The organism is Labrys neptuniae, assembly GCF_040797145.1.
Taxonomy (GTDB): Bacteria; Pseudomonadota; Alphaproteobacteria; order Rhizobiales; family Labraceae; genus Labrys; species Labrys neptuniae.
Genome location: NZ_JBFNQD010000019.1, coordinates 1 through 87,042 on the forward strand (window position 1 = coordinate 1; position 87,042 = coordinate 87,042).

57 protein-coding genes and 3 pseudogenes are annotated in these 87,042 nt (G+C 57.9%); 25 read left to right on the plus strand and 35 right to left on the minus strand.

The annotated features are described in order from the left end of the window. From ABXS05_RS30390 to ABXS05_RS30400, 3 genes and pseudogenes are all read right to left on the minus strand, one after another. Positions 1–387, minus strand: a pseudogene (locus ABXS05_RS30390) (electron transfer flavoprotein subunit alpha/FixB family protein); the annotation flags it as partial. A 19-nt stretch (positions 388–406) separates the two neighbouring features. Beyond that, positions 407–1,156 (minus strand): electron transfer flavoprotein subunit beta/FixA family protein, encoded by a 750-nt coding sequence (locus ABXS05_RS30395; protein WP_367626476.1) that lies wholly within the window; start codon positions 1,154–1,156, stop codon positions 407–409. A 33-nt stretch (positions 1,157–1,189) separates the two neighbouring features. After that, entirely contained in the window at positions 1,190–3,631 is a 2,442-nt protein-coding gene (locus ABXS05_RS30400; RefSeq protein ID WP_367626477.1) for a GcvT family protein, read from the minus strand. Between the two features lie 94 nt (positions 3,632–3,725). Here ABXS05_RS30400 and ABXS05_RS30405 point away from each other — a divergent pair, with 94 nt between their 5' ends. Beyond that, entirely contained in the window at positions 3,726–4,712 is a 987-nt protein-coding gene (locus ABXS05_RS30405) for a LysR substrate-binding domain-containing protein (RefSeq protein WP_367626478.1), read from the plus strand. A gap of 45 nt (positions 4,713–4,757) precedes the next feature. Here the strand turns inward: ABXS05_RS30405 and ABXS05_RS30410 are convergent, their stop codons facing one another. From ABXS05_RS30410 to ABXS05_RS34895, 7 genes are all read right to left on the minus strand, one after another. Then, a complete protein-coding gene (locus ABXS05_RS30410) occupies positions 4,758–5,492 on the minus strand; it encodes an aspartate/glutamate racemase family protein (RefSeq protein WP_367626479.1) in 735 nt (244 codons plus the stop codon). A 63-nt stretch (positions 5,493–5,555) separates the two neighbouring features. Beyond that, positions 5,556–6,362, minus strand: a complete 807-nt coding sequence (locus ABXS05_RS30415) for an ABC transporter substrate-binding protein (protein WP_311935603.1) — start codon at positions 6,360–6,362, stop codon at positions 5,556–5,558. Between the two features lie 56 nt (positions 6,363–6,418). Further along, positions 6,419–7,048 carry an amino acid ABC transporter permease gene (locus tag ABXS05_RS30420; protein ID WP_311935600.1) on the minus strand — a complete coding sequence of 210 codons (630 nt, stop codon included), beginning with the start codon at positions 7,046–7,048 and terminating at the stop codon, positions 6,419–6,421. Positions 7,049–7,080: 32 nt separating this feature from the next. After that, positions 7,081–7,719, minus strand: a complete 639-nt coding sequence (locus tag ABXS05_RS30425) for an amino acid ABC transporter permease (RefSeq protein ID WP_367626480.1) — start codon at positions 7,717–7,719, stop codon at positions 7,081–7,083. Between the two features lie 2 nt (positions 7,720–7,721). Then, the gene (locus tag ABXS05_RS30430) at positions 7,722–8,486 is read right to left on the minus strand and encodes an amino acid ABC transporter ATP-binding protein (RefSeq protein WP_367626481.1); all 765 of its coding nucleotides are present in this window, start codon (positions 8,484–8,486) and stop codon (positions 7,722–7,724) included. Positions 8,487–9,095: 609 nt separating this feature from the next. Beyond that, positions 9,096–9,272, minus strand: coding sequence for a transposase (locus ABXS05_RS34890; RefSeq protein WP_437178711.1), 177 nt, complete (start codon positions 9,270–9,272; stop codon positions 9,096–9,098). Between the two features lie 46 nt (positions 9,273–9,318). After that, entirely contained in the window at positions 9,319–9,540 is a 222-nt protein-coding gene (locus ABXS05_RS34895) for a transposase (protein ID WP_437178712.1), read from the minus strand. A gap of 259 nt (positions 9,541–9,799) precedes the next feature. Between ABXS05_RS34895 and ABXS05_RS30440 the strand changes: the two genes are divergently transcribed. Further along, a complete protein-coding gene (locus ABXS05_RS30440) occupies positions 9,800–11,923 on the plus strand; it encodes a sensor histidine kinase (RefSeq protein WP_367626482.1) in 2,124 nt (707 codons plus the stop codon). Positions 11,924–12,112: 189 nt separating this feature from the next. Here the strand turns inward: ABXS05_RS30440 and ABXS05_RS30445 are convergent, their stop codons facing one another. Beyond that, complete coding sequence (locus ABXS05_RS30445; RefSeq protein ID WP_367626483.1) at positions 12,113–12,355, minus strand: type II toxin-antitoxin system HicB family antitoxin; 243 nt, start codon at positions 12,353–12,355, stop codon at positions 12,113–12,115. 331 nt (positions 12,356–12,686) lie between these two features. Further along, on the minus strand, positions 12,687–16,016 hold the full coding sequence (locus ABXS05_RS30450; RefSeq protein ID WP_367626484.1) for an autotransporter outer membrane beta-barrel domain-containing protein: 3,330 nt from the start codon (positions 16,014–16,016) through the stop codon (positions 12,687–12,689). An 817-nt stretch (positions 16,017–16,833) separates the two neighbouring features. Between ABXS05_RS30450 and ABXS05_RS30455 the strand changes: the two genes are divergently transcribed. Continuing rightward, positions 16,834–17,448, plus strand: coding sequence for a L,D-transpeptidase (locus tag ABXS05_RS30455; RefSeq protein ID WP_367626485.1), 615 nt, complete (start codon positions 16,834–16,836; stop codon positions 17,446–17,448). 131 nt (positions 17,449–17,579) lie between these two features. On the opposite strand, the gene ABXS05_RS30460 is transcribed toward ABXS05_RS30455, so the two are convergent. The 5 genes from ABXS05_RS30460 to ABXS05_RS30480 form a co-directional block, all read right to left on the minus strand. Beyond that, on the minus strand, positions 17,580–18,635 hold the full coding sequence (locus ABXS05_RS30460; RefSeq protein ID WP_367626486.1) for a DUF6065 family protein: 1,056 nt from the start codon (positions 18,633–18,635) through the stop codon (positions 17,580–17,582). Between the two features lie 9 nt (positions 18,636–18,644). Further along, on the minus strand, positions 18,645–19,415 hold the full coding sequence (locus ABXS05_RS30465) for a DUF6065 family protein (protein ID WP_367626487.1): 771 nt from the start codon (positions 19,413–19,415) through the stop codon (positions 18,645–18,647). Between the two features lie 532 nt (positions 19,416–19,947). Further along, complete coding sequence (locus tag ABXS05_RS30470) at positions 19,948–21,378, minus strand: collagen-like protein (protein WP_367626488.1); 1,431 nt, start codon at positions 21,376–21,378, stop codon at positions 19,948–19,950. A gap of 541 nt (positions 21,379–21,919) precedes the next feature. Continuing rightward, entirely contained in the window at positions 21,920–25,522 is a 3,603-nt protein-coding gene (locus ABXS05_RS30475) for an autotransporter outer membrane beta-barrel domain-containing protein (RefSeq protein WP_367626489.1), read from the minus strand. Positions 25,523–25,700: 178 nt separating this feature from the next. Further along, the gene (locus ABXS05_RS30480; protein ID WP_367626520.1) at positions 25,701–26,417 is read right to left on the minus strand and encodes a response regulator transcription factor; all 717 of its coding nucleotides are present in this window, start codon (positions 26,415–26,417) and stop codon (positions 25,701–25,703) included. 13 nt (positions 26,418–26,430) lie between these two features. Between ABXS05_RS30480 and ABXS05_RS30485 the strand changes: the two genes are divergently transcribed. The 3 genes from ABXS05_RS30485 (at position 26,431) to ABXS05_RS30495 (ending at position 31,735) form a co-directional block, all read left to right on the plus strand. Then, on the plus strand, positions 26,431–28,524 hold the full coding sequence (locus tag ABXS05_RS30485) for a sensor histidine kinase (RefSeq protein WP_367626490.1): 2,094 nt from the start codon (positions 26,431–26,433) through the stop codon (positions 28,522–28,524). An 867-nt stretch (positions 28,525–29,391) separates the two neighbouring features. After that, on the plus strand, positions 29,392–30,108 hold the full coding sequence (locus ABXS05_RS30490; RefSeq protein ID WP_311935571.1) for a response regulator transcription factor: 717 nt from the start codon (positions 29,392–29,394) through the stop codon (positions 30,106–30,108). A gap of 919 nt (positions 30,109–31,027) precedes the next feature. Beyond that, positions 31,028–31,735 (plus strand): response regulator transcription factor, encoded by a 708-nt coding sequence (locus ABXS05_RS30495; protein ID WP_367626491.1) that lies wholly within the window; start codon positions 31,028–31,030, stop codon positions 31,733–31,735. Between the two features lie 229 nt (positions 31,736–31,964). Here the strand turns inward: ABXS05_RS30495 and ABXS05_RS30500 are convergent, their stop codons facing one another. From ABXS05_RS30500 to ABXS05_RS30510, 3 genes are all read right to left on the minus strand, one after another. After that, positions 31,965–32,537: a L,D-transpeptidase gene (locus tag ABXS05_RS30500; RefSeq protein WP_311935567.1), complete on the minus strand. Its 573-nt coding sequence runs from the start codon at positions 32,535–32,537 to the stop codon at positions 31,965–31,967. Between the two features lie 236 nt (positions 32,538–32,773). Further along, positions 32,774–33,439 carry a LuxR C-terminal-related transcriptional regulator gene (locus ABXS05_RS30505; RefSeq protein WP_367626492.1) on the minus strand — a complete coding sequence of 222 codons (666 nt, stop codon included), beginning with the start codon at positions 33,437–33,439 and terminating at the stop codon, positions 32,774–32,776. A gap of 80 nt (positions 33,440–33,519) precedes the next feature. Continuing rightward, the gene (locus ABXS05_RS30510; protein ID WP_311935563.1) at positions 33,520–34,236 is read right to left on the minus strand and encodes a response regulator transcription factor; all 717 of its coding nucleotides are present in this window, start codon (positions 34,234–34,236) and stop codon (positions 33,520–33,522) included. Positions 34,237–34,850: 614 nt separating this feature from the next. Between ABXS05_RS30510 and ABXS05_RS30515 the strand changes: the two genes are divergently transcribed. Next, positions 34,851–35,975 carry a helix-turn-helix transcriptional regulator gene (locus ABXS05_RS30515; RefSeq protein WP_367626493.1) on the plus strand — a complete coding sequence of 375 codons (1,125 nt, stop codon included), beginning with the start codon at positions 34,851–34,853 and terminating at the stop codon, positions 35,973–35,975. Between the two features lie 232 nt (positions 35,976–36,207). Here ABXS05_RS30515 and ABXS05_RS30520 read toward each other — a convergent pair whose 3' ends face one another. Further along, on the minus strand, positions 36,208–36,423 hold the full coding sequence (locus tag ABXS05_RS30520; protein ID WP_376717727.1) for an integrase core domain-containing protein: 216 nt from the start codon (positions 36,421–36,423) through the stop codon (positions 36,208–36,210). Here ABXS05_RS30520 and ABXS05_RS30525 point away from each other — a divergent pair. The 3 genes from ABXS05_RS30525 to ABXS05_RS30535 all read left to right on the plus strand — a co-directional run bounded on the left by ABXS05_RS30525 (position 36,422) and on the right by ABXS05_RS30535 (position 38,837). Continuing rightward, positions 36,422–36,637, plus strand: coding sequence for a hypothetical protein (locus ABXS05_RS30525; protein WP_311940313.1), 216 nt, complete (start codon positions 36,422–36,424; stop codon positions 36,635–36,637). The genes ABXS05_RS30520 and ABXS05_RS30525 overlap by 2 nt on opposite strands. A gap of 594 nt (positions 36,638–37,231) precedes the next feature. Next, the gene (locus tag ABXS05_RS30530; protein WP_367626494.1) at positions 37,232–38,389 is read left to right on the plus strand and encodes a DNA cytosine methyltransferase; all 1,158 of its coding nucleotides are present in this window, start codon (positions 37,232–37,234) and stop codon (positions 38,387–38,389) included. Then, positions 38,367–38,837: a very short patch repair endonuclease gene (locus ABXS05_RS30535; RefSeq protein WP_367626495.1), complete on the plus strand. Its 471-nt coding sequence runs from the start codon at positions 38,367–38,369 to the stop codon at positions 38,835–38,837. Before ABXS05_RS30530 ends, ABXS05_RS30535 begins: the two co-directional genes overlap by 23 nt. Positions 38,838–38,979: 142 nt before the next feature. Here ABXS05_RS30535 and ABXS05_RS30540 read toward each other — a convergent pair whose 3' ends face one another. The 4 genes from ABXS05_RS30540 to ABXS05_RS30555 form a co-directional block, all read right to left on the minus strand. Then, the gene (locus ABXS05_RS30540) at positions 38,980–45,087 is read right to left on the minus strand and encodes a DEAD/DEAH box helicase (RefSeq protein WP_367626496.1); all 6,108 of its coding nucleotides are present in this window, start codon (positions 45,085–45,087) and stop codon (positions 38,980–38,982) included. After that, positions 45,084–48,335 carry an STY4851/ECs_5259 family protein gene (locus ABXS05_RS30545; protein WP_367626497.1) on the minus strand — a complete coding sequence of 1,084 codons (3,252 nt, stop codon included), beginning with the start codon at positions 48,333–48,335 and terminating at the stop codon, positions 45,084–45,086. The genes ABXS05_RS30540 and ABXS05_RS30545 overlap by 4 nt, the downstream gene beginning before the upstream one ends. 422 nt (positions 48,336–48,757) lie before the next feature. Beyond that, positions 48,758–49,048 carry a conjugal transfer protein TraD gene (locus ABXS05_RS30550; RefSeq protein WP_367626498.1) on the minus strand — a complete coding sequence of 97 codons (291 nt, stop codon included), beginning with the start codon at positions 49,046–49,048 and terminating at the stop codon, positions 48,758–48,760. A gap of 1 nt (position 49,049) precedes the next feature. After that, a complete protein-coding gene (locus tag ABXS05_RS30555; RefSeq protein WP_367626499.1) occupies positions 49,050–49,376 on the minus strand; it encodes a conjugal transfer protein TraD in 327 nt (108 codons plus the stop codon). A 178-nt stretch (positions 49,377–49,554) separates the two neighbouring features. Between ABXS05_RS30555 and traA the strand changes: the two genes are divergently transcribed. The 4 genes from traA (at position 49,555) to ABXS05_RS30575 (ending at position 53,947) form a co-directional block, all read left to right on the plus strand. Further along, positions 49,555–52,602: a Ti-type conjugative transfer relaxase TraA gene (gene traA / locus ABXS05_RS30560; RefSeq protein ID WP_367626500.1), complete on the plus strand. Its 3,048-nt coding sequence runs from the start codon at positions 49,555–49,557 to the stop codon at positions 52,600–52,602. Positions 52,603–52,731: 129 nt separating this feature from the next. Then, positions 52,732–52,947: a helix-turn-helix transcriptional regulator gene (locus tag ABXS05_RS30565; protein ID WP_367626501.1), complete on the plus strand. Its 216-nt coding sequence runs from the start codon at positions 52,732–52,734 to the stop codon at positions 52,945–52,947. Positions 52,948–53,062: 115 nt separating this feature from the next. Next, positions 53,063–53,359, plus strand: coding sequence for a hypothetical protein (locus ABXS05_RS30570; protein ID WP_367626502.1), 297 nt, complete (start codon positions 53,063–53,065; stop codon positions 53,357–53,359). A 183-nt stretch (positions 53,360–53,542) separates the two neighbouring features. Next, positions 53,543–53,947 (plus strand): hypothetical protein, encoded by a 405-nt coding sequence (locus ABXS05_RS30575; protein ID WP_149249033.1) that lies wholly within the window; start codon positions 53,543–53,545, stop codon positions 53,945–53,947. Positions 53,948–54,574: 627 nt separating this feature from the next. Here the strand turns inward: ABXS05_RS30575 and ABXS05_RS30580 are convergent. Next, on the minus strand, positions 54,575–55,339 hold the full coding sequence (locus ABXS05_RS30580) for an outer membrane protein (protein WP_367626503.1): 765 nt from the start codon (positions 55,337–55,339) through the stop codon (positions 54,575–54,577). A gap of 371 nt (positions 55,340–55,710) precedes the next feature. Here ABXS05_RS30580 and ABXS05_RS30585 point away from each other — a divergent pair. Together ABXS05_RS30585 and ABXS05_RS30590 are read left to right on the plus strand one after the other, a co-directional pair. After that, a pseudogene (locus ABXS05_RS30585) lies at positions 55,711–55,815 on the plus strand (IS481 family transposase); the annotation flags it as partial. Further along, the gene (locus tag ABXS05_RS30590) at positions 55,816–56,130 is read left to right on the plus strand and encodes a transposase (protein WP_367626521.1); all 315 of its coding nucleotides are present in this window, start codon (positions 55,816–55,818) and stop codon (positions 56,128–56,130) included. A 31-nt stretch (positions 56,131–56,161) separates the two neighbouring features. Here the strand turns inward: ABXS05_RS30590 and ABXS05_RS30595 are convergent, their stop codons facing one another. Further along, positions 56,162–56,494: a hypothetical protein gene (locus ABXS05_RS30595; protein ID WP_367626504.1), complete on the minus strand. Its 333-nt coding sequence runs from the start codon at positions 56,492–56,494 to the stop codon at positions 56,162–56,164. 327 nt (positions 56,495–56,821) lie between these two features. Beyond that, the gene (locus ABXS05_RS30600; protein ID WP_367626505.1) at positions 56,822–57,535 is read right to left on the minus strand and encodes a hypothetical protein; all 714 of its coding nucleotides are present in this window, start codon (positions 57,533–57,535) and stop codon (positions 56,822–56,824) included. 180 nt (positions 57,536–57,715) lie between these two features. Between ABXS05_RS30600 and ABXS05_RS30605 the strand changes: the two genes are divergently transcribed. From ABXS05_RS30605 to ABXS05_RS30645, 9 genes are all read left to right on the plus strand, one after another. Beyond that, positions 57,716–57,964, plus strand: coding sequence for a helix-turn-helix domain-containing protein (locus ABXS05_RS30605; protein ID WP_367626522.1), 249 nt, complete (start codon positions 57,716–57,718; stop codon positions 57,962–57,964). A 1,613-nt stretch (positions 57,965–59,577) separates the two neighbouring features. Beyond that, entirely contained in the window at positions 59,578–60,573 is a 996-nt protein-coding gene (locus tag ABXS05_RS30610; protein WP_367626506.1) for a sulfotransferase domain-containing protein, read from the plus strand. 40 nt (positions 60,574–60,613) lie between these two features. Beyond that, complete coding sequence (locus ABXS05_RS30615; protein ID WP_367626507.1) at positions 60,614–61,306, plus strand: hypothetical protein; 693 nt, start codon at positions 60,614–60,616, stop codon at positions 61,304–61,306. A gap of 83 nt (positions 61,307–61,389) precedes the next feature. Continuing rightward, the gene (locus ABXS05_RS30620) at positions 61,390–71,343 is read left to right on the plus strand and encodes a beta strand repeat-containing protein (RefSeq protein WP_367626508.1); all 9,954 of its coding nucleotides are present in this window, start codon (positions 61,390–61,392) and stop codon (positions 71,341–71,343) included. Positions 71,344–71,452: 109 nt separating this feature from the next. Beyond that, positions 71,453–71,857, plus strand: a complete 405-nt coding sequence (locus ABXS05_RS30625) for a hypothetical protein (RefSeq protein WP_367626509.1) — start codon at positions 71,453–71,455, stop codon at positions 71,855–71,857. 45 nt (positions 71,858–71,902) lie between these two features. After that, a complete protein-coding gene (locus tag ABXS05_RS30630) occupies positions 71,903–74,071 on the plus strand; it encodes a type I secretion system permease/ATPase (protein ID WP_367626510.1) in 2,169 nt (722 codons plus the stop codon). Then, a complete protein-coding gene (locus ABXS05_RS30635) occupies positions 74,068–75,534 on the plus strand; it encodes an HlyD family type I secretion periplasmic adaptor subunit (protein ID WP_367626511.1) in 1,467 nt (488 codons plus the stop codon). The genes ABXS05_RS30630 and ABXS05_RS30635 overlap by 4 nt, the downstream gene beginning before the upstream one ends. A 71-nt stretch (positions 75,535–75,605) precedes the next feature. Then, positions 75,606–75,893: a hypothetical protein gene (locus tag ABXS05_RS30640; RefSeq protein ID WP_367626512.1), complete on the plus strand. Its 288-nt coding sequence runs from the start codon at positions 75,606–75,608 to the stop codon at positions 75,891–75,893. Between the two features lie 94 nt (positions 75,894–75,987). Beyond that, positions 75,988–77,340: a M48 family metallopeptidase gene (locus tag ABXS05_RS30645; RefSeq protein ID WP_367626513.1), complete on the plus strand. Its 1,353-nt coding sequence runs from the start codon at positions 75,988–75,990 to the stop codon at positions 77,338–77,340. A gap of 101 nt (positions 77,341–77,441) precedes the next feature. On the opposite strand, the gene ABXS05_RS30650 is transcribed toward ABXS05_RS30645, so the two are convergent. The 7 genes and pseudogenes from ABXS05_RS30650 to ABXS05_RS30680 all read right to left on the minus strand — a co-directional run. After that, positions 77,442–78,287, minus strand: coding sequence for a hypothetical protein (locus ABXS05_RS30650; protein WP_367626514.1), 846 nt, complete (start codon positions 78,285–78,287; stop codon positions 77,442–77,444). 10 nt (positions 78,288–78,297) lie between these two features. Beyond that, entirely contained in the window at positions 78,298–80,562 is a 2,265-nt protein-coding gene (locus tag ABXS05_RS30655; protein ID WP_367626515.1) for an AAA family ATPase, read from the minus strand. 129 nt (positions 80,563–80,691) lie between these two features. Next, positions 80,692–82,455, minus strand: coding sequence for a coiled-coil domain-containing protein (locus ABXS05_RS30660; RefSeq protein WP_367626516.1), 1,764 nt, complete (start codon positions 82,453–82,455; stop codon positions 80,692–80,694). A 123-nt stretch (positions 82,456–82,578) separates the two neighbouring features. Next, a complete protein-coding gene (locus ABXS05_RS30665) occupies positions 82,579–82,896 on the minus strand; it encodes a hypothetical protein (protein WP_367626517.1) in 318 nt (105 codons plus the stop codon). Between the two features lie 1,107 nt (positions 82,897–84,003). Then, positions 84,004–85,167, minus strand: coding sequence for a YcaO-like family protein (locus tag ABXS05_RS30670; protein WP_367626518.1), 1,164 nt, complete (start codon positions 85,165–85,167; stop codon positions 84,004–84,006). Positions 85,168–85,267: 100 nt separating this feature from the next. Next, positions 85,268–85,726, minus strand: a complete 459-nt coding sequence (locus tag ABXS05_RS30675; RefSeq protein ID WP_367626519.1) for a hypothetical protein — start codon at positions 85,724–85,726, stop codon at positions 85,268–85,270. 69 nt (positions 85,727–85,795) lie between these two features. After that, a pseudogene (locus ABXS05_RS30680) lies at positions 85,796–87,042 on the minus strand (BTAD domain-containing putative transcriptional regulator); the annotation flags it as partial.

The following is an 87,042-nucleotide window of genomic DNA, read 5'->3' on the forward strand; positions in this document are numbered from 1 at the left end:
GCCGGCATAGATCGGCCGCTCGAACGTATCGGACGAGACGACCTTGACGATGTCGGAGATCTGCATGACGTCGAGCAAGGCGGCAACGCGCGGCAGCACGTTCTTCCAGGCCGCCGTCGAGGGCGCCACGATGGCGTCATAGCCGCCGGCCAGGCTGACGATCAGGGCCGCCGTCGGCTCGGCCAGGCGATGCTCATAGGCGGCATCGGCCACCAGGACCTTTTCGACGCCCTGCAGCTTGGCGGCCTGTTCGGCGGCAGCCTGGGCGTTGGCACCGGCCACCAGCACATGCACCGGGCCACCGAGTTCCTTGGCGGCGGTGAGGGCACGGTTGGTGACGTCCTTGAGGCCGGTGGCGTCGATCTCGGCGATGAGAAGAGTGGTCATGATATCAATCCTCCTGCGCTCAGATGACGCCGGCTTCGTTCTTGAGCTTGTCGACCAGCTCGGCCACCGAGGCGACCTTCTTGCCGGCCTGGCGCGCCGGCGGCTCCACCGTCTTCACCACGGTCAGGCGCGGCGCGATTTCGACGCCCAGCGCCTCCGGGCTGGTCTCGTCGATCGGCTTCTTCTTGGCCTTCATGATGTTGGGCAGCGAAGCATAGCGCGGCTCGTTGAGGCGCAGATCCGTGGTGATGATCGCCGGCAGGTTGAGCGCAACCGTCTGCAGGCCGCCATCGACCTCTCTGACAACGTCGATCTTGTCGCCGCCGACCTCGAGCTTGGAGGCAAAGGTGCCCTGCGGCCAGCCCAGCAGCGCCGCCAGCATCTGGCCGGTGGCGTTCATGTCGTCGTCGATGGCCTGCTTGCCGAGGATGACCAGGCCCGGGTTCTCGTTACCGATCACCGCCTTCAGGAGCTTGGCCACCGCCAGAGGCTCGACGGTGGCGTCGGTCTTGACCAGGATGCCGCGGTCGGCGCCCATGGCCAGACCCGAGCGCAGCGTCTCGGCCGCCTGGGCCGGACCGATCGACACCACCACCACTTCGCTCGCCTTGCCGGCTTCCTTCAGACGCAGCGCTTCCTCCACGCCGATCTCGTCGAAGGGGTTCATCGACATCTTGACATTGTTGAGATCGACACCCGAACCATCGGCCTTGACGCGGATCTTCACATTGTAATCGACCACCCGCTTCACGGGCACGAGCACTTTCATTTTTTCGTTTCCCTGAGTTTGCATTGGGCAACGTTACATGCGGCTGCGAAAGCCTTGAGGATCGTAGGGGGACTCTGAAATCACCTGCGCTCTGCGCATATCGCCGAGGATTGGTACTTCGAGCTTGGTACCTGGATCAGCCAGTTCCACCGGCAGCAGTGCAAAGGCTATGTCGTGCCCGAGGGTGTAGGAATAACCACCGGACGTGATGCGACCGACAAGCTTGCCGTCGTGATAGACGCCTTCGTAGATGAGAGAGCTTGCTCCATCGGTGTCGATGGAAATCGTAACGGAACGCTGGCGAATTCCCTGTTCTTTCTGGCGGATGAGCGCGTCCCGACCGATGAAATCCGCCTTGTCGAGCCGGATGAACCGATCCAGGTTGCTTTCCCACGCTGTCAATTCTGGGTTCATATCGCGATACATGGCGCGATAGGATTTCTCCAGCCGCAGCGATTCAAGCGCGTGCAGGCCAACCAGTCGCAAGCCATGCGGCTCGCCCGCCTTCAACAAAGCCTCAAGAAGGTGGCGTTGGTAGCAGAGCGGATGATAAAGTTCCCAGCCAAGCTCACCTTCGTAATTGACGCGCAGCAGGCGAACGTCGCTTGCAAGGCCGACCGTGCCGGACCTGACGCTGAACCAGGCAAAGGCCTCGTTGGTAAGATCGATCTCGGTGAGTTCCTGAAGCACATCGCGTGCTTTCGGCCCGACGATCGTGAAACAACCGCGCTCGTTGGTTACATTCCGCAGTTGCACGCCGCCGTCCTTGGGCAAGAGCCGGGACAGGTCATCGAAATTCCAGCGCTCGGCCCTAGGCGTCGAAACCAGGTAGAACACATCGTCGGCAAGCCGCGCGACGACGTACTCGGCCTGCACTCCGCCCGACCGCGTCAGATGATGGCTAAGATTGACTCGTCCTGTCTTGGGCAGGCGATTGGCCAGAATGCCGTCGAGCCATGTTTCGGCGGCGGGACCGGACACCTCGAACTTTGTCATCGGCGTCATCTCGACAAGGCCAACGCCATTGCGGACGGCATGAACCTCTTCGCCGACATATTGTCCCTTCTCGGTCCAGCGCCAGCTGTACTGATCTTGGGCCTCTATCCCCGCCGGCGCGAACCAGTTCGGCATTTCCCAGCCATTCAAGACGCCCCAGACGGCGCCCCGCCCGGTGAGAATGTCATAGGAGGGAGCAGTCTTCTGCGGACGGGCGGCGGGCATGTCCTGCCCAGGATAATGCTGCTCGGCATGCGTGCCCCAGCTCTCGCGGACCTTGCGGCGTGTCCACTCCTTGTTGGCATAGTCGCCGAATCTGCGCGGATCTAGTTCGGACGTATCCAGGCTGTTCCCGCCCTCGACGATCCGCTCGGAGAGGTAGTAGCCGATCGCCCCGCCCCAGAGGATACCTCCCGGCACGCCTTCAGCGAGCCAGACATTTTCCAATCCCCAGGCAGGTCCCATCAGAGGCAATTCGTCGGCCGTCATCTGGAAGGGGCCGCGCACATTGGCCTTGATGCCGACCCGCCCGAGCGCTGGAACGAGGTCCATCGCGCGCTCCCAATTCCATGCCACCGCGTCGAAATCCTCCTCGACGAGATCAGCTCCGAACCACTCCGGAACGCCATTTTCGGCGAAGAGCTTGAGATGCTCGGTCTTCTCATAGGGACCGAACATCAGGCCGTCGCCTTCCTCTCGTAGATAGCCTTCGAAGGCTTCATCGCGCAGGATCGGCATTTCCCGCAGACCCTGCCGCTTGCGATCCGCGATCTCCGGAACGGTATCGGTGATCCAGTACTGATGAAGGATCGGAATGGCCGGAATCTCCAACCCCAGCATCGCGCCGGTCTGCCGGGCATAGTTGCCGGTCGCGGAAATGATATGTTCACAGACGATCTCGCCCTTGTTCGTCAGAACTTTCCATTCGCCGCTCATAAGACGTTCGAAGCCGCGTACTTCGGTGTTGAGATGGACCTTGGCACCGCGGTCACGAGCGCCCTTGGCCATGGCCTGGGTCACGTCGGCGGGTGCAATATGCCCATCATCGGGATGATAGAGTGCACCAAGCATCTCATGATTGTTCTCCAGCAGCGGCCAGAGCGCCTTGATTTCCTGTGGAGTTACCAACTCCGCCCGGATCCCCTGGACCTCAGCTACACTCATGTAGCTCTTGTATTCGTCGAGGCGATCACGCGTATTGGCGACCCGGAGCTGACCGCATTTGTGCCAGCCGACTTGCTGCCCTGTTTCGGCTTCCAACTGCTCGTAAATTTCAATCGTCTTGGCGATCATACGCCCGATATTGATGCTGCGGGCATAGGAAGGAATAAGCCCGGCGGCATGCCAGGTCGAGCCAGCGGTCAACTGCGTGCGTTCCAGCAGCGCTACATCGGTCCAACCTCGCTTGGTCAGGCCATATAAAATGGCCGCGCCAACGCAGCCGCCACCGATAACGACCGCTCGAGCATGAGTCTGCATGAATACCGATCCCAATAAGATTTCATGTGAGACTACAAAGCCATCCGCCGTTTGTGACGTTGCAAAAAAATGCACCAAAGCATAACTTCAATTCATGCATAGACTGCGATCCCTGGTCCCCTCCGCGAATTACCTGTTCGTCTTTGAAGCTGCGGCGCGGCGAAGAAGTTTCACAGCCGCCGCCCAGGAACTGAACGTATCGCAGCCAGCGGTCAGCAAGACGATTAAACTTCTGGAAGAGGCGACCGGTCTGAAACTGTTCAGACGTGAAAATGCGCGCCTGGAACTCACCGCTGAAGGACACAGATTCTACAAGGAAACGCAGCAGGCCTTCGATCATCTGCACATGGTGCTGACGTCGCTGAGAACCAGGCATTCGAACGACACGGTCAGAGTGTCGTTTTCCGCTTCCTTCGTGCAGCTATGGCTTTTGCCGCGCCTGAAGGATTTCAAGTCCCGGCATCCGGACATTGTCCTGCGTATCGAGGAAAGCAGCCGCGACGACCAGGACCTCAACGAAGAGGACATCGATATTTCTGCGAGGCTGGGCAACGGCAAGTGGCCGGGGCTGGAGGCATGGCATTTCGTGACCGAGGAAGTCGCGCCGGTCTGCAATGCGGAGTATTTGCGGGATCATGGCGCCATCGATACGCCCGCTGATCTACTGAGCCACCCGCTTCTGCATTTCGAGGAGCGGCATCGTACGCGCTTGGGATGGCGGGAATGGCTCACACGTCAGGGCGTGCCCCTGCCGCGTCTTCGCCAGGATTTCGTTTTTACCGATGCCCTTGGATCGATCGAAGCCGCGGTCCTTGGCCAAGGCATAGCGCTCGGCTGGAAGCATCTCGTCCATGACCATGTCGAGGCGGCACGTCTGGTCTACCCGATCGATGCCGTGCATCGTTCGGGGCAGGCGATCTATCTCATCATGCCGACACAACGTCCCGCCAAACCAGCGGCCATGCTGTTTCGGGACTGGCTGCTCCAGCAGAACGCGGACGCACCCATTCGCATGATCGGCGGAACATCCGCGAATGCACAGAGCGCACCCCCCTCAGTTCCGCCCGAGGGAAAGAGATAGTGGTCCGTCGGCGCTGGATGGTGCCTATGGTCGGGGTTCCGAACCTTACATGTTGCCGGCATACGAACGACGAACAAGGCTTTGCTGGACATAGTTGATCATCGTGATGAAGTCGAAAACCGGCCGTCCGGTAGCTGCCTGTACGGCATGCGCATAAGGCGGCAGATCACTGCATTCCAAGAGGATGGAACGCACCTGGGGATGTTGCTCTACCAATTTGCTGGCGACCTCGGTCACCTCGCGTTCGATTTCGTCAGAATCCAGCGTACCCTTTTCTTCGAGAATCGCTCCCCGAAATTCCGTCTCGCCCTCCATGCCGGCGATCGCCAGGGGAATGTCACCGGGCACCGAGCAGGCTGAAAAATGCCGTTGCGTAAGCCGCGAGGCGTCGGCCGTGATGATACCGACACTGCCGCCGCAAAGCGCATGCATGAAGGGTATCTGCATGAGGCTGGACAGGAAGACGGGAATGTCGACCGCTGCCGCCACCTCCTCCTGGAAGTAAGCCATGAACCCGCAGGCACCGGTGATGGCCCGGACACCTCTGTCCCTCAATTCGACCGCCGCTTCCACGAAAGCTTCCTCCAGAGCCGGATCGCGCTGGTTCAGCAGCCGTTCGATGGAAGCGCCACGCACCTCCTGGAACCGTACGGGATAGTCATAGGTGGTTGCGTTGCCGACATTGCCGGGAATGCAGGGATAAGCGGCATCCAGTATGAGAATGCCGATCTGCTCGCCGTACCAGGACTGGGACTTGCGCCGAACCTTGTACACACTCATCGTTATTGTCTCAGTGTCATCAAAAAAGGGGGAGCAGAAAATAGTTCTGCTCCCCTGGCCCGGCTATTGAACCAGGCGCGGATCGCCGGTATCGGCTGCGGTACCGTCGAGACCGTAGGACTTCAGGATCTTGACGATGGTGCCGTCCTGATGCATCGCCGCGATATCGGCATCCAGGGCCTGGCCAAGGTCAGTCGCCTTCATGGAGTAGGGGAAGGCGGCCTGAGCGGCTTCCTTCGTGGCTTTCACGCGATCATCGGGTGCCGCGATCTCGACCTTGACGTCCTTCAAGGCACCTTTCTGCGCGGCGACGACGCCGGTGGAATAGCCGTCGACGGCAACCTGGATACGGCCCGCGAACAAATCCTGCTGCATGTTGACCGAGTTGGGATAAAGCTTCAGCGACGAGCCCAGCATGGTCTTCAGGTCGGCGACCCAGAGATAGCCCTGGACGGTGCCGACCTTCTTGCCTTGCAGATCTGCGACCTGCTTGAAGCCTTCCTTCGAATAGATCGCCATCTGGTCCGTATAGAGGGGCGCGGACAGGCTCATGACCTTTGCTCGCTCCGCGGTGCGATACCAATCGCCGGTCGTGATGTCGGCCTGGCCTGAGAGGATGTACTGGATCGCTGCGGCGGGATCGACAGCCACGGCTTTCACCGTCAGACATTCTCGCTTGGCGAAATCGGCAGCGATGTCTCCATCGATACCTTTCATCGTGCCAGTCTGATCCATGAACGAATGCGGCGCGTAGGTTGTCACGGCGACGGTCAAGGTTCCAGGTGCGATGGTGGTGAACTTGTGCTTGGGCGTGCAATCTTGCGCCGACGCCAGCTGCACGCAGGCGGCCAAGCCGGCAGCGGCTGCCAAGATAGTATAAGCCTTTGATTTATTTGAAGGCACGCTGGGCTTCCTTTCAATGCGGGTTAACGTTGGGCATAGAGGCCCGCCCGCCTCTCGACATGACTCACGAAGAGGGCGGCTGGTATCGATACGCAGGCGTAGAGGGCACCAGCGCACAGAAGAGCTGGAAAGTATCGGAATGTGGTCGAGCCGATCTCATAGGCGCTGCTGACCAGTTCCGGCAGAGCGATTGCGAAGCAGAGTGACGTACCCTGGAAGATCAGGATCGAAAATCCCAATAGGGCCGGCAGAGCGACTCGCAAACTTTGAGGCAGCAGGATGAAGCGCAGTTCGTCTATTCGGGTGAAGCAAAGCGCCTCTGAAGCTTCACGCTGCCCCTGCGGTATGGACAACAGGCTGGCCCGCATGATCTCGCTCGTATAGGCGCCGGTGTTCCAGGCCAGGGCGATGATCGCCGCAGCGAATGACTCGATCGTGAAGTTCAGACCCGGCAGGCCGAAATAGATGAACTGCAAAAGCACCAGCGCCGGTGCGCCGCGCCCCACCTCGACGAGAAACAGGGAAAGGGCTCGCAGGGCCTTGTTGCGGACCATCACGCCGAGGGCGAGCAGGAGTCCGAAGGGAATCCCGACAAGAAGGCTGAAGGCCGTGACCTGAAGGCTGACGGAAAAGCCAGCAAGCAGATCCGGCATCCACGAAATGATTTCGTCATATGTGGGAAACATCAGCGTGCCACCTTGCTTCGAAGGGCGGCATCCGCCTTGCGCGAAAGCCAGGCCACCGGCAGGCTCAACAAGATGTAGAAGAGCCCAACGATCGCGAAGATCTCCAGGCCCCTATACGTCAACTGCGAAAGCTGGTTGCCCTGATAGGCGAGTTCTGCCACCCCTATGGTGGAGGCGACAGCGGTTTCCTTCATGAGGCCGATGAGGTAGCTGGCGGTCGTCGGTATCGCCACTCGCAGGGCCTGGGGAGCCACAATGTCCTTCATTGTCGACCAGCGACCGAGGTCGAGCGCAGCGCATGCCTCCCATTGGCCGGTATGGACGGCATTCAGCGCACCGCGATAGATCTCCGCCATGTTGGCGCCGGCGATCAGGCCGAGCCCGCACAAGGCGGCTATGAAGGGACTGATCGGAAAGTAGGACATCCCGACACCAAAAAAGATGATGAACAGCCAGAGTATCGGCGGTATTGCCCGAATGATCTGGATGGCGATCAGGGTAGGCACGCGCACCAAGGCCAAGCGGTTCGTACGCGCCGCCAGGAGCGGCGCACCCAATATCGCTCCGATGATGAAGGAGCCCAGGGTCAGGGCTGCCGTCCAGGCCAAGCCCCCGAGAAAGATCGTTGTATAGGCCATGCTCATCGGTCATGCACCGCGCGCAAAAATCGCTGCGTCCGCTCATGCTGCGGATTACGCATGACTTGGGCCGACGGGCCTTTTTCGACGATCCGACCGTCTGCCATGATCATGACCGTATCGGACACGTTCTCGGCAAATCCCATTTCATGCGTCACGACAATCATCGTCATGCCGCTGTCCGCGAGTGCGCGCATGACTGCGAGCACTTCGAGCCCTAGTTCGGGATCAAGAGCGGAGGTCGGCTCATCGAACAGCATCACCTCCGGTTCGAGCGCGAGCGCACGGGCAATGGCGATGCGCTGTTGCTGGCCACCCGAACAGCGGACTGGAAACTGGGATGCCTTGTCGGCAAGTCCGACTCGGCTGAGCAGTTGCAACGACCGCTCGTCGGCTTCGGCGCGCTTGCGGCCGAGAACCCGTTCCTGAGGAAGGCTGACGTTCCGAAGGACCGACATATGGGGGAAGAGGTTGAAGGACTGGAAGACCATGCCGACGCGTCGACGCAGGCCTGACAATTCCTCACGGGAGACTGGCCGTGCGGCGTTGATGGTTGTTGGACCAATTGTGATCGTGCCGCCGTCCGGCCGCTCCAGGTAGTTGACGCACCGGAGCAATGTGCTTTTCCCCGAACCACTCGGGCCTATGATCGCAAGGACTTCGCCTGCCTTTATGTCAAGGTCGATTTTATCGAGGACCGTCAGTGTTCCATAATGTTTGCTAAGGGAATCAAGGCGAATGAGTGAATTGTTATTCTCTTTTTTCATCGCCTTATGATTCCTGAATTAGTACAATTCTTCTGCTCCTCGCTGTGAATTTAACAAATAGATACGCATTGTATCCCATCGAATTCCTCCCTTACATTCAATATCTCGACACCAAAAGGAGATGTAGTCTTTCTCAAGAGAATGCTTGTCGTAGATTATTGTTTTTATTTCCCCGTCGGTATTTTTTACTTCTATTTAAAACGGTTGTAGCATGAGGGGTAGCAGTGGAGGAGTAGGAAAAAAATGTGCCGATGCATATCCTCAAGTTATGCATATTGCTTCAGAATTCCGGGGGCTCTCCAGGCAGTTGGGCTCAGGACTTCGGTAACGGGGCGTCGCAGTCAGGCGATTTTGGGCGAGCATAGTCGTCCGCTTGCAGGCAGATGTGTCGATGCTTAGAGCGCTCGACAAAACCTCTTCCTTGCTCTGAAGGCGATGATGGCGTCGGCGATAGTGAGTTCGACGACCCAACGGAGCTTTCCGAGATGGCTGCTGCTTTCGATGCCCCGTCTGGCGATGCGCGGTATGATGGATCGGTTCCGCAAATAGCGTCGGCAACGATCGAAGTCGTAGGTGTTGTCGGCATGGACCTTGCGTCTGCCGAACCGGTCAGACGGCATCGACGACGGCGGTCAGGGCCATGCTGTCGTGGCGATTGGCTCCGGTCAGGACGACGGCGAGAGGAACGCCGGCACCGTTGACCATGATGTGGCGCTTGGTGTCCGGCTTGCCGCGGTCGGTCGGGTTCGGCCCCGTCCCGTCGCCCCCCTTTTCGCGGGAACGCAAGAAGCATCCACACTGGCGCGTGACCAGTCGATCTGTCTGGCGAGGCTCAGCCGGTCAGCATGTGCCGATGGATCTTGTCCCAGAGCCCGGCATCCTCCCAGGTCCGCAGCCGACGCCAGCACGTCATGCCCAAGCAACCCGCTACCTCGAACGGCAGGCGTTCCCAGGGGATCGCCGTGTAGAGAACGAACAGGATGCCGCCGGGCATGCCCCGAGCCTCCACCGAAGGTCGGCCGCCCTTGGGGCGCGTCTCCCGCGCCGGCATCAACGACGCGATCTCAGCTCACAAATCATCAGGAAGAAGCTTCTTCGCCATGCCGACAAACTCAGGCCGGTTTGGTTAACAAACGGTTTTGTTAGGTGTTCTAAGTCATTTCACGAATCGCATGATGGAGGTATTATAATAATGCATTCTCAGACTCTTCGATAAAGGCAGCTCACAATGATGAGCAAGATGAACTTAGCTGAAGTCACCAACTGTCCTCGCCCGAGACTTCTGCGAGCTAGAGCACCGCGACGAAGAGTGGATGCCGATTTTCGGAAAAAACGGTGCAACAACAATGATCTACACGATCAAATCCGATTCCGGAATCGAGTCTGATCCTGTAGCGAATGACGAATATGGAACCAAACGAAGTTACTTTGGACAATTGCCTGGTGGGGACGGCGTGAGCGACGTGCTACAGCCGCAAAGTGCCCACGGGCGGCAGATGCTGCCTATCATACGCCAAGTGACGCCGGGTTTGGCGCTGGCGTGGCTGGCATTGGTGGCCCTCCTGGGATGGTGGATGTCACAGCGGATCGTGGCGGAGCATCTGGACAGCCTGGCGTCCAGCGCCCAATACGAGACCATCACCACCGCGCGCATCATGGACCGCTTGTTCACCGAGATGGTCAGCGTGGCCAATATGGTGGCAGGCCAAGCCGACGTGATTCAACTCGCCGTCCGCTATCGCGCGGATCCGCCCGGCGCTGCCGCCCTGACGCGCCAACAGCGCGCCGTGCAGTTCACGCAAGACCCCCTGGTGCGCAAAGTCGGCGACTTCATGAATGCGCTGGCAAGTGATCTGGGGTATGCGCGCATTTATATGAACAACATGTCGGACGACACGGTGACGGCCAGCAATTGGGCCGAGTCCGATAGCATCGTCGGCATGATCTACTCGGGTCGGTCCTATCTCATCGATGCATTGCGCGACGGTACGGGGTCTTCGTTCGGCATCGCCCGGCTGAACAAGACACCATCCTATTTCGTGGCCAGCCGTATTGTCGACGCGAACGACGTGCCGCAAGGCTCGGTCACGGCTAAGTTCGATGCGCCCAATGTGGCATCCTACCTGACAGGACGACACATTGCGCTGATCGTGAACCGTCAGGGGCGTGTGATCACCGCTTCGTCCGACAGCTTCATGCTTCGCAATGTGGCGGCACTTCTCCCACCAGGCACGGTACGGCCGCCGGACAATGAAGAGGAGCCGGGCGAACCCATGGACGTGCGCGCGATCGCGGGTGCGACTCATGCCGACCAATGGCTTATCGACGGCAGGCCTTATCTGCTGCGGCATCAGCCGCTGGCCGGTACACCGTACCAATTGTTCACGCTTGCTTCTCTCGAGCAATTGGTACCCATGCGCAGGCAGCATTTTTGGACGGCAGGGCTGGTGGCGGCGTTCGGGCTGGCCTTGATCCTGCTCTTCGACCGTGTGGCCGCGCAGTTTGCCGAGCGCCGCCTGCGAGCCGAACAGGCTCGCGATATCGCCAGGTCCCAAGCAGCCGAGCGAGAACTGACAATCAAGGTTCGCGAGAGGACTGCGGAGCTTGCGGAAAGCAACACTTCGCTGAAGGCGGAGATCGATCGGCGTCATTTGCTCGAGGCGAAGCTCAGGCAGTCCCTTGATTCCGTTAACGACGCTTTGGCGCAGCAACAGGACTTTGTGGCTATGGTGTCGCATGAGTTCCGCGGCCCGTTGGCCGTGATAGCCGTCGCCGCGGACAATCTGATGGCTTCTGTGGCTGAGGGTTCCGACAACATAAAGCTGCGCATCGACAAGATTGGCCGCACCGTCAAGAGAATGTCCATGCTGATTGAAAACCTCCTCGCCGGTGACAGACTCAATACCGGGCTGGTGCCTTTTGTTAAGGTGGAGGTATTTGACCTCAACGAAATATTGCATACCGCCAAAGCGGGCCTGGACGATAATGCCTCGAGGCGCGTCAACTTCATTCATGATGATCATGATGATGCGGCAATGGTAAAGGGTGACCGCGTTCTGTTGGAGATTGCGGTGCAAAACCTGATCCAGAACGCTCTAAAATATTCAGCTTTAACAAAGCCAGTGACGGTGCGGCTGTCGACCGATCAAGGCGTTGCGTTTGTCCATGTGACCGACCAGGGGACCGGCGTGGCACTCGGCGATCGTGATTTCATATTCATGAAATACTATCGCGGATCCGGAAAAAGCGCGAGTGGCTCTGGTCTGGGTCTCTACATTTCACGGGAGATCGCCCAGCAGAACGGAGGTGAGCTTATACTGGCGGCCAGTGACGCTACGGGGTCGACATTCCGTCTTTCACTACCCCTCGAGAGGTCAGCCGGCCTGTCTCAAGAGCATGAACTTCGCAACTCCCAACCCGTTCAGCTCGAGCCCTGAGCTACGTGTAGAGAATTTTGCCTGCGATCAACATCCTAAGGGCGAGGATTTTTCGTCTGCGATGGACGTCCGGCTTCGTAATACGGATGTTGAGATGGTTCGCCCGCTGGGGAGGATTACGGTCGATCCGGCGACCGAGCCGGGCGCAGGTTGGTTTGCATAATCTGCATATCGTCTTATCGCTGCTGGCTAAGCAGTCTCGAGGGCAGCCCAGATCGCCATATGATGACGTGATGCTTTGGGGATAGGCTGGCCTTGGCTTTTTGCATTTTGGATCCACAGGCTGATTGCCTCCTGCACTTTGGCGAGCGTTCCCTCCGGCGTCTCGCCATTACTCGAGCAGCCAGGCAGGTCCGGGACGATCGCGGTGAAACCACCACCGTCAACCGCTGCTCTTGGTTCGACCAAAACTGCATATTTGAGAGCGCTCATGGTTCCTTTCCAATCGAACCGGATTGCCAATCGATCGAATGAGCAATCCGGCAAGAATCTCCTTAGCCGGCTTGTAGGAGGCAGGTTCCCGCGGCAATCCCTGCTTGGTGACCGAACAACTGAGTATGGATGCGTTCAGGTTCCAAATCGGCAACAATGGTTTCCACTTCCGGAATCGGCGGTGTATTTGCCGACTTGAGTAGATCTGCCCAATCCGGAATTTCTCAGCCGCAGGTCCAAAATTCGAGGCAAAAAACCTGCCTTCATCGCAAAGTGATTTTGCCTCGAACGCAAGTCACTGCATTGCGTCATCTGTCGTGGGCAGCCCCACCTACCATTTATAGCGTGCGCCCACCGTGCCCTTGACCGTGTAGTTGTCGTTGCCGGAACTGCCGGACAGGGCGGTGGCATAGTCTGCCTCGCCATAGACGCTCCACTTGTCGTTCCAGGCATAGGTGCCGCCGAGACCAACCTCGCCCCAAAGGCCCTTTTCCCGCTGCTTGACCGAGGTGCCGGCAACGTCGACCTTCGTGTCCCGGAGGAACTCGTTGGTGAGGTTGACGATGCCATAGAGCTGCATCCGGCGGACATTGCCGTCGGCGTCCTTCCAACTGTCCAGCTTCTCCACGCGCACGCCGGCCCGGCCCTTGAGGCTGTCGCCAGCGCCGAGGGAAACCCTGTTGCCGAGCGTATCGGTGAAGCTGTCGAAATTGACATGTGTCCAGGCGAGTTGCACCTGCGGCACCACGCTCCAGCCCGAACCGAGATCGAAACGCCGGCCTATTTCGAGGCTGAGGGCGGTGGAGTAGCCCTGATTGTCACCGCCGCGCTTGTTGGAAAGACTGCTCTGGTAAAGCGTGAACTGGCCAATGCCGTCGGCGTAGAAGCCATTGGCTCCGAGCCAGGTCGCATTGACGCCGATGCCGTAGCCCTCACTGGAGATCTTGCCCTTGCGCACCGCACCGGTGACAGGATCGCGGGTAATGTCGATGTCGGCCCGCGAGGTGCCGATGGTGGCATAGCCGCCGAGCGTCATCTCGCCGGCCGCGCTTTCGGATACCGCGCCCTCATAGCCGGCCTGCAGGAAACCAATGCTTTCCTTGTAGGACGAGCCGATCGAGGGGCTGAAGGATGAGTATTGCCCTCCGATACGCCCCCAGGCGCCCTGGCCATAGATGACCGGGCCGCCATTGACATAGACGCTGGCCTGCTCGGCATTGACCTTGCACTTGTAATTCTGGGCCGGGTCCTTGCACCAAATGGTTTCCGCGGGGGTGCCGTTCGGCCAGATGCGGTTGCCGGTGCGCTGCTGCAGCGTCCCCAGCGTCGAAAAGGCGAAGTTGCTCAGGATCTGGGCATAGGGCAGGGAGGTTTGCGTCGGCTCGTTCAGGCCGACATTGCGCAGGAACCAATTCTCGTCCGTCGGCGTGCCCGTATTCGGATCGAGGCCACCCCGGAACAGGTTGTAGTCATAGGCACCCGCGGAAACGGTCCGGGTGAGATGGAAGGCATCGGAGTTGGTCGTTCCGCCATTCTCCACCCGCACCACTTCGATACCGTCCTTGATGGTCGCCGCGCCCGGGCCGCCATTGTTGACGATGGTCAGGCCGGTCGATCCCGTGGCGCTGCCGCCATCGATCACGATCTGATCGGATGGAGAGGAATCATCGCCCAGATAGGTATTCACGACGACCGTACCGACTGCACCGCCGGTGCCTCCGACGAAATTCGAGGTCGTCAGCGTCTTGTAGGCGCCGCCCGCGGGCGGCGTGAAGACGATGAGCCCTGTATTGTTGGTGGTGCTGGTCGCATTGTTGTTGACTGTGGAACTGGCCGTCATGGTCCAGGTGCTGGCGCCATCGACGGTCATGGTGTTGGCGTTCAAGGCTACACCGGTCAGCCTGCTCCCGGTCAGTGTCGCATTGGCCTTGGCGGCTCCCTCTCCCACGACGTTGCCGGTCAGCGCCATGTTGGTGAAATTGCCGCTGGTGCTGCCGCCAACGGCATGCACCACGATGCCGCTGCCCGTCGTGGGGGCGACGCCGGTCAGGTTGGCGACGACATTGCCGGCCGTTCCGGTGATCAGGTCACCCGTCGCGCTCAGGGAACCGCCCGTCATCGTCACCGTGCCGTCGCCCGTGCCGAGAATGCCCGACGAGCCGGTCCCGTGGGCCGTCACGGCGGTGCCGGTCGCGTTGATCTGGCCGCCACCGTTGACGGAAAGGCCCGAAGCGGCCTGCGTGGTGACGGTCGAGGCTGTCAGCTTGACATTGCTTCCCACCCCTTCCGATAGCGCACCGAAGGCTCCAGCTCCGCTGGTGTTCACTGTGGTATTCGCAGCGTCGACGACACCGCCCTGCATCGCGTGCAGGCCCATGGCGTCGACACCCGAAGTGGTGACCGCCGTGCCGCCGTTCGCACTGCTCGCCAGTGTGACCGTGCTGCCGGGACCGGTCGCCCGGACACCATCGGCGGTGAAATTGGCGGTCGGGGCGCCACCGGTCGTGATGGTGCCGCCGGCAACCGTGGCAGTGCCACCGGCATTGGCAACGACACCGATGGCACCGTCACCGGTGGTTGTGAGCTTGTTGTCCGTGATCGTGAGCGTGCTGCCGGCCCCGTTGGCCTCCGCGCCATTGGATTCCTTGCCAATCTCACTTGCCAAGTAATGGCCGCCGGACGTGCCGAACCCTGCCTTGTACCCGGTGGTGATCTCGCCGCCGGTTACACTCATCGTACCGCCGCCCGTGGCACGGACACCGGCACTGGACGGGCCGGTCGTCCTGACGATGGCATCGGTAATGGCGACCTTGCTGGCCGTTCCGTTCCCATCCGTCCCATCTGCAATCGCGCCGGTGGAGCCGGTCTCATAGGTGAAAATGCCGTAGCCCTTGAAATCGATAAAAGCCCCACCCTGAGCCACCGCGCCGGCGCTGGCCGCGCCATAGGTGGTTACGCTGCCACCCTGGTCAATCGTGATCTTGCTGCCGGTCCCCTGGGCGAGGAGCGCCACGGAATTGCTGATGAGCGTTCCATGATAATTGCCGGTCACGACCGCGCCGCCGTGGATGGTGGCCGTTCCCCCATCGGTAACCAGCATCCCCGCACTGTTATTGCCGCGGGTGTTGATATAGCTGCCGTTCGTGACGATGGTGCTGCCGGCACCCGAAACGAAGGCGCCGGCCGTATCCTCGCCGAAAACGAATCCACTCACGACGTTGAGGGTGATCTGGCCACCTGAATCAGCGACGAAGGCAGAACTGCCCGTGCCATTGGTTATGATACCGGTTGTCGTGGCATCGATGCCGGTTATCTCGATCTTGCCACCATTGGCGGCATAGGCGGCATATGCATTGTTGCCGTATGTGACCACGATTTGTTGCCCGGTATTCGGCGGTAGCGTCACTCCGTTAGAGTCAACCTTCACATTGCTGCCGGTTCCGGTTGCGAAGATGCCATGGCTACCATCGCCCCCCGTGGTGACGAGCGTACCAGTTGCATTGATGTGGCCGCCGCCATCGGCATAGAGGCCGTGACTGCCCGCGCCGGTCGTATCGACATGTGTGGCGTCGTACCCCTCGCTGCCACCCGGCGCGCCGCTCAAATTGATCGTTCCGCCGCCGCTTGCATGGGCGCCGGCGCCGGTACCGCTCGCCTCCAAGCGGACAACGTTCCCCGTGTAGATCCCGGTGCCCGAGGCACTGACAGCGTCCGTGGCGTCAGTGCTAGATCGGGTCGGAGTGCCCGGCGTGCCCGTATCCGTGCAACTGCCCGAGGAGATACTCACAGGCGCATCCGGTGCCGGTGCGCATTGTGCCAGGGCTTGGGACGGCATTGCCGTCGCTGACAGGGCTGTCGCGAGCAGCGTGCTTCCCAGGAACAGCGCTTTTGGGCTGCACCCGTGAAGGAGGTGACGAAGCATCAATTCTCTTCTCACCATCCGCCTCAGGCTCTCGCCCTGTTCATTGCCAGCCATGTTCCGCCCCCTAACGCGCCCGGTCTCGTAGGCATCCGGCTGGCGATTGACTTAATCACACAGCCGAGTCTGTTCCGTAATGTATCGGGAAATCATGAATATTAAATACGTTTAAAAATGTAAATACGAGTAATGATTTTTGAATTAAATCTATTATATATTTTATTTTCACTTCCTTTCACTTCCTGTCTCTTGCTTTCATTTGTGTTGGTGTCGTATTGCTATGATTTCATAGCGGTACTCCGTGGACAGGGCGCGCGAGGACGGCCTCGTCGACTTCGTTGGGGTTGATTTGCTCGATAAAGTTAAAATTATAGTTATAAATTTTAAAATATATAACCAAATATAGATAATAGATTGAAATCTATGCATTCTTTTTCAATTGTATCTATAATTAATTTTATGTATTAAATATCAAAATTAAGTATTTACATTCCTAAATGAGTAAGTATATATTTTTGTGGATGTGTTGGCATATATTATCCGAGGGGTGTAGGTCAAAATGGTCTTTTTGACGCGAATTTTCATACCGATGACTGTTGGAGTCGTGCTGGCAGGCTGTGTTTCCAACCCGACTACGACGGTGCGGCAATCGGCGCCTGACCAGTTGGCGATGTCCCAACGAGATGCCCGTTTCCTCGCCTCCCTGCCCGACGTAAAAACAAACCCGTCCTATGTGCGGACAGTGGTCGATACCCCCACCAAGGCGCCTCCCGGAACGATCGTCGTGGATGCACCGAGGCATCTTTTGTATTTGACCCTCCCTGACGGCAAGGCAATTCGCTATGTCGTGGCAACCGGACGTAACGGCTTTGCCTGGCGAGGGTCTGTCTATGTCGATCACCAAGCCGCATGGCCAGACTGGAATCCGCCGGCTGACATGCGCAGCAGGGATCCGCGCGTGCAGAAAACGAGCGGCGGTCCTGAAAATCCGCTGGGAGCCCGGGCGCTCTATCTCTACGCCAATGGTGCGGATACCCTTTATCGCATACACGGCACCAACGATCCGTTCAGCGTCGGCATGCCGGTTTCTTCCGGATGCATTCGCATGAGCAATGCCGACATCATCGATCTGGCCAGTCGCGTGCCCAATGGAACGCGGGTCATGGTGTATTGAGGGAGCACGAAGTCGAAGTAAGTCTTCCCTGCCACATACGGCCATAACCGCATCGCAAGAACCTCGATCGAGGAAAATCTGTGAAACAGAACATGCGAACTCTGTGCGTATGGATGTAGCCATGCCGGCTTTCAGGTCTTTGTGGGCTTCTTCCTGGAGGGCGGTAATTTGCCCGCTTTGCTTCTTTTGGTTGTTGTTCCAGAAGGCTGCTTTGCATTGGGCTGTGGTTTCGCGGGCTGTTCCGGCCGAGCGCTTAGGAGATTGTCGACCGAAGGCGGTTGCGGCGGCTCAGGGGGAGTCTCCCCGTAAGCGGTCTGGAAGCTTGGGAAGGCCTGACGCATCACGACAGCGGGGGCCGGTCTGTCGCTCTGGAACGCGGTGGCGAGCTGGTTCGGCACCGCCGAGGCGGTGCGCTGGTCCGGCTGGTCGGCAGAAATCGGCGGCTTGAGACTGCGCTTGGTGCGGTGATCAGGGTCCGCAACCGTTCGCCCGCTCGGGGACTTGCCGACAAGGTAATTCTTCTGCCATTTCTGCTCCAAGGTTATCGGATCCCCCTGGGCAAGGCCGATGTTGAACTTGGTGCGCTCGCTGAGCCAGAGTTTGTATTCCCTTTCCAGCTGGGGCTCGTCCGCGAGGGGGCGAGTTACCGGCTGCACGCTCTCGATCGGCAGGCTGGGCACCAGCGTAATGAAGCAGAACGGCTCGTCCTTGGCGAAATAGACCGTGCCCGGCTCGGTGAATTTCCAGTTCATGGTGAAGGTGAAGGGCAGCCAGCTGGTTTCCACCAAGCCGTCGAGCGCCTGGATGCCGTGCTTGAGGCGATTGGGCGCACCACGCGCCCACGTCATCCATCCGGGCGCCGTGCGGAAGAGATAGCCGGGGTGAAATGTGATGATGCCGTGCCCGAAGCCGAGGGACACATGATGCATAGGCGCCTTGGGATCATCCGGACGCAGGATCACATCATCCTTGCCGTTGAGACCCGTCCAGGTTGCCCAAAAGCCGGTTGGATTCAAAAGCTCCCATCCGGTGGTATTGGCCATGGTCAAGGGCGTGCAGCGATAGGCAAAACGCTGGTTGGTGAAGTCCATCCAATCGCGTTCGGCGCTGCCGGGAACGAGGCGAGGGGGGCTTGCTGTGACGGAAAAACATTCCAGTTGCGGTGCGCTGATCGCCAGGTCACTCATGCGACACTCTTACTTGGCACTGTGGTTCACAGGACAGCCGAAGACGGGCTGGTTGAGCCCCCGCTTGACGCGGTGGTCCGCGTCGGCGGCGCTTTTTCCCGAGGGCGACTTGCCGGTCAAATAATTCTTCTGCCATTTCTGTTCCCGGGCAAAAGGATCACCGGCATCCTTGGCCGCGCTGAATTTGCTGCGTTCGCTCGCCCACACGAGATATTCCCTGTGCAAACCGGGCTCCTCTTCAAGCGGGCGGATGACCGGCTGGACATCCTCGATCGCCACGCTGGGCATCAGCGTAATGAAGCAGAAGGGTTCGTCCTTCTCGAAATGCACGGTGCAGGGCCGCGTGAAACGCCAGTTCATGGTGAAGGTAAAGGGCAGCCAATTGGTCTCCACCACGCCATCAAGCGGATGGATGCCGTCCTTGAAACGATTGGGCGAGCCGCGCACCCAGACGACCCAGCCCGGATCGGTGCGGAAAAGATAGCCGGGGTGAAAACTGATGATGCCGTGGCCGAAGAAGAAGCCAGTCTGATGCAATTTCTCCCCGGCGACGTGCGGGCGTAGAATGATGTCGTCACGGCCGTTTCCACCAGTCCAGGTCGCCGAGAAACCCGACGGATTGAGCAGTTCCCACCCCGTTGCATTGGCAATGGCCAAGGGCGTGCAGCGATAGGCATAGTGATCGCTCGTCCGATCCATCCATTCGCGCTCGCTGCCAGCGGCGACGAGTCGCGCGGGATTCGAATGGATTGAAAAGCCTTCGAGCTTCGGCGCCTGCATGATGAAGATTCCGGTTGAATATATCGTCTCGCCCGAAAATCCGGATCGGATCGAGAACTGGAACGGGCATTCCTGGCCTCGGAGCACCCAACAATTATGCGAGCAGCGCCTGCCGGACATCGTTCAACGAGAAGCAGTGTCTTTACGCCGGCCTAGGAACTCGCGACTGTCGGCCTCCCGGCCAGTTCAAGATCTCAAGACAACACGTTTAAAGCCAGCCGTTGATGAGCATCAATCTGGGATACTGTCCGGTAGCCTCGACGCCGCCGCGGCAGTTTAAGTAAGACCAAATTGGGAAGGGCGCACCGGACGCACGAACCCGATTTCCGGGCTACCCTCTTCAATTGGCCTCTACACGGTCTGAACTGTCGCAAGACCCGTCTATTCCAGAATTTTCTCGATCTGTACCAATCTCCCATCCGAGGCCTCGGGAATAGCACCTGCTGTCCCGAAGCCTCGTCTGGTCACGGGTGGCCCCCGGTCGTGGGCCACCCGATAATGGAGACCGATCGAACTTCGTGGATCAGACCGTTTATACGCCGGAGGGACCGGGAGGACCGGGAGGTCCCACTGGGCCAGGATCTCCAACTGGGCCGGGCTCACCCGGCGCGCCAGTCTCACCGGACGGACCGGTTGGACCCGTGGGACCGGCTGGTCCGGTCGGACCCAGCGAGCCCGGAAGTCCATCTTTCCCAGGCTCGCCGGGGGCGCCAGGCTGACCAGGAGCGCCAGGCTCGCCATTTGCACCAGGAGCGCCGGGCTGTCCATCTGTTCCAGGCGTGCCGGGCGGGCCTTCGGCCCCGGGCGCACCAGGCTCGCCATTCTGACCAGGCGTTCCATCCGTTCCAGGCGTACCATCCGTTCCAGGCGTACCTGGGGTGCCGGGCGTACCGGGTGCTCCTGGAGGCCCAACGACCAGGACCGGTGGCGGCCGCTTGGTTCCCCTGGGCATTTCGGCGGCATCGCGGCCGATGTAACTCGGCAGATAGTCCTCGCGATCCCGTTGCTTGAGGGTGCGTTCGGTCGGCGCATCCGGTGCCGTGAAGACTCCGCTGCGCTTCTCGCCGAAACCATCGCCGCCATAGGTGACTGCCGGCATGCTGGTGTTGCTGCCCGTGCCCAGGAAGAAGCGCAGACCGCCCTGGACGGTCAGGTCGTTGCCCTTCTTGCGGCCGAAGGAGCTGTCGAAACCACTAACCCTCTTGCCGTAGGCCACATCCGCGAAGAGGGAAGCGGCGGTATTGGTGTTGAAGTTCACGAGATATTCGGCACCGCCGACGACCTGGTTGCGACCGCCGGTGTAACGATGGCCCACATTCAGCTTGAGATTGTCCGTCGCATACCAGGCGACGCGAACATCATCGAAGAATCGCAGCTTGCTGTTGAGGTTCTCGTATTCGAGCCCGGCCACGCCCTGCAGCGTGAAGGGGCCCCAGTAGAGCTGGCCCTCGAGGCCGCCCTTGGCATTCTGGTAGCCATAGACCGAGTTGCCCTGACGCGACGCGAAATAGCCGGTGCCATATAGGAAACTGCCATAGCCACCGATTGCACCGATGGTGGGATCGCGCCAGAACACATGACCAGCCCCGCCATAGAAGCCGGTATTGCTGGCAACGCCCCCGACGACGTCGGCCTGCGCGCCAAACGACTGCCCGAGTGGCAGCGCCAGCGAGCCGCCGGCATAGCCATAGCCCGAGCCGCCAAAGCTGTTGCCGCCGCCTAGTTCCAGCTTGCCGTTGACCGCGGCCACAGCCTGGGTGCCGGGCGGCGCCTGCACGGACCCGGCCACTGGCGTGGCAACCGGGGCCATCTCGACATAGTCGCGTCCAGCCCCGGCCGGCGGCACGTGAGCCGTTTTCCGCCCCAGCCGCCGCAACTCCGCCTTGGCCTTGGAAGCTTCGGACGTTGCGACCTTCAGCTGGCTTTCCAGCGCCTTCTGGCGATTCTGGAGATCCACGATCATCTTGAAGAGTTGTTCGTTGGTCGCAGATTGCGCCCAACCCGTGGCGGGCGCCCAGAAGCACGCCAACGCCAGGACAGAACAACTTAGACTAAACTTTCCATGTACGGCCATGATTGACCTTTCTAAACAGAGGTTAGCCTAGGTCATGCACCGAAAGTTTGAGAATCATAATCCCCCCAACATCGACGATCACCAAACAAATAATCGCTACCGCGATACCTCCGATTCGTCAAGTTTTTCTGAAATTATTGCTTAAGAATTTGAAAGGCTTATTAAAATTACCTTACGTAACTAAAATAAATATAGCCACGCGATGTCGTCGCGTGGCCAATGGATATTTTCGGAGAGAGTGGGCCGTCACAAAAGCGTCGGCCCTCGGACCTTCAAGAACCCAGGACGGAGGCGGGAGCGGAGAAGAAGTCCTTCGACCCTCCTGGCCGTACCAAACCGCGCATCGATAGGTGACGCATCGGGCTCCATTTTCTGTCGCCGCGAGAGAGCGGCGACAGATGTGCTCGTGGCTATGGACAGGTCTTTCCGCTTACCACTTGTAACGGAAGCCCACCGTTCCCTTGGCGCTGTAGTTGTCGCCCGAGGCGAGGGCGTGGCCGTAGCTGGCTTCGGCATAGACGCTGGACTTGTCGTTCCAGGCATAGGTCGCGCCCGTTCCGATTTCACCCCACAGCCGCTTGTCCTGCTGCTCGACGGTGGCACCGGCGATCTTGACCGAGGTGTCGCCCATGAACTCGTAGCTCAGATTGGCGATGCCGTAGAACTGCAGGCGGCGGGTTTCGCCATCCTCGCCCTTCCAGCTGCTCAGGTTCTCGACCCGCACGCCCAGGCGGCCGAGCACGCTGTCGCCGTCGCCGATGGAGACCCGGTTGCCGAGGGTGTCGGTGAAGGAGGAGAAGTCCACATGGGTCCAGGACAGCTGAGCCTGCGGCACCACCGACCAGCCCGATCCGACGTCGAAGCGCTTGCCGACCTCCAGGCTCAGCGCGCTTGCCCAGCCCTGGCTGCTGCCGTTCTTGTTCGACAGATTGGTGTCATACCAGGTGAACTGGCCGATCGCATCGGCATAGAGCCCATCATTGCCCAGCCAAGTCGCATTGACGCCAACGCCGTAGCCGTTGCTGGTGATCTTGCCCTTCGAGCGTGCCGCACCGGTGACGGGATCGCGCGTGGTGTCGACCTTGACCCATGAGCGGCCCACCGTGGCATAGGCGCCCAGCGTCAGCTGGCCGTCCGTCGTCTCGTAAGCCGTGCCTTCATAGCCGGCCTGCAGGAAGCCGATGCCCTGGGTGTAGGACCCACCCTTCTTCGGATCGTAGGAGGCATAAAGTCCTCCGACGCGTCCCCAGGCACCCTGGCCGTAGATCACCGGTCCACCGGGGGCGTATTTCATCACCTGGTCCGACGGCAGGTCAGCCGCGACCTGCGATCCGCCATTGGGCCAGATCCGGCCGCCGGTACGCTGCTGCAGCGTGCCCAGAGTCGCCTGCGCGAAATGCGAGAGCGCGCCGGCATAGACCACCGAGGTCTGCGCCTCGGCATTCAGTTCATTCGTCGAACGCAGGAACCAGTCGTTCGCGCCGCTCGCGCCGCCCATGTACAGGCCGTAGTCATAGGCGCCCGCCGCCACGGCCGAAGTGAGCCGGAAAGCGTTCGCGTCCGAGGTACCGCCCACCTGGATCACTTTGATGCCGTCCTTGGTCTGCGCGCCCAGGCCGCCGACATTGTGGACCGTCAGCTTCGTGGAACCCGTGGCATCGCCGTTGATTACCAGTTTGTCGGTCTTCGAAGAGTCGTCGCCCAACTCCGTGTCGATCTCGACCGTACCGCCATTGCCGACATAGTCGCCGTCGATGGTGGTGGTGTCGCCGGCGCCCTTGTCAGCCATGGTCAGCACGCCGCCATTCGTGAAGGTGCCGACTTGGTTGAAGGCGGTATTGGCGACGGCCGCGCCGTCCTTGGCGGCGATGATCGTGCCGGTGTTGTTGACGCCGTTGTTGGCGGTGCCCGCACCGAAATTGTTGGTGGCGCCCGCCGTATCCCAGGTGCCGGCGTTGTTGACGGTGTTGCCTTTGTCGCTGACGAGCTGAACCGAGCCGGTGATCAGGCCGGAACCGGAATTGGTGATCGTCGCGGGGCCATTGGCAAAAATCGCCTCGCTGAGGGATGAATTGGAGGTGTTTCGAACCGTACCGGAGTTGTTGATGGTGACCGCAGTTCCGGCGGTAAGGGCATGGATACCGTGGGTGTTCCCTTCCACAATACCGGTCGTGGTGATCGTCGTCGTGCCCGTACCATGCTGCTCGGTATAGATGCCGTCGTTGTTGCCTGTGGCATTGTTTACCGCAACGTTGATGGCCTTCGTATTGACACCGGCTATGACATTGACGGCATTGCCGCCGCCATGCTCGGGAAATTCGGTTTCAATAGTCGTCGCCGTGCCAGTCACGATAACGTCAATGGAGCCGCTTGCGGAATCGGCGTTAATGACGTTAACGCCGCCCATGTCGCCATATGCATTGTTGGCTTTGACATAGACGTCGCCAGCCCCGAAATTGTTGGCCTCGATAGCGGCCCAACCGCCAAGACCAAAGCCGGCCTTCGCAGTGCCGTTGGACTCGATGTGGATTCCGCCGTTGCTGTGATTCGTGGCAAGAATGCCAAAGCCAGCACCAGTGGTATCACCTGCGGTGATCTGGATACTTGAATTCGAAGTCGTATTATTGTTGATCGCGTAGATTCCAGATTCACTGCCAATGGTGAAAAATTCGTTCGTGGTCGAACTACCAGGGGCCGTGATGACGAGATTACCCGTACCGTTGTTTTCGGTATAGATGCCAAAGCTAGTGCCGTGCGTCGTCGTACCGGCATCCGTATTGACCGTAAGATCGCCGGTGGCCGCAGCGGTGTTCACATTATAGATGCCGTAGGTCCCATCGGCGACAACATCGCCATGGGTTGTAACTGCGGATTTTCCCGTGCCGCCATTAAACGCCTGTATGCCGTTAGCACCAGCGGTTACATTATTGGCTGTGATGGTAAGGTCTGTCGTATTCGCATTCGTGCTAACGGCGATACCATTGCCACTATTGGCCGTGACGTCGCCGACATCGACCTTCGTGTACCCCGCGCCGGGACTGGCGTCGACAACGAGGTTCACACCATGTCCGCCGGTAGTGGTGATGGAGCCTACTGTGATATCGGTATTACCATTGCCGCTGGAGAAGCCAGAGATACCGCCGCCGCCGCCGCCGGTGATCGTTCCGACATTGACGGTGAAGTTGTGGGTGTTCGGACCGTTGTCGAAGACGATGCCGGTGCCGATGCCGCCGTTGTCGGAGTCCGCGTTGATCGTGTTGGCGGTGACCGAAATATCGCCGGTGCCGGCGTTGCCATTCAAATTGATGCCGTTATCGCCAGCATTAACCTCATTGACATTGATCGTCAGACCCGTGGAATTGCCCCCCATGGTAGCGATGATGCCATCACCGCCCGCCGAGGTGATGACGCCGCTGGAGGTAATTGCCATGGAACCGGTGCCATTGTTGACAGCATCGATGCCATAGCCGTTGCCCGTGACGTTATTGACGTCAATCGTCAGGCCGGTGCTTGTCGCGGACGTCTGGGCGAGAATACCGCCGTTGACCGTTCCGGTGATCGAGCCTGTCGACTTTACAACGAGGGCGCCAGCACCTTGCTCGGCGATGTCGATACCGCCAAGGCCGGTGATGGTTGCTCCTGTCGTATCGGTAAAGCTCGTGCCACCGCTTCCCCTGATATAGAAAGCATCACCAAGAACACCGCCAACGCCGGCATTGATCCCGAAGCCCGACTGGGTGGTGACCGCTACCGGTGCGGTACCATTGCCAAGAATCTGCCCGGTTTCGTTTTGGGTCGGACTGGCCGCTCCCGAGCATACGAAAGTCGCCGGGTCGCAGCTTCCCGCGAACGCCGCGCCGGGAGCCGCTACCATTCCACCGCAGGACAGCGCGGCGGCGATGGCAATGGTCGAGGTTAAGGCTTTCGGATGAGCGAGGCTACGCTGCGCCACCCGAACCGGGCTACCTACCGTTAAAGTAGCTCCAAGAGGCGAAGAAGACTTCTTGTGCTTGCCGACGAGTCGAGAGGACATGGGGATTTCCATAATTGAACGTATTTTTGAACATATTTACTCCCCAGATTCCTCACAATTTCACAAAATGTCTCTCCATGTCACTTCCTGACACAAATTATCTCATTCGGAAGTATTATCCCCCTGGGTCGTCCGAGTATAAATACGAATTCTTCTGGACAGTGACCGAAAAACCATACTAGTCGGTGAAGGTGAACCCTTGCCCGCGAATGGCATGCAGGGGTAGCAGCATGTTTAGCTTCTTAGCCCTTCGACGCAGGCGACTTACGATGGTATCAAGGTGCGCATAGTTGAAGTCATAGACATCGGCGCCCATGGCTTCGACGAGTACGCTTCGGTCGACGGTGTTGCCGCGCTCCCTGAACAGGCATCCCAGGAGGCGTTGCTCGGAGACCGTCAGGCGCAGGCGATGGCCCAGACCGTCGATGAGCGTCCACCCCCCTTCCACCAGGGCCCATTGCGGAGCGTGAGGGGGAGTCGGCACCCTGCGGTCCCTGTCGACCCGTTTTTGCAGTGCCACCACCGTGGCGGCCAGTTCCCGAACATCGATAGGCTTGACGAGGTAGGCATCCGCACCCTTCTCGAGGCCGGCGACCCGGTCATCGATCGAGCCCCTCGCGGTCGCCATGATGATCCCGACTGGTTGGGATGCCCGCAGATGGGCCGCTATGGACAGGCCGTCTTCATCTTGCAGGCCAATATCCAGGACAACGATCTCGGATGGCATGGCAGCATAGGCCCGATACAGGGCCGCAGCGCTGCCAAGCCCCCGTACGTTCAAGCCCAATCTGGTTAGGCCCGACACCATTTCTTCGCGAAAATCCTCATCGTCATCAACCAAATAAACGAGAGGAGCGATCGCGACATCACCCTGTTTAGCCTCTTTTGCGAACATCAATGCCCCCTCCATGTCGCACTTCCGCAGCATCCGATTCCATCTAATCGTTGCTTTGTCTATCTTGTTTAGTTGTTTTGTGGTGGAAGCCTCATGGGGGCTTTCACTTCAGTCGACGGATGGCGTTAGAGGCGCGGTTTCCCTAAGCGGTCACCTCGCCGTCCTCAATGACCGGAGCGGTGCACTCACCATCCAAGACATCGTTGCAGGACAGTCCGATCTTCAATTCGTTGCCGTCCCTTCGATGCTCACCCAGGGGTATCAGAAAGGTGCGATCTGGGTTCGCTTCTCCCTTGCCGCGCCGGAAGATTCCAGGCAGTGGCTCTTGCAGATCGAAAGGCCCCTGATCGAGCAAGTCGCTGTTTACGTCCCGGATGGAGCCGGGCACTTCGCAGCCGTGCCACCCAGCCGTTTTCACCTGGAGACCGAAGATGGCGTCGACGCCTATTCCGCTGTTTTCCGGATTTCCGTGCCCTCTACTCCGGCCGATTATTACATTCGCCTGCAGTCATCGACCTCGATCACGACCTCACTGAACATCTGGCAGAGATCGGGGTATGAAAAATATATAAAAGTCAATGATTGGATCATCGGCGTTGTGATAGGTTCTATTCTTGCGATGATATTTGCAAATTTGCTATATTATTTTTGGCTTAGGGAAAATCTATTTATAATTTATGCGGCATTGCTGCTGGTGTCGGGTTTAATTAGTGTATATCATATGGGGTATTCGTCCGAGGTATTGGCTTTTTTGGAACCCGCGATTGTACGTAGAAGCTGGGGTGTTATCGTTTGCTTATATAGTATATTCATGATGTTGTTCTTGGAAAAGCTGTTCGAGTTTCGTCAACACTCGATCCTGGTATGGCGCGTCTCTCAAGGCGTTACGCTTCTCAACGTCGCTGCCCTGATATTTGCGCTAGCCGGACACTATGGCGACGTTGGGTTCTTCGTGTCGCGATTGCAGCAAATATCCCTTATTTTTGTCGCTCTATTTGCGCTATATCTCCTCATTCTTCGTCGGGAGTATCAATATCTGTTGTCGGCAGTCGCATTCTTGAGCGTAATATGCCTGCTGTCAGTGATGCAGCTGCAGTATACGGGGTTCAACCCTTTGCGGATTGACGGCTCCTTGGCAAGGCTGCTGGCTGCCGGGACTCTAATTCACCTCGTGCTGCTAAGCGCTGCCGTCGCCAAACGAGCTCAGCTTGCCGAGCGCAACCTGAGTAAGGAAAAGGACCGCGTCATTGTCATGGCGCGGCTCGCCGAGCAGGAGCTGACGATCAAGGTGCAGGAGAGAACCGCGGAGCTTGCGAAAAGCAACGCGTTGCTCAAGGAGGAGATGGATCGGCGCCACCTGCTTGAAATGAAACTCCGACAATCACTTGCTTCCGTCAATGATGCCCTGGCTCGGAAACAGGATTTCATTGCCTTGGCGTCGCATGAGTTTCGCGCGCCCTTGGCCGTGATAGCGGCCACCGCAGAGAATCTGTCGTTCTCCGTCGATAAAGACGCCAATAACATCAGGTTAAGTATCGCCAAGATACGCCGTGCTATCAAAAGGATGTCGATGCTGGTCGAAAACATCCTGGCGGGTGAGAAGCTCTCGGCCGAACAGATGTCGCCCTCGGCGATCGATCTGAACGAGATATTGCATAACGCTGAGGCAGGAATGGATGACGAGAGCGTCAGGCGTGTTTGTTTCATTTCCGGGGAAGGTGCTGTGGTAAATGGGGACCGTAACTTACTGGAGATCGCTTTACAAAATCTGATCCAGAACGCTTTGAAATACTCGGCCGACGATCGTCCGGTCATCGTATCTGTTTCGATCAATGATGGGAGCGCAATCATTGATGTTACCGACAACGGTTCTGGCATATCCATCAAGGATCGCGATTTGATATTCAAAAAATATTATCGTGTCGCGGGCCAGAAGGCGAGCGGCTCCGGTTTGGGGCTCTATATCTCAAGGGAGATCGCACGCCAGCATGGCGGCGACCTCGTGTTGGCCGCGAGCGACTCAAGCGGTTCGACCTTCCGCGTCTCGCTACCGCTCGAAAGAGCGCGCACGGGCAACTCTATATCCGGCCCTCCCGTGTCATCCTGATAGAACACAGGAGCGGTCATCGGGCGACTCAAGAAATTTCGGCGCCGATTCGGATTATGGACAGCCGCGGACCTTCCTTCCGTAACCAAGCAGCCGGTGTGCACTGGAGCGATTCGCCCGGATTGCTGGCTAGCGATGAGCTACCATACGTGGTTTTGAGCCCCTGCATGGGGACGAGTTTGCGACAGAATATTGCGGCGGAGCAGGAGAGCGGCAAGGGAGAGTCAGGCTTGGTCGCTCTACCGTTCGTCTTTGTTGGCATCGTCCGGGAGAATAGCAAAGCATAAATATGGCTGGGCGGTCCTGGAGGCGCCAAGGCCTACATTCAAGCACGATGCTCGTGAAATCAGAGCCATTGCGGGTAGGCGAGCGCGAGGCGAGCAGGCGAACGAGATTACGCTACTGGCCATTGGGATGCTGCGTGAAGCAATCATTGAAGTATCGATGATCGTGGCATCGCTGCGTGCGCCATCAGCCCCGAGCAATCCGACGGTGCTCGTGGCGGATTTACTTTCACACGAGAAAGTCATAATTAACCTAGCGGAAAATTCAAAATATATATCTTTTTACCGTATATTTCGTAAGGCGCGAATTCGTATAACGATTTTAATTTAATCAAATAGGAGATAGGAAATGAAAGAATGTGACAGTAACTGTAATTGTAATACCATTATTTGAATATATAGTCTGTTATTCTCTCTAAAATATAGGATATATGTAGATAGGGTTCATTTTAGCTAATTTTTATACGAATATATATTTTCGATATATTCGCAATATCTTTATGTGGGTGCTGCTTTATTGCGGCAAGTTCAAGGCTGGTTTAGTTGGGTTAATCCGCTAAAGTTCTGTCTGTAGGGTTCGTCGATGTCGGCAGAAAAGGTTAAGCAGAGCGATGTTGCAGTCGCTCCTCTGGTTTATCTTGTCGATGACGACGAGGATTTCCGCGAGGAAATGGTACTCGGCCTATCGAGACTGGGTCTGAACGTACGTGGATTTCCGAGCGCCGGGGCCTTTTACCGCGCCTTTGCCGCCAAGCCATCGCAGGTCGTCATTCTCGATATTGGCCTGGAGGGAGAGGACGGCCTGTCCATAGCGGCTCATCTGCGGGCCTCCCAATCGATCGGGATCATCATGTTGACGGCCCGAGGCTCTATCGAAGACCGGGTTGCGGGCCTGGGCAAAGGCGCGGACGTCTACCTCGTCAAACCCATCGATATCAGGGAGCTCGCCGCCACGGTGGTGGCGCTCAACAATCGCGTCAGCGGGCAGCGCCCCGCCCCGCCACCGCCTCCTGCCCCGCAATGGGCCCTGGTGGAAGGGGGCTGGACGCTCACCGACGGCATGGGCCATCGCCTGCGTCTGACCGTCTCGGAGCAGCGCCTCCTGGGGCGTCTGTTTCGCGAGCGTGGGAATATCGTCGAGCGGAGCGCGCTCGTCGAAGCCATGGGCGCAGACATCTATGACTTCAACTACACGCACCTCGATACCATCATAAGCCGCCTGCGCCGGAGAGCCAGAAAGTCCAACATGGTCCTGCCCCTGCACGCCATTCGCGGGCTGGGCTTTACCTTTGCCGACTAGGTGGCGCATGCCGTCCATAGCGGGCGAAAGTCCAATTTTTAACAATCTGGGGCGAAGGCCGGGCTATTTCATGATGTAGGCAGGTGACGGTGAGTGCATAGATATGACAGTTTCTGAGATTGTAAGGAATACGGATAAAAATATATCCTAATATACAACCTATTTTGGAGTTATGGCCATCTAGCACTAATACAGATCGAACGATCTCGATCATGAAATAGGCAGCAATTTCTGAGAGCTCGAATTCGGCCTGACGGCTGAATTTGAAGAGTACGGTCGATATCAAGGTCTTCGGCGGAAATCGTCCGATCTTGAAAATGTTGTGTGTGTTCAAAATGCGCAGAGCAGGTGCAGAAGTATATCTAAAATTAGATTCTTCGAAAAAGATGTCACTCACAACACAAATACCTCCAGTTCTTACAAAAAATGACGATGCTGACACAACCTTGTGTCGAACAAGAGCATCAGATATGTCGTATATAGGGATCTGTGGGTGCGTAAAGCGTTCAGATAAGTCTTATATTTTTAGAATTTTAGATAATTTAAAATATAAATTCAATGATTTCCGATTAATATATGAATCAGAGAGCGCAGTCGGCAAAATCGCGGGTGAATGGGGGCGGCGGACCGGTATTTCAGGTATATCGGAACGAGTGTTGTGGTTTAGGTACGGGCCTTCCGCGCGAGCCTTCCGAAACGAGCATATACTTAATAGGTATTCTCCTTTCCTGGTCGTTGGGTTTTTTGAGCGCGAGAAATATCCAGATTTACTTATTCGGGCGAAAAGAAGTAATATTCAGATAATGGAATTTTACTTAGAAAGATAAAAATAATTATAGTTTATTTTACTTTTAATCACCGGAGATCGAATCTTAGAGCATAGACGTCGTAGTATAGGTTTTTGACGGGGGCGTGCAAAATGTATGCAATTGATGCGATCGTTGTAGTGTGTCCTCTTGCGCTTTGGCGTGACTGTATTAGTCGCGTTCTCGCTGTCGAATTCCCAAATATCCCAGTCTTGGCATTCTCCGATCTGCGCGAGTGGTACTCAGTTAGCGATTGGCATGGAGATTCTCCATTATTGCTTATATCTGAAGCAAGGGGCGGTATAGATCTGGAAAGCGTTGCGGAGATTCTTGAGCGTAAGCGTGATATGAAAACCGTCGTATTTTCAAAAAACGGTAATATATCCAGAATTCTTGAGGTCATGAGTGTCGGTGTTCAGGCCTATATTCCAAATAATCTTACACTTGAGATTGCGATGAAGGCAATTCATTTGGTTCTGGTTGGGGGCAGCTTTTTCCCCGTTGCTTCTTTCTTTGAAAAGAAAGCTACTCGTGGGGCTGTTCCGGTGGGCCAGGGGCCAAAGGGCGATTTTCGTATCTCCCGGAGAGAGTTGGAGATCATTGCAGGTGTAAGCTGCGGAAGATCTAATGCGTCTATAGCTAAAGCTTTAAATCTAAGGGAAAGCACAATAAAGGTGCACGTTCGAAATATTATGAAAAAGATCGGTGTAAATACCAGAACAGCTATCGCTTATAAATCAGAAGATATATTTCATTCTTCCTTGATTAACGAGGTATATTCTGATCTGGGCGAGGCATTTTTGGAAAGCAAGCGTGGCTGAGCTGCTTATGGCATAATAGGGGTTTTCGGACTTGATGCAGAGGTCTGACATTCGAGAGGTGAGGGGAACCCCACTCTCATGACGGGGCCTGGTTAAAGACGATGCCAGCAGCTTGTTCAGGTCCATCGGTCTACGGTGCCGGGGGGGCATGTCTGTAGACCCGCGGCATCAGACCCGGTTTCGAGGCCGGATCCGGTGCGCTGGAGATATCGTTCGAGACGCATTTGCTTTACTTAACGATGACCTTCGCTCCGATGCGGGTGCGGGTATAGAGGTCGATGACGTCCTCGTTGAACATACGGATGCAACCAGAGGAAGCCTTGGTGCCGATCGTCCAAGGTTCGCTGGTACCGTGGATTCGGTAGAGTGTGTCCTTACCATCGGTATAAAGATACATTGCCCGCGCTCCCAACGGATTATCCGAGCCGGGTGGTATTCGGTTCGGCATTCCGGGAGCTTCGCTTAGCATGTCGTCGGTTGGATACCAGGCTGGCCACTCGGCCTTGCGGGCGATAGTCGCTGTGCCTTTCCAAGCATGGCCGGCCTTGCCGACAGCGATAGCGTAGCGCCGCGCTTTGCCATTTCCCTCAATGTGGTAGAGCTTGCCCGCGCCGGTATCGACGATGATGGAGCCGCGTGCCTCCATGGAAGGATAGTCGACGGTGGTGACGGCGAAATCGGTTGGAAATCGAGCCCGGTTGATCAAGCGCACCGGGAACTGTTCGCCGGAAAATTGTGAGGCGCCGGGCGTTGCCGAATGATCTCTCTGCGCGGATGGCGCACAGGCAAGCAATGCGAGCATGATCGCAACAGAAGGGATTGAGAGAAGGCGAGCTTGCATGAGTTCGGGTGCCCAGTGGATCTGGAGGATAGTTTGGCCGTTCTAAAATGACGTAGGGCGAATTTCAGGTGGGTGATCGGCTCGCTTCATAGCGGTACCATAATATATAAACATTATCTCGAACATTAATGCCATAAAATATAAATGAAAATATAGGGTTTTAGTCGTAGAGAGATTTGAATTTTAACAAATATGGCTTACGCTTCTTCAAACAATTGTTTGGTAATATATGCAACCTCTGTCCGATTTCGCGCTTTGGTCTTTTGCATGATATTGCGAACATGTACCTTCACCGTGTTCACTTTCATGTCCAGTTTCTCGGCAATAACCTTGTTGGATTCGCCTTGTCGCAAGCGCTCGATGATAGCCAGTTGCCTTGCGGTGAGCGGAGTCGGTTTCTCCGGTTGAGCTTGCTGACATGATCGCATGAGACTATCGGCCGGTACAAAGATGCCACCAGCTCGCACAAGGCGAATTGCCCCCACTACGACCTCAAGGTTCGCGTTATCCGGAATATAGCCACGCGCCCCATTCCCTAAGGTTGCAAGGATTGTCGCAGTCGCCGTTACGTGGGAAATGATGATGATCCGGGCACTGGCGGCCACGCCCTGGACGTCGGCCATCAGGCTAGCCGGCTCCCGTTGGTCGGCAATACAGAGCAGAACGATCGGCTCGGCGGAATGGCACCCCGCCTGCTTCCATTCGGAAACCGTCCTATAAGCACTGACGCGAAACTCATTGCAATAACCGGCGAGCGCACTCGATATACAGGTTAAGCCGAGATTGTTTTTATCAATGACAATCAGATCCGAGACAATTTCTTCTGTGACACGCGTAAATTGGCCGTATTCCGTCAGTCTCATTCGCCTTGGCCTATGAATAACCGTTCTATCTCAATCAGATAAGTTCAAATCCCCGGCGGAAGCGCACGTGCCGACCGAGCCTAATCTGCGAAGGTAAAGCCCAGGCCGCGAATTGCATGCAGGGGCGGTGTCATGTTGGCCGTTTTGGCTCTTCGACGCAGACGGCTTATGATGGTGTCAAGTCGCGTATAGTCGAAGTCGTGAACATCCTCGCCCATGGCTGCGACGAGTGCGCTACGACCGACGGTGTTGCCGCGCTCACGAAACAGGCATGCCAAGAGGCGCTGCTCGGACACGGTCAAGCGCAGGCGGTGCCCCAAACCGTCCGTGAGTGTCCAGCCGGCTTCCACCAAGGACCATTGCGGAGCAGGAGGGTTGGGTGGCGCCTTGTGGTGCCTGCTGACGCGATTGTTGAGGGCGACCACCGTGGCGGCGAGCTCCCTGATATCGATGGGTTTGACCAGGCAAACATCCGCACCTTTTTGCAGGCCGGCAACCCTTTCCTCTATTGCCGCCCGGCCTGTCGCCATGATGATTCCGACCGATTGCGAGGACCGCAAATGGGCCGCGACAGACAGGCCATCTTCGCCTTGCAGGCCTATGTCGAGAACAACGATCTGCGATGGCTTGGCTGCATAAGCTCGATACAGAGCTTCTGCGCTGTGAAATCCATGTGCGTTCAAACCCAATCGAGACAGGCCAGCTACCATCTCTTCACGAAAATCCTCATCGTCATCAACAAGATAAACAAGAGGCGTGATTGCAATATCGCTTTTTTTATACTCTTCGGTAAGCATCAACGACTTCCCCCATGCCGCACTTTCACGGTATCCAATCTCCTCTGCGCGCTGTGTTATCTGACGGAGGCTTCTTTGGATCCTCGCCATGCATCGCCTACCATTGCAGCTTGAGCTGGCGATAAAGGCTTCGGCGACGGTTTCGATTCAGTTCTTGCCCAGCAACATGGCGCAATCCTCCCACGCCACCTAAAACGTATCCGCGCGCGATGCAGCACTTGCCCGAAATGACATTGTTGCCCCAGAATTGGTCCAACTATGCATGGAGAAGCGGCTGGGGACATTGGTCACGGTGTGCTCGACATTGCGAACTGCCCATAAGCGACAACGAGCAGGGTGCCGGCCGGTGCCTTTTACTTGGTGGCGAGGCCGTCTTTCACGAGGATAGTCTGCCTAGTCGAGGGAGCGGCGCATCGGATGTTCATCCGATAAACCCTATCTGGACGGCAAATCCGTCGCACCGTTGCAATGATGCAACAGTTGGTCTAGCTAGCGGTAGCCAACAACCATTCTTGTCTCTCTCGCCGCCTCGTCATCCTATGTTAAATTTCGCCGCTTCCACCGAAGACCGTTCCTCGAAAGCCGAAGATCTACCCTCCGCCGAGGAGATATCAGTGCTCATCGGTGCTATCTATGATTGTGCTCTCGACCCAGGTCTCTGGGAGACGATGCTGATTGGCATCAAGGAAATGTTGCGCGCCCACAATGCGTCGCTGACCATGATCGATCTCATCGACGGCAGGGCTTCGCTCGTCAAGACTATTGGGATCGATTCCTATTGGCTGGAGCGCTTTCCGCTCTATGGCGAAGAGATGGCATCCTGGGAGCGGCTGCCGGCCCTCCGCGACATGCCGCTCGACGAACCGCAGGTGTTCTCGCGTCATCTCACCGCGGAGATCCAGTCGCAATCACGTATGCTCAAGGAATGGGGCGAGCCGCAGGGCATCGTCGATTCGATTGGGTTGACATTGATCAACAGCCCGACCCGGCAAGCACATCTTGGTCTCAATCGTCACAGGGATGCCGGCCTTTATACCGATCGTGAGGTGATGATCGGGCGAATATTGGTGCCACATATCAGACGCGCTGTGACGATCAGCGATCTTTTGGACATGAAAACCTTGGAGCAGCAGGCTCTCGGAGCAACGCTCGACAGCGTAACGGCCGGTGTCGTCATCGTTGCGGACGAAGGGCGAATTATGCACGCCAATGAAGCGGCGCGCCGCATGCTCGATGCAAGATTGCCGATCCTGTCGTCCGGCGGATGTCTGACCGCCACGGACTCCCGCATAGCCGAAGAACTGCGCAAGGCCATTGCGGTGGCCCAGGAAGACGAAACGCTGCTCCCGGAGGCAGGGTTGGGTGTACCCCTCGGCAAGGCCGATGAGGGGGCAGCTATCGCTCATATCCTGCCGCTTGCTCGCGGCCAGCGCAGAACGCGACTCGTACCGCAGGCAACCGCCGCCGTCTTCATCGCGCTTGACGCAACCCCTTTGCCGACCGAGCTGGGAGCAATCGCCCGCATGTTCGGATTAACACCCGCCGAGACACGTCAACTCGACCAAATAATGGCGGGGGCGACACTCCGCAAGGCGGCAGCGGCGCTGGAAGTCAGTGAGGCGACAGCCCGAACGCATCGCGAACACATCTTTGCAAAGATGGGTGTATCGCGACAAAGCGATCTCGTTGCGCTTGTGAGGCGTCTCATCCCACCGGTTCGCAGGCCCAACGGCCGATAGCATCAAGGGGAAGGTCGGCGCGCTCGATTATGTGACGTGCTCCCCAAATTTGAACCATCCGGCTGGAGGATTTTCCGGGGCTGTGAGGTGCTCCCCGAATTTGGACCGGCTTGCTGGTCGCTTCCAGGGGGTAACCGGATCATTGCGGGCTGCATTCCGATGCCCAATTTAGGAACGTTATCGGGGCCTAGTATCCGATCGCGCTATAGGTCGTAGCTCGTTATAGCTCCCCTCACCAAGCCTCTACTGTCTCCCGGGCATCGGGCAGGCTCATGAACCAGTCGGCATTGAGGCCTTCCGTTCGAAACTTGCAATTGAAGGATTCGATGTGGCTGCTGTCGCTCGGCCTGCCGGAACGTAAGAAGCCGAGCGTATCATCGTGCTGATAGGTCCACACATCGAGATCGCGGCTAACGAACTCCGTCCTCGGATCGACGCGGATAACCATGCTGACGGCATATATGCTCGAGCGGAGTGACGACGTCCTCACCTTCCTGAAGGCGGCCGACAATTCTTCCTGCACTATAGATACCAAGATCGACGAAAAGCAAACCCCGCGGCTCTACGCGATGATGCAGAAGGTGTTGTCCGATCCCGGATTGTCGGCCTTTAGTGTGGGGAACAAGTACCGCGGCCTTCGCCCCCGCGGCGTGGTTGTCTGAAGTCGTACTTTATGTTGGTGTGTCGAAAGTTCCGATAGAAAGCAGATCCACGATTGAAGCAACTGCAGGGAAGAGACGGTCGTGCGCTCAAACTCGGATCTGCGGGGCTACGCCGCCGTACGGAATAAACCTCTAGAATCATCGGAAAGCAGGATTTCTAGTACGCTGCGATGCGTCTGCAATGATCGCAAGTAATGATTAAATCCCGCCCCCGCAACCAGTTCTGTCATAAGTCGCTCGCCATCTGGGTCTAACCGCCCAGGTGGCGTTTTGCGTTCGCCGTAAGGAAGCAGTAGCTGAAAGCACGAACTCGCAGGCCTCGCTGCTTTCTCACCGCAGGGCGGGGGGCTGATCTGGCTGGAACGATTGCCGTGAAACTGGCAGAGTGAATGAGTGTCGGATCCTGGGCTTGTCGCAGGGCGGACGTTGGATACACCGTGGCCTCATCGCATGAAGTTAGACCTCACTACACTTGACTTCGGCCCTACTACTGGGTGCTCCTCTGACAGTTCGCACAAGCTGCGTGTCGGCGAATCTCCTAGTATTGCCGATTGTTTGTCTAAGCCCGGCCAGAACGCGAGAGAGAATAGCGTTGTGCCGCGCATTTCCTATGGCGTAACCGGGCTGTTTGCGGGCGTCGGTGGCCTTGAGGAGGGATTTCGTCGCGCCGGACATGAAACGGAGATGCTCTGCGAGTACGATGAAGTCGCGCGGCACGTACTCAGCCAAAGATTCAAAGGCGCGATTATTAAGCACGATGTACGGCGTTTGAAGTCTCTTCCCGGTGGTGGGATCCTGACCGCGGGCTTTCCTTGCCAGGATCTCAGCCAAGCTGGGCAGCGGCGCGGAATTGAAGGCCCTAATTCGGGATTGATTGGCAAGGTGCTGGCGCTGTTGCGCAAGGCTGACGTCCCTCCGGCGTGGCTGTTGCTTGAAAACGTGCCGTTTATGTTGAAGCTCGACAAGGGCCACGGCATTCGCTGGTTGACTAAGCAACTTGAGGAAATAGGTTTTAGTTGGGCGTATCGGACGATTGACGCACTCGCATTTGGCTTGCCGCAAAGGCGTCGTCGCGTGTTGCTCCTAGCCTCAATGCAGCATGATCCACGCCCCGTGCTTCTTGGGGAAGATTACGGTAGCGAGAAGAAAGTTGAGCGTGAAGGTCACGCCTGCGGCTTCTATTGGACCGAGGGGAACACAGGGCTTGGATGGGCGATCGACGCGATTCCACCGTTGAAGAGCGGCTCGGCTTTGCACATTCCCTCGCCACCGGCAATCTGGTTGCCCGAGACCCACGCTATCGTGACGCCCGCGATCGAAGATGCAGAGCGGCTGCAGGGGTTTCCTGCTGGGTGGACCAATGTCGACGGCTATGACTCCAAAGCTAGGCGTAGGCGCTGGCGAATGGTTGGTAATGCGGTCAGCGTCAAAATGTCGGAGTGGATTGCCCACCGTCTGGCAATTTCATATCCAGTCCATGAGGCTGGGGCACTCGCCCCGCTGCCAGAAGAAGAGGGATGGCCTAGCGCGGCTTGGGGGCAAGCCAAAGGGGCACGTAGCCGCGTAAACGTCTCGGAATGGCCGGTAAAACAGCCCCGCCAGCACCTAGCGTCATTTTTAGAGTATCCGACAGCACAACTTTCAAGCAAAGCGGCAGGTGGATTCTTGAGGCGACTGACCGCGAGTTCACTTCGATATGACCCCGCATTCCGCGTGGATCTCGAACGCCATGTCGCGCTCCAGAGCAGTTGAGAAACGGCAAGACGCTGTCGCACCGGCAACGCGACAGAGGATGCAGTGCACGGCTCAGCGCGATAATCTATATGAGCGCGCATTGCGTGCCATGCTTCATCGACGCGGCCTTCGGTTCCGAACGCATCAACGTCTTATCGAAGGAACTCGGCGAACGGCTGATTTGGCTTTTTTGGGAGCACGAGTTGCCGTCTTAATAGATGGATGTTTCTGGCATGGCTGCCCGATGCACGGGACCTGGCCAAAAAACAATGCAGCTTGGTGGCGCACTAAGATTGAGGCGAACATCGCCCGCGATCGTGATACTGATATGCGCCTTCAGCGTAGCGGCTGGCAGGTGATACGCGTGTGGGAGCACGAGGCGATTGAGGCGGTAGCAGAGAGGATTGAGCGAATCGTGCATGACCGCAAAAGTGGTCATGCGACGAATATGGCCGAGCGACGGTAGGCGCGAACGCGTCTTGGGGGCAGCCTGCGACACCCGAGAATCATAAGAGTTTGCTAACCGATATGATCGCACTGAGCGTGACCGAAGCATACTCGGCCGAACTCGTGATTGCAGACACCACATTTCTAGCGCTTGCCTCGGTCTAGTCGAGGCGAATGGCGAAGAACGTCCCGTCGGGCCCATTAGCGATCGAGAAAGGCTTCTCGATCGCGATGAGTTGGTCGGTATGATTGGCGAGCGGATCGAACCCATCGCTGCTCGACACCGACCAGGATCCAACCCCCTGATCGAAGAAGATCGTTCCTGATCCGCGCGGAGTCTTGAAGTCAAGGCGCCGACGATGTGGCACGTTCTGGCCGCATGTCAGCTTCGCGCCAGGCCCGATCGTAGCCAATAGGTGTTCGAATATGGCATTGCGATCTAGCTCATCCGGCCAGTCATCCTTCAGCCGCTTGCCAACCCGAGGTCGTCCGTTCTTACGGTTCGCATAAGTCTCAACGTCGATACGCGTACGCGAATCCGCGATCCCGCGAAACATCTCGACGATAAGACGTATGGCGAGAGGGCTAAACAAATACCGGTCCGAATAACGGATTTCAATACAGGGCTCTGCAAAGATCTCGGCGATTGTTGCGTTACGAGTGACCAGTGCTGCTTTGAGCCGCAAGCCGAATCCGGACGCTGGCCCGTCGAGTTCTGTGCCGATCTCAAAGACTGTCTCCCGGACCCGTTCGGCGATCAGTGACGACAGGTCGAGGAACTTGAGTGTTTCTAAGCGATCGTTGTAGGGGCCGCACACAACAGGTGCCCTGGACGTTCCGCCCCACCCAACACCAATTGATCCAGCTAGCAAATCGAATGAGCGCCAAGCTTTAGTCCGCTCATTGCTCACAACGAGCGCTAGAAGGTCCATATGGCTAGCAGGTAATGCAGCGATGCGAGCGCGTGCGCGTTGGATCCAGAGCGCCACGCGTCGGCGCGTCACTGCGTCGGCTCGTTCCAAAGCATCGCGCGGGACCTCGACCACAACGTCGCGATTGCGCCCGCCCCAGCGTTCGACGACCGAGGTCATAGGCCACGCCTCGAAATCCCACTCAACTGGGTCGCCCCGTAATACGACGACTAGTGAAGCATCGGGGTTCGCTGCCATCTGCTCGTCGAGTGCTTGGGCGAGCGGTGCCGGCTCGTAGTGTGTGCCACTACCGAACAGGCGATGCTCGATCGGGAGATCGAGGCGAGTTGTGATCGCACCGAGGAGTGCGAATGCACTGGCACGATCGGTCCCATCCACCACGTGTTGAGCGTCTGGTGCGAGAACGCATCGGGGGCACGCCCGCACGGTTTCCGGCTCGCCGCATCGCCCTACTCGCTCGCAATCGAGAAAAGTGCGTGCCTCCCGAAGCAATGCGACAGGATCGCGTGCGATCGTCGAAGAGAAGCCCGCCCCGCCGCTTGCTCGATCGAATACAACTGCACTCCAATTGGCCGCTCCAAATGGACTGGGAACAGGCGGTGCGGCAAAGCCCATTTCGTCGGCGTCGATACCTAGCCTATCTGCAATGGCCTCGCGCAGTGCGAGTGCGATAGTGAGTGCCACCTCGCGTGAGGTACAATCGTAGAGTTGGACCTCACACAAGTCAGTTCTGATCTCGTGACCGAGCGCTACATTGCGGGTCACCGCATAGGGTGCGAACTCGGGGGCGCCAGTGCAGGTCATCCCGTCGATCGCGATAGGTGCTCCACGTAGCGGTCGATGGCCTGCAAGGCCGGGACCGCCTTGCGCAGTTGGTTCGGCCTCAGCGCGACCGCAATGCAGGCACAAGGCGTAGCCATGACCATAATCGCCTGGATTAAACCAGAAGACCGTGCCGTCTGGGCTAGCGCGTACGCGTCCAACGGTTGGATCGGGGAGCGAACGCCAGATTGCGTGGTGCGTTGATACCCAAGGGTCGACAATTTTAGCAGCACCGACGTTCGAAGGATCGTCATGAATATTGAAACGGACATCGACCGAGAATCCGCCGGGCGCGAGATAGCGAACAAACTCCTGTGCGTCAGAGCCGCATTCCACGCAGGGCGAGCGTTCGAGCGCGGAAGGTTTTGAGGCAAGAGCGCCGCAGGTCTGACACGACCACATAGTGCGCAGGCTCTGAATCTCGCGCAAACCGGCCTGTGAGGCCGGCCGCTGCCAGTTAAGCGTAACTCCAGCGGACTCCCGCACAACACCATCAACGACGATTCCACGACCGGGGGCGTATTCATAAATTCCGACCTCGCGCGAACGCGAGGGATAACCTCGGCCGAAACCCCTTTCAGAGGATTGATTGCCGTCAGCGACGGCAGCGCGATGGCGCGCGGCTTTCTCGCTCGCAGTCTCCGTCACGAACTGAACGATGTCTGTTGGAAAGCCGTAGGAGGGAAGGAAACCGCGCCCTGCTAGCTCACCCAATAGATAGCCACGCTCTAATCGGCTGCGCTGGATCTCCCGCGCACGATTTGCGGCGGCCAGTTCGACGTCGCCCACGCTCGCGTTAGGACTAGCTGACGCAAGGGCTTCCCACTCGGCGCGAATCTCAAAGGTGATGCGCTCTATGCGTGAACGCAAATTCTCCACGAGATCCAGGCCAGGTGAAACGGGGGTGCCAGCGAGCAAGTTGCGTAGTGCCTCTCTGAGCGTTTCGTTGTTATGCATGCGATCTAACCAACCTAGAAAGGTCGTCGCCGGCGTTGGCATGGCATCGATGGCAGGTGCCTCAGCGAGCCCAAAGAACGCGCCGTTGGTGAGTTTGTGGAGTTCGGCACCCGACTCAGCAAGGAATCGAGCGAGCAATAGCGCAGCAGCGTGGCGTGTTGCGATAGTAGGGCTTTCGAGACTAACACGGGGAGTGCGTGCTTGACGATTGAGATAGGCTAATGGGTCGGCAATCGTCATACGATCGAGTGGTTTATCTTTGCAGAGGGTCAGTCCGATAGCAATTGGTTGACGCGCACGCCCGGCACGACCAACGCGCTGTCGATAATTAGCGATTTCGGGCGGGGTATTGGTGTTGAGGACGCCCTCGATACTGCCAATGTCGACGCCCATCTCCATGGTTGTCGAGCAACCCAGCACATTGATACGGCCTTGCTTGAACTCGCGCTCATACCGACGCAGAACTGAACTTGGCTGTTGTGCGGAGTGTTCCGCAGCGCGTAGCCACGGCGAGAGCTTTGCGGCTCGGTCGTTCTGATCTCCCCATCGGCCAGCTTCACGCAGGCGTGCGACGCGTTCGTCCTCTCGCAGCCAGGAATCGAGTCGAACTTCATCGACAGTGCGGCCGCTTTCGTCACGTCGCCAAACGAAGGGAAGAAGTGGCATGACGATTGGTTCGGCGACTGGGTGGGTACCACCGTCATCATACGGGCTTAGTCCTTTGAACGTTGTGTCGAGCACACGGCGCGCAGTAGGGCACCAGAAGGCATTTTCTACGCGCGCGACGGCGAGGTCGCCGAGCCGCATCCGGAACCCATTATCAGTTGCTACCATGTAGCGCCGGAGCGCGATCCAGGCATCGTCGAACAGGGAGTTAACCTGGTCTCGATCGGAACTTGCCGTTGGATCTAGCTTCAACGCTTGAAAGACGAGCCGCACGATGCGGGTGAGGCGTGCTCCATAGGGATTGGGCCAGAGGCGAACGTAGCGGCTTGAGCGCTGTCCGGGCGCCCACGGAATGATCTCGATATGACTTTGTCGGCGGTCGATCCAGTTCAGCCACCAGCGATCGAAATGCAGTGCAACGTTGGTGCGAATGAAATGGGTGACGATTAGCCTCAAGAGGTCGCGCCAGTCGGCTAGGGATAAATTGGCAGCGCGTGCGGAGGCAGGAAGTAGGATGTTCGCATCGTCGATGCCCGGTAACTCATAACGAAATAGCCCAAGTGTCTCTGCCGAATTTGCGCGTACTGGTCGGCGCATCGCCTCGCGGTAGAGGAGAAACTCAGCGAGAGTTTTGGGATCTTCGAAGCGGGAATCACGATTAGTTGCTGTCCAGAGCGCTCGTAGGAACGTGTTGACTGTAGTGTGAAGAGCGAAATGCGTAACTAGTTCAGACCATGGCCGCGCGGTGGTCCCTATGAGAGCTGCCCGGTTCCTTTCAAGCCCTTCAAGGATCGCGGTATAGGTCGTGTCGCTGGGAAGCATGCGTAGCTTCGCGATTTGCTCGTCGAGCTTGGCGATCTCTGTGGGGTCACTAACAGGCCGCTCCTGGACGAAATGGTAGACGAACCCCCGGACAAAACTCCGCTCGGATGCAATTTGGATGTTTGCGGCGTGGCGTGCGGTCCCTTGTCGTGCGTCGGTGAAGGTAATAAGGCGTCTGCCGTTGCTGGGGAGCTGCTGATCGCCATGAGGCTCAGGTGAGAGGTCAGCGAGAAGCCCCGGCGTGATCTGCGTCATTAGAAATGGGGCGCCCGCATTAGCGGGACGTAGCGCACCGCGGGCAGGATCGAAATTCCCGGGTGCGTTCCCGCAACCGCAGCATGCCGAGAGGTCAGCCGACGCGCCAAATACAATTGCATCGCCCTCGCAGTCGAGTACGCCGGTCTCACGCTCAAGCGCAAGGCGACGTAATCCTGCCCGGAATGGCAAATAAAGATAGCGGCGCGAGACGCGAGCAGGAGCGATCGGCTCCGAGGATTGTGGCTCTAAGTCTTCCGCTTCGTCGTCGGCAGTTTCCCGCTCCAACGACTGTTCGAACTCATCGATTTCTCCAGCGCCGCCCCACGCCGCGATCCGCGATCCGCCGTCGACTTCCTCTGCACGTAGTGCGCCGTCGCCGCACAACGTGCACACTGCCCACTCAAGGATGATGGATTTGCAGTGGGGGCAATTCTCATGCTGTTCGGAGAAAACCGCGCCGTAGGCCCAGTCTGACGTGCTGTCTCCAGCCGGTCTGCCGGTGCAGGCAGGATTTACGCAGGCCCACACGCCGGGAAGCGTGCGATGGAAGAAATGGACGCGTGTCGGCAAGATCGAATCTTGGCCTGACTCTACCATGGCCTCGGTTGCATTGGGGTCACGTGCTCTTGCGGCTTCGACGAGCAGGCGTGAAGGTTTCACGTCGGCGTCTGCAATCGTCTGTGCGACTTGCGACCATTGGCGCCAACCGAACAGACCGCCGCCCCGCAATGCCTCACGGATGTTGCGGAGTGCTGGTGAAGCGGCCAGGCGAGTTCCGCTCTCGGTCGCATCGAGCTCGGCCAGCGCGTCAAGTGCAACCGGTTCCTCTTCAAATGCTGGGGCAGGTGGGAGCGGCGCGCGTTTACCTTCAATGACGTGGATCCGATCTTCAGGGATGCCTGACAGATCGCGAAGGAAGCGCGCGAGCTCGTCGCGAGCGTTGGGGCCGCCAATTGTCGCCGAGGTTGCGACAAAACGTAAATCTTTGGGTTCTCGTCCAAATGCCAGCGCGACGCGGCGCAGGAGGAGTGCAATTTCAGCTGCTTGGGCACCCATGTAGGAGTGGGCCTCATCGAGCACAACGAAATCAAGTGTGCCTTGGGACGCTGCCAGAATAGGGCTGTCGTTCTGGCGGATAAGCATATATTCCAGCATCGTGGCGTTGGTTACGAGCAGAGGTGGCGGCGAAGTACGCAGCGCTACGCGATCACCAACCCGCCATGGCGATTCGCGGCGTGTCACTGCGCTTGCTGTCTCGGGCGTTTCGCCATTGTAGAGTGCGTAACGAATTTTTCCACCGAATGGTGCGAACCAGCGCGCGAGGCGCTCCTCTTGACTGCTTATCAGCGCGTTAAGTGGGTAAAGCATGAGTGCGCGAACCCCCTCAAGCGAGCGCCTTCCACCATCGGACAGACGTATTAGGCGATCAAAGATCGGTACAAGGAAGCATTCAGTCTTGCCCGAACCAGTGCCGCTTGAAACAATTACTGATGCTGGGGTCGGAGCGGTTAGTATCTCCCATGCTGCAGCTTGGTGAGCATAAGGAGGATGAGAGACCGACCTCAGGGCCGTGACCGTTCGCGGATCGAGCACGGAGGTGGGAAGTCCATCCCATCCTCCCTCTACCGGCAACCAAGGGAATGCGCCTTCGACATACGGTTCAGCGAGTAGCGATCCGGGCTCACCGGCGGACGCTCCCCAAGTGTTGCGAAGATACTTGGCGAGTGTCCGCGACTTGGGCCTTAACATGCCGAGGATAGCATCGGCTGCTTGCTCAGGAAGGCGCGTAATCATGCGTTCGAAATCGATCATGCCGCCGTTCCTTTTGTGCGAGTGATTTTGTGCAATTTTTGGTTTATGCGCATGGGAACGATCACCTCGAAATACTCCGGATCGTAGAGCGCTGCGTCACGACAACGCATAAGTTCTATCCGTGAAAGAGAGCGGATACCGGCCGCGTGATCTGCAACCGCGAAGGGTGCTGCAATCACCCCCGCGAATCTAGGGTCGAAGGCTTCCCACTGTGTGCGTTGTGCGGTGAGCGTCTCGTCCGAGAGCGTGCTGCTCGGTGGGTGGTCGCGATCGGCGTGACGTGTGATCATTCGACCGATCTCAGTGCGTGCATCAATCCGATAGGCAGGCAGCGGGAATGTCGGGGTTATTCCGCTCATTGCCAAACCGGACGCTACCATCGACAAAACCACGGCACGCACATGCCCAGCGAGTTCGGGTCGCAGGTTGGCGGTCTCACTAAGTGCAGTCATTATTAGGCGATTGGCGACGTCGAGTTCGATTCCAGCGGCGCCGAGTCGACCACGTATTGTCTCAAGCCGTGTCTCGAAGGACACCAGCCAAGCTTCTATGGTTGTGGCGCACCACAGGAATGGCAAGTCGCGCTGTAGGTTGAGGAGCGACGCGCGCTCCTCAAGACTATCACAGGCCGCGAACAGATGGACTGCGGTCGCGGGTGCTCCATCGAGCGTGCGAAGCCCGTCTATGCTCGACAAAGGTAGGTTTTCGCGTCGTGCGAGTACAAGGAGTTCGATCAGCGCACGAACGTCTTCGCGTGGCATCTTCGCTGGATTGGCGTAGAGGTCTGCAAAGGCGCGGGAGCGCGCCGGAATGGCGTCATTCGAGACCGCACGAACCAGAGGCGTGGCTCCCTTGGGGGGCGCCTTGCCAGCGGGGACGATGCGAGGGCGGACGATTTCTCCGGTCTTGCGATTGCCGAACACGAGCCAAGGTCCATTTGGTAGCTCAACTTCGAGTTCGGCGCGCATTGCTGACTGGCTCGCCGGTGCCACGACCGATCGGACGCCAGCTGATGCATCGATGAGTGAGACAGCGCGCAGATTGAGTGCGTTGATCGATGCAAGCGCTGCAAACGCGCTACTCCGCGGGACGGCGAACGGATCCACATCTTCTACGTACCAACGCACTTCGGCTAGATGTTCGCTCGCACCGACAGCAGACAGGACGACGCTTGCATCAAGGGTTGTTGAGCGACCAAGCAACTGGCGGATCGTGTCTCGGAGCGCTGAAAGGGGGACATTGCCGGTTATCGGACGCGAGATAGCCAGCCGAGATACGTCCTGCGCGCGCAGTTCCATGCAGAGAGCGACTTCGCAAGTCGCTAAGATTCTGATCCCGCCGAGTCCGTCGAGTGCGAAGCCCGCTCGCGTGTTAATAAGCCTGTCGTGCTCATCAACTAGCCGGAGCTCGTATCTGGGGTCGGAGAGAGTCAGACTAATCTCGGTCTCCCAACGCACGCGTATGGTTATAACAGGTGTTCCGGTTGGTGGGCCGAGGTCAATCACATTGAGCCCGTGCGCATGACGGACCTTCAGTTGCCCAGCGCCGGTCGCCGCGACCATCGTTGTTTGAAGTCCAGATATCCGTAACTCACGTTGTGTGCGGTCGAACGCGATCTCCATACTGGCTGGTACAACGTCGGCCGGAATAGCGTAACGGATCTCTCCTTCCTCAATTACGGCGATTTCGATTGCACCAATGGGCGCCGCGTTGCGCAATGAGCGCCACGGTCCACGGCGACGTGGGCGCCAGGCGAGCGAATCCTGCCGTGGCGCGATAGTGTAGCCATCCTGCTCGATCCAGAGACGTGGCATGCCGCGATAGACGGTCTCGCGTATGTTCGCGACGAGGTCGCCCACCAGTATCGGCTGAGCTTGAAGGTTGCGCTCTGCCTTGGTGCGCCAACGCCAACGCGCGCCGTCGCCTTCGAGTGTTGCTGTGCCCTCGAACAGGACAATCCTGCGGCCCGATGTTCTGCAGATCCCGATGTCCTGTGGGGCATTAGAGAACACAATCAATGGCAGGATATTGGGCTGCACTGCGAGTGCGAGCATGGGCTTGCTTGTCTGGCAAGACGAACAGCCGATTGCGCGCAGAACGCGGGGATATTGTGCTTCGTCCAATTCGATGACATCGAGAGCGATAACAGGCGAATCGAGCGCCTGCCCGCCTGATGGAACAAATTCGCCGATGGCAGTGTGACCAGCTTGTGCGAAAAGTCGTACCTCGCGTTCGAGCGCGAGCTCGACGTCGAACTTGGTTACGAAGGGGCGCAGCTCATGGATCTCGTCATCTTCGCCCTTATAAGTCTCAATAGCTGCGATGGCGGTAAGTTCTTCAGAGTGGGGGATGCGTGGAAATATTCGAAGTCGGCGCCCCTCGCTGAGGGCCTGGGTGATCGAGGGGGGAACACGGTGTATGTCTAGAGTGCCGGTGAGAACGAGCGAAGCGTGCGCTGTCCATTCATTCTTATCAGTATTGACAACCGTTCGCTCCACGTCGAGCGCTGAGGTGCCCCCTTCTCGGAGCCGCACCATGCGTTCGACGAGTGTGCGTATATCGTCCTGATCAACGTCAAAGGGTAGGGCATCTCGCCAGCTTGGGGTGCACCCGTCAAGGAACGCGACCGGATCCCCGTTGCGTGCCTCAGTAGGGATCGTTGCACGGAGAGCGACGATCGCGCGACATAGCTCGATCGCCGGTTCAACGAGAGCTTGGGCGAGCCGGTCGGATACGCGCCAAGCTTCCACGCCTACCGCCTGATCGACCTGAAAGCCGCGCTCGGCGCTCAACACTGCATGCTTGAGCCATGCGGAGATTCGGGGATCTTCGCGAACGGCAGCGACCGGAAACCCACTTTCGCGGACGATCGCGAGCAACCTCTCGCCACTATTCGGCAAAGGACGTCGCCATATGAGAAGGCCTCGTTGGACGAGATCCTCGACGTCGCTATATTGTACGCGGCGACCCTGGCCATAATCTAAACCGATGCTGCGCAGTGGCCGGATCCAGTCCCAATGCCCGCCGCCGCGTTCGCGACGGAACCACTCGGAAATATACGCGACGATCAGTGCAGCACCTGTTCGGTCGCTAAGCGCGTTAAGACCGTGGCGTCGAAGAAGCGCAGCCGTGTGGTTATATTCGTCCTTGGTAAAACGGTAGGCGTAAAGTGGTCGGCGATCAGGCGTGTCAAGGCCACGCGCTGCGAGCAGATCGCTAAAGCCGTTGATTAGCTCTGACCGACTCATCAAGGTATTTCCCCCCCTGAAACTACATACTGCGCAATTTGGCGTGGAAGAAAAGTCCCAACGCCCACAGGTCGTTCGAGGGTTGTGCTTTAATGGGAAGGTTGTGGTGCCTGCGAATATTAAACAAAAGATCTGGATCAGTCTCCCTCAACGATTCCCAGACCGGTGACATGCCACGCACGTCCACCTCAGTTCGCATGATAGAAGGGAGTGGCGTTGACTGAAGTGGTTCTGACCAGAATCAGAAGTGCCTTCTCGATGCCTAAAAAGCTTCAACACTCTCCGTCGCGACAGTCAAAAGATTAGAACTTCAATCTTGAGCGATAAAGTCGAATGCAGCAGCGACAGACGCACTGTGTTGCGTATCGGAACATCCAGGTACCAAACTCGTTTCAAGAGTAGTTCTGCCGACGGTATTCGTTTCAGAGGATCTCGATTTGCGACCTAGTTGAATGACTGGTCGAGTGCGGTGCATTTGGCTGCTCGGAAGTGGCTGAGCTCGCGTTGAACGCCTGCTCTCCCTTTGCGCTCCACAACGTTCGCGCCTGTTCGTTCTGATCGCTTTTGAGTTTGTCGGCCATCCAAAGCAGCGCGCCGTAAACTATGGCGCGATCATCGCCGGTTAGCTCGACGATGCCGGCCTTGACGATGAGACCACCGAGCTCGATGAGATGCCGCGTGCGCCTACGGCGCTCGACTTGCGACGACCGCATGTCATGCCGCGCTCGTGCCGCTTGATGACGGTTGCGTGCGGTCTGGTTGCGCCGGAGTCCTGCTCGTGTTGCGATCAGTCGCCTGTGCAGATCGCTGTGTTCGTCCCTGGAAAAACATGGCTCCGCGTCTGGCCCATACCTCCCTCTTGCCGGCGTCTTTCGTCTCGGTCAGAAGGAGCAGCGCGCCGGCGAGTTCCTCGGTGCTGAGCGCGTCTGCGCCGGTGGCAATCACCAATTCGCCAAGCTGCTGCACCTTGCGGCTCTTGAGCTCCCGCGCCTTGTCTTCGAGGGCTTTTAGTTCGGCGTCGAAGTTTCTGGGTTTGCGCAATGTCGTCTCCAATCGTTCTGTAAGCTGTCGATTGAGAGAGGATAGTTGAGCCCCTGGCAAAAGGCTGCAGGATTACCGAGACTGGCTGGGACCGGATAGTCGCTCCCGAGATTTTTTCGAGGGAGGGCGCGCTTATACGTCGTTCCGACGTCCGCTCGACTGTGCCACATCCTGATCGGTGGCGATCTATCATCTTCACGTCAAGGTCATTGGTCGCAAGGCCGGCTCCAGCGCGGTGGCCTCCGCCGCCTATCGCTCGGCCTCGCGCTTGCGCGACGAACGCCTCGACCGTAGCCACGACTTCTCGGCCAAGCGGGGCGTCGTGCATTCCGAGGTGATGCTGCCGGAGCATGCCCCTGAGGCCTGGAGCGGCCGCGAGCGCCTCTGGAATGATGTCGAGGCCTTCGAGATCCGCAAGGACGCCCAGCTTGCTCGCGAAGTCGAATTCGCCCTGCCGCGCGAGCTGAGCCAGGCGCAGGGCATCGAGCTTGCCCGAGACTTTGCGCAGGCCGAGTTCGTCGACCGGGGCATGATCGCCGATCTCAATGTGCATTGGGATGTCGGCGAAGACGGCATGCTCAAACCCCATGCCCATGTCATGCTCACCATGCGCTCAGTGGAAGTGAATGGAAACGACGCAAGCTTCGGCCCAAAGGTGCGCGAGTGGAACCGCACCGAGATGGTCGAGCACTGGCGCGAGCGCTGGGCCGAGTTTGCCAATGAACGCCTGGCCGAACTCGACATCGATGCCCGGATCGATCATCGCAGCCTGGAAGCCCAAGGCATCGCGCTGGAACCGCAAAGCCAGGTCGGCGCGCCGGCTCAGCGCATCGAGCGCGGGGGTATCGAGGATATCGGCGTCGAGGATCCTGGCGCCGCTGCCGACCGGGCGGACCTGCATCGCGAGATTGCGCGCGGCAATGGCGAGCGGATCATCGCCGATCCGTCTCTGGCCCTGGATGCCATCACCCATCAGCAATCCACCTTCACGCAGCGCGACATGGCGATGTTCGCCCATCGTCACAGCGACGGCCTCGATCAGTTCAATGAGGTGATGGGTGCGATGCGCGGCGCGCCCGATCTCATCGAACTCGGCCAGGACGGACGAGGCGAGGATCGCTTCACCACTCGCTCGATGATCGAGGCTGAACAGCGCCTGCACCGCGCCGCCGAATTGATGGCGGAGCGGGAGCGGCATGCCGTCGGCGACCAGGAAAGGGGCCAGGCTCTTGCCACTGCCGAAGAACGCTGTCTCTTCTTGTCAGGCGAGCAGGCCGACGCATTGGCGCATATCACGGATGGGCGCGATCTCTCCCTTGTCGTGGGCTATGCCGGCACCGGCAAGAGCGCCATGCTGGGCGTGGCACGGCAGGCGTGGGCCGCGGGGGGTTATGAGGTCCGCGGCGTTGCCTTGTCCGGCATCGCGGCGGAAAACCTCGAAAGCGGATCGGGCATTGCCTCACGCACCATCGCCAGCATGGAACATGGCTGGGGACAGGGCCGGGACCTGCTCACCGCGCGCGATGTCCTGGTAATCGACGAAGCCGGCATGGTCGGCACACGCCAGCTGGAACGCGTGCTTTCCCATGCCGCTGAAGCCGGCGCCAAAGTCGTGCTGGTCGGCGATCCGCAGCAGCTGCAGGCGATCGAAGCGGGTGCGGCCTTCCGCTCACTCCATGATCGCCATGGCGGCGCCGAGATCGGCGAGGTGCGGCGTCAGCGCGAAGACTGGCAACGGGACGCCACCCGCGATCTGGCGAACGGCTGGGTCGGTGGAGCCATCCACGCCTACAGCGTCCATGATAGGGTGCACGCCGCTGAGACGCGAGAACAGGCCCGCGGGGATCTGATCGGGCGCTGGGATCGCGATCGGCGGGCTGCTCCAGATGCCAGTCGCATCATTCTCACCCACACCAACGCCGAGGTGCGATCCCTCAACGAGGCAGCACGTGAGCGCATGCATGCCGCCGGCGATCTCGGCACTGATGTGCACGTGACGGTCGAGCGTGGCGAGCGCAGTTTCGCCAATGGCGACCGGGTGATGTTCCTGCGCAATGAACGCAGCCTCGGCGTGAAGAACGGTACACTCGGCACCATCGAAGAAGTCAGCCCGCAATCCATGTCGGTGCGCACTGACGATGGCCGGTCCGTTGCCTTTGATCTCAAGGACTATGACCGTATCGACCATGGCTATGCCGCCACCATCCACAAAGCCCAGGGCATGACGGTGGACCACACCCATGTGTTGGCAACACCAGGCCTGGATGCCCATGGCAGCTACGTCGCCCTATCTCGCCACCGCGACGGCATGGAACTGCATTACGGCCACGACGACTTCGCCGATCGGGACCGGCTGGTCCGCACCCTGTCGCGGGATCGATCCAAGGACATGGCGTCGGATTACGAGCAACGAGATCCGGCGCAGGACTATGCCGAGCGGCGCGGCATCAGCTTTCGCGAACGCGTCGTCGAGATCGTGCGCAAGGTGGTGCCGGAAAAGCTGCGCGATCGGATCGACCAACTGCTCGATGGGTTCCGCTCGTCCCCAGATGGTCCGCCCAGCAGAGAAACAGGGCAGGGGCCGGAACCGGAAAGGGAAAGAGCCGGGACGGAGGTACCGCGCGAACCTGCGGTACCCGAAAAGGAGGCTGTCGAAGATCCCGAGGAGGCGCTGCGCAAAACCCGCACTCGGGCGCTGGTCCGCCATGCCCGTGCGGTGAATGCCATCTTCGCCGAGCAGCAAATCGGCGACAAGGCCAGCCCAGAGCAGTGGCGAGAGCTGAAGGATGCGCGCGACGCCTTCGAGAAGGTGAGGCCCTATGGCTGGCGCGATGCCGAGGCAGCCTACCTCAAGGATACCGGCCTTGCCCGCGAGGCGGCTGGCGGCAATCTCGGCCGCGCCATTCGCACCCTCCAGCTCGAGACCGAAATCCGCACTGATCCGAACCGTGCCGCCGATCGCTTCGTGGAACGCTGGCAGAAGCTCCAGCGGGCGAGCCAGCTCCACTATCAGGCCGGTGACTTCTCCCACTACAACGCGACACGCTCAGCCATGGGCGACATGGCCAGGAGCCTGGAGCGCGATCCACAACTGGAATCCCTTCTCGCCAACCGCAAGCGGGAGCTCGGCATCGGCATCGAGTTCGACTCAGGCCGCCGTCTCGGTGTGGAACTCGCCTTCAGCCATGGCCTTGGCAGGGGCCGGGGATTGGACATCGGAATTTGACCCATCCGATATGCCGCCGTCTCCTTGCCACGGCACGACGAAGCGGAAAACGCTCTTGCGCACCCGTGACCACCTGTCCTGTGTAGTCCCAACACCAGTCAGAAACAGCCAGCAGGAGGCAACCCGCCCATGCGTGAACCAGATCGCATCATTCGCATGAAGACCGTGCAGTCGCGAACCGGTCTGTCCCGGTCCACGATCTACCGCAAGATCGCCGAGGGGACCTTCCCGCCCCGGATCAAGATCAGCATCACCGGGGCAGGGTGGCATGAATCCGAGATCAGTCGTTGGGTTGCCGATCCCGTCGGATGGCGCCCGAAAGAGGACGGCGACGAATGCCGATAACCAGGCGGGAGGCTGTTGCAAACGCCGGCGACGCGATACGATCGCGGGTGCCGCTATATTCGGAGGGACAGCTACAACATAAGCGCAGCGGCATGCTGCTGTGACGGGGCGAGCGATGAATGAAAAGGTGCACCAGACCATCACTCTCAACGTGAACCCCTACCTCTCCGAGCGAGAATGGGCAAAGGTGTGGGAAGTCTATTGTAGCATGGATGGTTGGATAGACGCTGCCGAACGCCCGTCATGGTACGGCACAGACGATGCCGATCGGTACATAACCGTGTCAGCCGAGCCGAGTGGACTTCTCTTTGACGCGCATATCGAGCCGAAGCTGTGGACGGGTTGGCTGACCTTGATATGTGCCAGACTGACCCTCGCATTGGGCGTAGCCGTGCATGATGCCGAGATTTAGGGAAAGTCGGGAATTTACGTGGCAAGCCGACATGAGAGCAATCGACATGGGACATTTTCCGCAGGTCAGACGGCCGCACGGCAAATCATGCTGTTGAACCGACGCACCTTGCTCGCAATGGGAGTGACTGGAATAAGTAGCCTGCTTTATTCGCAGGCAGTTGGTGCAGGAGCAGAAAGAGCCATGAGGCGCGTCTTACCCGACTGGGTTATTCCGGACGATCTGGAAGCGATTGTCACCAAGCAGGAAGAATGGATCAGCGATCGTTGGGCACCGATCCGCCTCGTGGTTATGGGCGCGACAATCTATCATGGGCGCCCCATTCCCTTGTCGTGGCAAATCGAATTCTCCCCCTATGGTCCGGAATTCGACGATGCGAACCGCCGCATTGCGAAGAGCACGGGAAACAAGCCTGATTCCTATGCCTGGAGCGAGCTCGTTTTGAAGACGCTGCAAGAAAGGGCCCCCGAGTTCGTGGGACAAACGCATCTTGAGGACACTGAACTGGCGACGTGCGTCATCTGGGTTGAATCGAAGGCCGCCTGCAAAGTGTTGATGGAACTCGTTTGGGAGTTGATCTACCGATAGCCGGTCGCGCAATTCCTAAAGCCTGATACGTCATAGGTGTTCGTCGCATAGACTGTCGCATGTTTCGGGATTTTTGCGAATAATGGAAAGCAGGTTTGATGCGGTATCTTTCGGCAGACCACATTTCTAACGCGCTAAAACGGGGTAGCTCTGTAGAGCAGTTCCTCGGGCGCAGTCCTAATAATCCTGACTATATTCGCCACATCGAGCTACGGCCCTCCAATGGCTCTGTTGAGTTATGGGTTTATGACGCCGAGGATATAGGTAGCGAGGACTGGCTGGACATTTACGATTTCCCATGCCTCGAGCCAGACGGACCGGAAACGCCTACTGCCACCTTTCAAGATGCTCACTCCGCCATCGTTTTCGCTAGCGAAGGGCTCCTTGCTGACGTGAGCCGGTGGACTAATCAGTTCATCAGTCAAGATGAATATCTTGACTATATTCGCGCAGGCCGGCCCCTTCGATGGCCCGTGCCCGCCTGAAATCAAATACAGGCATGGGAAGTGTCGCGGAAATCCTGAAGCCTTCTTCGCGAGCTGGAGCGCATCTTGTTTAAGTTGGTTCATAGTCTGCCGTCGCGCACAGACGACCGCAGCAAGGGTAGGAGCACTCTGCTACGCGCGATCAGAACTTGTAGTTGACACCGAGGCGCACCAATTGCCCGGTCACGTTCTGGGAATACCGCTGAGAAAATGGCGGGTTGGCGGGGGAAGGGAGGGCGATACTCTTCACTTTACCAAGGTCAAAATAGAGATACTCGGCCTTGACCGTCCAGGCGTCCGTTACGGCATATTCGAGGCCACCGCCAAGCGTCCAGCCTGCTTTGGTCGTGCTGGTGGAACTTCCGTAGTGGGTAACCGGGAACTGTTCGCTGTGTGCGACGTCAACTTTGCCGTAAGCCAAACCGCCAATGACGTAGGGTAGGAAGCGATCGAACGCGTATCCGACACGTGTACGGACGGTTCCAAACCACTTGATGGAGGACAACTGACGATACGTGAATGGGTCGAAGTATCCGGCAGGGGACCGCGCCGTGGATTTATCCTTCATGTCGGAATAGTTGAAGTCCGCCTCGATGCCGACAACAAAATGGCCAATCTGATGATTGTATCCAACTTGAGCGCCACCAACAAAGCCGTCTACTGACAGGTCTTTTTTGCCGAGCGCTACTGGATAGTAATCATCCCAAGCTGGGCCGCCGAGGCCATCCAGGGTAGCATCATCGTTATTCCACCCATACCCGGCATTGGCGCCCACATAAAATCCCGTCCAGCTGAACGGAGTGGCCGCGGGTGCAACCGGCTCAACAGCAGCCGGGGCGAGATCGGCGGCCATAGCTGCGCCTGACAGGCACACAAGAGCAGAAGAGGCGAGGAGAAGCTTGCGCATGGCCATAGTCCAAATGAGTATGCGACTATCAATAACTTCAAATCCACAGAAAGTATGTTGCTGATGGGCAACATTTAAAAAATGTTATCCGTACGAAAACTCGAACACAAGAATATTGTGAGTGCGGGAACTGGCTCGAAGAAACCGCCGACGACATATTCAGCTACTATTCTGGCTCCTGCTATTGTGGCGAGTGGGGCATTTGGCCTGGACTCGACGACGGGCCGGTGCCTGCTCCGGCCAACGATAATGGCCGAGACATTATGAAGGCGCTTAAATTAGCGATCCGGTTTTGATCGGCATAGTGCTCAGGTTCAGCGGGTATGGCGGAAACATATTCCGCCGCTCATGCCACCTAAGTGCCCGTAATCATCGAGTGCCGCTTCACCAAGATCAACCATCCGTGGACCAACGAGCAGGTCGAGCGAATGAACCGCACCATCAAGGAGGCCACTGTCAAACGCTACCGCCTCGACATGTTGATCGCCGAAATGCCGGAACTCGGTCGTATGACCGCAGGCCAGGCCGCAGCCATGACCGGCTTGGCATCGGTGCCATACGACAGTGGAACAATGCGGGGCCGGAGGATGATTGTCGGAGGACGGCGGGCGCTGCGACATGTTCTGTTCCAGGCTGCGCTCGCCGCCGCATGCCACAACGCGGTGCTGAGGCCACTCGCCAAACGTCTAAAGGAACGGGCAAAGCCCCATAAGCTGTCATCGTCGCAATTGCACGCAAGCTGGTCACAATCGCAAACGCCGTCCTTAAAACGGCGACTCCATGGCGCTTAAACCCAGCTACCTAGACACAGTTGCTAGAGCCTTAATAGCCCAGCATAGCGTAGCAGCACAGGACGAAGCCGCCAGCGGCACCCGCCAGGCTGGTGTAGCCGATGATTTTGTCGCGGGGCTTGAGCCGCAGTTTGTTCAAGTGCTCGGCACTGCCTTCCGCCCCTGCAACATTATAGCCGACTAGGCTGGCAGCCTTCCGTGTGGCGGGATGATCCGTTCCAGTCTTGCGCAGAAACCAGCCGAACAGGGCATTGGTAAGCAGCTTTTGAAGGCTGCGGGCGATCGTGCCGATCACGCTGAGCTTGAGGACAATGCCGCAGATAAACATGAGGCAAAAGCCCGCAGCGAAGAGCCAGATGTTCATAGGGGTCTCGACAGGTCCAAAGTAATTCCGCTCGACAATTTGGAGGAGCCGCCGACGAGACTCAAGTCGCGTTTTGATTAGCGCGGCGCGACATTCCCCGATAGCCGAAACGGAGGATTTTCCCCCGCACTCAGCGAGAACTCCCGGCCTGTCTCGCCCCTCCTATCAACAGTTGGAAAACCGCGGGCACCTCTCCCAGATCTGGATTGGCATCAAAGGAAGCCGGGCATGGATCCGAGATCGGCGGTCGGATCACGGATCCATTGACGTGGTCGCCGAAAGGCGAGAGCGGTGAATTCCGGCGAAGACGAAAGGCGCTCCGGCAAGCTATGCCTCAGAAGCAGCACGGCGAGCGCGAGAAGTCTCACGGTCGCTGCCGGGCATGAGGACATTCGGCTCCATGGTCTCAGCGATACGGATCAGATCACGGAGCGCCGAGCGGATCTGCGGTTGGGGGAACTCGGTGTCATCCTCCCAAATTGAACCCTCATGAAAGATCATGTCGAGCTTGCCTGCGATGCCGGCGAGTGAGGTGGCCGGTGTGGCGGTCAGGGCATCGACGAGTTCCTGCTCCCGCTCGCCCGCTTCCACCTCCGCTTGCTTCGTAGCCGAATAGCCGATCTTCTCATCGATCGCATCCCAGCGCGCCTGATGCTCGGCCAACTCCGCCTTGGCCTTCGTACACAGGTCAGCCATCTCAGGGGCTGAGCCACAAACGGCCTCGATGTCTTCCGGCGAGAAAAATTCCAGTGCCTCCCTGCTCCCCGGCAGGCGAAGTGTAGTCCGGGGGAAGCCGATTTCTCGTACAAGCTGCGTCTCGAGCCGCTGCTGCTTATGGCAGAGCGCTTCAGTCCTGAGCGCTACGGTTTTCCACGACTGCCACGCCAGCAGCGCTGGGTCAGGGTTGTCGTGACCAGTCTGCGGTTCGGCTGCCTGCGCCTTGGCCTGAAATGGCCAAGCCAGCGTGGTCAAGGTCGTGCCCAACAGAAGGCGCCGCCGGGTGACGAAAGACAAAGTCGTGCTATGGTCGGAATCAGCCATGATCCGAGCTCCTTGCAGCTTGGTTGTGGTTAGGCTGATCGAGGTGTTCCCGCACCTTGGTCAGCCACTCTGCGTACCGTTCCCGATATGATATCGGATTGGGGCGGCAGAGGTTTTGATAGAAAAAATATCAATTCGGCTTTGTGAATGTCAATAGAAAATCTATCGAACCAGCATTTCATGGTGACCACGAGGCAGGTGAAGGCTGCACGGGCATTACTGGGGTGGTCCCAGGGAGACTTGGCGGAACACTCAACGGTTTCGGAGCCGACGATTGCGCGCCTAGAGGCAGAGGATGGATTGCTCGGCGGGCGCCCTGAGACAGTCGCAAAGATCGTCGGCGCATTGGTGACGGCCGGAATCGAATTTATTTCCGAGAACGGTGGTGGTTTTGGCGTGCGTTTGTCGCAACGTTCCGCAAATACGTAAGCTCGACAAAGACACAGAGGATGTCGAGCAAGCTTTTTGGCTCTCCATTGAGTCGCAATTGGCTTTTCCGTGACGTACAGGATACTTTTTTGACATGAAGGCCAGACTATTACGCTGCAGATCACCGATTGAACGGGCCATGCCACGCAATTTACGCCGCTATCAACGAACCGCCCGAGCGCAGACAATCAAGCAATGCCTTCAACTCGGTGTGTCCAGCCCGCGTGAGGGCACTTTTCTTCTCGGCATGGATAATCCTGCAACGCGCAGAGTCACCTATCGGATCGATAGATCCTGTTCCGCACTGTTGACGCGGTAAAATCGTCACGTTGAGTTTTAGGTCAGCTCATCTACTGTCTCTGAACCATAAGAAGGATGCATTTGAGACAGAGAAAACGTCTCGAGCAAACATCTCATTTGAGTATACAAGCAAGTCCAATGGCGCGGCCGCCAGAGTTCGCGGCATCCCCCGTGATCCCGCACAAATCCAGCAAGAAAGACAAACCAGAGTTTTCGTCAGGACGCTTTACAAGGCTCGCACTCGTATCGAGCGTAGGATAGGACGCTTCAAGCGTGTGGCGCTACGCTGCAAAAAAACGGCCCGAAATTTCCAATCCATCGTCAGTTTCGCCGCCTGGCTTTGGTTGACCAAGTTCGTCCACACGACTTAGCGGAAGCTTCATCCTATACACCTCAATGTAAAGACCCGCCGGCCGCTGACGCGAAATTCCGGCCGACTGAAATAATGGCACAGCCCACTGACCAGCTGGCACTTATCAAACTAGAGCATGTGCAGCGATTGATGAATCGATTGTGATGTGACAGGTGGCTTGTGAGCTGAAAGAACCATCCACGCCCTATGCAGTCGGCTCGATCATCGACCTCTTCACCCCAACCTAATGCGCAAACTACTTCCTGGCGGCTGGCTATGAGCCAACTTAAACAAGACGCGCTCTAGCCAAATCTGGTCCAGTTTGAAGGGTTTAGATCAGTTCAAATCATATTCAGATCAGAAGCCGAGGCAAAGCTTCCGCGCCATTTCGGTATAGGACTATGATACCTATGGGAACCACGCGCAGCCAAACCGATTGAGCCATTGTGGATTTAGACTCTTCCGTTGAAAAGGTAAATATCCGAAACAATATGCCTAAAGCGGTCAAAAATATTTCCGACCCCTGGATGGAGTGGCGTCTTGCCGAAAAATATAAAGAAAGTTAGTTCCATGAATATAGGACGATATTTCATTCTTGTTAATGTTTATAAAATTCATCAATTTCTTAGCTAATTATTGGATTGGCAATTAATTTTTTTGTTATTATCCGGAAGTATATCTTGTTATTTGGATAAATGTGAAGCATTATTATAGAATATTATAATTTAAATCTCCAATTTTCGTGTAAAGTGTATAATTAATGGTATTTTTGTACCAATATGTATTTTGTACGCGCAAGTGACCTCCAATCTATACGGTTCAGTAGCATAAATATATTTTGATGTAGCAACAATGTAGAAACATAGTGCCGTAATTTCTCCTTAAATGTTTCGCTTATCGACCGGTGGTACCGTTAACCAAGCGCCATCCTCACACGCTGATCGAAAAGAAATGCACCACTATGAATGAGTGGCTATTTGGCGAGGCATCAGAGCATCTCGGGCCAGTTAGGCAGTCGGTAGCTGCCGCCAATCGGACTTCCTTGCAGGAGTCCTGTCGCGTTTGGTCAGGAACGAGTTTTTCGCGCAATATCATATGGATCGCCTCCTATCCAAAATCGGGTAACACGTGGGTTCGGGTCTTTCTTCACAATCTTCTTCGTGAAATGCGCGGTGAGACCGAGGGCGCGCAGGATATTAACGCGCTGAACCGGTTCAGCGTTTGGGAGCATAGCGTCCCTCTTTTTACGCAAGCGCTTGGCAAGCCACCGAAGGAAGCAAATGCTGAAGAGATCGCTCGAGCTCGGCCGATCGTGCAGCGATTGATCGCTGGGCGCACCAATAGGTTTTTGCCGGCCAAGACTCATCTGGCCTACGGACGTGACCACGGTGTTCCGACCGTCGATCCGGAAGTAACTAGAGCTGCGATCTACCTTGTCCGCAATCCTCTCGACGTCGTGATCTCTTATGCCCACCACATGGGGCAAAGTATCGACCAGACCATCGCCTTGATGGGAATGCCCAATATGTGCACGCCGGCAACCGACCGCCATGTCGGTGAGACGATGGGGAGCTGGAGCCAGCATGTTGAGAGCTGGCTACAAGGCGTGCCTTTTCCCGTGTATGTGATGCGCTACGAAGACATAGTGACACATCCGAAGGTGGCCTTTGGAAATCTGTCCTGTTTCCTCGGGCTTCAGCCGGATGAGGCGCAGCTGACGGCGGCTATCACTAAATCTTCTTTCGAGGCTTTGCAGGCTCAGGAAGGCCAAAATGGCTTCCGTGAAAAGCCAAAAGTAGCTGAGCGCTTCTTTCGAGAGGGGCGGGTTGGACAGTGGCGGCTGGCGTTGACCAAACCTCAAATACTAGCAGTGCTGCGTGATCACGCCGAGGTAATGGAGAGGCTAAGATATCTGATTGATTCTAAAGGGTCCGCATCCATGCTGCCAGAGACATGACATAGCCATAGATAAATAGTTCAATAAAAGAGATTGTGTAATGATCGATTGGAAAAGCGCCTTCAAGGTAGCAATTGCGAACCCAGATACCATATCTCTTGAGACATACAAGAATGTATTTGGTTTTAATTTAAATATAAATAAAGTTTACCGAGATGATTACACATATAAATTTGGTTATCTAATGGCTGTGCGCGGGTATTTAATAATCATCGGGAGTGTTTTGGCGTTTTTGGTTTGTATGTTTATCTACATTTTGCTGATGACAAGTGATTTATTTAGGCGGCTTTTTATGAGCTTTCCATTGCCAGAGTGGGGTTGGCCGTGGAATTATCTGTCAAAAGAATTCATGTTTCAGCAATTCAGCGATGGCCATCTTTTATTGTCCAAGGTGGATATCGATATATATCTTAAGCTTTGTAGTTTTGTGAGTTTGATTTGGTTGGCATTGTTCGTTGTGATGTTGTTTGTGAATTTACTTATTTCAGGGGGGTATAATATATATAAACCGGCTATAGCGCTGTTTTTTGTGTCGTCTTTAGGTATTTGGTCAGCGTCGCATACACTTTTTTCGAATTATAGTTTGTTGGGACCATCTATTCATGATTCATTAGTGGTAATGTCTTTCAAAAAAACTATGATAATTTCGTTTGCTTATTTTTCTTCAATATATTTTGTGGCGATTGTTCTGGTTCAATTTAAGGCGCGTCCGCGAGTTTCTGCAAAAACATAGAAAATTTCAAATAAAGTGACTCAATATGAAGAAAGTATTGGGTTGGCGAGATTTTCGGCAACAGTACTGCGATGGAGAAGATAATGGCCGACGGCGTGGAAGGGAGCACTGGCGAGGCGGGCAGCGAAGGGCAGGAGCGCGGGAGCAGGACCCTGGCGCTGACGCTGGGGCTGAACGATGCAATCATCGCGGCTTCTGCGACGCTTGCCAGAGATGCTGAGCAGGCGGTTGAAGTCGTAGAAATGGGCGCTAAAACGATGCCTGTTATCGGCGGTTTGGTGTCGGTGGTGTATGGATCGAGCGTCGGCTATCAAAATGAAGGTTTACCGGGGGCAATAAAAGGGGGAGTCTACGAAGGGACTGGTTTCGCGGTGGGATGGGCAACCGCTGAGGTTACGTTTGCAACTCTAGAGAGCATTCCGGTTTGGGGTGAATTACCGCCTGCTGTTGCTGTCAACGGTGTAATAGCGGCTGGCGCTGGTACTCTCAGTGGCATATTTGGCTGGCCAGCAATCTTCGACGCGTTGTCTCTGTCAGATGACGGTCTCTGGGACGGAGAGCCGGAATACAAGCCAGGGCAGGTTGCTGATGGGATTGATGAGTTTGGAAGACTTCACTACGTTGCTACTTACACTGCAATGAACGGCACTGACGGGAGGCCGAACTGGGGTCTGGACTCGCCCAGTGAGCGCCTCTCACCACTGTATTTGCAACCTAGTAATACCACTCAAGCAGTCGTCCCCTTCACCTTTGACCCGAATACGCCTTTGGGTTGGGCCGCCGACAATGGCGATTTCGCGGCCGCTGCTCAGCTCTGGGCGCCTAACTTTCCCTTGCCCGCTTCCTATTCCGGCGAGCCCAACACCATTGACCCTAACTCGCCGTACTCTACCCAATCCCCAGCCGACATGTGGGCGGACGCCGACAGGCTACTGACTTTAACAGGGGCCGATCCAAATACCTACTGGCACGGTGTCGATGCGGCTCAGGCGACGGAGGCCTTTCTTCAGGGTGAGGGACTACCTGGTGTCCACTTGGACCAGATCGCAGCGATTGGCGACCAGGTATTGAGCGATCTGCAGAGCTTTGAGCAGCCTACTTACCAACAACAAGTTGCAGCTTTCAATCAGGCGGCTTCGGCGCCGCTGCCGCTGCCTTCGCGTTTCCCCGATCAACCGCCTCTATTCAGCGGTCAGTTCGAATTCACACCTCTGCCTGGAGGCGGGCTGCTCTCCTATGGGATCCCGGAGGATTTCACCAATCCTGTCGGGCCGGGCGCTTTCTATGATGGCTCCTATGATGGCGGTTTCGGAGGCACCAATCCTTTTGGAGGCGGCAGTTCGCCCGGCTGGGGCGGTGGAAGCAGCCCGTTTGGCGGCAGTTCGTCGGGGTGGAGTTTCTCGGGTTATCCGGTCGTTCTGGATCTCAACGGCAAGGGTATCCATGTCACGCCACTGTCCTCATCGAATAAGTTCTTCGACATGGCCGGCGATGGCAAACAGCATCGCACGGCCTGGGCCGGAGCGGGCAATGGCGTGCTTGTCCTCGACCTCAACAACAGCGGTGTCATCGACCAGAAGAACGAGGTGGATTTCACCGCCTGGGATCCGACGGCCAAGACCGACATGCAGGCGCTGCTCGACGTCTTCGATACCAATCATGACGGTAAGCTCGACGCGGGCGATGCCGACTGGTCGAAGTTCAAGGTGATGGTCACCAATGCCGATGGCACGACCTCGCTCGAGACGCTGGCCGACCTCGGCATCACCTCGATCAATCTGACCACGGACAATCAGGAGATCGTGCTACCCGATGGTTCCAAGATCTCGGGCAAAACGACCTATACCAAGTCCGACGGCTCGACCGGCACGGCGGCGGATGCCTCCTTCGCTTATGACGCCAATGGCTATCTGGTGACCTCGACCACCAGCCATAATGACGATGGTTCGACCAGTATTGACGCCAAGGCGACCAACACGGATGGAAGCCTTGCCAGCGAGACAATCTCGACGGTGAGCTCCAATGGCACAAACAGAACCATAAAGTACGATGACAATGGCGACGGCGTCTTCGACCGCTCGCAGACCGACAACACAGTTACGAATGCAGATGGCTCCTCCACCGAAACGGTCGGCAATTATAATGCGGACAGTTCGCTTAAGGACCGGACGGTCACCACCACCAGCGCCGACAGGGGAACGGTGACGACGCAGATCGACGCGAATGGTGATGGCATTTGGGACCAGTCGCAGGTCAATGTCCGCAGTGGGGACGGCTCGAACACGGCCACCACGAAAAATCTGGCCGCCAATGGATCGGTGATCAATCAGACACAGGTCACGACCAGCGCTGATGGCTTGACCAAGACCACGAAGACCGATCATGCGGGCTCTGGCAGCTTCGATCAGATCAAGACGGACGTGACCGTCGTCAACGCCGACGGCAGTCGCACACAAACAGTAAGCTTGACCGGCAGCGATGGCACTTTGCTGTCTAGGAGCGTGACGAACACGACCGCCGATCACACGGTGTCGGTCGACGAGATCGACAGCACCGGGGATGGCACCTACGATACGATGGAAAAGACCATCCATTCGGTCAAAGCCGACGGTACGATCAGCACCTGGGTCGGCGACTACAATGCGGACGGCTCCGAGCGAAGCCTGCATTACTACGATGTCAGCGCGGATGGCCTGACCATCACGCAAGGGTTCGACAAGAATTCCGACGGTAATGCTGACGAAGTCCTGACCGATGCGACCACGATCGGCGCAGATGGCACACGCACGCGGATTGTGACCGATACGATCAACGGCAGCTTGGTCAGCCAAACCACGACGAAGACCGGAGCCAATGGCCAATTGATCGGCCGTTGGGTGACAGGCCCAGGATTCAGTCTGCCGACCTCGATGGATATCACGACTGGGGCAGACGGTAGTCGAACGCAGATCGTCGGGACTTACAGTGTGGATGGCAGCAAGACCATTGCCAGGACTCTCACGACGACCTCGGCAGACGGCCTGTCCAAGACTACCAAGACCGACGTTAATGCTGATGACACCTATGATGCCATCGCTACCGACGTTACCGTCAAGAATGCGGATGGTTCCAGCACCGAGACAGTGACCGACACCAGCGCCAACGGCACGTTGATCGACAAAGCTGTCATCACGACCTCGGCCAGTGGCCTGACCCAGACGAACCAGCAGGATCTCGACGGCAACGACACCATCGACCGGACCACGACGGATGCCATCGTACTCAACGCCGACGGCAGCCGCGCCGAGACCCTGTCGGTGACCAGCAATTCGGGGGCGCTACTATCCAAGACTGTGACTGTTGACAGCGCCAATCGGCTGACCTCGACAGTGAACATCGATAGCAATGGCGACGGCCATGTCGATCAGACGCAGGTCATCACCACCAACGCTGATGGCTCGACGACCAAGACTGTTTCGAACTTCGCGGCCAATGGCCTCCTCGTCGATAAAACACTGACGACAGTGAGCGCCAATGGCCTCGGCACAACGGTCCAAAGCGACGTCACGGGCGATGGGGTTTATGATGACTCGACCAGTGACGCCGTTGCGTTGAATGCGGACGGCTCGCAGACGGAGACCAAGGCAAGCTATAGCGGCAATGGCACTTTGCTGAACAAGCAGGTCGTCACCAAGAGCGGCAACGGGCTTTCTATCACCACGCAGACGGACGCCAATGGCGACGGCACCTTCGATGACAAGACCTCCGACATGGCGGTAATCAACGCCAACGGCTCGCGCACCGAGACGATCTCCAACTACAATGGCGCCGGTGCGGTACTTTTGGACCAAACTATCATCACCACAGCGGCCGATGGGCTGTCGAAGACCACCACACTAGACATCAACGGCGATGGCACAGTCGATCAGACTGTCAGCGACACCACGGTGCTCAATGCCAATGGCTCGACCCGGCGAACGGTCAATACGGTGAGTGCCAACGGGGCCGTGGTGAACCAGATCGTCACGGATACAAGTGCGTCCGGAAGTAGCGTCGAAAAATGGATTATTCCTTTCGACACCAATGCCGTTCGCACACACGAATACACCTCTGTTCACGCCGATGGCAGTGTTCAAGACGATGTCTGGACCTATACGGCAGACGGTTCAAAGGTCCTGTCGGATATTACGACGATCACCACGGCGGATGGTCTGTCCAAGACAGTGATCGCCAATGTCTCAGGTAACAATGCAGCCGACAGCAGAACCATAGCCTCCACGACATTGAATGCTGATGGCTCGAAGACTGTAACTGCCTCGAGCTACAACGGCGCCGGAACCATCCTGATCGGCAAGACGGTGACAACGACGAGTGCCAATGGTCTGTCGACAACCGTGCAGTCATACCTCGACAACCAAGTCTCGCCCTATTTGACGACGACGGATGTCAAAGCCCTTAATGCCGATGGCTCGACGACGGAGACGATCACGACGCTGAGCGGCGCCAATTTGGTGCAGACCGGCAAGACCGTGATCACTGTCAGTGTGGACGGTTCGACAGCCACAACGAAGACCTTTGTCGACGCCAATGGCGCGCCGCAATCGATCTCCAGCCAGGTGACGAATCCAGATGGATCGAAGACGACGACCCAGTCGACCTATAATGCTGCTGGTACCGTGTTGATTGGCAAGACGACAACAATCATCAGTGCTAACGGCCTGACGACGACGACAACCTCGGATTTGAACGGGGATGGCGTAACCGACACCACCCATGTTGTTGCCGATACTCTCAACGCTGACGGTTCGACGATCCAGACCACCTCGAACTATCAGGGATCGAGTGCTGCCGCAGCCAACGAAGTGAGCCAGACCGTCACGACCACGAGCGCTGACGGGCAGACCATCACCACCAAAATCGATGCCAATGGTGATGGCGTCATCGACTCGGTTGTCAGTAATCATACCATGTACAATGCAGATGGCTCGAAAACTGAGACACTTTCGACCTATAACGGGGCCGGCACGACTTTGATCGGCCGAGCAGTGACCACCACTTCGGGGAACGGCCTGTCGATAATCAAACAGAACGACGTGAATGGCGATGGCACCGTCGACCAGACGGTGAATGACGCGACAGTTCTGAACGCAGATGGTTCCAAGACCGAGACGGTGAGCACTCGCAATGCCGGCGGTCAATTGACCGGCCAGACCGTTTCCATCACCAGCGCCAACGGCCTAACCAAGACTGCCGAGACCGATGCGAACGGAGATGGCGGCTTCGACAAGATCGAGACCATCGCCAAAGCGGCAGATGGCTCGACAGTCGACACGGTATCAAATTATTCGCCGAACGGTTCCATCCTGCAATCGCGGACCGTGACTACTACATCAGGCAATGGACAAACCATCACTGTCCATGAGGACGCCAATGGTGATGGCGTGTTCGATGCTGAGCAGGCGACTGCCACTATCATCAACGCCGATGGCTCGACGACACAGACCGTGACCCGCCTCAACGGTGACGGATCGGCTCTGATCGACAAGACCGTGACGACGACCAGCGCCGATGGTTTGTCGAAGACGGTCGCCGTTTATCTTGGCAATGCGAGCGTAGCTGATCAATCGACGACCGATGTCACGACCGTGAATGCGGACGGATCCAAGACCGATACCGTGACCTCTACGGTTGGTTCCGATGCTACTCAGACGGACAAGGTCGTGACCGTAACCTCTGCAGACGGCCTGATCTCGACGGCTTCCGAGTATGCCAATGGCTCTGCAACGGCAACCAAGACCACGACGATAGCCAGGAATGGCGACGGATCAACGACGCAGACCGTCACTGCGCCTTCGCTCACTAGTGCCGGTGCGAATGCGACGTCGACGGTGATGACCACAACCAGTGCGAGCGGTCTTTCGAAAACGACCTGGACTAACCCGGTGCTCAACTCGAGCGGCGCGGTAACCAGCTATACCGAGAAGCAATCCGACGTCACGGTTCTTAATTCAGACGGCACCAAGACCGAGACGAAGGTCGACTACAATGCAAGCGGCGGGGTTGTCCAGCAGGAGGTCATCACGACCTCGGCGAATGGTATGATCGTCAACGATGTAATGACGGGCACCTATCCAAAGGCTTCGCGAGACGTCACGGTTCTCAATGCAGATGGCTCGAAAACCGAAACGATCACCGTCGGCACGAGCATTTCCGGAACTACCGTCAATGGTATCAAGGACGTCCAGACCAAGGTAACCAGCGCCAATGGTCTGAGCGAAACCGACACGGTGAAGATCGGCAGCGTGACCGATCGCATCACCACCACCACGACGAACCTCGATGGCAGCAAGGTTGAGACCGCGTCGTTTTACTCGACTGCTGGCGCATTGGTTAACAAGCAGGTCGTGACAACCAGCGCGGACGGCCTCTCCAAGACCATCCAGGAAGACAGCAAGGGGACGGGACATTTCGACAGCGTCGAGACCATCACGATAAAGGCAGATGGCAGCAAGACCGATGCGCTTTCCAACTACAGCCAAAGCGGGGCCCTAACGGAACAGGCGATTTCCACTGTCAGCGCGGACGGGCTCACCAAGACGCTCACGGTCGACAACAACGGGGACAGCATAGTCGATGTTCTTAGAAAGGATGTCGTGACTCTTAACGGGGACGCCAGCCGAACCGATACGATTTCCAGCTTTTCAGGCGATGGAACGGTACTGTTCAGCAAAACGACGGTTCAGACCAGTGCCGACGGCTTGTCCAAAACAACCCAGGTTGATCTCGATGGCAATGGCGAGGTGGATGAGACGACGACGGATGTGACGGTCGTCAACACCGATGGCTCGACGGCCCGCACTGTGACCACGACTTATGCAGATGGCACCAAAAAAAGCGGCGAGCTCATTTCCACGAGTGCCGATGGATACGTCACGACCAAACAGGAAGACCATAATGGTGACGGGACCTTTGACGAGACGGTGACATCGACGCGCAAGCTTGACGGCTCGGTCATGGAGGTGGATACAGCCACTATCAATGGTACTGCACATACTAGGACGAATGTTACGAGTGCCGACGGACGGGTGACGACCTATAGCGGCACTGCACTGGACGATGGTGGCAGCTCCACATCTTACCTGGACAGTAACGGTTCTTATCTACTTCAGAGCGGTTTGCTTCCTGCGGGATTCAACGCCGATAATCCTCATAGCAGTACCTGGGCTTATGCAAATCATAACCTCGATGGGAATGGCGTCGATAGTATCACGGAAGTGGATTGGTACAGTCCGGTACGATCGACGAACCAGTACTATCAGTCAATTTATCCGGTACTCGATTCTTCTTTAGAAGAAATCTACCTTTCTGAGCAATCGAGGATAAAAGATACGTCCTCTGATGAGGATCTTAGTCGCTCGGAAAAGACACGATTGCCGAGCTTCATGGCAAACGGTGTATTCAACGATGGCTCGGCTTCCGTCGTTAATACCGCCGGCGCAACGGTGACTGCGATCGAGCAATATTACCAATACTCCTATGCCCGCAACGCTTCGCTCGCCGAAATGACGAGCTGGCTTGGTCAGCTTAAAGCAGGAACGATCACGCTCGGCGGAATCGAGGTGGCCATCGCCAACAGTGCTGAACATATCGTCGACGGTAACGGTCATGCAGAGAACTACAATGCCAGCGGACAGAAGGTCTCATACGTAACGGATAAGGCGGTAGCCGGCACCATCGTGCAGCGCTTGTTCGACACCATCTTCGATCGCGACCCCACAGCGAGTGAATTGACGACCTACGTCAACGCCATCGCCGCTGGGACAAGCACGGAAAAACAGGTCGCGGATGCCATTCTTTCGCTCCCGGAATTTGCGCAACGATACGGTACGTTGTCGGATGCTGACTTCCTGAGCCAGGTATTTGCAAACACGATTGGACGCCTGCCATCGTCGACGGAGTCTACCTTCTGGCTGGCCGAACTGAGTGCTGGCGTGGTCACACGCTCCGACGTAGTCATGACGTTGGCAGATAGCGCCGAGCATCTTCAAGCGGGTGACCTTCACGGCACCGCAACCTTGGATATCACCGGAACCGGTGTGTCGGTAAAACTCGGCAACGCCAAGATCACGACGGAACCAGGCTCGTCGGGCACGATTACTGGCTCCGGCGACAACGTGACTATGAATTCTGTGAGCACGCTTTCCGTTGTCGGAAACACCAATGTGGTCGCGGTCGGTTCGGGTTCAACGTTGACAATAACAGGGACATCCGAGACCATTAATGCCACCAATGCCAACATTGTGTTTGGAAATTCGAGTTTCGGCACCATTTCTGGCGGAGGCAACGCCGTTACTCTCGGAGCGTCGGATAATATATCAATTGCTGGGGCAAATAATGTACTGACCGTCAAGGGGTCTAGTGATACGATTTCTGTCTCCAATTCGACGGTGAATGTTCAAAACAGCATTTCTGTTTCCGTGACAGGAAACGGTGACACGATCAATCTGGCGACATCCGATACCTTAACAGCTTCTGGATCTGACCTCACTGTCGACGTTGCTGGCACAGCCAACAAGGTGAATGTATCGAATGCCAGCATCATCATCGAGAACGGAGCGGTAGCTACCGTTACAGGCACTAATGACTCGGTGAAGATCAAGGGGAATGGCCAGGTAACCGTATCGAGCGCGACCGACATTGTCGATGTCATCGGTGCCTCGGCCAAGGTCACGGTCACGGGCGGCGGTGGCCAGATCACTCTGGAAGATGGCGCCTCTGCGACGGTGGTCAACAACGCCAATATGGTCACGCTCAACGACAACACCAGCCTGACGGCGAGTGGTACCGGTGACATTGTTAACGTGACGGGCGCGGGCAATACCATCACTGGCTCGTCCGAGACGATCAATGTTGCGTCGGGCGCCGGTACAACGGTGACGGGGGCGGCCAATACCGTGAACGTCACTGGCAATGGCATGGTGGCAACCACGGGCAACACCAACACGGTGACGACTACGGGCAGCGGCGCGACTGTGGCGATGACCGGAGCGAGCGGCGGCAAGGCGACGATGAGCAATGGTACGCTCAATCTCGGCAGCAGTACGGCCGTCAGTGTCACGGGCTCGGGTAATGCCATCAAGTTGACCGGCAGCGATACGTTAACCGGTTCGGCTACGGGCGGTGTGCTCGATGTTATCGGTACGGGCAACGCTGCGACGCTGTCCTCGGCGGTAGTAACGGTCGAGTCCGGTGCCGTGCTCACCCTGACCGGTACGAGCGACACGGTGACTTTGTTGGGTAACGCGGCGCAGGTAACGGTTTCGAGCGCCACCGACACCATGGACGTCATAGGCACCGCTGCCAAGGTTACGGTGACGGGCGGCAATGGCGTTGTCACACTGGAAAACGGCGCCTCGGCGACGGTTGCCGGCAACACCAATGCGGTTACGCTCACCAGCAATACGAGCCTGACGGCAAGCGGCACCGGTAACATCATAGCGGTGAACGGCACCGGCAATGTCATCAGCGGAGCATCTGAAACGATCAACATTGCTGCGGGCGCCAGCGCCACCGTGACGGGGGCGACCAATACAGTGGGCATCGCCGGAAACGGCTCGCTCAACATCTCCGGCAACACCGCCCATGTGACCGCCACCGGATCAGGTGGATCCGTCACCTTCAGCAGTGGCGCCGGCGGAACAGCTGCCATATCCGACGGCACCGTCAATATCGGCAATGCGATCTCCGTTTCGGTGACAGGTTCGAACAATACGATCAATTTCGGGCATGGAGGTGCCGTTACCGTATCCGGCTCCAACGAAACCTTCGTGTTCAAGCCAAGCTTCGGCCTCGATACCGTGACGGGATATCAGGCGTCCGGTATCGGCGCTGATCAAATCAATATCGACCACTCGGTGTTCGCGGATTGGGCAACGTTGTTGTCCCATACCGCGCAATCGGGCAGCGATGTAATCATCACGGCCGATGCCAGCGACAAGATCACGCTGAAGAACACGACAGTTGCCAGCCTGGATCAGAACAACTTCCACTTCACTTGAGAAGTGCTCCCGGTCGGGCACGCCATGGCAATCCGACCGAGTTTGTTGTCAAAGCGGGAAGGGGGCTTTCTCCTTCCTGCTCTTCCTCCCCCACTTCAGATCATTGCTCATGTCTCGCGATTTCAGTCAGCACTTTTGGTCCGTTTTTCGTGAAGCATCCTCCCAGACCGGCCCAGCGCCGAGTGCTGGAGAACAGTCCTCCGTCTGGAATGCTGCTGCCTATGGCCGCACTGCAGGCGTCGGCGATCACGGCACGCATTTCGTCTACGAACCTGCGCGCGGCAGCTCTGGCGCCTCACCTTGGTTTGGCGAAGCGCGCGCCCAGCCTGCCTCGACACCGGCGTCCGAAGCCCTTCACAGCTTCTTCGACGGCTGGATCAACACGCTGGCCTCCTGGACGCAGTCTGGCTCGGCCACGATCGGTCCGCACCACGATCCCTTCCAAGGCGGGTTCCTGGCTTCCGGTGGCGGCAGCGAGCCCACCCATGGCGGCTGGGGTTCCTCTTCCCGATAGGCGCGCCGGCCTGCGGCGTTTTCGTTCCTTCTCTCCTGAGTCTTCATGGACCAAGCTTCCGCTCCTGCCGCCCCGACCGAGCCGCTCGATTCCGGCCTGAGGGCCCTATGCGGCATCGCCGCCTTTTTCCGTATCGCCGCCGACCCCAAGCACTTGGCTGGGGAACTGGCCCTGACTGGGCGCATGGCCGGCGAACGCGACCTCGTGCGTGCTGCCACGATGATCGGCCTTAAAGCCCGTGTCGTGGGTCGGCTCACGCCCAAGCGCCTGGAGACCATTCCGGTGCCGGCGATCGTGCGGGTGGCCGACGGCTCCTTCCAGGTCTTTGGCGGCAAGAATCCCAGCGGCAAGTTCCGTCTGGTCGATCCCATCACCCGCATCGACCGCGAACTATCTTTGGAAGCCGTCCTTGCCGAGATCGGCGGTCAGGTCGTTCTGATCGGCCGGCGCCTGCGCGGGGCGGGCTCGGATCCGCGCTCCTTCGGCCTTGGCTGGTTCCTGCCCTCGCTCTGGCGCTACAGGAAGCCGCTCGCCCATGTCCTGCTGGCTTCGCTCTTCGTACAGATCTTTGCCCTGGTGACGCCGCTGTTCTTCCAGGTCGTGGTCGACAAGGTCCTCTCCCACAAGGGCTATTCCACCCTGTTCGTGCTGGTCGCCGGCATCGCCATCATCGGCCTGTTCGACGTGGTGCTACAATATCTGCGCAGCTACGCCCTTTCCCACACCACCAACCGCATCGATGTCGAGCTCGGCCAAAAACTCTTCGGCCATCTCCTGCGCCTGCCCCTGGGCTACTTCGAGACACGTTCGGCCGGCCAGACCGTCGCCCGGGTGCGTGAGCTGGAGACCATCCGCAACTTCCTGACCGGTCAGGGCCTGTTCTCGGCCATCGACCTTGTCTTCACCATCGTTTTCATCGCGGTGCTCTGGGCCTATTCGTGGAAGCTCACCCTCATCGTCATCGGCTCGATCCCGCTCTACATCCTGATCGCCGTGGCGGTGCGGCCGTCGCTCCGCAAGATGATCGAGGAGAAGTTCAACCGCGGCGCCATCTCCCAGCAATTCCTGGTCGAGGCGGTGGTCGGCATCCAGACCGTCAAGGCCGGGGCGGTCGAGCCGGTGATGCACGCCCAATGGTCCGAACGCCTGGCCGCCTATGTCAGGACCTCCTTCGACGCCACCATGCTGGCCGCCGGTGGCCAGAACGCCATCCAATATGTCTCCAAGTTCTCGACCGCTCTTCTACTGCTGTTCGGAGCCAAGGCGGTGATCGATGGCGAGCTCTCGGTCGGCGCTCTCGTCGCCTTCAACATGATCGCCGGCCAGGTGACGCAGCCGGTGCTGCGCCTGTCCCAGATCTGGCAGGACTTCCAGCAGGTCAAGATCTCCATGGATCGGCTCGGCGACATTCTCAACACGCCGATGGAGCGCTCGCCCCAGACCAGCCTGGTGCTGCCGCCGCCGCGCGGCCTGATCGAACTGAGGAACGTCACCTTCCGCTACCGGCCGGGTTCGCCCGAAGTGCTCAAATCGGTCTCGCTCTCCGTGCAGCCCGGCGAGGTCATCGGCATCGTCGGCGCCTCGGGCTCCGGCAAGTCGACCCTGACCAAGCTGATCCAGCGCCTCTATACGCCGGAGGAGGGACAGGTCCTGCTCGATGGCGCCGATCTCTCCCAGGTCGATCCGGCCTGGCTGCGCAGCCAGATCGGTGTGGTGCTGCAGGAGAACCTCCTGTTCAACCGCTCCATCCACGACAACATCGCCTTCGCCAATCCGGCTTTGCCGCGCGCCAATGTCATCGCCATTGCAAGGCTTGCCGGGGCGGACGAGTTCATCGCCAAGCTGCCGGCCGGCTATGACACCATCATCGAGGAGCGCGGCGCCAATCTCTCCGGCGGCCAGCGCCAACGTATTGCCATTGCAAGAGCCCTGGCCACCAATCCGCCGATCCTGATCTTCGACGAGGCGACCTCGGCACTCGATTATGAGAGCGAGCGGGTGATCCAGACCAATATGCGCCAGATCGTCCAGGGGCGCACGGTCATCATCATCGCCCATCGCCTCGCCGCTGTCCGGCCCTGCAACCGTATCGTCGGCATGGCGGACGGCCGCATCGTCGAGATCGGAAGCCATGCCGAGCTGCTGGCCAGACCCGACGGTGTCTATGCCAGGCTGTGGGCCCTGCAGAACGACAGGATGGAGGCGGCCGAATGAACGCGCAGTCTCCACCGCCCAATGCGGGCCAACCGATCCCCAGGCCACCCAAACGCCTCAAGCCGCGCCGCTCCGACCAGGAGTTCCTGGCGCCGGCCCTCGAGATCCTGGAGACACCGCCCTCGCCGGTGCGCATGGCCCTGATCGTGATCATCTGCGCCTTCGTGGTGGTCTCCCTGGTCTGGTCCTACTTCGGGCGCATCGACATCATCGCGGTGGCGCAGGGCAAGTTCGAGCCGACCGGCAAAGTCAAGATCATCCAGCCCCTGGAGGCGGGTAAGGTCAAAACCCTGCCACCCACCGATGGCAACCATGTCAAACAGGGTGACGTGGTTCTCCAACTCGACGCCACCGAGGAACTGGCGGATGAAGCTGGCTTTCGGCGCGACCTTGCCTCCTATGAAGCGGAAGCTCAGCGTCGACGTGTCGCGATCGACACCGCGCGAACTCGCAAGCTGACACCGCGGCCGACCATCCAATGGGAGGCGAGTGTGCCTGACCTGTTGCGTCGGCGCGAGCAGAACATCCTTGATAGTGATCTCAGTCAGCTTGCCTCGGGGATCTCATCCCTGGAGGCCCAGCGTCAGGAGAAGCTGATCATGCGTGATCGCTATGCCCAGACGATCGAGACGCAGAAATCGCTGATATCGACACTGCAGGATCGCGTCACCATGCGCTCGACGGCTGCCGCCAAACAGGCCGATACCAAGGCCGGTGTGATCGATGCCACCGAGACCTTGAAATATCAGGTCACCCAGCTTGCCATCCAGCAGGGCCAGCTTGCCGATGCCGAGGCAGGGGGAGCAGTGCTCGAGCGTGAGATCGACAAGACGCTGGAAGCATTCATCTCCGACAATGCCGTCAAACTCGGGGACGCCGAGCGTCAGATCGACGACCTCACGCAGAAACTGGCCAAGGCGATAGCCGAGCGCGAACGAAAGACAATTCTCGCGCCGATCTCCGGCACGATACAGGCGTCGGTGATCACCAATATCGGCCAGGTCGTCACCGTGGGACAGGAAGTGATGCGGATCGTGCCGGACGACTCCAAGCTTCAGCTTCAGGTCTATGTGCTCAACACCGACATTGGCTTCGTCAGATCGGGGCAGGAGGCGGTGGTGAAGATCCAGTCCTTCCCCTTTACCCGCTACGGCACCATCAATGCCAAGGTGAGCCAGGTCGCCACTGATGCCATTCCTGAGCCGGATGCTTCCCAGCTTGAAGGCAATCCGGCCGCACAGATCGCCAAGTCGACCTTCGCCGGCGCCGAGCGTACCCAGAACTTGGTGTTCCCTGTTACGCTCACACCCGACCGCGAGGTGATGGACGCCGATGGCCATCGCGTTGCCCTCACGCCAGGCATGGCCGCTACCGTCGAGATCAAGACCGATAGCCGCAGGATCCTCGAATATGTGTTCTCGCCCCTGGTCGAGGTCGCGAGCGAGGCTTTGAAGGAGAGGTAGGCGACATCGGCTGATGGAGCCTGCCTCGACCAGCACACCTATGAAAATAAAAGATACTCTGGAGTGACTGAATGAAAATGGTCCTGGTTATAGCTGTGGCTGTTATAGGCTCGCTGCTCTCAAACCCTGCCTTGGCGGGAAACAAGAAGTTCAACCATAAAAAGCCGTACAATGCCGGACTTCCGGCCAGGATGGCCGATCCCGCATTGCCATCGCCAGTGTCAAAATGGAGCGTTGATGATGAAAGCGGCCCACCAAAGAGCTTCAATTCTGGGACAGGGAACGGAGGCATTCGCCTAGGAAATGATCCGAATTTTGGTCGTACCAGGCAATATGATTACAGGCTGAATCGCAATTAAGGACGGTATCTGGAGATTGGGGCAATGGACGCAGCCGTACTATGATTTACCCTTTCGCGTCCCTTCCTCGATCCCGTTCAGAAAGCTCTGAGACGTGCAGTTTGTCCTCAAGAGAGTTGCTATCCTCATTGTCTCGATCGCGCTCGTGCCGGCCTTGTCCTGGCTCATCGTTCACGCGCAGAAATCGAGGCCGTCCGATTTCGCTTTCTTCGATAGCACTATCTATTTGACCCTTCTTCTGGGGGCTATGGCGATTGTTCTTTCACTGGTCGTGCCGTTCGCCGTGGGACGCAACAGGAATGCGCTTGCCAGCCTGTTCGGCCCAACCGTGCGTATCGTGACTTTGGCTGTCGGCCTTGCCGTCATCTTGCAGGGTATCTTGGTGGCGGCGACGATTATTCGGGCGGAAACGCAAACACTCGGCAGTGTTCACTTCAACCTGGTCCTGATCCTTGGCGGAGGCGGGATACTGGTCGGCATCGCCGTACTGATGGCTTCGCTGGCTTTCCTCAAGCGCCCACCCATGCCAGTGCTGGGCCACACTTTGGTTCGCGAGGAGGAACCCTCTTTCTTCACTTTCCTGGATGGACTGGCAGGGCGTCTGAGTGCTTCTCCGCCGGATCATGTCGTGGTTGGGTTGGAGCCGACATTCTATGTCACCTCGGAACCGGTAAGTCTGGCAGGCAACGACAAAATCCTCCACGGTGAAACGCTCTATCTCTCCCTTCCTCTTTGCCGCGTGCTGAGGAAAGAGGTGCTCGCTGCTGTTATCGGTCATGAGCTTGGACATTTTATCGGCAAGGATACTGCCTATTCCCGCAAATTCGCGCCGGCCTTTGTTCGGCTCGGCCGCACATTGACAGCCTCGCAGACCGCCACGGGATGGAGTGCTCTCTATTCCATCCCTGTCCAGGCAATACTCGGCCTTTGCCTGTATGAGTTCTCGAAAGCCGCAAGCCGGATCGGTCGTGAGCGCGAGTTCGAGGCCGACATTGTCGGGGCACGTGCCGCCAGTCCCACAGACCTCGGCACGTCCTTGTTGAAGGTCGGTCTCTATTCTCGACTATGGGGCGAGGTGTTGGGCAACACCGTTTCGCTTCTGAACAAAGGACGCGCCTATACAAATCTATCTGACTTTTTCCAACATTGCTGCCTGAACGCATTTTCGGGATCAAAGGAACAACTTCTTGCGGTTGCGCTTGACGAGGGGGCGATCAGCCATCCCGTCGATACTCATCCACCAACATCCGCCCGGCTTGATCGCATGGGCGTGAGGCAAGACATGATTTCCACCGAGATCCTGGCTCCTGACGGGGAGGATCGATCCATCACCTTGTTTCATAGGGCGAATGCCTACGAGGAAGGACTATCCACATTGCAACAGCAATGGCTTGTGGCCGCAGGGCATGCGCGACCGCCAGAAGAAGCCACTCCTCGATCTCGCTGAATGCTGGCAATAATATCAGCTCCTCAGGCCCTCGTGGTCCAGTCTGACGGGTTCTCTCCAAACTCGGGTCGCTTCTCGGCGAAAATCAAGAGTGGGCACCTTTATTCTTCCTCCGAAAAGGCCTTCGGCAGCGCCGTGAGTTCCTCGCATTTGACGACATTGACGATCTCCGCTCTCGTATCCAGCCACTTCACCGCCCAGAAGCGGACATAGCGCGGCAGCCGGGTGTAGATGCCGGTAGCTTCGAAGGTGCATTTCATGCCGTAAGGCGATTGCGAGTCGATCTTGGCGGCGGCGAGGTCGGGGCGGGTAGCGTCGTGGTAGAACCAGAAATAGAAATTGGAATCGATGTCGAAACGGATCGGCACGATGGCGCCATCCGGCTCGATCTGCTTGCCGAGCACGGTAAAGATCTCGTCGCGCGGGGCGATGACCTGGCCCGGCCCGCTCGGATGCACGAAGCTCTGATTGATGAAGACGCCGGCATTGGGCACATAGATGCCGCGATAGGTCTCCCAGGTGCCATAGTAGTAGAGAGCGCCAAGCAGAAGCGGCATTACCGTCAGCAAGATCGCCAGCTTGACCAGATTGGCAAGGCCGCGCCAAGGCGCCAGGTAATAATGGCCCGTCTCATCCTTGCGGAAGGCTAGCCAATGCAGGCAAGTTAGGCCGAGGCGGATCAGCCGCGGCACGAGCCAGAGCGCGGCGCGGGCGAAGCCGTGCACCAGCGGATCGAGAGCCGTCCAGCCGTAATGGAGCCCGGCGCGGATGGTCGCAATCGCCTGACGTGCCAAAGTGAACAGGCGCACGGCGAAGGGTTTTTGCGACTCCGGCCGGCGTTCCTCCCGTTTGGCACGGCCGGAAAGATCGTAGGCGGCAGGCTCGGCATCACGCAGGGCCTGGCGTCGGGCTTCCTCCAGCGCCAGAGAGCGTTCGAGATCGTTCATCATCGCCTCCTCAGGCGGTAAGGGCCTGTCCATCGATGCGGACAACGGCACTGGAAAACTGCAGGATTAGGGGCTTCAGCTCGTCCTCGTCGCCACCGGTATTGGCGACCTGGCTGTGCAGCAGCCGTTCGGTGACGAGGGGGCGCAGGACATTCTTGCTGAGCTGGCGAATGGAGCGCCCGCCCTGGCTCGGATTGAAGAAAGCCGCCACAATGGCTTTCAGTGTTTCGGTGCTTTCCGGGCACACCTCATAGCCGCGCCCTGCAATGCCGCGATTGATGTCGCTCAGCTCCTTGTCGAGGATCAGCTCGGCGATAGCCGTCGTCACGTCGTCGAATAGCTCGACATCATCGATGCGGCCGACGAATTCGGGCAGGAACAACGGCTTGCCGCTCTTCGGATTCTCGACCGCCGCCAGGCGTGCGCGTACCTTTTCGTCGCCACGATCTTCGCCGTCGGCAAAATCGGATTGCTTGAGCACGTTGGACGCGAAGACGAGGATGCAGTCCTTGAAGGAGACCGGCAGGTTCTGGCTGTCGGGCATCACGCCCTTGTCCATCACCTGCATCAAGGTGCGCTGCAGATCGGGATGGGCTTTTTCGATCTCGTCGAAGAAGACGATGCTGCGCGGCTTTTCTCTCACCGCGTCGGGCAGCGTCACCACCTGGCCGAAGCCGACAAGACCCGGCGCGGCGCCGAGCAGGCGCGAGACGGAGGAGGCATCGGTGTAAAGGCTCATATTGTAGGTGATCGGGGATGACCCGTCATAGGCGGCCAGCTTTTCGACGAGCTCCGTCTTGCCGCAACCAGGCGCGCCGGTGAGGAAAAGTACGCCGGCCGGGCGGGTTGGATCGCTGGTACCGGCCTCGCGGGTACGGTAGATATTGGCGATGGCGCGCTTGGCATGGTCCTGGCCGTAGACGGTCTGGCCGAGCACTTCCTCGACACGCAGCAGCCGCTCGGCATCATCGGTCGAGACGGACTTGGCTGAAACGCCGGTGATCTTGCTGAATCGCTCCTGCACATCCGCTACGGTCACATGCGGCGTCTCGGCATAGACGCCCTGTTCCAGTTCGGCGAGGCTGGCTCGCAGTGTCTTCTCGGCCTTGAGATAAACGTCGCGTTTGTGCATTTCCTCGACAGTCAAGGGGGCGGGCGCCGGCTCGCCTTCAGCGTGCTGGTCCTTCCAGGCCGCATAGGCCTCATAACGCTCCTGCAAGGGCGCCAGGGCTTTGCCGGCCTCCAAGAGGTCGCTGCGCAAAGCCAGGACAGGGCCGAACTTGCCTTCCCAGGCCTTGAGCTGCGGCTCGATCACCACCCTGGCTGATGTGATTGCCGTCCTGATGGCATCGAGCCTGCGGGCACTCGGTCGCACCGACATCCGCAGCGTCTCTGCCTCGGCGATGAGCTTGACCAGTGCCATTTCCTGCTCGAGCAACGGCAGTGGTTTGCCATATTTGGCGATGTTGACGCTGGCGGCGAGCTGATCGAGGAACTCGATCACCCTGGTGGGATTGCGGCCCTTCAGCCTGCCCTCATAGCGTTGGTCGAGGCGCATGACCTCATTGATGACGTCATCACCGATGATGACGAGGTGCCTCGCCTCCAGGCGTGGCAACATCTGGCGCAGGATAGCGCGCGTCTCCTCCGCGCCGCGCTCGTGCACGGTGAGCTCCTTGAAATGGCGGGCGAAGGCGGTGCTGGTCTGCTCGATCAGGCCGTGATTGTGGTCCTGCGCGCTGGCGATCGCACAGACACGTTCGTTTCCCAAGGCATCGATCAACGTGGACATCAGCCGTCGTGCCCGCTCCGGGCCGCAATTGGCGAGGAGATCATCGAGACGATCCAGCACGATGAGGCTGTTCTTGCGGGCAAGGTAATCCATGGCCGCGTCGAACTCGCGCACCTGGTCTACGACCGACAGCTTGAAGAATTCGTGCAGGTGGAAGCAAAAGCAATGTTTCGATACGAGCGAAGGTGCGGCTTCGCCAAGCGCTATCTTGTTGAGCAGCGACAGGATCAGCATGGATTTGCCGACCCCCTCGGGGCCACGAATGTAGACGCTGTTGGTCAGCGAAGAGGCGAGGATCTCCTGGGCTTCGATCAACTCGTGGATGAACCCCACGATGCGCGGGATCGCTTCGCTCTCGGGCTCGCCGTCAGCCGGCTGTCCGAAGAAAGCGGGCAGGCGCTTGCGATATTCATAGAAGTCGATCTCCCGCAGGAATTTGAAGCCGTTGACGGCGCGGGTGGGGATGGCTTTGTGCAGGGACATGGGGGAGTTCCGAAAAGCTGGAAGACAAAGGTGCCGGCTCCCTCTCCACCAGGCGGAAGAGGGACGGGGGAAATTGGTCGCAGCGGGGCGCTGTCATTCAGCGGCGGGACGCAGCCTTCGCGAAGGCCTTCAGCCCTTCTTCACCGAGAGATTGCTGATCTCGCCGACCACCTTGCGCATGGTGCCGGTGGCAGCTTCGAGATTGGCGGTGGCGCTGCGCAACTCGTCCTGCTTGGCGGCACGCTCCATGCCTTCGTCGACGCTCACCTCCAGGGCCTTGGCGATGATCTCGGCGCTGGTGTTGAGACGGGTGATGGTGGAGTCGAGCAGCGCCATCTCCTTGGTGTGCATCTCGCCCTGGCGCTCGATCATGCCGTTGAGCGTGCCCTGCTTGATCTGCTCGGCCGCGCGCGAGAATTCAGTAATGGCGGCCTGCGTCTCGTCGGTCTGGTCGGCGACGAGATTGTGCAAGACACCTTCGAGATTGCCCGCCACCGTGTTGAGCGTGTCGCGGCCGAGAATGGCGATCGACTTCTTGGTACCCTGCACGATCTTGCGCTGGCCGTCAGTCTCGGTCAGGCGCTCCTCGTTCCGGGCCAGGGTGATGCCCATCTCGATGATGGTGTCGTTGAGCTTGTTCTGATAGTCGATCACTTCGCCGACCTCGGCGTGCAGGGTGATCACCGCCGTCTCCTTATTCGCGATATCGATGATGCTGGCGGCCATGCCGTCGGCAGGCGCCTTACTCAGGCCGAGCGCGGCCTCGGCCTCCACAGTTTGGGTCTCCAGCACTTCCTTGTGCGCGTTGGTGCCGGACGAGGCATCCTGCAGGCCCGATTTCAGCACGGTTAGGCCGATCTGCTTATCGGCGACGCGATGGGCGATCTTCTCGACCTCGTTCTCGCTGAACTGGGCGCGACCGATCAACTGCAACACGGCCTTTTGGGCGCCCTGGATAGTGGCGATGCCGCGATTGCCGGAGGAGATCAGTCGGTCGGTGAGGTTGTCGTCGACCTCATTGATGCTGCGCAGGATGCGCAGCGGTCCTTCGTCCAGATCGGCACGGCGCTGCGCCTGGCAGCAGGCGATGCGATCTGCGATCTCCGCCAGGTCGCGCTGCTGCTGGCTGTACAGGCTTTCGGCCGCGAGCACGCGGTCGTTTAGGGTGGTATCAGCCTTGAACAGATGCATGAGCCGATAGGAAAGCGTGGTTTGAGCCCGGCTCTTCTCGGCGATGCGCTGGTCGAGCACGGCCTTGCGTTCAGCGAGCGACTGATCGGCCTCGGCCTTCTTCTTGGCGAGATAAGCAAGGTCCTTGACCAGGGCTTCGTTACGGGCCAGGGCCTCCGACATCTGCTTGACCGTTTCGCCGGTTATGCGCGAACGGCGCAGCACCTCGATGAGTTGGCGCGAGACAGCGACGTCATCGAGCATGCCCTTGAGGTCGCGTAATATATTGGCGATCTCGACCTTGGAATTGTCCTGAAGCTGGGCGATCAGTCGCCTCACATTCTCAAGCGATTCATCCATCTCCTCGCTCTGGATGTAGGTGTAGTAGGCTTGGAACAGCTGGAAGTTCCGCCGGAGCTGTTCCAGCGGTTGCTTGCCGGCGTCAAGGGCCGCGCTGATCGCGGCGATCTTCTCTTCCTGCGTGGTTTCACTGTCACCGATGATCTGGTGAAAGGGGTTGTGCACGATGTCGAGGCTTGCTGCTGTTTGCACGGAGATGTCGACGGTCTCGATCTCCTGAGACGAGGCTATGGCCGACTCGGCCTTGGCCTGGCGCTGCGTTGCTGCAGCCGGCAACACGGTCTGGTCGGCCATTTGGCTGGCGCGAGCTGCGGTGGCGGCGAGGCGCTCGGCAAGGCTCTGGGTGGTGTCGGAGCTGGTCATCGGAAATTCCTTTTCAGGCATGGCTCCGCCGGCGCCGGGCGTCCTTGGCCGCGGCGATGGGAGCAATTCGGGTTTCGGGAAAGAGGCCGGCATTCGCGCTCTCTTGAAAGAGAGCGCGGGCGCTCAGGGATCGAGACGCGGCAGCCTGCCCGCGCGATAGCGCTCGGCGGCCTGCCTGCGATCCTCGTCGTGGGAGAGCAGCCATGCCGCGGCCTTGCGATCGATCTCGGCTTGGCGGCTGATCAGATCGGGTTTCAGCGAAAAACTCGCGGTGAGTGCACGCAGGACATCGCATTCGAGGGCACGGGCCCGGTGGGTCCAGTGCCGCCTCAGAAAATAAGCAATGAGGCTGTCGACATGCTCCTTTGTTCTGCTATGGGCGTCGTTGAAATAGACCAGAGTCACGATACGTGCCCGTGGCCTGAACCAAAGCTTGCGCATGGTAGGGGTCTTTTTTGGGGATCTCTCTTCGTCCAGGCTGCCGGTTGGGGCAGGCGTCTGGACGTGCAGCAGCGGCTGCAGCGGTTGTTCAAAACACCACTTTTCAGCAAAACCGCCTTGGCGGCTGAATACTAGAGCAAAGCGTGTTCAAGCATTAAAACTTGTCTGCTCTGGCTTCTTGTTGGGACGCGCCTTTTGTGACTCGACGTGCTTCTGTCAAATCACAAAGTGCCTAAGTGAAGGATTTGCCGAGAAGAAGTCGAGCATCTCCAATTGTGCGCGCTAAAGAATGTGCGGCACGATTCTAGAGGGTATTCGAATTTGTCTGGGAAAATATGCGCGCCGGCCTGTTGGCTGCGACGATTGTCTTCGATGGAACGTGGCGATGGGCCTTTGTTGTTATGTCCCGTCAATTGAAGATTTTGTAATTATAGGCCGACTGCAGCGCTTTACCCTGAGTAATTCTGTCGCAGGTGTTCGATTTTGAAGCCGAGCATGATCGCCGCGGCGGCGGCGCCAGCCGGTAGCCATGCGACTCCCTCACAGATGCTGACACGCTCAAGCTTTGGCTTCAGCCTTGGCGAGGTATTCGCCCGACCGTCGCAAGGCCCCGACAACCGCACGGTGATCCACCAAGTCAAGCAAGACATTCCTTACGCAGAACAGCGGCTCCACGGCAGGTGCCACACCGCAATTCCCTTCGACACCCATCCACCGATGTCAGCGCGGCTCAATCTCATGGGGAGCTGCACATGATTTCCGCCGATATCCTGGCTCCCGACGTGGACGATCGCTCCATCACCTTCTTTCAAAAGGAAAATGCCTATGAGGAAGGGCTGTCCACGTTGTAATAGTAGTGATTTGTCGCTGCACAGCATGCACGACCACCAGAGGAGCACGCTCCCTGGTCTCGCCGAATGTGGGCAATTATTGGAAATAGGGGCGCTTCAACCAAGGGCGTATTTCGCAAATTCCTACCAGAGATTTTGCGAGCTGCTGCCCGTTCCTTGCGACGACAGCTTACTGATTTCTTGAGAAGTCGAATATCTATAGGCAAATTTGCGATCAACGGAAACTAAGGGCCTCGCATCGGATTGATCGTGTGAATCATGAGAATTTGGCTCCGATCAGATCTTCCAGATTGATGGCGGTCACGCCGCCTTCCACGAATGTCTTAAGCCCGGGTACCAATGCGCGGACCACATGCACGCCTTCGACTGGACATGGCAGGTCGAAGAAAAAAACGTCACGATATCCGGCTTTTGCCAACTGAGAGACCAGGAAGTTTAGCGCTTCCGGAGGCGAGAAATTTGTAGGAAGCGTATGTCGGGCTGCTAATTGCCCTAACGTCTCTCCGCGATCGGGCCTGGACGGCAAGGCCAGATCCAAATTCTCATATTGCGAGATGTCCAGATCGTCGCGAGAACCGGAAATGTTCGTCAGGCGCGATTGAACAGCCTCCAATAGGGCGGCCAGCGCCGCCTCCGCCGCGTCGAGCCGACAGGCATCACCGCCTGAGAACCTTATGCCAGCCCCATCTCTGTCGCACACCGGCCGCACGATCATCGCGCTGACGATGGGGATGCCGATTTTGCTGGTCTTGTCGAAAAAATGCGGCTCCAAACCTGCGTTGCGTACCTTAGTGACCGCTTCATCCAAACCCGGATGGACGCCAGGCTGCCATATCAACGGGCGAGAAAGCCCTTTTAAATGACCGAGCCCGTCAGAGAGTGTCGTCCCGTCTCGTTCGATCAATTCGAGCAGGGCGGAGAGGGCGGCCGAGGCGTAATCGAACCCCGCGCCCAAACCGTCGGAGCTGACGTGGAAAGTCTCGTAGTCCCACGGGAAATCATCCCGCATATCCAACCCGACGAGTTCGTAAGGCGCGTAAACGGCCCTATTCGTTCCATGCGAAACCCCACGTACCCAGGCGCGGGGGCGACGCGGATCGAACTCAGAGAAATGACATCGCACCAGGGACCGCAGCGGCACGGCAAGAAGCTCCCGCTTCGCCAGTTCAGCCGGCGTTCCGAACTCTGCAATCAGGGGGCGGGTCTGCTCGGCAACCGCCCCTTCGATGGCCTCCATGATAGCCGTCAGCCGGGCCCTCTCGTGGTTGAGCCCTTTGCCCTGGCTGACTGACAGGCAACGAGAATTCGGCCGCGCGGCGAACCAGACGGGGATGCCAATAATGTCGAGGTCAGTAAGATCCCCGACGCGCGAGATGCCAAAGGGGGCGAGTGGGGGAAAGTCCGGCGAAACAGAATTCATCGCAGTGAGATTGCTTGCAATGGCCGGACTCCCATCAGAACCTACCGGCGCCCCTTAATAGGGGCACAATCGCTGTCAAAAATGATAGCGATCATCCGGCTCAGCATTTGTTATCATCGCTGCCACTATCATTGAGGATGGCATCAAACAAAGTGCTTTCCTCGCCTTTGGCGCCATTAATAAGGTGACACAGCGCCGACTTAATTTGCTTGTTGTGCTGTTTCCCAGCCTGCAACGATACCGTGGAGATATTCGTCTTAAAGACAAACTCGACATCGCTAATATCAGCGCCGGTCTCGATAAGCGATTCAATGCCAGCGATCTTGTCGCTATCAATGGCGCGCCCTTGGCCTTCAGCAGCGTTGTGATCTGCGATTACGCGCCACAACAACGCGCCTATCTTGGCATAACCGTCCCCACCCAGACTTTTGCCGTATCTACTAATCTCTTCGTCAGAAATTTGGACAACTCGAAGCGGTTTAAGTTTTATAATCAAGATACCAACGCCACGGTCTCCGATAACGTACAGGCGTTCTTTCTTACCAGTTTTCCGAACCATCTCGCTCTCCTAGGCAGTTATCTCTCTCAAGTGGATGTTTAGCTGGCGTTTATGACGCATAACGCCTTGTTAATTTAGGCCTGCAACTCGAAGACCCTCAGCAACCAACATACGGTCTTCTATTTTTCGATCAGGTGCAAGATTAACGATATCGGAAATTGTTACTCCCGGATACATTTCTCGTATCCTTGCACCGTATTTCCGTGCAATGTCTTTATTGCCAAGTAATCCATGCGATATCGCTAAAGCTCTCAACACAGGCTCGTCCGAACTCATGCGTCCGCATAACTCAATGGCACCGCGATAGTCATGACGACGTATCGCTATTGTCGCGCCGCTCCACCAATAATAGTCAGGTGGAAAAGGATTCAGATCCAGTGCCATTTGAAAACGCTTCCAACCCGCTTCGGCATCGCCGAGGTGCGACAGGGCATCCGCATGCGATAGCAGTAAATCTGCTGAATGCGGATTAAGGACCTCCGCTTCCAAGAACTTGCTGCTGGCTGTGTCGAAGTCGCGCTGGTTCAATGAAACCACAGCCGCCATTCGATATCCTGCCCCATCGCCAGGATCGATCGAGATCGCAGCATCAGCCTCCAGGCGGGCTTGATGAAGAAGAGCTGGGTCATTGGCCCCCAGCATCAACCATTCCTGATAGAGCGTCTGCGCATTCGCGCTTCGCGCGGGTGCAAAATACCGATCGATATCCGCTGCTCTTCGAAATTCTCGGCGCGCACGCCGCAATTTCGGCAGATCGCAATCTTGCAGCAGCAGCTTGCCTTCGAGATAGTGCCGATACGCATGAGGCCGAGGGTCGGCCCGCATGCGCTTGAGTTGATCCTGCTCGATCTCGGTCGCTAGCGTCACCGCGATCTGCCGAGAGATTAACTTGAAAGCTGTCGGCAAGTCGCTCCCACCGATCCGAAATTCGGCAGCCCAGAGGATCTCGCGGCCGGGGTACAGTTCCAGGCGCAGAGCAAGGCTCGGGTCACCGGGGACCATAAAGCTGCTGACCAAATATCTGTTGCGCAGCGCATCGAGGCGTTCCGGTTCGCGTAGGTCCACGGCGCCAAAACTGCTATGAGGGGCGACCACTGCGAACGTGCGATAACGCGACAGGTCATTGGCGACCTCCTCGACCAGCACCCGAGCAAGCGGATCGCACTCCTCGCCCATTGTCGGATTAGGAGGCAACAGGGCCACGCGTGGCAGTTTCGCCAGAGTGCGAACAATGACAGGTGGCCTGCTGCCGGTTTCGTGGACATCGAGATAAGGTGTTTGACGGAACTGGAGAGTGGGAATGCAACGAAGGAAAT

Excerpts from the sequence above, each read along its gene's own strand:
- ABXS05_RS30395 (WP_367626476.1), bottom strand. The coding sequence starts at position 1,156 with ATGAAAGTGCTCGTGCCCGTGAAGCGGGTGGTCGATTACAATGTGAAG.
- ABXS05_RS30400 (WP_367626477.1), bottom strand. The coding sequence starts at position 3,631 with ATGCAGACTCATGCTCGAGCGGTCGTTATCGGTGGCGGCTGCGTTGGC.
- ABXS05_RS30405 (WP_367626478.1), top strand. The coding sequence starts at position 3,726 with ATGCATAGACTGCGATCCCTGGTCCCCTCCGCGAATTACCTGTTCGTC.
- ABXS05_RS30410 (WP_367626479.1), bottom strand. The coding sequence starts at position 5,492 with ATGAGTGTGTACAAGGTTCGGCGCAAGTCCCAGTCCTGGTACGGCGAG.
- ABXS05_RS30420 (WP_311935600.1), bottom strand. The coding sequence starts at position 7,048 with ATGCCGGATCTGCTTGCTGGCTTTTCCGTCAGCCTTCAGGTCACGGCC.
- ABXS05_RS30425 (WP_367626480.1), bottom strand. The coding sequence starts at position 7,719 with ATGGCCTATACAACGATCTTTCTCGGGGGCTTGGCCTGGACGGCAGCC.
- ABXS05_RS30430 (WP_367626481.1), bottom strand. The coding sequence starts at position 8,486 with ATGAAAAAAGAGAATAACAATTCACTCATTCGCCTTGATTCCCTTAGC.
- ABXS05_RS30440 (WP_367626482.1), top strand. The coding sequence starts at position 9,800 with ATGCCGATTTTCGGAAAAAACGGTGCAACAACAATGATCTACACGATC.
- ABXS05_RS30445 (WP_367626483.1), bottom strand. The coding sequence starts at position 12,355 with ATGAGCGCTCTCAAATATGCAGTTTTGGTCGAACCAAGAGCAGCGGTT.
- ABXS05_RS30455 (WP_367626485.1), top strand. The coding sequence starts at position 16,834 with ATGGTCTTTTTGACGCGAATTTTCATACCGATGACTGTTGGAGTCGTG.
- ABXS05_RS30460 (WP_367626486.1), bottom strand. The coding sequence starts at position 18,635 with ATGAGTGACCTGGCGATCAGCGCACCGCAACTGGAATGTTTTTCCGTC.
- ABXS05_RS30465 (WP_367626487.1), bottom strand. The coding sequence starts at position 19,415 with ATGCAGGCGCCGAAGCTCGAAGGCTTTTCAATCCATTCGAATCCCGCG.
- ABXS05_RS30470 (WP_367626488.1), bottom strand. The coding sequence starts at position 21,378 with ATGATCGTGGATCTCCAGAATCGCCAGAAGGCGCTGGAAAGCCAGCTG.
- ABXS05_RS30475 (WP_367626489.1), bottom strand. The coding sequence starts at position 25,522 with ATGTCCTCTCGACTCGTCGGCAAGCACAAGAAGTCTTCTTCGCCTCTT.
- ABXS05_RS30480 (WP_367626520.1), bottom strand. The coding sequence starts at position 26,417 with ATGTTCGCAAAAGAGGCTAAACAGGGTGATGTCGCGATCGCTCCTCTC.
- ABXS05_RS30485 (WP_367626490.1), top strand. The coding sequence starts at position 26,431 with ATGTCGCACTTCCGCAGCATCCGATTCCATCTAATCGTTGCTTTGTCT.
- ABXS05_RS30490 (WP_311935571.1), top strand. The coding sequence starts at position 29,392 with ATGTCGGCAGAAAAGGTTAAGCAGAGCGATGTTGCAGTCGCTCCTCTG.
- ABXS05_RS30495 (WP_367626491.1), top strand. The coding sequence starts at position 31,028 with ATGTATGCAATTGATGCGATCGTTGTAGTGTGTCCTCTTGCGCTTTGG.
- ABXS05_RS30500 (WP_311935567.1), bottom strand. The coding sequence starts at position 32,537 with ATGCTCGCATTGCTTGCCTGTGCGCCATCCGCGCAGAGAGATCATTCG.
- ABXS05_RS30505 (WP_367626492.1), bottom strand. The coding sequence starts at position 33,439 with ATGAGACTGACGGAATACGGCCAATTTACGCGTGTCACAGAAGAAATT.
- ABXS05_RS30510 (WP_311935563.1), bottom strand. The coding sequence starts at position 34,236 with ATGCTTACCGAAGAGTATAAAAAAAGCGATATTGCAATCACGCCTCTT.
- ABXS05_RS30525 (WP_311940313.1), top strand. The coding sequence starts at position 36,422 with ATGCTGACGGCATATATGCTCGAGCGGAGTGACGACGTCCTCACCTTC.
- ABXS05_RS30520 (WP_376717727.1), bottom strand. The coding sequence starts at position 36,423 with ATGGTTATCCGCGTCGATCCGAGGACGGAGTTCGTTAGCCGCGATCTC.
- ABXS05_RS30535 (WP_367626495.1), top strand. The coding sequence starts at position 38,367 with ATGTCGCGCTCCAGAGCAGTTGAGAAACGGCAAGACGCTGTCGCACCG.
- ABXS05_RS30540 (WP_367626496.1), bottom strand. The coding sequence starts at position 45,087 with ATGATCGATTTCGAACGCATGATTACGCGCCTTCCTGAGCAAGCAGCC.
- ABXS05_RS30545 (WP_367626497.1), bottom strand. The coding sequence starts at position 48,335 with ATGAGTCGGTCAGAGCTAATCAACGGCTTTAGCGATCTGCTCGCAGCG.
- ABXS05_RS30550 (WP_367626498.1), bottom strand. The coding sequence starts at position 49,048 with ATGCGGTCGTCGCAAGTCGAGCGCCGTAGGCGCACGCGGCATCTCATC.
- ABXS05_RS30565 (WP_367626501.1), top strand. The coding sequence starts at position 52,732 with ATGCGTGAACCAGATCGCATCATTCGCATGAAGACCGTGCAGTCGCGA.
- ABXS05_RS30570 (WP_367626502.1), top strand. The coding sequence starts at position 53,063 with ATGAATGAAAAGGTGCACCAGACCATCACTCTCAACGTGAACCCCTAC.
- ABXS05_RS30575 (WP_149249033.1), top strand. The coding sequence starts at position 53,543 with ATGAGGCGCGTCTTACCCGACTGGGTTATTCCGGACGATCTGGAAGCG.
- ABXS05_RS30580 (WP_367626503.1), bottom strand. The coding sequence starts at position 55,339 with ATGCGCAAGCTTCTCCTCGCCTCTTCTGCTCTTGTGTGCCTGTCAGGC.
- ABXS05_RS30590 (WP_367626521.1), top strand. The coding sequence starts at position 55,816 with ATGTTGATCGCCGAAATGCCGGAACTCGGTCGTATGACCGCAGGCCAG.
- ABXS05_RS30595 (WP_367626504.1), bottom strand. The coding sequence starts at position 56,494 with ATGAACATCTGGCTCTTCGCTGCGGGCTTTTGCCTCATGTTTATCTGC.
- ABXS05_RS30600 (WP_367626505.1), bottom strand. The coding sequence starts at position 57,535 with ATGGCTGATTCCGACCATAGCACGACTTTGTCTTTCGTCACCCGGCGG.
- ABXS05_RS30605 (WP_367626522.1), top strand. The coding sequence starts at position 57,716 with ATGGTGACCACGAGGCAGGTGAAGGCTGCACGGGCATTACTGGGGTGG.
- ABXS05_RS30610 (WP_367626506.1), top strand. The coding sequence starts at position 59,578 with ATGAATGAGTGGCTATTTGGCGAGGCATCAGAGCATCTCGGGCCAGTT.
- ABXS05_RS30615 (WP_367626507.1), top strand. The coding sequence starts at position 60,614 with ATGATCGATTGGAAAAGCGCCTTCAAGGTAGCAATTGCGAACCCAGAT.
- ABXS05_RS30620 (WP_367626508.1), top strand. The coding sequence starts at position 61,390 with ATGGCCGACGGCGTGGAAGGGAGCACTGGCGAGGCGGGCAGCGAAGGG.
- ABXS05_RS30625 (WP_367626509.1), top strand. The coding sequence starts at position 71,453 with ATGTCTCGCGATTTCAGTCAGCACTTTTGGTCCGTTTTTCGTGAAGCA.
- ABXS05_RS30630 (WP_367626510.1), top strand. The coding sequence starts at position 71,903 with ATGGACCAAGCTTCCGCTCCTGCCGCCCCGACCGAGCCGCTCGATTCC.
- ABXS05_RS30635 (WP_367626511.1), top strand. The coding sequence starts at position 74,068 with ATGAACGCGCAGTCTCCACCGCCCAATGCGGGCCAACCGATCCCCAGG.
- ABXS05_RS30640 (WP_367626512.1), top strand. The coding sequence starts at position 75,606 with ATGAAAATGGTCCTGGTTATAGCTGTGGCTGTTATAGGCTCGCTGCTC.
- ABXS05_RS30650 (WP_367626514.1), bottom strand. The coding sequence starts at position 78,287 with ATGAACGATCTCGAACGCTCTCTGGCGCTGGAGGAAGCCCGACGCCAG.
- ABXS05_RS30655 (WP_367626515.1), bottom strand. The coding sequence starts at position 80,562 with ATGTCCCTGCACAAAGCCATCCCCACCCGCGCCGTCAACGGCTTCAAA.
- ABXS05_RS30660 (WP_367626516.1), bottom strand. The coding sequence starts at position 82,455 with ATGACCAGCTCCGACACCACCCAGAGCCTTGCCGAGCGCCTCGCCGCC.
- ABXS05_RS30665 (WP_367626517.1), bottom strand. The coding sequence starts at position 82,896 with ATGCGCAAGCTTTGGTTCAGGCCACGGGCACGTATCGTGACTCTGGTC.
- ABXS05_RS30670 (WP_367626518.1), bottom strand. The coding sequence starts at position 85,167 with ATGAATTCTGTTTCGCCGGACTTTCCCCCACTCGCCCCCTTTGGCATC.
- ABXS05_RS30675 (WP_367626519.1), bottom strand. The coding sequence starts at position 85,726 with ATGGTTCGGAAAACTGGTAAGAAAGAACGCCTGTACGTTATCGGAGAC.